The sequence below is a fragment of the Eubacterium segne genome, from assembly GCF_014287775.1.
Classification (GTDB): Bacteria; Bacillota; Clostridia; order Lachnospirales; family Lachnospiraceae; genus Eubacterium_G; species Eubacterium_G segne.
In genome coordinates this window covers 403,701-511,243 of record NZ_JACOOZ010000001.1, presented here as the reverse complement: position 1 = coordinate 511,243, position 107,543 = coordinate 403,701, and the positions used below count along the sequence as shown (strand labels likewise).

At 34.6% G+C, this 107,543-nt stretch carries 100 protein-coding genes, 4 tRNA genes, 2 pseudogenes and 1 riboswitch (1 of these 107 only partly in view); of the genes and pseudogenes, 92 read left to right on the top strand and 14 right to left on the bottom strand.

Annotated elements, in window-relative coordinates:
* The 24 genes from H8S00_RS02460 to H8S00_RS02345 form a co-directional block, all read left to right on the top strand.
* The coding region (locus H8S00_RS02460) for an Rpn family recombination-promoting nuclease/putative transposase (RefSeq protein ID WP_186839927.1) at nucleotides 1-603 on the top strand (603 nt) is incomplete at its 5' end.
* Nucleotides 604-735: 132 nt separating this feature from the next.
* Nucleotides 736-1,131, top strand: coding sequence for a hypothetical protein (locus H8S00_RS02455; protein WP_118595022.1), 396 nt, complete (start codon nucleotides 736-738; stop codon nucleotides 1,129-1,131).
* Nucleotides 1,132-1,384: 253 nt separating this feature from the next.
* Complete coding sequence (locus H8S00_RS13935) at nucleotides 1,385-1,873, top strand: acyltransferase (RefSeq protein ID WP_118590249.1); 489 nt, start codon at nucleotides 1,385-1,387, stop codon at nucleotides 1,871-1,873.
* A gap of 1 nt (nucleotide 1,874) precedes the next feature.
* The gene (locus H8S00_RS02445; RefSeq protein WP_118590252.1) at nucleotides 1,875-2,849 is read left to right on the top strand and encodes an acyltransferase family protein; all 975 of its coding nucleotides are present in this window, start codon (nucleotides 1,875-1,877) and stop codon (nucleotides 2,847-2,849) included.
* Between the two features lie 10 nt (nucleotides 2,850-2,859).
* The gene (locus tag H8S00_RS02440) at nucleotides 2,860-3,996 is read left to right on the top strand and encodes a hypothetical protein (RefSeq protein ID WP_021952655.1); all 1,137 of its coding nucleotides are present in this window, start codon (nucleotides 2,860-2,862) and stop codon (nucleotides 3,994-3,996) included.
* Nucleotides 3,989-5,137 (top strand): glycosyltransferase family 2 protein, encoded by a 1,149-nt coding sequence (locus tag H8S00_RS02435; protein ID WP_158576916.1) that lies wholly within the window; start codon nucleotides 3,989-3,991, stop codon nucleotides 5,135-5,137. Before H8S00_RS02440 ends, H8S00_RS02435 begins: the two co-directional genes overlap by 8 nt.
* 24 nt (nucleotides 5,138-5,161) lie before the next feature.
* Nucleotides 5,162-6,244, top strand: a complete 1,083-nt coding sequence (locus H8S00_RS02430) for a glycosyltransferase family 4 protein (protein ID WP_021952657.1) — start codon at nucleotides 5,162-5,164, stop codon at nucleotides 6,242-6,244.
* A 12-nt stretch (nucleotides 6,245-6,256) separates the two neighbouring features.
* Nucleotides 6,257-7,267: a glycosyltransferase family 2 protein gene (locus tag H8S00_RS02425; protein ID WP_021952658.1), complete on the top strand. Its 1,011-nt coding sequence runs from the start codon at nucleotides 6,257-6,259 to the stop codon at nucleotides 7,265-7,267.
* Between the two features lie 24 nt (nucleotides 7,268-7,291).
* Nucleotides 7,292-8,500 (top strand): glycosyltransferase family 4 protein, encoded by a 1,209-nt coding sequence (locus H8S00_RS02420; RefSeq protein WP_021952659.1) that lies wholly within the window; start codon nucleotides 7,292-7,294, stop codon nucleotides 8,498-8,500.
* Nucleotides 8,487-9,530 (top strand): acyltransferase family protein, encoded by a 1,044-nt coding sequence (locus H8S00_RS02415; protein WP_021952660.1) that lies wholly within the window; start codon nucleotides 8,487-8,489, stop codon nucleotides 9,528-9,530. The genes H8S00_RS02420 and H8S00_RS02415 overlap by 14 nt, the downstream gene beginning before the upstream one ends.
* Complete coding sequence (locus H8S00_RS02410) at nucleotides 9,530-10,648, top strand: glycosyltransferase (protein WP_021952661.1); 1,119 nt, start codon at nucleotides 9,530-9,532, stop codon at nucleotides 10,646-10,648. Before H8S00_RS02415 ends, H8S00_RS02410 begins: the two co-directional genes overlap by 1 nt.
* Nucleotide 10,649: 1 nt before the next feature.
* Entirely contained in the window at nucleotides 10,650-11,702 is a 1,053-nt protein-coding gene (locus H8S00_RS02405) for a polysaccharide pyruvyl transferase family protein (RefSeq protein WP_021952662.1), read from the top strand.
* A gap of 35 nt (nucleotides 11,703-11,737) precedes the next feature.
* On the top strand, nucleotides 11,738-12,757 hold the full coding sequence (locus tag H8S00_RS02400) for a glycosyltransferase (protein ID WP_186839926.1): 1,020 nt from the start codon (nucleotides 11,738-11,740) through the stop codon (nucleotides 12,755-12,757).
* A gap of 12 nt (nucleotides 12,758-12,769) precedes the next feature.
* The gene (locus H8S00_RS02395; RefSeq protein ID WP_021952664.1) at nucleotides 12,770-13,894 is read left to right on the top strand and encodes a polysaccharide pyruvyl transferase family protein; all 1,125 of its coding nucleotides are present in this window, start codon (nucleotides 12,770-12,772) and stop codon (nucleotides 13,892-13,894) included.
* Nucleotides 13,879-14,856: a glycosyltransferase family A protein gene (locus tag H8S00_RS02390; protein WP_021952665.1), complete on the top strand. Its 978-nt coding sequence runs from the start codon at nucleotides 13,879-13,881 to the stop codon at nucleotides 14,854-14,856. Before H8S00_RS02395 ends, H8S00_RS02390 begins: the two co-directional genes overlap by 16 nt.
* A 1-nt stretch (nucleotide 14,857) precedes the next feature.
* Nucleotides 14,858-16,021, top strand: a complete 1,164-nt coding sequence (locus tag H8S00_RS02385) for a Coenzyme F420 hydrogenase/dehydrogenase, beta subunit C-terminal domain (protein WP_021952666.1) — start codon at nucleotides 14,858-14,860, stop codon at nucleotides 16,019-16,021.
* Nucleotides 15,993-18,572, top strand: coding sequence for an acyltransferase family protein (locus H8S00_RS02380; protein ID WP_118590255.1), 2,580 nt, complete (start codon nucleotides 15,993-15,995; stop codon nucleotides 18,570-18,572). The genes H8S00_RS02385 and H8S00_RS02380 overlap by 29 nt, the downstream gene beginning before the upstream one ends.
* A 188-nt stretch (nucleotides 18,573-18,760) precedes the next feature.
* Entirely contained in the window at nucleotides 18,761-19,915 is a 1,155-nt protein-coding gene (locus H8S00_RS02375) for a Coenzyme F420 hydrogenase/dehydrogenase, beta subunit C-terminal domain (protein ID WP_118590258.1), read from the top strand.
* A gap of 74 nt (nucleotides 19,916-19,989) precedes the next feature.
* Entirely contained in the window at nucleotides 19,990-20,559 is a 570-nt protein-coding gene (locus H8S00_RS02370) for an RNA polymerase sigma factor (RefSeq protein ID WP_021952670.1), read from the top strand.
* A gap of 188 nt (nucleotides 20,560-20,747) precedes the next feature.
* A complete protein-coding gene (locus H8S00_RS02365) occupies nucleotides 20,748-21,734 on the top strand; it encodes a hypothetical protein (protein WP_118590261.1) in 987 nt (328 codons plus the stop codon).
* Between the two features lie 155 nt (nucleotides 21,735-21,889).
* Nucleotides 21,890-22,720 carry an immunoglobulin-like domain-containing protein gene (locus tag H8S00_RS02360; protein WP_021952671.1) on the top strand — a complete coding sequence of 277 codons (831 nt, stop codon included), beginning with the start codon at nucleotides 21,890-21,892 and terminating at the stop codon, nucleotides 22,718-22,720.
* Nucleotides 22,721-24,139: a polysaccharide biosynthesis tyrosine autokinase gene (locus tag H8S00_RS02355; protein ID WP_186839925.1), complete on the top strand. Its 1,419-nt coding sequence runs from the start codon at nucleotides 22,721-22,723 to the stop codon at nucleotides 24,137-24,139.
* A complete protein-coding gene (locus tag H8S00_RS02350; protein WP_186839924.1) occupies nucleotides 24,129-25,754 on the top strand; it encodes a polysaccharide biosynthesis tyrosine autokinase in 1,626 nt (541 codons plus the stop codon). Before H8S00_RS02355 ends, H8S00_RS02350 begins: the two co-directional genes overlap by 11 nt.
* Complete coding sequence (locus H8S00_RS02345; protein ID WP_021952674.1) at nucleotides 25,741-26,238, top strand: VanZ family protein; 498 nt, start codon at nucleotides 25,741-25,743, stop codon at nucleotides 26,236-26,238. The genes H8S00_RS02350 and H8S00_RS02345 overlap by 14 nt, the downstream gene beginning before the upstream one ends.
* On the opposite strand, the gene H8S00_RS02340 is transcribed toward H8S00_RS02345, so the two are convergent.
* The gene (locus H8S00_RS02340) at nucleotides 26,216-27,421 is read right to left on the bottom strand and encodes a nucleotidyltransferase family protein (protein WP_186839923.1); all 1,206 of its coding nucleotides are present in this window, start codon (nucleotides 27,419-27,421) and stop codon (nucleotides 26,216-26,218) included. The two genes, H8S00_RS02345 and H8S00_RS02340, sit on opposite strands and share 23 nt — an antisense overlap.
* Nucleotides 27,422-27,459: 38 nt before the next feature.
* Complete coding sequence (locus H8S00_RS02335; RefSeq protein ID WP_021952676.1) at nucleotides 27,460-27,921, bottom strand: Lrp/AsnC family transcriptional regulator; 462 nt, start codon at nucleotides 27,919-27,921, stop codon at nucleotides 27,460-27,462.
* Nucleotides 27,922-28,331: 410 nt separating this feature from the next.
* Between H8S00_RS02335 and H8S00_RS02330 the strand changes: the two genes are divergently transcribed.
* The 4 genes from H8S00_RS02330 to argF all read left to right on the top strand — a co-directional run bounded on the left by H8S00_RS02330 (nucleotide 28,332) and on the right by argF (nucleotide 33,886).
* Nucleotides 28,332-30,380: a sodium-translocating pyrophosphatase gene (locus tag H8S00_RS02330; protein WP_021952677.1), complete on the top strand. Its 2,049-nt coding sequence runs from the start codon at nucleotides 28,332-28,334 to the stop codon at nucleotides 30,378-30,380.
* 140 nt (nucleotides 30,381-30,520) lie between these two features.
* Complete coding sequence (locus H8S00_RS02325; RefSeq protein WP_366459236.1) at nucleotides 30,521-31,846, top strand: glycosyl hydrolase family 18 protein; 1,326 nt, start codon at nucleotides 30,521-30,523, stop codon at nucleotides 31,844-31,846.
* A gap of 69 nt (nucleotides 31,847-31,915) precedes the next feature.
* Nucleotides 31,916-32,857 carry a putative ABC transporter permease gene (locus tag H8S00_RS02320; RefSeq protein WP_186839922.1) on the top strand — a complete coding sequence of 314 codons (942 nt, stop codon included), beginning with the start codon at nucleotides 31,916-31,918 and terminating at the stop codon, nucleotides 32,855-32,857.
* A 21-nt stretch (nucleotides 32,858-32,878) separates the two neighbouring features.
* Nucleotides 32,879-33,886: an ornithine carbamoyltransferase gene (argF, locus tag H8S00_RS02315; RefSeq protein ID WP_186839921.1), complete on the top strand. Its 1,008-nt coding sequence runs from the start codon at nucleotides 32,879-32,881 to the stop codon at nucleotides 33,884-33,886.
* Here argF and H8S00_RS02310 read toward each other — a convergent pair.
* A complete protein-coding gene (locus tag H8S00_RS02310; protein WP_186839920.1) occupies nucleotides 33,858-35,099 on the bottom strand; it encodes an amidohydrolase in 1,242 nt (413 codons plus the stop codon). The two genes, argF and H8S00_RS02310, sit on opposite strands and share 29 nt — an antisense overlap.
* 138 nt (nucleotides 35,100-35,237) lie before the next feature.
* Nucleotides 35,238-35,486: a hypothetical protein gene (locus H8S00_RS02305; RefSeq protein WP_021952682.1), complete on the bottom strand. Its 249-nt coding sequence runs from the start codon at nucleotides 35,484-35,486 to the stop codon at nucleotides 35,238-35,240.
* A gap of 198 nt (nucleotides 35,487-35,684) precedes the next feature.
* Between H8S00_RS02305 and H8S00_RS02300 the strand changes: the two genes are divergently transcribed.
* From H8S00_RS02300 to H8S00_RS02280, 5 genes are all read left to right on the top strand, one after another.
* Nucleotides 35,685-36,821 carry an exonuclease SbcCD subunit D gene (locus H8S00_RS02300; RefSeq protein ID WP_186839919.1) on the top strand — a complete coding sequence of 379 codons (1,137 nt, stop codon included), beginning with the start codon at nucleotides 35,685-35,687 and terminating at the stop codon, nucleotides 36,819-36,821.
* Nucleotides 36,821-39,595, top strand: a complete 2,775-nt coding sequence (locus H8S00_RS02295; protein ID WP_186839918.1) for an AAA family ATPase — start codon at nucleotides 36,821-36,823, stop codon at nucleotides 39,593-39,595. The genes H8S00_RS02300 and H8S00_RS02295 overlap by 1 nt, the downstream gene beginning before the upstream one ends.
* A 121-nt stretch (nucleotides 39,596-39,716) precedes the next feature.
* Nucleotides 39,717-39,902, top strand: coding sequence for a hypothetical protein (locus H8S00_RS02290; RefSeq protein WP_186839917.1), 186 nt, complete (start codon nucleotides 39,717-39,719; stop codon nucleotides 39,900-39,902).
* A gap of 72 nt (nucleotides 39,903-39,974) precedes the next feature.
* Complete coding sequence (gene sfsA / locus H8S00_RS02285; RefSeq protein ID WP_118589207.1) at nucleotides 39,975-40,628, top strand: DNA/RNA nuclease SfsA; 654 nt, start codon at nucleotides 39,975-39,977, stop codon at nucleotides 40,626-40,628.
* A gap of 28 nt (nucleotides 40,629-40,656) precedes the next feature.
* Complete coding sequence (locus tag H8S00_RS02280) at nucleotides 40,657-41,988, top strand: M18 family aminopeptidase (protein ID WP_186839916.1); 1,332 nt, start codon at nucleotides 40,657-40,659, stop codon at nucleotides 41,986-41,988.
* Between the two features lie 267 nt (nucleotides 41,989-42,255).
* Here H8S00_RS02280 and H8S00_RS02275 read toward each other — a convergent pair whose 3' ends face one another.
* The gene (locus tag H8S00_RS02275; RefSeq protein ID WP_186839915.1) at nucleotides 42,256-43,032 is read right to left on the bottom strand and encodes a sulfite exporter TauE/SafE family protein; all 777 of its coding nucleotides are present in this window, start codon (nucleotides 43,030-43,032) and stop codon (nucleotides 42,256-42,258) included.
* A complete protein-coding gene (locus tag H8S00_RS02270; RefSeq protein WP_021952690.1) occupies nucleotides 43,033-43,467 on the bottom strand; it encodes a MarR family winged helix-turn-helix transcriptional regulator in 435 nt (144 codons plus the stop codon).
* Nucleotides 43,468-43,618: 151 nt separating this feature from the next.
* On the opposite strand from H8S00_RS02270, the gene H8S00_RS02265 reads away from it, so the two are divergent.
* The 26 genes and pseudogenes from H8S00_RS02265 to H8S00_RS02145 all read left to right on the top strand — a co-directional run bounded on the left by H8S00_RS02265 (nucleotide 43,619) and on the right by H8S00_RS02145 (nucleotide 68,927).
* The gene (locus H8S00_RS02265) at nucleotides 43,619-43,792 is read left to right on the top strand and encodes a YbaK/EbsC family protein (protein WP_021952691.1); all 174 of its coding nucleotides are present in this window, start codon (nucleotides 43,619-43,621) and stop codon (nucleotides 43,790-43,792) included.
* A pseudogene (locus tag H8S00_RS02260) lies at nucleotides 43,777-44,019 on the top strand (GNAT family N-acetyltransferase); the annotation flags it as partial. The gene H8S00_RS02265 and the pseudogene H8S00_RS02260, both read left to right, overlap by 16 nt.
* A 260-nt stretch (nucleotides 44,020-44,279) precedes the next feature.
* Nucleotides 44,280-45,230 carry an Rpn family recombination-promoting nuclease/putative transposase gene (locus tag H8S00_RS02255; RefSeq protein ID WP_186839914.1) on the top strand — a complete coding sequence of 317 codons (951 nt, stop codon included), beginning with the start codon at nucleotides 44,280-44,282 and terminating at the stop codon, nucleotides 45,228-45,230.
* Nucleotides 45,231-45,310: 80 nt separating this feature from the next.
* Nucleotides 45,311-46,210, top strand: coding sequence for a LysR family transcriptional regulator (locus tag H8S00_RS02250; protein ID WP_186839913.1), 900 nt, complete (start codon nucleotides 45,311-45,313; stop codon nucleotides 46,208-46,210).
* A 143-nt stretch (nucleotides 46,211-46,353) separates the two neighbouring features.
* Nucleotides 46,354-47,472, top strand: coding sequence for a 5-methyltetrahydropteroyltriglutamate--homocysteine S-methyltransferase (locus H8S00_RS02245; RefSeq protein WP_118589215.1), 1,119 nt, complete (start codon nucleotides 46,354-46,356; stop codon nucleotides 47,470-47,472).
* Between the two features lie 91 nt (nucleotides 47,473-47,563).
* Nucleotides 47,564-47,635, top strand: a riboswitch (Fluoride riboswitch).
* 107 nt (nucleotides 47,636-47,742) lie between these two features.
* Complete coding sequence (locus H8S00_RS02240) at nucleotides 47,743-48,945, top strand: cation:proton antiporter (protein WP_186839912.1); 1,203 nt, start codon at nucleotides 47,743-47,745, stop codon at nucleotides 48,943-48,945.
* 6 nt (nucleotides 48,946-48,951) lie between these two features.
* Entirely contained in the window at nucleotides 48,952-49,554 is a 603-nt protein-coding gene (locus tag H8S00_RS02235) for an MATE family efflux transporter (protein WP_366459228.1), read from the top strand.
* A gap of 263 nt (nucleotides 49,555-49,817) precedes the next feature.
* Nucleotides 49,818-50,159, top strand: coding sequence for a hypothetical protein (locus H8S00_RS02230; RefSeq protein ID WP_147365656.1), 342 nt, complete (start codon nucleotides 49,818-49,820; stop codon nucleotides 50,157-50,159).
* Nucleotides 50,160-50,181: 22 nt separating this feature from the next.
* Nucleotides 50,182-50,826, top strand: coding sequence for a flavodoxin (locus tag H8S00_RS02225; protein WP_186839911.1), 645 nt, complete (start codon nucleotides 50,182-50,184; stop codon nucleotides 50,824-50,826).
* 28 nt (nucleotides 50,827-50,854) lie between these two features.
* Nucleotides 50,855-51,733 (top strand): LysR family transcriptional regulator, encoded by an 879-nt coding sequence (locus H8S00_RS02220; RefSeq protein ID WP_186839910.1) that lies wholly within the window; start codon nucleotides 50,855-50,857, stop codon nucleotides 51,731-51,733.
* A 120-nt stretch (nucleotides 51,734-51,853) separates the two neighbouring features.
* The gene (locus H8S00_RS02215) at nucleotides 51,854-52,324 is read left to right on the top strand and encodes a flavodoxin (protein ID WP_186839909.1); all 471 of its coding nucleotides are present in this window, start codon (nucleotides 51,854-51,856) and stop codon (nucleotides 52,322-52,324) included.
* Between the two features lie 30 nt (nucleotides 52,325-52,354).
* Complete coding sequence (locus H8S00_RS02210) at nucleotides 52,355-53,122, top strand: carboxymuconolactone decarboxylase family protein (protein ID WP_186839908.1); 768 nt, start codon at nucleotides 52,355-52,357, stop codon at nucleotides 53,120-53,122.
* A 69-nt stretch (nucleotides 53,123-53,191) separates the two neighbouring features.
* Nucleotides 53,192-54,055 carry an aldo/keto reductase gene (locus H8S00_RS02205; protein WP_186839907.1) on the top strand — a complete coding sequence of 288 codons (864 nt, stop codon included), beginning with the start codon at nucleotides 53,192-53,194 and terminating at the stop codon, nucleotides 54,053-54,055.
* 256 nt (nucleotides 54,056-54,311) lie between these two features.
* Nucleotides 54,312-54,719, top strand: coding sequence for a Fur family transcriptional regulator (locus tag H8S00_RS02200; RefSeq protein WP_021951728.1), 408 nt, complete (start codon nucleotides 54,312-54,314; stop codon nucleotides 54,717-54,719).
* A pseudogene (locus H8S00_RS14040) lies at nucleotides 54,712-55,308 on the top strand (flavin reductase family protein); the annotation flags it as partial. The gene H8S00_RS02200 and the pseudogene H8S00_RS14040, both read left to right, overlap by 8 nt.
* Nucleotides 55,309-55,350: 42 nt before the next feature.
* Nucleotides 55,351-55,893 (top strand): rubrerythrin, encoded by a 543-nt coding sequence (gene rbr / locus H8S00_RS14035; protein ID WP_117947600.1) that lies wholly within the window; start codon nucleotides 55,351-55,353, stop codon nucleotides 55,891-55,893.
* Nucleotides 55,894-56,131: 238 nt separating this feature from the next.
* A complete protein-coding gene (gene spoVT / locus H8S00_RS02190) occupies nucleotides 56,132-56,680 on the top strand; it encodes a stage V sporulation protein T (RefSeq protein ID WP_186839905.1) in 549 nt (182 codons plus the stop codon).
* Between the two features lie 228 nt (nucleotides 56,681-56,908).
* Entirely contained in the window at nucleotides 56,909-57,901 is a 993-nt protein-coding gene (locus tag H8S00_RS02185) for an aldo/keto reductase (RefSeq protein ID WP_186839904.1), read from the top strand.
* 260 nt (nucleotides 57,902-58,161) lie between these two features.
* Nucleotides 58,162-59,433 carry a substrate-binding domain-containing protein gene (locus H8S00_RS02180; RefSeq protein WP_021952142.1) on the top strand — a complete coding sequence of 424 codons (1,272 nt, stop codon included), beginning with the start codon at nucleotides 58,162-58,164 and terminating at the stop codon, nucleotides 59,431-59,433.
* Nucleotides 59,434-59,517: 84 nt separating this feature from the next.
* On the top strand, nucleotides 59,518-61,026 hold the full coding sequence (locus tag H8S00_RS02175) for a sugar ABC transporter ATP-binding protein (protein ID WP_021952143.1): 1,509 nt from the start codon (nucleotides 59,518-59,520) through the stop codon (nucleotides 61,024-61,026).
* 18 nt (nucleotides 61,027-61,044) lie between these two features.
* Nucleotides 61,045-62,697 (top strand): ABC transporter permease subunit, encoded by a 1,653-nt coding sequence (locus H8S00_RS02170; RefSeq protein ID WP_021952144.1) that lies wholly within the window; start codon nucleotides 61,045-61,047, stop codon nucleotides 62,695-62,697.
* 166 nt (nucleotides 62,698-62,863) lie between these two features.
* The gene (locus tag H8S00_RS02165; RefSeq protein WP_186839903.1) at nucleotides 62,864-64,468 is read left to right on the top strand and encodes a response regulator; all 1,605 of its coding nucleotides are present in this window, start codon (nucleotides 62,864-62,866) and stop codon (nucleotides 64,466-64,468) included.
* An 11-nt stretch (nucleotides 64,469-64,479) separates the two neighbouring features.
* Nucleotides 64,480-66,357, top strand: coding sequence for a sensor histidine kinase (locus tag H8S00_RS02160; protein WP_186839902.1), 1,878 nt, complete (start codon nucleotides 64,480-64,482; stop codon nucleotides 66,355-66,357).
* Nucleotides 66,344-67,312 (top strand): substrate-binding domain-containing protein, encoded by a 969-nt coding sequence (locus tag H8S00_RS02155; protein WP_186839901.1) that lies wholly within the window; start codon nucleotides 66,344-66,346, stop codon nucleotides 67,310-67,312. The genes H8S00_RS02160 and H8S00_RS02155 overlap by 14 nt, the downstream gene beginning before the upstream one ends.
* On the top strand, nucleotides 67,305-68,345 hold the full coding sequence (locus H8S00_RS02150) for a galactose ABC transporter substrate-binding protein (RefSeq protein WP_118589304.1): 1,041 nt from the start codon (nucleotides 67,305-67,307) through the stop codon (nucleotides 68,343-68,345). The genes H8S00_RS02155 and H8S00_RS02150 overlap by 8 nt, the downstream gene beginning before the upstream one ends.
* Before the next feature lie 18 nt (nucleotides 68,346-68,363).
* On the top strand, nucleotides 68,364-68,927 hold the full coding sequence (locus tag H8S00_RS02145; RefSeq protein WP_118589224.1) for a DUF6553 family protein: 564 nt from the start codon (nucleotides 68,364-68,366) through the stop codon (nucleotides 68,925-68,927).
* Between the two features lie 73 nt (nucleotides 68,928-69,000).
* Here the strand turns inward: H8S00_RS02145 and galT are convergent, their stop codons facing one another.
* Both galT and H8S00_RS02135 read right to left on the bottom strand, forming a co-directional pair.
* A complete protein-coding gene (gene galT, locus H8S00_RS02140; protein ID WP_118589225.1) occupies nucleotides 69,001-70,491 on the bottom strand; it encodes a UDP-glucose--hexose-1-phosphate uridylyltransferase in 1,491 nt (496 codons plus the stop codon).
* Nucleotides 70,485-71,768 (bottom strand): galactokinase, encoded by a 1,284-nt coding sequence (locus H8S00_RS02135; RefSeq protein ID WP_118589226.1) that lies wholly within the window; start codon nucleotides 71,766-71,768, stop codon nucleotides 70,485-70,487. The genes galT and H8S00_RS02135 overlap by 7 nt, the downstream gene beginning before the upstream one ends.
* A gap of 161 nt (nucleotides 71,769-71,929) precedes the next feature.
* Between H8S00_RS02135 and H8S00_RS02130 the strand changes: the two genes are divergently transcribed.
* The 12 genes from H8S00_RS02130 to H8S00_RS02075 all read left to right on the top strand — a co-directional run bounded on the left by H8S00_RS02130 (nucleotide 71,930) and on the right by H8S00_RS02075 (nucleotide 83,723).
* On the top strand, nucleotides 71,930-72,925 hold the full coding sequence (locus tag H8S00_RS02130; protein ID WP_118589227.1) for a LacI family DNA-binding transcriptional regulator: 996 nt from the start codon (nucleotides 71,930-71,932) through the stop codon (nucleotides 72,923-72,925).
* A 4-nt stretch (nucleotides 72,926-72,929) separates the two neighbouring features.
* On the top strand, nucleotides 72,930-73,982 hold the full coding sequence (locus H8S00_RS02125) for an aldose epimerase family protein (protein ID WP_118589228.1): 1,053 nt from the start codon (nucleotides 72,930-72,932) through the stop codon (nucleotides 73,980-73,982).
* A 122-nt stretch (nucleotides 73,983-74,104) separates the two neighbouring features.
* The gene (locus H8S00_RS02120) at nucleotides 74,105-74,377 is read left to right on the top strand and encodes an HU family DNA-binding protein (RefSeq protein ID WP_021952154.1); all 273 of its coding nucleotides are present in this window, start codon (nucleotides 74,105-74,107) and stop codon (nucleotides 74,375-74,377) included.
* Between the two features lie 213 nt (nucleotides 74,378-74,590).
* Nucleotides 74,591-74,833, top strand: coding sequence for an RNA-binding S4 domain-containing protein (locus H8S00_RS02115; RefSeq protein WP_021952155.1), 243 nt, complete (start codon nucleotides 74,591-74,593; stop codon nucleotides 74,831-74,833).
* Between the two features lie 73 nt (nucleotides 74,834-74,906).
* A complete protein-coding gene (gene yabP / locus H8S00_RS02110) occupies nucleotides 74,907-75,191 on the top strand; it encodes a sporulation protein YabP (RefSeq protein WP_021952156.1) in 285 nt (94 codons plus the stop codon).
* Nucleotides 75,191-75,673, top strand: coding sequence for a spore cortex biosynthesis protein YabQ (gene yabQ / locus H8S00_RS02105; protein WP_118589229.1), 483 nt, complete (start codon nucleotides 75,191-75,193; stop codon nucleotides 75,671-75,673). The genes yabP and yabQ overlap by 1 nt, the downstream gene beginning before the upstream one ends.
* A gap of 4 nt (nucleotides 75,674-75,677) precedes the next feature.
* Entirely contained in the window at nucleotides 75,678-75,935 is a 258-nt protein-coding gene (locus H8S00_RS02100) for an FtsB family cell division protein (protein WP_021952158.1), read from the top strand.
* A gap of 155 nt (nucleotides 75,936-76,090) precedes the next feature.
* A complete protein-coding gene (locus H8S00_RS02095; RefSeq protein ID WP_021952159.1) occupies nucleotides 76,091-77,812 on the top strand; it encodes a SpoIIE family protein phosphatase in 1,722 nt (573 codons plus the stop codon).
* A 134-nt stretch (nucleotides 77,813-77,946) separates the two neighbouring features.
* Nucleotides 77,947-79,305: a tRNA lysidine(34) synthetase TilS gene (gene tilS, locus H8S00_RS02090; RefSeq protein WP_118589231.1), complete on the top strand. Its 1,359-nt coding sequence runs from the start codon at nucleotides 77,947-77,949 to the stop codon at nucleotides 79,303-79,305.
* 4 nt (nucleotides 79,306-79,309) lie between these two features.
* Nucleotides 79,310-79,834, top strand: coding sequence for a hypoxanthine phosphoribosyltransferase (hpt, locus tag H8S00_RS02085; RefSeq protein WP_021952161.1), 525 nt, complete (start codon nucleotides 79,310-79,312; stop codon nucleotides 79,832-79,834).
* A gap of 19 nt (nucleotides 79,835-79,853) precedes the next feature.
* Nucleotides 79,854-81,677, top strand: a complete 1,824-nt coding sequence (gene ftsH / locus H8S00_RS02080; RefSeq protein WP_243053051.1) for an ATP-dependent zinc metalloprotease FtsH — start codon at nucleotides 79,854-79,856, stop codon at nucleotides 81,675-81,677.
* Between the two features lie 18 nt (nucleotides 81,678-81,695).
* Entirely contained in the window at nucleotides 81,696-83,723 is a 2,028-nt protein-coding gene (locus H8S00_RS02075; protein WP_118589232.1) for an alpha-glycosidase, read from the top strand.
* Nucleotides 83,724-83,777: 54 nt separating this feature from the next.
* On the opposite strand, the gene H8S00_RS02070 is transcribed toward H8S00_RS02075, so the two are convergent.
* The 3 genes from H8S00_RS02070 to srtB (H8S00_RS02060) all read right to left on the bottom strand — a co-directional run bounded on the left by H8S00_RS02070 (nucleotide 83,778) and on the right by srtB (H8S00_RS02060) (nucleotide 86,282).
* Nucleotides 83,778-84,035, bottom strand: a complete 258-nt coding sequence (locus tag H8S00_RS02070; RefSeq protein ID WP_118589233.1) for a hypothetical protein — start codon at nucleotides 84,033-84,035, stop codon at nucleotides 83,778-83,780.
* A gap of 98 nt (nucleotides 84,036-84,133) precedes the next feature.
* Nucleotides 84,134-85,537 carry an LCP family protein gene (locus tag H8S00_RS02065; RefSeq protein WP_118589234.1) on the bottom strand — a complete coding sequence of 468 codons (1,404 nt, stop codon included), beginning with the start codon at nucleotides 85,535-85,537 and terminating at the stop codon, nucleotides 84,134-84,136.
* The gene (gene srtB / locus H8S00_RS02060) at nucleotides 85,521-86,282 is read right to left on the bottom strand and encodes a class B sortase (protein WP_021952166.1); all 762 of its coding nucleotides are present in this window, start codon (nucleotides 86,280-86,282) and stop codon (nucleotides 85,521-85,523) included. Before srtB (H8S00_RS02060) ends, H8S00_RS02065 begins: the two co-directional genes overlap by 17 nt.
* A 184-nt stretch (nucleotides 86,283-86,466) precedes the next feature.
* On the opposite strand from srtB (H8S00_RS02060), the gene H8S00_RS02055 reads away from it, so the two are divergent.
* Nucleotides 86,467-86,548: transfer RNA gene (locus H8S00_RS02055), tRNA-Tyr, on the top strand.
* Nucleotides 86,549-86,577: 29 nt separating this feature from the next.
* Nucleotides 86,578-86,661, top strand: a tRNA-Leu gene (locus H8S00_RS02050).
* 187 nt (nucleotides 86,662-86,848) lie between these two features.
* Here the strand turns inward: H8S00_RS02050 and H8S00_RS02045 are convergent.
* The 3 genes from H8S00_RS02045 to srtB (H8S00_RS02035) all read right to left on the bottom strand — a co-directional run bounded on the left by H8S00_RS02045 (nucleotide 86,849) and on the right by srtB (H8S00_RS02035) (nucleotide 89,483).
* Nucleotides 86,849-87,376: a X2-like carbohydrate binding domain-containing protein gene (locus H8S00_RS02045; protein ID WP_158576837.1), complete on the bottom strand. Its 528-nt coding sequence runs from the start codon at nucleotides 87,374-87,376 to the stop codon at nucleotides 86,849-86,851.
* Nucleotides 87,377-87,448: 72 nt separating this feature from the next.
* Nucleotides 87,449-88,735: an LCP family protein gene (locus H8S00_RS02040; RefSeq protein WP_186839900.1), complete on the bottom strand. Its 1,287-nt coding sequence runs from the start codon at nucleotides 88,733-88,735 to the stop codon at nucleotides 87,449-87,451.
* A complete protein-coding gene (srtB, locus tag H8S00_RS02035) occupies nucleotides 88,719-89,483 on the bottom strand; it encodes a class B sortase (RefSeq protein ID WP_158576835.1) in 765 nt (254 codons plus the stop codon). Before srtB (H8S00_RS02035) ends, H8S00_RS02040 begins: the two co-directional genes overlap by 17 nt.
* Nucleotides 89,484-89,636: 153 nt before the next feature.
* Between srtB (H8S00_RS02035) and rpiB the strand changes: the two genes are divergently transcribed.
* From rpiB to H8S00_RS01940, 19 genes are all read left to right on the top strand, one after another.
* On the top strand, nucleotides 89,637-90,101 hold the full coding sequence (gene rpiB / locus H8S00_RS02030) for a ribose 5-phosphate isomerase B (RefSeq protein WP_021952170.1): 465 nt from the start codon (nucleotides 89,637-89,639) through the stop codon (nucleotides 90,099-90,101).
* Nucleotides 90,102-90,250: 149 nt separating this feature from the next.
* Nucleotides 90,251-91,837, top strand: coding sequence for a sodium:solute symporter family protein (locus H8S00_RS02025; RefSeq protein WP_021952171.1), 1,587 nt, complete (start codon nucleotides 90,251-90,253; stop codon nucleotides 91,835-91,837).
* A gap of 318 nt (nucleotides 91,838-92,155) precedes the next feature.
* On the top strand, nucleotides 92,156-93,883 hold the full coding sequence (gene iorA / locus H8S00_RS02020; protein ID WP_347497899.1) for an indolepyruvate ferredoxin oxidoreductase subunit alpha: 1,728 nt from the start codon (nucleotides 92,156-92,158) through the stop codon (nucleotides 93,881-93,883).
* A gap of 2 nt (nucleotides 93,884-93,885) precedes the next feature.
* Nucleotides 93,886-94,458, top strand: a complete 573-nt coding sequence (locus H8S00_RS02015) for an indolepyruvate oxidoreductase subunit beta (RefSeq protein WP_021952173.1) — start codon at nucleotides 93,886-93,888, stop codon at nucleotides 94,456-94,458.
* 17 nt (nucleotides 94,459-94,475) lie between these two features.
* Nucleotides 94,476-95,309, top strand: coding sequence for an amidohydrolase family protein (locus H8S00_RS02010; RefSeq protein WP_118589238.1), 834 nt, complete (start codon nucleotides 94,476-94,478; stop codon nucleotides 95,307-95,309).
* 66 nt (nucleotides 95,310-95,375) lie between these two features.
* Nucleotides 95,376-97,010: a class I adenylate-forming enzyme family protein gene (locus H8S00_RS02005; RefSeq protein ID WP_021952175.1), complete on the top strand. Its 1,635-nt coding sequence runs from the start codon at nucleotides 95,376-95,378 to the stop codon at nucleotides 97,008-97,010.
* Nucleotides 97,011-97,423: 413 nt separating this feature from the next.
* Nucleotides 97,424-97,957, top strand: coding sequence for a helix-turn-helix domain-containing protein (locus H8S00_RS02000; protein WP_118589239.1), 534 nt, complete (start codon nucleotides 97,424-97,426; stop codon nucleotides 97,955-97,957).
* A 108-nt stretch (nucleotides 97,958-98,065) separates the two neighbouring features.
* A complete protein-coding gene (potA, locus tag H8S00_RS01995) occupies nucleotides 98,066-99,109 on the top strand; it encodes a spermidine/putrescine ABC transporter ATP-binding protein (protein WP_118589240.1) in 1,044 nt (347 codons plus the stop codon).
* A 9-nt stretch (nucleotides 99,110-99,118) separates the two neighbouring features.
* Nucleotides 99,119-99,949 carry an ABC transporter permease gene (locus H8S00_RS01990; protein WP_021952178.1) on the top strand — a complete coding sequence of 277 codons (831 nt, stop codon included), beginning with the start codon at nucleotides 99,119-99,121 and terminating at the stop codon, nucleotides 99,947-99,949.
* Nucleotides 99,946-101,823, top strand: coding sequence for an extracellular solute-binding protein (locus H8S00_RS01985; RefSeq protein ID WP_186839899.1), 1,878 nt, complete (start codon nucleotides 99,946-99,948; stop codon nucleotides 101,821-101,823). The genes H8S00_RS01990 and H8S00_RS01985 overlap by 4 nt, the downstream gene beginning before the upstream one ends.
* A 330-nt stretch (nucleotides 101,824-102,153) precedes the next feature.
* Nucleotides 102,154-103,686 (top strand): D-alanine--poly(phosphoribitol) ligase subunit DltA, encoded by a 1,533-nt coding sequence (gene dltA / locus H8S00_RS01980; RefSeq protein WP_186839898.1) that lies wholly within the window; start codon nucleotides 102,154-102,156, stop codon nucleotides 103,684-103,686.
* The gene (gene dltB, locus H8S00_RS01975) at nucleotides 103,686-104,831 is read left to right on the top strand and encodes a D-alanyl-lipoteichoic acid biosynthesis protein DltB (protein WP_186839897.1); all 1,146 of its coding nucleotides are present in this window, start codon (nucleotides 103,686-103,688) and stop codon (nucleotides 104,829-104,831) included. The genes dltA and dltB overlap by 1 nt, the downstream gene beginning before the upstream one ends.
* Before the next feature lie 40 nt (nucleotides 104,832-104,871).
* A complete protein-coding gene (gene dltC / locus H8S00_RS01970) occupies nucleotides 104,872-105,102 on the top strand; it encodes a D-alanine--poly(phosphoribitol) ligase subunit DltC (RefSeq protein WP_021952182.1) in 231 nt (76 codons plus the stop codon).
* A gap of 15 nt (nucleotides 105,103-105,117) precedes the next feature.
* The gene (gene dltD / locus H8S00_RS01965; RefSeq protein WP_186839896.1) at nucleotides 105,118-106,290 is read left to right on the top strand and encodes a D-alanyl-lipoteichoic acid biosynthesis protein DltD; all 1,173 of its coding nucleotides are present in this window, start codon (nucleotides 105,118-105,120) and stop codon (nucleotides 106,288-106,290) included.
* Entirely contained in the window at nucleotides 106,250-106,411 is a 162-nt protein-coding gene (locus tag H8S00_RS01960) for a hypothetical protein (protein ID WP_186839895.1), read from the top strand. The genes dltD and H8S00_RS01960 overlap by 41 nt, the downstream gene beginning before the upstream one ends.
* 83 nt (nucleotides 106,412-106,494) lie before the next feature.
* On the top strand, nucleotides 106,495-107,091 hold the full coding sequence (locus H8S00_RS01955) for a CDP-alcohol phosphatidyltransferase family protein (protein WP_021952185.1): 597 nt from the start codon (nucleotides 106,495-106,497) through the stop codon (nucleotides 107,089-107,091).
* A 53-nt stretch (nucleotides 107,092-107,144) separates the two neighbouring features.
* A tRNA-Phe gene (locus tag H8S00_RS01950) sits at nucleotides 107,145-107,217 on the top strand.
* Between the two features lie 8 nt (nucleotides 107,218-107,225).
* Nucleotides 107,226-107,296, top strand: a tRNA-Gly gene (locus tag H8S00_RS01945).
* Between the two features lie 47 nt (nucleotides 107,297-107,343).
* Nucleotides 107,344-107,543, top strand: partial view of a B12-binding domain-containing radical SAM protein gene (locus tag H8S00_RS01940; RefSeq protein WP_186839894.1) — the beginning only. It continues 1,555 nt past the right edge of the window; only the first 200 of its 1,755 coding nucleotides appear in the window; its start codon is at nucleotides 107,344-107,346; the stop codon falls past the right edge of the window.

Below are 107,543 nucleotides of genomic sequence, written 5' to 3'. Positions count from 1 at the left end.
GGGCTTAAGAAAGAAGATAAGATAGCCGGAATAATAACCCTGACGGTATATTTTGGAGACAGACCATGGGATGGACCAAGATGTCTCCACGAAATGTTAAGTATTGATGATAAGGAAATATTAAAATTAATTCCGGACTACAGGATTAATCTCATAGATCCCCATGAGATTAACAATTCAGAGAAGTTTATGTCGGACTTTAGGTACATAATAGAATTTATGAAGGCATCAGGGGATAAGGAAAAGATGAACAGTCTTTTAAATGAAAAACGTAGCATATATTCAAACATGGAAAGGGATGCCATGGTGGTAATAAGGGAATGTGCAAACATTAACATAAAGATTGAAGAAAAGGAGGAAAAGCAGGATATGTGTAAGGCAATTGATGACATGATGAGGGATGCAAGAATGAGTGGGGAAGCATTAGGTGAGGCACGAGGGAGAGAAGTTGAACGTAAAATAATGCAGAAAGAGTTGGATGAAAAGCAGAACCAGCTGGACGAAAAGCAGAACCAACTGGACGAAAAGCAGATTCGGTTAGATAAATATGAAAAAGAAATAGAGGAATTAAAGAAGCAGCTTGCCGAGAGGCAGACAGCGTAATAAGAAGTCGGATGGTCAAAGGGGAATCCGGCTTTTAAGGTGTAACACAAAGGTAATGAAATATTAAAATTAATTCCGGACTACAGGATTAATCTCATAGATCCCCATGAGATTAACAATTCAGAGAAGTTTATGTCGGATTTTAGATACATAATAGAATTTATGAAAGCATCAGGGGATAAGGAAAAGATGAACAGTCTTTTAAATGAAAAACATAACATATACTCAAACATGGAAAGGGATGCCATGGTGGTAATCAGGGAATGTGCAAACATTAACATAAAGGTTGAAGAGAAGGAGGAGAGACAGGATATGTGTAAGGCAATTGATGACATGATGAATGACGCAAGAATGAGTGGGGAAGCATTAGGGGAGGCACGAGGGGAAGCGAGAGGAGAAGCACGAGGAAGAGAAGCTGAACGTAAGATAATGCAGAAAGAGCTGGATGAAAAGCAGAACCGATTAGACAAATATGAAAAAGAAATAGAAGAATTAAAAAGACAACTTGCCGAGAGGCAGACAGCGTAATAAGAAAATAAGAGAGAAAAGTCGGATAGTCAATCATGAAAAGGCTGTCCGGCTTTTTTGTGTATATAGGTTTAATAGCAAGATAAACAATTTGTGAGTACAGACAAATGTTCTAATGGATATAATTTATGTTATATTGTATTTTGTTGTAAAAAAAGCTTTTTTTTGATAAAATAAGATGATATATGTAATTTGAAGCGAATTGTTAAACAATGTATTTTAACAGTATACAAACAGGAGATTGAAGGTAACAATGAAATTATTAAAACTGTATTATCACGTGAAAGCGATGATTAAGAAGGTGGGATATAGAGTATTGAGCGGAAATAAGATTTCTTTTGGAAGGAAGACCACTTTCAGAAATGGCTTTCATGCTATGGTGGAAGGAGACGGTAATATCAGCATAGGTGAAAGGTGCTTTTTTAATAATAATTGTTCGATAAACAGTTTGCAGGAAGTTACAATAGGGGACGGAACGATTTTTGGAGAGAATAGCCATGTATATGACCATAACCACAGGTTTAGAAGTTCGGAGGATACTATAAAGAGTCAGGGATATACAGTGGCACCTGTGCATATAGGAAAACATGTGTGGATAGGAAGTAATGTGGTGATATTAAAAGGCGTGACTATAGGAGATAATGCAGTGATAGGAGCCGGTTGTGTAGTTGATAGGGATGTGCCGGAGTGTGCCATCGCTACCTGTGGTAGTGGGATTAACATAAGGATGCAGGGAGAATAAGATGGAGCAGAAGAGAGAGTTTGATTATTCCATTGCATTGGTTAGAATCGTATCATGTATTATGATTTTTTTATGTCATTACGTGCAAATACTTGGAAATCCAATAATAGCACAGACAGCTCAGTTTTTTAACGTAGGTGTATTTGTGTTTTTTATGATATCCGGATATTTGCTGGGGCAGAAACAAATTAATAAAGGCGAACTGGCATCGTGGTATAAAAAAAGAATGACTAGAATATTTGTGCCACTGTATATTGTAGTGGTAGTGGTTTTTGTTGCTTTGTATTTTGAAGGAATACAAGTTAGTCCTAAGGCGTATGTAATGTATGCATTAAACTTGCAGGCGTTTGGCGTTAGTATTTCAGGGGCAGGACAGTTGTGGTTTTTAACAATAATAATGATTTGTTATCTTATCACTCCGTTTTTACAGAAAACTAAAGATTGGAATAGACGCATAAAAGAAGTAGTAACTACTATATTTATTTTAATACAGTTAGTAGCAGGATTAATAGGAATACGGTTCATAGCATTGTATGTGTTTTATGTAGGGACCTATGCTTTAGGGTACTATATATTACCTAATATAATAAGGAATATAAGTAGGAAAAGTGCATTAAGATGGTCTGTAACGATGCTGATAGCTGTGGGAATTAGACTTGTGAGTAAGGTGGTAATAGGTGATTCATGTATATATGATTATATAATTGTATTATATACACAGGTCGTATTAGGTATATGGATAATAATTGCTATAAAGTATGTATATCAAATGTTTAAGGAATATCTAAACTATAGATTAATTAAGACCATGGATGGATATACAATGGAAGTGTATATGGTACACATGATGTTTATGCAACTTCCTTTTTATATGTTTGGAAAAATTAATTTGGTAATAGATAGTTGTATGATTGTAATATGTACTATATTAGCTGCAGTTATATTAAAAAAAATAGAGAAAATAGTGATAAGATAGAGATTAATATATGGAACAGAAAATTTTAAAAATAAGACAACAAAACAGAGATACTACCATGCTTTTAATAGTACCTACCGCTATATTGGCAAAAATTATATATATGTATTTTCTACCAATGAGATATTTTTTTGATAGTTACAGAATGATAGATATGTTAGTAAATGGTGATAAGGCAACAAGTGGATGGACAGGATATCAAACGGCAGTAGATTTCCATAGAACAATCAATATATTCCATTTTACTACTATAAATCAATTTTCAACATTTTATGGATTGATTATGACTATTGCCATTATGATTATTGTGTCAAAAACTAAGGAGATGGACTTTAAACAATCATTGTTTACCCTTATGGCAACGGGAGTTTTAAATATTTATGTTTTTTGTATTAATAAAGAAATGATACAGATTTTATATTTTTTTGTTATTTATATAATTATTAATAGCCCTGTAAAAAATACATTGTTAAAGATATTAGGGTGTGCATTAGTATATTATTGGGAAAGTACATCATTTAGGTCATACTATATAATAATGGCGGCAATGAGTGTCTTACTATACTTTATATTCTTATGGCTTCAGAAGAGAAGAAGAATAACAAAATTTATTATATTTGCAACGGTGCTTATGTGCTTTATAGGAGTATTTGTGTTCTTTTATGCTAGTAGTTTAGTGTCATATGATGATTACTATGAGGCATTAAATATTAGAGATAATTCTACGGGAACGATAAGAGAGGCTGGTGGAGCAGCTTCGGCAATTTATAACCCTATAGAGGTTAATGGAAATCTTGGTGTTTTTATGATTGATTATGTAATTAATGCATTTAGGATGATGATTCCAATAGAACTTCTGCTAAAAAGCCCTGGATATGCTCCATTTTTTATTTATCAGATATTTATTTTAATGTATTTATTTAAGGCACTTGCTAACATTAAGGCAATGGATAAAAAGGTGGTTGTGGCGTTGTCATGCTTTGTGGCATATTTCTTTGGATCGGTAGTTTTCGAACCGGATTTTGGCTCCTGGGTTAGACATGAGGCTACCACATTTCCGGTATTCCAATTATTAGTATACCAAAATAGAGTGCAAAATAGTGCAACAGCGAAGGGAATGGTGAGAGATGAAGCAACGTATGTATAACACATTTTATAGAAAATTGAAAAATGTTAAGTTGGCAAAGGCTATATCTAACATTAGTTATTGTATGTTGTTGGCATATTATTATATGGCAAGACTTTTTTGCAAGAGTAAAAGCAGCATGACTATTGATGAAGCATATAAACTGATGGATAGTTGCAGTAAGAGACCTGATATGAAAACTACGTATACAAATAAGGAATGTAGTAAAGATTTGTCTATAATTGTTCCGGCATATAATGCGGAGAAAACAATAAGAGAATGCATCAATTCAGTAATAAATCAGCAAACAAGTGTTGACTACGAACTTATAATAGTCAATGACGGTTCAAGTGATAAAACAAAAGAAATCGTAACCGGTATAAAGTCGGAAAAGATAGTTTTGATTAATCAGGAAAATAAAGGATTTTCAGGGGCAAGAAATACAGGTATAGATGCAAGCGTTGGGAAATATATAATGTTCCTTGATTCCGATGATATGTTAGTTGGGAATTGCATAGAAGGTATGATGGGAAAAATAAGAGAATTCGGAGCTGACATTGTACAGGGAAGTTACTATAGTTTTTTAGAAAATACTAATACTTTTAATTATAGCAAATTTCAAGATACAACAGTTACATCAACAGAAAATATATTGAAAGCACCGGGATTTCCGTGGGCAAAAATATATAAAAGAGAAATGTTTAATCAATTAAGATTTCCGCTAAATGTATGGTTTGAAGATACTATTGTATGTATGGTCTTATACAGAATGTGCAAGAAAATGGTGGTTACATCGGATGTTGTGTATGCGTATAGGTTAAATCCAAATGGTATAACAGCAAAGGCAAGGCATAGTAATAAGTGTATAGACCATTATTGGGTTATGGAACAGGTATTAGAGGATGCGAGAGATATCGGATTGCAAAATGATGAAATACAATATGATTTGGTTAAAGGTCATATGTCTACATTACTTTATAGAAGAATTTCATTAATGTCTGATGAAGTGATAGAATGTACATTTAATCTGGCATGTCAAATGCTTGAAAACATCAGACCGGAGCATTATAAGGCAAAGGGAAGAACAATTGACAAAGATATTGAGAGAGCATTCGAAACCAGAAACTATAAGTTGTGGAAATTAGCTAGTTTTATTGTATAAAGTTTAGGAAGGTAGTTACTTCAAATGAAGAAAATATGTTTTTTTTCCGGTGATATAACCAGAAGCGGTGGCACGGAAAGAGTTAGTACCGTTATTGCTAATCAGTTAGTAAAGAATAAGAAATTTAATATATGCTTTTTAAGCTTATGGGAAAACAACGATAAGTTGTTTTATACATTAAATGATAAAATTAAGAGATATACTTTATTTGAAAAAGTTACCAGTGGAAAAAGGATACTTACATATGTTCACAGGCTTAGAAAGTTTGTGAAAAGTAACAATATAGATGTTCTGATAGATATTGATGGAATATTGGATTTGTATTCTATACCGGCATTAAGAGGAGTGAAATGTAAGTTAATATCCTGGGAGCAGTTTAGTTTTTACGTCAATCCATATGTGGGATATCGAAAAATTACAAGAAAATGGGCGGCAAAAAAAGCGGATGCAATTGTTGTATTGACAGAGGAAGATAGAAAAAATTATGAAAGAGAGGTTAATGTTAAAGGAATTTTGCGACGTATATATAACCCGATTGAAATTGGGAATGGTGAAGATATTTGCTATAATATGAAAAGCAAGATAATAATAAGTGCGGGTACGCTAAATTATAACAAAGGGTTTGATATGCTGATTGATGTTGCAAAAATTGTGCTAAAGAAGCATAATGATTGGAGATGGGTAGTATGCGGTGAAGGCGAAGAAAGAAAAAGACTGGAAGAAAAAATAGAAAAAAATAATTTAACAGAGAACCTAATTTTGAAAGGGAATGTTAGCAATATAGAAGAATATTATAGGAAATCTGCAATATTTGTATTAACATCTAGAACTGAAGGATTTGGATTGGTATTAACCGAAGCAAAAAAAGAAGGTTTGCCGTGTGTCAGTTTTAGATGTCCGGCAGGCCCAAGTGAAATAATATTGGATGACATAAATGGTTATCTTTTAGATTGTTTTGATATAGAACAAATGGCAGAAAAAATAAACCAGTTGATAGAAAATCAAGATATAAGAAAAAAATTCTCGGACAATTCTATGGTGGGGACAGAAAAGTTTAATATTGATAAAATAAGTGAGCAGTGGATGGAATTAATAGAACAGATATAAGAGAGAAAATTAATGGAATATAAGGATAAAGTGTCGGTTGTTTTACCGATATACAATGTTGAAAAGTATTTAAAGAAAAGTGTACAGTCAGTTCAAAATCAGACATATAGAAATCTTGAAATAATACTTGTAGACGATGGTTCAAAAGATAGTAGTGGAAGAATATGCGATGAACTGTCTAAGGAGGATTCAAGGATACAAGTGGTACATAAAAATAACGGAGGTCTCGCATCTGCAAGAAATTCAGGGTATGAGGTGGCAACCGGAGAGTATGTTATGTATATTGATAGCGACGATTGTGTAAAAGAAGACACAGTGAAAAAGTGTGTTGATGCAATAGAAAGAGATAAGTCAGATGTTGTTATCTTTGGATATGAAAAAGTATCTGAAGATGGAAATATATTAGAAGTGTGTAGCTGGGATAATAAGATATATAGCCATAATGAAATGACAGAACATTTATATAGAGCTATTTGTGAAATGTCCTTTGGGTACGCATGGAATAAGTTATATCGTAAATCGATTTTAGACAAGTCAGGTGTATTAGGTGATGCAAAAGTCATTGACAGAGAAGACCTGATTTACAATATGGAGTTGTTAAAATATTGGAATAAGATTACCTATATAGATTATGTTGGATATGAGTACTTACAAAGAAGTACAAGCCTGCTACATAATTCAAATTTGGCAAGATTGAATGGTGTGGAGTATTTTGTAGAAAGAGTACATGATATTGATGTAGGCGAGGCACAAGGAAAAGTATTCAATATGGTTGTCTTGCACTATTTAGCTGATGCAATTATAAAAAATATTATATGGAACGCAGAGTTAAATGCAAAAGAGAAGAAACAATTAATAAAAGAAACTATAGATAGATGTCCTAATAAAGGTGAATTATATTCAGATAGGGACAATGGAAAATATTTGCGAGAATTATACAAAAGCATAGAAAAGGGAAATATGAAATATTTTTATCTATATGTAAAATTGGGAGATATTAAACGAAAAATGTTTAAAAAGTAAAAGTAATTGTAAAGGAAACAAGTTATGAAACGAATGGCAGTAATTTCGGCAGGGTTTGTGCCTGTTCCAGCTGTGGATGGTGGAGCAGGAGAAGTTTTAACGACAGAGATTATTAATGGAAACGAAGTGGCAGGAGAGTATTATATGGACATATATACAATAGAATCTCCTAAGCTTGATTCTATCAAATATAAAAATGCAGAAATAATACAAATTCATATTACAAAATGGAATTGGTTTTTTTGCAAGTTTAGAAATATGTTTCTAAAGGCTTTAAAAAGAAAATACAGATTTATACCATATAACAGGGCATTGTTAAAGGTATTTAGAGATAATTATGATAAAATACTAATTGAAAATAATATGCAGGCTTTTGAAGATATATATAAACATGCTGAAAATGGAAAAGAGCATATGATTTATCATATGCATAATGACATAGATGGAACAACAAAGCCGGAATATTTGTGTCGATTTATCGCTGACAAAGCAGAGACTATTTTACCTGTAAGTAAATATATTGAAAATCACTTTAACAGTGTTGCACCTAATGAAAAAATGAAAGTGTTATATAATTGCATTGATTTAAACGTATTTAATGTAAATCGGAAATATAACACTGAGGAACTAAAAAATGAATACGGATTAAATAGTGACGATTTTGTTTACTTATATACAGGAAGAGTTTGTCCGGAGAAGGGAATATTGGAATTAGTAAGAGCTTTTAAAAGGATTGCTAAAGAAAATAAAAATGCTAAATTGGTAGTAGTTGGAAGTCGTTGGTATAATCTAATTGCAAAAGATGAATATTTTAAAAAGTTAATTGAGGAATCAAGAGGTTATGAAGACAGAATTGTTTTTACAGGATATGTCTTTCCGGAAGATATGCCGGCAATATATACTTTAGGGGATGTATTGGTTATTCCGTCTATGTGGGAAGAACCTTTTGGGGTTGTAGCTCTTGAGGGAATGGCAATGAAAGTACCTATTATAGCTACAAATTCAGGTGGATTGGTAGAGGTGCTTAGTAACAAAACTGCAATTATAGTGGATAAACAAAAAAATGTTGTAGAAAATTTGTATAATGCGATGAATGATATGTTCATAAATGATAAAAAAAGAGAGAGTTTTGTTAAAGAAGCATGTACAGAGGTTACGATGAGAGAAGAGTATGATAAGATAAATTACTATAATGAATTTAGTAAAAGGATAAAAAACGATGTTAAGCGATAATACAAAGAGAATTGAATGGATAGATGTAGCAAAAGCATTGGCAATAATATTAGTAGGAATAGGTCATTATAATTGTCCGAGAGGATTGCAGATATGGATATATAGCTTTCATATGCCATTGTTTTTTATTCTTTCAGGTGTTACGTTAGATATAAAAAAATATAAATTTGTAAAATTTGTAAAACGAAAAGCTAAAGCGTTTTTAGTGCCATGGTTGATGGCGGTTTGCGTAAATGTTGTATTTCAATCAGCATGTAGAAGTATAGGAATATCTGCTGTAGACGACCATATTTATATGATTCCGTTTAAAATAATTGTTAATTGGCGATTGACATCAAGGATGTTTGATCCCATATATTGGTTTTTGCCAGCATTATTTATGACGGAATTAGCATTATATTGGTTATATAAGGTATTTGATAGCAACATGAAGAAAGGGATATTAATAATATTGTTATGTGCAATTGGTATGTCGTACCAATGTTTCGTTAATTTGAGACTGCCTTGGGAAATAGATTTACTTCCTGTAACATGTACATTCGTATCTTTAGGTTATGCAAGTAGAAATGGTATAAATAAGATAATAAGTAAGAGTGTAATAATTAAAATTATAGTTTCAATCGTGTTGATTTTTGTTGGTAGTATTTTAGGATTCTGCAATTCGATGATAATTAAAAAATCTATAGATATTCATAGTGCCACTTATGGAATATTACCACTTATGGTCATTGCTGCATTTTTTATATCTATAGGAATTATAATTTTGTGTTCTTTTGTTCATATTAAGTTGGTTAATTATATAGGTCAGAATAGTTTGCTATTTTATTTGGCACAACCAATATTATACAAGGTGACAGATATTTTACTTGTCTTTGTTTTTGACGTTATACCTTTTTATACATATCAATATGGAGCAAATTATTTATGCTTAATAATGTTACATGTTGCAACTAATATTGCAATATTAATATATGTATTTATATATAAATATGTTAAGAAAATAGTTAAGAAAAGAATGGTTATTAATTAATGAAAAAGAAAATTTTATTTTATTTAGATTCGTTAAACAAAGGGGGATTGGATAAGGTAGTATTAGATTTTGTCAATCATATGGATTATGATAAATATGATGTTACTGTAATGAGAAGATTCCCAGGAGGTTATTACACCTCATTACTAAATTCACAAATAAAAGTGGTTTCAAATACATTTATAGATGCAAGAAAGCATCCGGTATATAATCATTTGATAAGAGTTGTTTGTGACAGAATGCCAAGAAAATTAATGTACAGATTGTTTGTCCACAGAAAATATGATGTTGAAATTGCCTGTGGAGATTCTTGGGCGGCAACGTTAATTGGTGGTTCAACAAACAAAAAATCGAAGAAGATACTTTGGGAACATATGGATGTAACACTGGATGAATCAACGGCGACTCATTTTTCAACTTCAAAAGTTAGGGAGTTTTTTTCTCCATTTGATAAAATTATTGGAGTATCAAAAGACTGTGCACAAAAGTTTATTGAAAAATATGGTTTTGAGAATAAAGTAACATATATTTATAATCCTATAGACATAGAAGATATAGAAATTAAAAAAGAAGAAGAGGTGGAATCATACGATGAAGGATTTAATATTCTTGCAATCGGAAGATTTATGCCACAGAAGGCATTTGTTCGGTTGATTGATGTAACTAAAAGTCTGTATGAAAAAGGAGTCAAATTTAACTTAAATATTATTGGTGAGGGACCAGAAGAAAGCATTATAAAAAACAAAATAGATGAGTATGGATTGAAGGATAAAATAAAATTATTGGGTTTTAAAGAAAATCCATACCCATATATAAAAAATGCAGATTTGCTTATATGTTCTTCAATTCATGAGTCATATTGTTTAGTTGTTGCAGAGAGTTTGGTGGTAGGAACTCCTGTATTAAGTACGGCTTGTACAGGACCATTGGAATTACTTGACAACGGAAAATATGGAATGATTGTTGAAAATTCAAACAAGGGTTTGCAAAATGGCATTGAAACATTGGTAACAGACAAAAATCTGTTAAAAAAATATAAAAGCATGGCATTAGAGAGAAAAGACTTTTTTAATGTGAATACATGCATAAAACAATTTGAAAAGATATTTGAGGAATAATATGAGAAAAGTTGGAATAGTAACTATATTTGATTTAAATAATTACGGAAACAGACTTCAAAATTATGCAGTAGAACAGATTTTGAAGAAGTGCGGTGTGGTTCCTACAACGCTAGTGCTACCATGCTATGAGGAAATCTTTAAATATAATAATAAACTAGAAAATTTTGCTAAAAAAATATATTCAAGGATATTTAAAAATAATAGGATAGAAAGGTATTTGTCTTTTTTGAAGTTTCAAAAAAACATGAATGCAAAAAACATTTCTAATACGAGTGACTTAAATGATTTATACGATATGTTTATAGTTGGAAGTGATCAGGTTTGGCATCCGGATGTTATATCAGATGATATGTTTTTGAGATTTGCGGAGAAAAAAAAGAGGGCAACTATATCTCCAAGTTTTGGATTAGATGGAATTCCTAAAGAAAAGGGAGATTATTATCGAAATGGCTTGTGTGGATTCAATAAAATTACGGTAAGAGAAGAGAGTGGGAAAGACATTATAGAGGGGTTATGTGATGTGCAAGTGGATGTTAATTTAGATCCTGTTTTTATGTTAGACAGTGAGGAATGGGACAGAGTATCGAAACCGGTAAAGGGAGTTGCGGATAGATATATTATAAAATGTATGTTAGGGGATGATAATTTAGACAATGAGGAGATAATTAATAAAATAGCACAAGAAAAGAAGATAGAAATTATAGATATCCATGATGAATCAAACCGACTCTATAAAATTGGACCAGGAGAGTTTATATGGCTTATAAAAAATGCACAATTTGTCATTACAAATTCTTTTCACGCAATTGCATTTAGTGTAATATATCGTAAGGATTTTGTCGCGTTGAATAGATACCAGGATAAAAACGATATGAACACAAGATTGGAATATGTTCTTAAAAGGTTCGGATTAATCGATCAGTTTGTAAGTGGTTGTAATGATTTTACGACTGATAAAGTAGATTATACAGAAACTATGAAAATATTGAAAAAGGAACAGGATAAGATGATGAAATACATAAGGGACGTATTGCAGGATTCTAGTATATAATAATGTTTAAAAAATAGGGAATAGGAATATTAATTATGGACGATTTGATTAGTGTAATAATACCTGCATATAATGCGGAAAAGTATATGGATAGATGTTTAAATAGCATAGTAAAGCAGTCTTATAATAACTTACAAATTATTGTGGTTAATGATGGTTCAACGGATAATACAAAGAAAATATTAGAAAAGTTTGCTGAGGCAGACAATAGAATAGTTGTTATTAATCAGAAAAATGGTGGCGTTTCACAGGCAAGAAATAATGGTATATATATAGCTAAGGGAAAATATATGTGTTTTGTAGATAGTGATGATTATATTGATATTAACATGATACAAAAGTTATATGATGGTATTAAAAAATGTGAATTGTCAGTTTGTGGCTTTGTAAACTATTTTGACAACGAAGAAAAAGATGGACCGTCACCATTTGGTAATACCAATGGATTGAAAACAAGAAATGAATATTTAAAAATAATGTCGAAATATTTGTATAGCGTTTATTTTGGAGCATTGTGGAATAAATTATATTTATCTGAAATCATAATGAAGAATAATATAAGGTTTGATGATAAAATATCATTTGCGGAGGATTTCATATTTAACATAAAATATCTGGAATATGTGACAAAGGTTAGCATTGTACATAATAATTTGTATTATTATTATCAGGAAGTTAAAAATTCATTAACTAAAGTTGTAGATGTGCAATATCGTTGGCAAGCATCATATACGAAATATTGTTGTTGCATAGAGCAGTATAAAAAAATGGATATGTATAACGAATGTTATAGGGAAATTTATTCTGCAATTGCATATGAACTAATTGGTCCGACTTACGATATTACAAAAGAAAATTATAAGGGGGTTAAGACAGCAAAAGAAAGTTTAAAAAAAATTTATGAAGAAGAATTGATAAAGAAGGCAATTAAAAATGTAAAAAAACCACAGATGGTACATAGGATTGCAAAAATCTCTTTGTTTTTGAAAAGTTATGGCATTTTTGTATTTTGCATGAGAGTATGGATTAAAATTCAAAGATATGATGGTAAATAAAAGGTGTAACAGATGAAAGCAATAATATTAACAATAACAGGTGGTCAAAATTTTGGAAACAGACTTCAGAATTTCGCATTACAAGAAGAATTAAAAAAACAAGGTTTAACGGTTGATACTGTACAAAATTTAACAAGAGCGGAAGATGAATATAAAATAGTTACAAAGTTGAAATTATCAATAAAAAAAATCATTTCTACTCTTTATTATATTATGCCATTTTCAAATAATGTTGAGTTTAATAATTGGTATAGAAGAAAAAAATTTGATAAATTTACAAAGAGATATATATCACAATATCACACTCCAATTTCAGATATATATGTACCTGAGAATATAGATGATGAATATGATTTCTTTGTGGCAGGTAGTGACCAAATTTGGAATCCGTATTATCTATTTAATTCTCATATTGAATTTATGGATTTCGCTACAAAATCAAAGCGAATTTCATATGCGGCAAGTTTTGGAGTTGATAAAATCCCAAATAATAAAATTTCTACATATAAAAAATGGCTAGAAGAAATTCCAAACATATCTGTCAGGGAACAAAGGGGAGCTGAAATTGTAGAAGAATTAATAGGTAAAAAAGCCTCGGTGGTTGTTGATCCGACACTTTTATTGAACGGAGATGAATGGAGAAAAATAGCCCAAAAACCTAAATGGTTAAATAAAAGAGAATATATATTGGTGTATTTACTGGGAGTAGAATCCGAAGAGTTAAATAAAAAAATTAAAATTATATCGTTAAGATATAATTTGCCTGTCATTTGGTTAAATAACCCGAAATATAAAAAAGAATACGGTACAGATCCTGCAGAGTTCATATATCTAATTGATAACTGTAGATTATTATGTACTGACTCGTTTCATGGAACAATTTTTTCATATAATTTGAAAACACCTGTTGCAATTTTTGAAAGAAAATTAATGAATGGTGAGGTCGCTATGAATTCAAGAATGAATACAATAAAGAAATTGTTTGGAATTGATAACAGAGTAATAGAAAATATTGATATAGATAATGAAGCAGAACTTTTTGACACACAATACAATGAGGAGAAGGTAAACGATGAAATAGAAAAATCAAGAAAATATTTAAGAAAGGTATTAAATAAGCAATGCAAAAAGGATTAGTTTCAATTATTATTCCGTGTTTTAATGGAAGTGAATATATTGATAGGTGTATTAAGAGCATTTTGGAACAGAACTATAATGATATAGAAATAATTATAATAAATGATGGTTCTACAGATGATAGTGAAGAAAAAATTTGGAGTTATAAGGGTGATATAGAAAAAAGAGGATATACATTTAAATATATGTTACAGGAAAATCAGGGGGCAGCGGCGGCAGTTAATCAGGGATTGAAGATTATGACAGGTGAGTTTTTTCAATTGTTTGATATAGATGATATATTATATCCTGATAATGTAAGTAAAAAAGTAAAAGTTTTTGATGAAAATAGCAATGTCGGTATAGTCATTAATAATGGATATTTTTTTAATATTGATAGTGGAAAACGAACAGTTTTTAGAAATGATATTGATTATATAAAAAATAATGGATTGTTTAATGCAATCATATATGAGCATGCGTATAGTTGGGCGGGATGTTGTATGATGCGAACAGAGGATTTTAGTAAAAATATAGAAAATAGAGACATATTTCTGTCAAAGTATGGTCAGAACTTGCAAGTTGTCTTGCCGGTTGCTTTTGCAAGTGGAAGTTATGTTGTGGATGAACCTTTAATGGATTATGTTATGAGAAAGAACTCAGTGTCCCATACAGAGGATGTTCATAAACAGTTATTTTTACAAAAAAAATTTACAGAGAATAGAATTGAATCTGTAAAGAATATTAGGATGGATTCAGATAACAAGAAAAAAATAATTCATAGTATTGAAATGTGGGATGTAAAGAAAAGATATATTTTTTCTATGAACCATGGACTTCGGGATGAACTAGAGAATACTAAAGAAATATTAAAGAAAAACAAGTTATTTTCGTTTAAGGACAATGTGCGATATTGTGTGGGTAAAAATAAATGTTTGAAAAAATTTTATGACTTTTTACATAAATTAAAAGGAAGTATTTGATATGATAAATATAAAAAGAAAAAGTGAGTGTACAGGATGTTCTGCGTGTAAAAATATATGTCCAAAAAATGCAATAGAAATGGTTTGTGATAATGAGGGATTTGAGTATCCTATAGTTGATAAAAACAAATGCGTAAATTGTAATTTATGTAATAAAGTATGTCCGGTATTAAATGTTAAAGAGTGCAAAGATGAAAATCAAATAATAAACATTGCATATAATTGCAATAAAGAAGAAGTTGAAAAGAGTTCATCAGGGGGGATTTTTATCTTATTGGCAAAGAAAACAATAGAAAATGGTGGAGTTGTGTATGGAGCTGCGTTTGATGAAAAACTTGTTTTAAGACATACTTCAGCTGACAAATATGAGAAAATAGAACCTTTGTTAAAATCAAAGTATGTTCAAAGTGCTATTGGAGACTCCTATATAAAAGTTAAAAATGATTTAAAAAAAGGTAGAAAAGTTTTATTTGTAGGAACACCATGTCAGGTAAATGGATTGTTGAGTTTTTTAAATAAGAAATATGATAATTTAATCACCGTTGATTTTATTTGTCATGGCGTTCCGAGTGGAAAAGTATTACATCATTATGTATCATGTTTAGAAAAGAAATATCATAGCAGTATTACAAAAATCTTTTTTAGAACAAAAACAAAGGGATGGAACAATTTTGGACTTAAATTTTTATTTGAAAATGGTAAGTGTATTGAAAAATTTGGTATAGAAGATGAATATCTTGCAGCATTTTTATTTGATATTGATTTAAGACCTTCATGCTATAAATGTAATTTTAAAGGAATAGATAGAAAGTCAGATATTACCTTGGCAGATGCATGGGGAGAATTAAGTGGGAGTCGAGTTTACAATGAAAGAGGGACATCTTTAATAATAGCTCATACAAATGATGGAGAGAAATTAATTGATGAAATAACAAAAAATATTGAATTTGAAAGGAACAACGAGAATTATATATTAAAATATAATGTTAATGCGATGTACAGTGTTATTAAAGATTCAAGAAGAAAAAAATTCTTTAAACAATTAAACAATAACAGAGATTTTATGGAGATAGTTAATAAATTAAAAAAAATAACATTTAGAGTGCGTGTTGAAAGAAAGATAAGGAAGATAGTAAATGGTAGAAGAAACAAAAAAATTAGTTAATAACAGATTATACTTTTGGGAAGGAATAGCATGCATTTTTGTTGTTTTAATTCATTGTCAATTACCGGGAAGAGTGGGAATTGTGACAGAGACAATTGCGAGATTTGCAGTCCCATTGTTTTTTTCGATATCTGGATATTATTGGGCAAAAGTAGAAATTAATCAAAGAACTTATAAAGCAAGATGTAAAATTAAAAAAAATTTAAAATTGTTTATAGCGATAACAGCAGTTTATATTTTATATCGAATAATGGTGCAGTGTGCCCTTCATCTTGAAGCAGTTAATGTTATTAATGCAAGGAGTTTTATTAAACTGCTTCTTTTTAATGAGACAGATTTCATATGTACAGTTTTATGGTATTTATTAGCATTGATATATATATATATATTATTGATCTTTTTAAAAAGCTCAAAGAGCTATTACGTTGTAGCTTTTCTTTCATTTGGTGTTTTTTTATTAAGTTATATGTTGAAGATAGTTGCATATAGTGGAAATTTATCGGAAAAACTTAATGAAAATTCTGCTATATACAGAAATTGGTTAACGGTAGGAATTCCATTTTTTATGTTTGGGTATTTATTTTCTACAAAACTAGAAAATAAACTTAAAGAAGTATTCAGTTATAAAATGACATATATGTTGTTGATTATTAGTATGTTTGGATGCATATTAGAGAGATACATCATAGGTAATAGTATGGATGTATACTTGTTTAGTATTATTATAGTTTTCACAATAATGCTTATGTGCAGCATCAAACCAAATATTAAACAGAATTATGTTGTAGAGATTGGCAAGAATATATCTTTGGCGATGTATTTGTTTCACCCTTTAGTGATGTATGGTTATAGATATTTATTTGGTTATTTTAACCTAATGAATAGTAAAATTACACAGTGGACATTGCCAATAATTGTAATACTTACGATTATTGTAATATATGAAGTAATTCATAGAATAAATATTATTCCCAATATTAGTAATGTAAATAATTTATCAAGAACAACAAATGCCAAAAGAAATGTTGTTAGTGGAATTGCACAAATGCTTATTACAAATATTTTGCAGTTTGTAAATCGGAAAATATTTATTGTAGTGTTGGGGGCAAGTTACTTAGGGTTAAGTGGTTTGTTTACCAACGTATTATCAGTGTTGTCATTAGCTGAGTTGGGAGTTGGAAGTGCGATAGTTTTTAGTTTGTATAAGCCATTGGCTGAGAATGATGAAGAAAAGATACATGCGCTAATGGAGTTATATAAGAGGGTTTATAGGATTATTGGTTGTATTGTATTAGCTATAGGAATTGCTATAACACCAATATTGAAATTTATTGTTAATTTAGAACAGGGAGTAGATATAAACTATTACTATATTTATTATTTGTTCCTAATGAATTCAGTTATTTCATATTGGTTTTATGCATACAGAAATTCTATTATTGGGGCATCACAAAAGGATTATTTATTAGTAAAAATAAATGTAAGCTTTCCAATTATACAGACAATAATGCAGATTTTTGCATTGGTGCTTTTGAAAGGAAATACGTCTTACTATGTTTATCTTACTATTCCCATTATTATGTTAATAATTAAAAATTATATAGTATATAAAGTGTCTAGTAGATTGTATCCATATTTAGACAATAAGTGCAAGAGCAAATTGGAAAAAAGTGAATTAACAAAAATCAAAAAAAATGTGTATGCGTTATCGGTAACAAAATTAAGTAGTACAATATATTATGCCAGCGATAATATAGTTATATCAACATTTATCGGGACTATATTTGTTGGCTTGTACTCAAATTATTCAATGATTACGGTTGCTGTGACGGGAATTATAAACATTATATTTAATAGTTTAAGAAATAGTGTAGGTGATTTAAATGCATCATCAGATAAAGAACATGTTTATGTTGTATATAAGAGAATATTGTTTGCTAATTTTTGGATATATGGGTTTTGTGCAATAGCATTTATGGTATTATTTAATCCGTTTATAGTATTATTTTTTGGAAAAAATTATGCATTTGATACCGTTGTAACCATTGTAATTGTATTTACATTTTTAATTCCAGGTTTAAATCACACAAACACAATTTACAAGGATGCATGCGGACTATTTTGGCAGACTAGATATAGAACTTTGGCTACCGCATTAGTAAATATTACTTTTTCGGTAATATTAGCAATAGTAATACCTGTAGAAAAATATAAAATAGTGGGAGTTTTGTTAGCTACTATTATTTCCTATGTTGTTACGATTTTACCTGTTGATCCAAAGATTATATATAGAGATGTTTTTGGAATGAAGAGAAATTATTTCATTAAATGGTTCATAAATAATCTATTAATTATTTCAGTAATTATGGCAATCACGTATGGTATATGCTTGTTTATACCGAGATATACATGGATTGGTTTTATTATTCAATGTGTTATAGTGGTGATTGTACCAAATGCATTGTTTGCAATAATAAAATATAAAACAAGTGAATTTAAATATTATAAAGAATTAATTGCGGAAACAATATTAAAAATAATAAATAAGTAAGGATAAGATGAATGGATAAAAAAGAATTCATCAGTGGAACTATGAGAATCCAACGGTTATTATTACATTGGCTTGTATATATGTTTTAGTAAATTATTAGGGGATTTGGTGATAAAAAACTACGATATTTATAAAAATGCTGTTGGATATTAAAAACTAGATAGGAATAAGGCAGGTAGTAGAATATTATGATAAAACTAAAAAATAAAAAAGAATGTACTGGATGTGCGGCATGTTATAATATATGTCCCACAAAATGTATTGAGATGGAAGCGGATAAAGAAGGCTTTAAGTATCCGTTTGTAGATAAGGGAGTATGTATAAAATGTGGGAAATGCATAGGAGTATGTCCACAGTTAAAGCGTCAGAAAAACACGGATGAAAAACATGAGGTATATGTGTGCGTTAATAATGATAATCAGGACGTTGAAAGGAGCTCTTCTGGGGGAATATTTGTATTACTCGCAAGACAAATTTTGAGTGCAAAGGGAGTTGTATATGGGGCAGCTATGGACAATGACTACCAATTAAAACATACACGTGTTGATAATATAGATGAATTAGAGAAGCTATTAAAATCAAAATACATACAAAGTGACATTGGTTTTACATATAAGTATGTAAAGGAGGATTTAACAAAAAACAGAAATGTATTGTTTTGTGGTACTCCATGTCAAATTAGCGGATTAAATAATTATCTGGGAAAGAGATATGATAACTTATTATTGGTAGATTTTGCGTGCCATGGAGTGCCAAGCCAGAAAGTTTTTAATGAATATTTGAAATGCAGGAACTTAAATAAATGTAAGCACAATTATGAAATTTCTTTTAGGGATAAGGTTAATGGTTGGGAAGAATTTGGGATGAGCATAAGAGAAAACAATAAGATAATATATAGCAAAGATAGGAGGGAGGATACATTTTTAAAAGTATTTTTAAATGATATTGCATTAAGAGAGTCATGCTATACGTGTATTTATAAAAAAAGTGAGCGTATAAGTGATATAACACTAGCTGATGCATGGTGTATAAATGAATATGATGCAAATTTATATAATTCAAAGGGTACATCTTTGATTATAATACATACTTTGAATGGAGAGCATACGTTCGCTAAAATCCGCAATAAGATGTGCATTAATTCTGTTGCGGAGGAATATGTTATAAAGTATAGTTATGGAATGTTTCATCAACCAATTAAAGATAGACGAAGAAGAAAATTTTATAAGCAATTAGGAAAGAAATCGTTTGATAAATTGGCAGTAAAATATGATGGTATCAATTTTATAACAAGAGTAGAGAGAAAATTAAATAGAACAAAGAAAAAATACATAAAATTTTAACTGCCCACTTTTCCCACCACCATTTTTGTGCTATATTTATACCATATTATTACAAATTAATCGGGAGGGAACCAATGATTGCAATTATATCGGCAATAGAGGATGATGATGAGAGACTTACCGTGGAACGCTGGTACAGACGTTATTACGGATTAATGTTTGATAAAGCATTTGCATTGTCAAATGATGAGAATATAACCCGTGACATGATAAATGAGGCTTTTATCAGAATCATTAATAATTATGATAAGGTTGTAACTTTAAATAAATTTCAGATGGCTACATATTTTGTCAGTACAATTAATAGTGTGACAATAGATTATTTGCGAAAAACAGGCAGAGAAGATTTAGTGGAAGCAGATGATTATGAAAAATTTCTGAAAAAGAGTGTCATTGAAGAGAGAAAGTTCTGTTCTCTAGAGGATGTATCCATTAGAAATTATCAGTTATCTCAGGTTATAGATGCAATAGATGAACTTACTGATAAAGAAAAGCTTTTGCTTATAGACAAGTTTTATTTTGAAAAGTCCAACAGAGAAATTGCAAGTACGATGGATATGAAAGAAAATCAGGTTCATGTATATGTAAAAAGAGTTTGCGAGAAGTTGTGTAATATAGTAGACGAAAATAAAAAACAGAAATAAAATTAAAGCATTTTCGAGATTAGCGGACGGTGGTGTGGCACTGTTGTAATTATAAATCGAAAATGCTTTTGTTGTTGTGTGAACTATTTTATTTTAAGAGGAGAGCATAAATAACATTGAATGTTTTGCATTAAAACTAAAAATATTATAGTAATGAGCGTAAATAAAAGTGAGAGACGGTGAGAGTAATGAACGAATTGATAGAAGTAATTAAAAACAAGTCAATTAAGGAAAAAATTATAATATGCGAAAAACATTGGAAGCTAATTTCTACTGTTGTTGCGGGGGCATTAACAGTGCTTTTTATTGTTTGCAGAATATTATATTATAGCTATTATAAAGGGGCGTATTCAGTGTATTGTTTGGGAGATGAATATATAGATATGTCCGGTGAAACAATAATAGTTACCATTGCTAAATATATATTTATATTGTTAATAATGTTTGCATCAAATTATATATTATATGCTATAGGGACGGTTGAAGATACTGGGAGACTTAGATTAAGGCGTAAACTAAAATCAATAGCATATGTATTATTCGTAACAGGTGTAATAATTTTTATCAGTATTTTAGAAACCAATTTTTCTATGAGGCAAGCGGTAAGTGAATTTCGAAGAGCTAATAGGAATCAGATAAGTAGATTTTTAATTTTGGCATTATATACAAGTTTTGTTGTAAATATATATGCAATCTTACTATGTATACACAAAAATGATAGATTCTTTAGACTTATACATAGTAAAATACATAATGATAATATGAAAAAAAGACAGCTCAAGAATGGAGGTAGTGGAGAGTCAGTAATAAAAAACGAAAATAGTAAAAGAGGAAAATACGGATGGGTACTATCTTGTATTATAATTGTGATTTTGGCTCTATTTCTTGAAGTGATATTATTGTATTCTTATGGGAAAAATTACGAATTACAAAGAAAAGATTATGAAGTAATTATTGATACAGTGAGAAACAACGAAAAATCTGAATTTAAAATGGATGGGAAAAATGTTAATATCTATTTTATTATATACGAGGATAAGCAACAATGTATTATATCAAAATTAGAAAATAGAAATGGAAAAGTTATAAGAAGGCTTGATTGCAAGTGTAAAATAAAGAAAGAAAAATTAAAAATTTATCAATGTGGTAATATATATAAGTTATCTGATGAATAGGGACACTGATTTTTTACCTTAAATTTGAGATTAAAAATAAACATATTATTGAAAATTGAAATCACAAAACCCCAACTTACCTATTGAACATCCCATAAGTTATCGGGTATAATACTACTGTTAATAAATAAGCATTAGAGGAAAGAAGAGGCAATATGAGAGTAATTAAGGCATTGATTGTTGTTGTCTTTTTAGCTGTTACCATTGTGTTTTCAGCTAATTATTATAAAGAGAAAACGGCAGATAATAACCATGCTCCAACTATTGAGTTCGGAGATGATTTAATTAAGGTATCCATAAAGGATGACGAATCAAAATTGTTAAAGGACGTTATTGCAAAGGATGCAGAGGACGGAGACATCACTAGCAATATTGTAATTGAAAGTATTTCCAAGTTTGTGGACAAGAAAAAACATATTAGTAATATAACTTATGTAGTATCAGATTCAGACAATAATGTTACTAAGAAAACCAGACAGGTTCAGTACACAGATTATAGAAAGCCGCGATTTACATTGTCGGCTCCGTTATGCTTCTATGTTGGTTCAGATGTTAATGTACCAGATGTTTTAGGCGCGGTAGATGATGTTGATGGTGATATAACTGATAAGGTAAAGATTTTGTCAAGTATTGCATCTACAAGAATTGCAGGTTCATATGTAATTACCGCTCAGGCTACTAACAGTCTGGGAGCTACATCTACCATTAAAGCTACTGTAACCATTAGGCAGGAAAATAATTTGGCACCTACCATTAAGCTTAAGAAAAATATTGTATACCTTAAGGTTGGTGACAAATTCAATCCGGAAAGCTATGTTGCATCAGTTAAGGATAAAAATGGAAAGGAACTGCCTGCTAATCTGGTAAAGGTGGTAAAATCTTCCGTTAATTTAAAGAAGCCGGGAAGCTATACGGTAGAATATGCAGTGAACTATGAACAGGAAAACGAATATATAACATATCTCGTTGTTATTGTGGAGGAATAAATGGATAAAAAAACCTTTAATATACATAATTTAGATTTATATTCTCTTAGTAAAGATTTGCTGTACGGACTGTGGATTATTATCATGATTGGAGCCATAGGAACCATGGTAACATATTCTTATATCAAGGATTCCTATGAACCACAGTATAGCAGTTCAGCTATATATGTAGTAACCCCAAGACAGAGTACAGGATATGTTTACACTAATAAAAGATTTGCGGAAAATGTTATAAGTGTTTTCCAGAATCTTTTAGATGCAGATATTATGAAAAACCGCATAAAAAAAGAGCTTCATATTGATATGAAAGATGTGAATATGAATGTTGAACTGATTACGGAAACTAACCTGATGAAGGTTACGGTAGTATCGGGAAATCCTGTTAAATCCTTCCAGATTATCGGTTCTATTATGGACAACTATAATGAATTGTCAGAATATTTAAATTCAGATGCGGTTATTGATACTTTAAGGGCACCGGTGGTGTCTACACATCCTGACAATGCCCTTATGCCCCGCAGTAAATCTATTGAGACGGGAATGATTTGTGCTTTTGTAGCGGCTTTAATTCTAGCAGCTTTAAGTATAATGCGTAAAACATTAAAAACTGAAGATGCAGTTGAAGAACAGTTAGGAACAACCCTTTTAGGTTCAATTTATCATGAAAGGAAAAACAGAACCTTCAAGGCAAAGATTGCACAGAAAGTTAAGGTTTTGCTGATAACCAGCCCCATTATTTCAACGAGATTTATTGAGTCAATAAATAATATCAGGGTTAAAATGGAATATGAACATGAAAGAAATCCTGAAAAAAATGTTTACATGGTTACCAGCGTTTGTGAAAATGAAGGAAAATCCACGGTAGCTCTTAATCTTGCCCTTTCCTTTGCAAGGGATGGAAAGAAGGTTATTATTATCGATGCAGATATGAGAAAGCCTGCTATTTGCAAGATGCTGGACATTCCTAAGGACAATGTTGTGGATGTGATTAAGTTATTGCAAGGTGACTGTGGTCTGGATGAGGTTTTATACCATGAGGAAAAGTTAGGTCTTGATATTATAATGCCTACCAAAGGACACTCAAGCACCCATGAATATGTAAAGTCCGGAGCCATGAAAGACCTTGTGCATAAGTGTAGCAAGATGGCAGACTATGTTATATTGGATACACCACCTATGGCAATGGTATCTGATGCAGAGGCGTTGTGTGATGTGGTTGACTTTGTATCTATTGTAGTCAGATATGACTACTCATATGAGAAAGATATTGAATACAGTATTAACTTAGTAAATGATTCCAATGCTAAGCTGTTAGGCTGTATTTTGAACAACTATAAGACTTTTGGAAATAAGTCAGGCATAAAGAACTTTGGATATGACCAAAGCAGCGAAAGGGCGGTGGAAGTTTATGATGAATAATATGGACAATAACATCGCAGAGGAACAAAAAGAGACAAAGAGTCTTGCAGAAATAATGGAAAGCTTCGGAAAGGCATTTCTGAAATTATGGTGGATTGCAGTTATTTTAATGGTAGTAGCAGGTTTCCTTGGATATTACAAGTATAAGACCGGCTACATACCTATGTACCAGTCAGAAGTTACATTTTCCATTACTTCTCCGGAGTATGACGGACCGGATGAGACATACACAGATAACAATCAGTTGGCATCTACTCTGAGCGTAAGTTTTAATTACCTTATTAATAATGAAGTTTTTTATGAAATTATCAAGAAGGATTTAGGGCTTTCATATGTGCCTAGTGTAATTACCGTGGCAGCTGTTGAAAACACTAATATTATCAGTATTAAGGCAACCGGAACCAATGCGGAAATGAACTCCAAGGTTATTGATTCTGTTATTAATAACTATTCAGAAGTGGTTGAATTCGTTTTAGGTGAGACAAAACTTACGGTTTTGGAGCGCCCGTCCGGAGGAGATACTGCCATTAATCCATATCAGCCGGTGAATCAGACTTTAAAATATGGATTTATAGGTTTAGTTTTGGGATTGCTGCCAAGTATTATATATGCTTTCTTTGTTAAGACTATTGAGTCAAGAGACGACATAGAAAAGTATTTAAGTGTTACATGTTTTGGAGCGTTGCCGGTAGTTGGAAACAGCAAAAAGGACAAGAAATATAAGATTTCCATATTAAACAAGGAAATTGGTTTTAGATATTTAGAGGCAATGCGAACTATTACCTCACGATGTGAGAGAGAGTTAGAGAGAAAAAATAGCAAGGTTATATTAGTTACCAGTACCCAGGCGGGGGAAGGTAAAACTACATTTGCCTTAAATCTTGCATACTCATTGTCTAAACTTCAAAATAAGGTTATGCTTATTGAAGGTAATATTAGGAGACCTGATTTAAGGAGCAGGGTAAATCCGGAGCTTTTAAGAGAGGGTCTTGCCAGCTATGATATGGAGCAGTTCTTAAATAAAGAGGTTAAAAGCAGTGATGCCATAGCCAACATTAAGGACACAAGAGTAATTATGTTAGCCCCGGATTTGCCGGTTAAGGATAAAACCGCTGTTGACTGTTTAAACTCAGATGCCATGGAGAGTTTTATTAACGAATGTAGAGATGTAGTTGATTATGTAATAATAGATGCTCCGGCATGTAGTGAGGTTTCAGATGCTGCGGTTTGGGCTAAGTACAGCGATAGTGTAGTTTATGTAGTTAAGGAAGATGGTGCCAAGGTAAACAAGATTCTTGATACCATTCAGGAGTTCTCATATACCCGTGTGCCGATAATTGGATGTGTGCTTAATGGAACAGCAGGTAAGCTTAAACTTTCTTACGGTTACGGATACGGCAAGCATTACGGTGGTTATAATTATGGCGGATACTATAGAAGTTATGGTTATTACAGCTATGGTTATGGAAGTTACGGAAAGTATTCGGACAAGGAATTTAGAAGCAAGCCTAGAAAGGTTACAAAGAGTATTTCTTTAACTACAACGGATGAACAAAAGAAAGCGTTAGAGAACGAAAGAAAGAATAAAGGCGAAAATAAAAATGAAGATGAATAAGAAAGAGAAGATTTTTCATATTTGTGTAAGTGGAATTTTTGCATTATATTTAGGAATCCTGTTTATAGTAATTGTTTTAAAATTTCCCACGGGATTGGTAAGCAATACCATAAAAGGATGGATGAAAGGAGCTGAGGTAGCAAGACTTACACCTCAGCTTATTCCATTTAAAACGATTATACCTTATATACAACAGGCAAGAGCCATAACAGATTGGTTTGTTAAAAATCTGGCGTGTAACATTATTATGTTTATGCCCTACGGGTTTTTGTACCCCTTTGTTATGGAAAAAAGCATACAAAAAAATTGCAGGAGAACAATATTGTCCGCCTGCATTTTATCAGTATGTATAGAAATATTCCAATATATTTCAGCTTTTGGTCACTGTGATATAGATGATGTTATATTAAATACAGTGGGTGCAGCCATTGGATATGGCTTGTACTTAATTGCAGTTAAGATTATAAACCGCATCTTTTCATAAGCTCCCGGGTTTTGCTTATCTGCCTGTCAGTGACACTATTCATTGCCTTAAGTCGCTTACTGCTACTTTTAGGTGCTAAGAAAACACGCTTCAAATTAAGCCTTATGTAATAAAAAGGCAGGAGGGAAGGGTGTTTTTTTAATATATCTCCATAATAATTAATCATGATGTTTTTTTTAGGAAATATCTTTGCCATTAGGGAAACTTTTTTACCATTATCTTCTACCACACGGTTGGCCTCAGCCTGGGCAGAGGTTCCATAGGCACCATTGGAAATAACAAAGGTTTCCATAAGTTTCAGTGTTTTCCTTGTGTAATCATCCGGTATTACATAGTCATTACTAAACCAATATTTACATAAAGCCCGGGCATTTTTTTCAAAATCCAAAAGCCCTATACCTTTAAGCTCTCCGGCTATATAATCTTTGTCCACTGACCGGTAGGCATTAATCATAATCCAAATATCCAGAATATGAACAATTCCGATGCCACCGTTAATAAAGTGTTTTGCCATATGAATGATATGATAAATATAAAAATCTTCATCCCTCATAACATATTCATGGTCACTTTTTTTAATAAGCTTATCCCATATGTTTTTTAGGTAATCAGACCAGACCTCATATCCTTTATCAATAAGCTCTGTTTGCATTTCTATACGCATATTTCTGGAGATAGCTGCCAGCGGCTTATAAAAACTTATTTCCAAAGGTTCTCTTGACCATACTTTGTATCCGATATTTTCCATAAGGGAAATAAGCAGTTCGTTTTGTCGGTTAATCTTTTGAATTTGAGAGCGATATAAAATATCAACGTCGCTCATAACTCTCATCGCCGTATCAGGATAAAGGTATTTAATTACAGTGCCCTTTAGCAAAACAAAATCTATGTCATTCTTTTTTAATTCTTTTTTTATTATGTCAATTTCAAAGGAACGGTTAGTGTCTAAAACCAGATTCTTCCTATATTCAGTGGCGTAATCTTCAAAATGTGGTATAGACGAATATAAGGAAGGGGAAAGTTTTTGAAGTCCAAAAAATAAGGTGGAATAGATTTTATGACTTTTCCCAATCTTAAAAATAACCTCCCAATCAAGGTTTTCAGGTGGATTGGGAGGTATTTCGTCTGAAACAGCACATTTTAACAAACATAAAACATATCTAATCTCATTTTCATATATCATACTGTTTCTCCATAAATGGCTATTGCCATATTTAATATCTAAAATAATTCATCGTCGGCAATAGGTACTCCACGATGTTCAACGGAAGTTGAAAAAACAATCTGTGTCTTTGTGCTTCCAAAAGTCTGAAGCTCACCTATAAAATGGTCAAGCTCTTCAGTGCTTTTAAACATAACCTCAATAAGCATGGCATAATCACCGGTAACGCAGTTACATTCAACAACGTTGTTGCATCTTTTTATGTAAGGATAAAATTCCTTCTTCTGGTCCGGATTTACCTCAAGGTTAATAAATGCCTTAATGTGATAGCCTAACTCTGCGGGATTAATTTTGGCACTATATCCTGTTATAATTCCTGCCTGCTCTAATCGTTCAATTCTGGCAGATACCGCAGGGGATGATAAAAACACCTGGCTCGCAATAGTTTTAAGGGGGATGCGGGCATTGGCATGCAGAAGCTTAATAATCTGCTCATCGATGTGGTCTAAATCATGTCTCATAGTAGTACTCCTTTCGTAATAAATTTCAGTCTTTGTTTATTTTATAAAGATTATTCCTTACAAAATACTTATTAATTATAGCATATACTTTAAAAAATATACAATAACTTTCTTTCCATATTTGCACCGGTCATATAAACGGATACATGAAAAAAGAATAATTTATAAATTATTGCAATTAATAACATAATATAATATGAGTATTAAAAGTATAAGGAAAAAGGTGTGTTTCACCTGTTATGGTGAAAAAATTTACTTTTTTTATAAAATTGTGTATTGATTTATGTGAACATAAATGGTAAGGTAAAAAAACAGTGTAAAGTTTGTTATTTTTTTAACGAACAAAAAATAAGCTTTAATATATTTTTATTATTGTTTGAGAGAACGATTTTGAAAAGGAGGAAATTTTAGTGAATAATCTTATTTATTTGGCACCTGTCGCAGGAATAATTGCAGTAATATTTGCATTTATAAAGGCAACACAGATAGGACACAGCAATGCAGGAAATGACAAAATGAAAGAAATTTCAGATGCCATTGCTGAAGGTGCAAGAGCTTTTCTTTTTGCAGAGTATAAAATATTGATTATATTCGTGGCAATTTTATTCGTTGTTTTGGGAGTTGGAATCGACTGGCTTACAGCAGTATGTTTCATCATTGGTGCAGTTCTTTCCACACTTGCCGGATATGTTGGAATGAATGTAGCTACAAAGGCTAATGTACGTACAGCAAATGCAGCAAAGGAAAGTGGAATGAACAAGGCATTATCAATAGCTTTTGCAGGTGGTGCCGTTATGGGACTTTGCGTTGTAGGATTTGGTATTTTAGGGCTTAGTGTTATTTTAATTATTGTTATGAACACTACAGGTTTTACAAATGAAGCAGTTAGTATATTAACAGGATTCAGCCTTGGTGCTTCATCAATTGCACTTTTTGCCAGAGTTGGTGGTGGTATTTATACAAAGGCTGCTGACGTAGGAGCTGACCTTGTAGGTAAGGTTGAGGCAGGTATTCCTGAGGATGACCCAAGAAACCCGGCAGTTATTGCAGACAATGTTGGTGATAACGTAGGTGACGTTGCAGGTATGGGAGCTGACCTTTTTGAAAGTTACGTTGGAGCAATTGTTTCAGTAGTTACATTGGCAGTTGCATCAGTTGTGGCAGGAAAGAACAATTTTGGGACAGCTCACATTATTTTCCCATTGGTAATTGCAGCAGTTGGTGTTCTTGCATCTGTAATTGCTACATTTTTCGTTAGAGGAAAAGAAGGTTCAGACCCACAGAAGGCATTGAACTTAGGTGAATATGGTGCAACAGTGATAGAGATAATTGCATCAGCTATTTTCAGCTATTATTTCTTTGGAGATTTCAAAGCTTTCTTTGCCATTTTAGCAGGTTTGATAGTTGGTACAGCTATTGGTAAAGTTACAGAAATGTACACATCAGATAAATACAAGAGCGTTAAGGAAATTGCAGAAAGCTCAAAAACAGGTTCTGCTACAAATATTATTAGTGGTTTGTCAGTGGGAATGAAGTCAACAGCTATTCCTATTTTATTTATTGTTTTAGGTGTTTTATCAGCTTATGCATTCTTTGGAATGTATGGTATTGCTTTAGCAGCAGTTGGTATGTTATCAACTACAGGTATGACAATTGCAGTTGATGCCTATGGTCCTATTGCCGATAATGCAGGTGGTATTGCCGAAATGTCAGGACTTGACGAAAGCGTAAGAGATATTACTGATAAACTTGACTCAGTAGGAAATACAACAGCGGCTATTGGAAAAGGTTTTGCCATTGGTTCAGCAGCACTTACAGCTTTGTCATTGTTTGTTTCATATGCTGAAGTTGCAGGACTTGGCAGTATCAATATTCTTTCAGCATCAGTTGTTGCCGGCTTATTAATAGGTGGAATGCTTCCATTTATGTTCTCTGCTCTTACCATGAGTTCTGTAGGCAAAGCCGCAAACAAAATGATTGAGGAAGTTAGAAGACAGTTTAAGGCTGACAAGGGAATCCTTGCAGGAACTTCAAAGCCTGATTATAAAAAGTGCGTAGGTATTTCTACTCAGGCAGCACTTCATGAAATGATTCTTCCGGGAGTTATGGCAGTTGTTACACCGTTAGTTGTAGGATATCTTCTTGGAGCAGCAGCGCTTGGTGGAATGCTTTGCGGGGCATTAGTTTGTGGTGTTATGATGGCTATATTTATGGCTAACTCAGGTGGTGCATGGGATAATGCAAAGAAATTTATTGAAGGTGGTTTTGCCGGAGGAAAGGGTAGCGAGGCTCACAAGGCAGCAGTTGTTGGTGACACTGTAGGTGATCCTTTTAAGGATACATCAGGTCCTTCAATTAACATTCTTATAAAACTTATGACAATTGTGTCACTGGTATTTGCAATGACATTCCCGGTACAGGGGTATCTTACACAGTTATATCATATGATTTTTAAGTAAGGCAAAAGATGTGGATATAGACTGGTGGTTTGAGGAATTAAATATAATTAAATGAAGAAAAAGCTGTTGCTTTACAAATTTAGGATTTGTAAAGTGGCAGTTTTTTTGCGTGGGAGGAGGTGGGCGGAGAATAGGATTGGGTGGAAAATGGGATTGCGAGGAAAATAGACTTGAGTGGGGAGAAAATTGGCGTGTGGTACCATTGGAAAGTAAGAAAAAAGAAAAGCAACCACCCGCATATTGCCATAACCGTGAAATGTTCCCACCATTATCTGCATTATTCAAATTTTTCCAACATATATTTATTAAAAAAGGCTGTAATTACTATGGAAATATATGTTGTAAAATCAGGAGATAATGTAGATAGCATTGCCGGTGCATATGGGGTAAGTGTGGAATCGATTATTTATGACAATCAATTGGTGTATCCGTACCCTTTGGCAGTGGGTCAGGCATTATTAATTGATACAGGAGGAATACGTGAAAACAGAAGAGAGGCGGTTATAAGAGGGTTCGCATATCCATTTATAAGCAATTATGTTTTAGAGCAAAGTCTCCCGTCATTGTCAGGGATGGCGGTTTTTTCCTATGGATTTACAAGAGAAGGGGAGGTTATATATCCCCCAATAGATGATGGATTCATGATTGAAGCCTCATATAACTACAATGCAGCACCTATACTGACTTTGACACCCTTTGATGAAACAGGCATGTTTAACAATAATCTGATTTCTGATGTTATTCAAAATGAAGATATAGTGGAAGTGTTGCTAGACAACCTGTTGGAAATAATGAACGAAAAGGGTTTTCTGGGACTGGATATTGATTTTGAATACATAAAGGCAGAGGATAGGGAGGCTTTTGTAAGGTTTGTCGAGAGGGCAACGGAGAAAATGAATGAACAGGGATTTACGGTTTCGGTGGATTTGGCACCAAAAACCAGTGCTGACCAGCCGGGACTTTTATATGAGGGAAAGGATTATGAGACTTTGGGAAGAGTGGCAAATAGCGTGTTGGTTATGACATATGAGTGGGGATATACATATAGCGAGCCTATGGCGGTGGCACCGGTTAATAAAATCAGGCGGGTTTTAGATTATGCGGTGACGGCAATTCCCTCTGAAAAAATTAATATGGGAATACCTAATTACGGTTATGACTGGGCTCTTCCCTATGAAAAGGGCGTTACGAAAGCTGAAACTATTGGAAATGCTCAGGCAGTGCAAATTGCAGTGGAAAATAATGCTGAAATTTTATTTGACGAAGTTGGGCAGACACCATATTTCAGGTATGCGAAGGATGGCGTAGACCACGAAGTGTGGTTTGAGGACGCAAGGAGCATTAAGGCAAAAATTGAATTACTTTATGAATACAATTTAAGAGGTGCTTCATTTTGGCAGATAATGCGACTGTTTCGGGCAAATTGGCTATTGGTGGATTATAATTTAAAGGTCGATAAACTGTAGGTAGAAGTTAGTGCAATATCCCCCTTTTTATGGTATCATACGATATATGAGTATCAAGGAGGGTAAAGCATGTTTTCTTTTAGTGAGATTGCATTATTGTTTTTTATTTACAGCTTTTTAGGCTGGTGCGTGGAAGTGGCTTTTGTGGCTGTTACCGCAGGAAAGGTCACCAACAGAGGATTTTTAAACGGACCGGTTTGTCCCATATACGGATGTGGCATGATAGGAGTTTTGTTGGCACTTTTGCCTGTGGAGAAAAACGTCTGGTTGCTGTTTTTGGGAGGAATGGTGATTTGCTCGGCAGTGGAATTATTTGGAGGATGGATTCTTGACAAAATATTTCATATGAGATGGTGGGATTATTCCGACGAAAAATTTAACATAGGTGGATATGTGTGCCTTGCCTTTAGTTTTATGTGGGGCATGGCAGTTGTATTTGCAGTAAAATTTGTACATCACCCCATTATGGCTGTAGTTAAGAAGATACCATTTCAAATACAGGTTATTATTGTAGTGGTATGTGGCGTGGTGTTTGTGGTGGACATGATTGTAACCCTTAAAAACCTCATTGGAATTAATAAAAGTCTGGGACAATTGGACAAATTGGCAGAAAGTCTGCATGCAGTTGGAGATCAGTTAAAAGATGTTGTGGGAAATTCAGCCATAACTGTTGCTGAAAAGGCAGAAGAAGGCATGGAAATTCTTGATGAAAAAACCGCTGACAGCCGTGAGAAAATAGCAGCAGCTACAGAAAGCAGTCGTGAAAAAATAGCGGCAGCAACAGAGAACAGCCGTGAGAGGATTGCCGGTGTCAGGGAAGAATCAGCTGAGAGAATAGCAAAGCAGTTGAAGGAGTTAGAAGAGAAGCGTGATGCCATTATGGAAAGCCTTCAGAAGAATGTTAAACATAGATTAAATACTCCGCCAACATTGAATAAATCAGGAAAGAGTATTAATATAGTAGAGTATATTAAAGATTATAAAAATAAAAATACAAAAACAAATGATTAGTTTGTGGAAAGAAGGTTAATAATGAAGACAGATTTTACAGGAAGACATTTTTTAAAGTTACTGGATTTTACACCTGAAGAGATAGAAGAGCTTATTGATTTGGCAGCTGACCTTAAGAAGAAAAAGAAAGCCGGAGAATTAGTTGACGTGTTTAAGGGAAAAAACATTGCAGTTATTTTTGAAAAAACAAGTACACGTACAAGATGTTCTTTTGAAGTGGCAGCCCATGATTTGGGAATGGGAGTTACATACTTAGACCCGACAGGTTCACAAATAGGTAAGAAAGAAAGTATTGCTGATACAGCAAGAGTTTTAGGCAGAATGTTTGACGGTATTGAATATCGTGGATTCGGTCAGGATATAGTAGAAGAATTGGCAAAATATGCAGGAGTTCCTGTATGGAACGGTCTTACCAATGAATTTCATCCTACACAGATTTTAGCTGACTTTTTAACACTGCGTGAAAAGTTTGGAAAATTGCAGGGACTTAAGTTTGTATATATGGGAGATGCCCGTTACAATATGGGAAATTCACTTATGGTAGGATGTGCCAAAATGGGAATGCATTTTGTGGCATGTGCACCAAAGAAATACTGGCCAAATAAAGAACTGGTAGAACAGTGCCAGGCTATAGCAAAAGAAACAGGAGCAGTTATTGAATTTGAGGAAGATCCTATGGTGGCAACTAAGGAAGCTAATGCCATTTACACTGATGTGTGGGTTTCAATGGGTGAGCCTGATGAAGTTTGGGAAGAGAGAATAAATGATCTTCTTCCATACCGTGTTACAATGGATTTAATTAAGAATGCCGGTGATGATGTTGTATTTATGCATTGTCTTCCTGCTTTCCACGATCTGGATACCAAAATCGGTAAGGAAATCAACAAAAAATTCGGACTTACTGAAATGGAAGTTACAGATGAAGTATTTGAATTTGAAAATTCTGTTGTTTTTGACGAGGCAGAAAACAGGATGCATACTATAAAAGCTGTAATGGCAGCTACACTTGGTACAAAATATTTCCGTTAATCATTGTTAAAATAACATTTATTTTTGAACCGCTATATACAAGATTCTTGGTAATGTTGTTTATTGGTTGCATATTAGGCTGGCTTAAATCGATTACGATTAAGTCAGCTTTTTTTCCACGACTTAATGTGTCACAGTTACGAAGACCCATAGCTTTGGCACCACCTAAAGTAGCCATTTTAAGTACCTCATTGGCATCTACTGCCGAAGCGTCATTTTCCCGGTACTTGGCAAGAGCAGTAGTTAAAAACATTTCCCTGAACATATCTAATGCATTGTTGCTGGCAGGCCCGTCAGTGCCAAGGGCAAGGTTTATTCCTTTTTTCATAAAAAGACTGACAGGAGCAATTCCGCTGGCAAGCTTTAAATTAGAAGCAGGATTCAAAACAATGGACATACCTCTTTTTTCAAAAACATTTATGTCGGAGTCGGTCATATGAACGCAGTGATAGCCACCTCCACCGTAGTTAAACATACCAATGTTGTCTAAATAAACAGTAGGTGTCATGCCATATCTTTTAACACATTCCACTACTTCTTTCTGAGTCTCGGAATTGTGGCAGAAAACAGGAGCATGAAGCTTATTGGCAAGAGCCGACAAATCCCTTAAAAGCCCTTCGCTACAGGTATACTCTGCGTGGAATCCCAATTCATAAGATATAAGGTCGTTGTAGCCGTTGTATTTTTTGTAACATTCCTCAATTTCCGGGACAGACTGGGTAAAGTCGTTTAATCCTCCGGTCATGACAGTTCTAAATCCCATGTCAACAGATGCCTGAATAACAGGGTCAGGGCTGATGTACATATCAAAATTGGCAGTGATTCCTGATGTGAGATATTCCTTAATGGCAATTTTGCTATACTCATATATTTTGTCATCAGTAAGCTTGGCTTCCATAGGAAATACCTTCTCGTTAAGCCATTTGTCTAAAGGCAAATCATCTGCATAAGAGCGCAAAAATGTCATGGCAGAATGGGTATGGGCATCCTTAAACCCAGGCATAATAAGATTTCCATTGAGATTAATTTCCTTGTCCCATTTTATCTGGGGATGGAGTTTAGAAACTGTTTTGTCCGTTGCAGGGTTTCCCACAAAACCAATGGTGTCATCAAAGACCCACACTTCCCCGGACAAAAGAGTAAGACAGCCATTTTCGTCAGCAGTGGTATCTTCTAAAGTTAAAATAGTTCCATTATAAAAGCGTATATTCATAAAAAATCCTTTCCTTTACATCACAAACTTATAAATTAATCTTATCATTAAGAGGGGAAAAATCAATTATAAAAATACACAAATAAAAAAGACGATGAAAGCTGTAAAAACACAACAGACATCGCCTTTACTTAAAAATTAATTGCTTTTAGTTATTTTAAGTATTGATTTCTTCAATATTAAGAAAATATTTGGAATGTTGACTAAAACAAAAACCGCAAAAGCACCAAATATCATTTCAGTAGTATTTAGTGGAATGGTCTGGGTAATGGTTGAATGTACACTCGAAGAAGAAGTCAGGGTACTCATATGATGTGGAATGCGCATCAAATAAGAAATTGTACATATTATAGCTAAAATCAAATCACCAATCATAAATTTTTTCATGTTTAAATCCTCCAATCTCTAAATTAAATTAAGTTTTTTGAAACACTTTAAACTTTCCTGCGATGAATGATAGCACTAAAAATTAGGTCTGTCAACATAGTATGCTCATTACGTTTTGCACCATTATTGACACATCATAATGGCGATGTTAGTATAGCCGTAAAAGTAGTGGAATCCACAAAATATTAAGGAGGGCTTATGAGATTTCTTCATTTGGCAGATTTGCATATAGGAAAAAGATTAAATGAATTTTCACTGATTGAGGATCAGAAATTCATATTTGACAAAATACTAAATATAATAGATGAGAAAAAAATTGAGGCAGTTCTTATTGCAGGGGATGTATATGACAAGCCGGTGCCATCAGCGGAGGCAGTGACGGTGTTAAACAGTTTTCTAAATAGTCTGGCAAAAAGAAATCTGAAGGTTTTCGTTATAAGTGGAAATCATGACAGTCAGGAAAGAATAGGCTTTGGGGCTGAACTTATAAGCCAAAGCGGAGTTTATATGTCAAAGCCTTTTAGTGGAAATGTGGAAACCCATAAAATAAAAGATGAATATGGTGAAATTAACATATATATGCTGCCTTTTATTAAGCCGGCAATGGTAAAACACGTTTATGAGGAGGCTGACATTGACAGTTATGACAGTGCAATGGCGTATGTTATGGAGCAAACTAAGGTGGACGAAGGCGAGAGAAATCTTTTGATTGCTCATCAGTTTGTAAGGGGAGCAGACAGGTGTGATTCAGAAGAAGTGTCTGTGGGAGGCATTGATGAAGTAAGTGTAGAAAATTTTAAGAGATTTGATTATGTGGCATTAGGTCATTTACATAGCCCCCAGCATATAAAAAGTGAATTTGTAAGATATTCAGGAACTCCTCTTAAATATTCTTTTTCTGAGGCAAGGCATCAAAAAACAGCCCTTATTGTGGATATGAAGGAAAAGGGGAATATTACCCTAGAGAAAGTGCCTCTGATTCCAAAACATGACATGATTGAAATAAAAGGCAAATATCAGGAAATTATGTCTAAGGATTTTTATAAGGATATTGACAGAATGGATTATGCCCATGTGACATTAACGGATGAACAGGACGTTTTACATGCCATGGAGCTTCTTAGAACGGTTTATCCTAATATTATGAAATTAGATTATGACAACACAAGAACAAGAAGTAATAATGAAATAAAAGGTGGGGAAAATGTGGAGAAAAAACAGCCCCTTGATTTATTTAAGGAATTTTATGAACTTCAAAACAACCAGCCTATGAGCTGTGAGCAGGCTGATTTTATGGATAAATTAATTAAAGATGTGTGGGAGGTAAATGAGTAATGAGACCGGTTAAATTAACAATTTCAGCCTTTGGCCCTTATGCAGGCTGTCAGGTAATAGATTTTGAAAAATTAGGTAAGAAGGGAATTTATCTCATAACAGGAGATACGGGAGCCGGAAAAACCACCATTTTTGATGCCATTGTTTTTGCCCTTTATGGGGAGGCAAGCGGAGAAAACAGGGAAACCACAATGTTTAGAAGTAAGTACGCAAAAGAAGATACGGAAACTTTTGTGGAAATGGAATTTGAGTACAGAAACCGGATATATAAGGTAAGAAGAAATCCTGAATATATGAGAAAATCAAAGCGTGGAGAGGGAATGACAAAGCAAGTGGCTGATGCCTTTTTGGAGTACCCGGACTCAAGAAATGTGGTAACAAAAACTAAGGAGGTTACCAGGGCTGTTCAGGAGCTTATCGGCCTTAACAGAGAGCAGTTTTCTCAGGTGGCAATGATTGCCCAGGGAGATTTTTTAAAACTTTTGCTGGCAAAAACAGATGACAGAATTAAAATTTTCAGGCAGATTTTTAATACCGGGATTTACAAGACCATTCAGGACAAGCTAAAGGTACAGGAAAAATCCGTAAAGGAAGAATATGACAGGGAAGAGTCAGCAATAAATCAATCCTTATCAGGTCTTATGTATGATAATAACAGTGAATTAGGAACCCGTGCCGGTAATTTAATAGAATCCGGAGCTAATAATATTGATGAAATAACAGATGTTATTAACAAATTAGTGGAAACTGACAGTGAGTTATTATCAAAACAGCAGAAATTAATGGAAAAGAATGAAAAGGAAACAGCGGGAATAGATGAAAAAATAGGAGAAATAAAAAGAATTAATGAGGCTATCGGGCAGAAAAACAGGGCGTTACTTCTTCTTAAGAAAAACAGGGATGCCTTTGGAAAATTAGAAGAAATTCTTCAGGAGGAAAAGGCTAAGGAACCAAAGCGCAAGAAACTGGAATTTGATATAAGAAAGGAAGAAGAAAAATTGCCGGAGTATGAGGCAATGGGAAGCTTACAGACACAGTGGAGTGAGGAAAAGGAAAAAATTTCCCACTGGGAGAATCAGGAGATATTATTAAATGATTACCTACAAAATTTAGAAGAAGTTATTTCAACGGACAGGGAGCGTTTAAATACAATAAAAAACGCAGGAGAAGAAAAAATTGCTTTACAGGGGGAAATAAATAAAACGACAAAAAAAATAGATGATATTGATAATTTTGTTGAATTGCTTAACAGATATGATAGAAATTTGGTACAGCTTAAAGATTTTCAGGAGAAATATAAGGAAGCTGCGAAAATTTTGGAAGAGGCAAGGAAACATTACGAAGAAAGGGAGCTGTTGTTTTTTAACCAGCAGGCAGGAATTATGGCAAGTGAACTTGAAGAGGGTAAGGCTTGTCCGGTATGCGGTTCAACTACTCATCCTCATAAAGCTGAACCTGTTAAAAATGCACCTTCAAGAAGGGAACTTGATGAAGAAAAGGCAGGTCTTAAGCTAAAGGAAGAAAATACGGCGAATGCCAGTCTTGCAGCAGGAAATAAAGGCAGTGAAGTTAAACTTTTAAAGGAAAATATCCTTAAAGATGGGGAAAAAATCCTTGGATATAAGGAAGAAAATATTAAGATTATAAGAGAATTAATACATGAAAAATATGAGGATTTAAATAAGGAGTCACTTAGCTTTGCAGCAGAACTTAAGTTAATAAATGAAAAGGTAAAGGAAAAAAATAAGTTAGAAGAAAATATACCTGAAAATGAGAAGAAGCTTGAGAATATAAAGCATAAGTTAAAAGATGCAGGCAATAAAAAGTCTGAATGCAAAATTGCTTTTGAGGGTATAAATGCCAAGCTTACCCAGATAAAAGAGAGCCTCAGCTTCAGCACAAGGGAAGAAGCTGTACAACACTTAAATGAATTAAGGGATTTGCTTATAAAAATGGAGGAGAATTACAAAAAAGCTGACAGGGATTTTCAGAACTGTAAAACAGAAATTGAAAAGGCGGAAAATACCATAAAGATGATTGATGAGCAGCTAAGGGGTGCGGAAATTTCTCCTACAGATGAATTGTCAGAAAAAAGGAATGATTTAGTAAAAGAGAGGAAGAATCTGTTAGATGCAATAAACGTAATCAGCACAAGGATTAAAGTTAATGAGAACATCAAAGATGCCATAAAAGTTAAGTACAGGGCAATGAAAGAGGCACAGGAAAAATGGACTATGATTAAATCTCTTTCAGACACTGCTAACGGAGGGATTAACGGTAAGGATAAAATTTTGCTAGAAACGTACATTCAAATGCATTATTTTGACAGGATTATAAATAGAGCTAATATTAGATTTCTTACGATGTCATCAGGACAGTATGAATTAAAAAGAGCAGAAGAGGCAGATAATCAGAGAAGTCAAAGTGGATTGGATTTGTGGGTAATTGACCATTATAATGGAACCAATAGAAGCGTGAGAACTCTTTCGGGAGGAGAAGCTTTTAAGGCATCACTTTCATTGGCGTTAGGGCTCTCTGATGAAATCCATGCTTCTGCCGGGGGAATTAGACTCGATACTCTTTTTGTGGACGAAGGTTTTGGTTCATTAGATGAAGAGTCTCTCAATCAGGCAATAAATGCACTTAATTCCCTGACGGAAGGAAACCGGTTGGTGGGCATAATATCCCATGTTGGTGAATTAAAAGAGCGCATTGACCGGAAGATAATTGTTAAAAAAGATAAGGCTCAGGGAAGCGTAGCTATTATACAATAAAAGGCTGAATAGTTGCATTAAAATTATTTTTGGGATATTATTCTTAATAAAATAAGTATGTCTATATTAGACATATACGTTAATTTTCTTTAAGATAATATTATCAAAACAGGAGTTATTTATGAAAGCAGGTATTTATTTAGGAAAAGAGAAAGTAGAGATTAGAGAAATTCCATTGCCGGAAGTAGGGGATAATGATGTACTTGTTAGAAACATTTATTCAAGTGTATGCGGAACTGATGTTGCGGTATTTATGCATGGACCTAATACAGGACATAAGGTTACAGTAGGTGGCAAGTTTGATTGAGCCGTTTACAGTAGGATGCCGATGTGGAACATTCAGGCAATGTTGTTATAAAAATGGCAGGGAGAACAATTGGTGAGGTATAGAGAAATTGTTGAGGGAATATTTATTGACCGTCCTAACAGGTTTATTGCCCATGTTGATATAGAAGGAGTTGTAAATACCGTGCATGTAAAAAATACAGGGCGTTGTAAGGAATTGTTGATTCCTAAAACTCCTGTAAGGCTGGAGGTTTCTGACAATCCAAATAGGAAGACTTTATATGACTTAGTGGCTGTATATAAGAAAAATTTTGGTTGGATTAATATGGATAGTCAGGCACCAAACAAGGTAGTGAAAGAGTGGTTAGAAACAAAGGATTATGATTACATTAAGCCGGAGTATAAATACGGAGATTCCAGAATTGACTTTTATATGAGAAAAGGAAATCAGGAATATCTTATGGAAGTAAAGGGATGCACCTTGGAAATAGATGGAATAGGATATTTCCCTGATGCACCTACCACAAGGGGAATTAAGCATTTAAGAGAATTAATTAAGGCAAAAAGGGCGGGTTATGAATGTGCAATAGCATTTGTGATTCAGATGGAAGGAATTAATGAAGTACGTCCTAATATAGATACTCATCCTGAATTTGGTGTGGCATTACAGGAGGCAAAAGAAGCCGGAGTGAAAATTTTGTATTTGACATGCAAAGTGGGAAGGGATACCCTAGAGATAATAAATTAACTTTTAGATAAGTTATATGGAGGCATTTATGGAAGAAAGCAGATTTATTGATTTTTCAAAGGAACTTATGGAGTTTATAGATGAAAGTCCCAGTGCATTTCATGTGACGGCAAATTTTGCAGAGATGCTTAAAAAAAACGGATATTCACAATTAAATGAGCAGGATAAATGGAATTTGTTACCGGGAGAAAAATATTATGTTACAAGAAACGGCTCTTCAATAATTGCATTTTGTATACCAAAGAATAATAAGATTTCAAATTTTCAAATAGCAGCAGCCCATAGTGACTCACCGGCATTTAAAATAAAGGAAAATCCGGAAATGGTAGAAGACAACAGGTACCTTTCATTAAATGTGGAAAAATATGGTGGAATGCTTATGGCACCGTGGTTTGACAGACCGTTGTCAGTGGCAGGACGTATTATTGTTAAGGATGGAATGAAAATAAAACCGGTGCTGGTAAATGTTGAAAGAGATTTGTGTATTATTCCGAATCTGGCAATCCATATGAATAGAGAAGCCAACACGGGGGTCAAATATAATCCTCAAAAAGATATGATTCCACTGTTTGGAGAACTGACATCTAAGGGAATTTTTTATAAAGTAATGGCAGATGTTGCCGGAGTAAATGAGGATTCCATAGTTAGTTCAGATTTGTTTTTATATAACAGACAAAAGGGAACTGTTTTAGGATGTAATGGTGAATTTATGTCAGCACCAAGGCTTGATGATATTATGTGTGCCTATAGTTGTATGAAGGCGCATATTGCTGCAGGTGGGTCTGATTCCAATAGCGTTACGGTTTGTGCCATTTTTGATAATGAAGAGGTTGGTAGTACAACAAAGCAAGGGGCGGATTCTACGTTTTTGTCAGATGTTCTTAATAGAATCGGTTTGTGTATGGGAATAAATGGAGAAGATATGATTCGGGCATATTCCCGGTCATTTATGTTATCTGCGGATAATGCCCATGGTGTTCACCCTAATTATATGGAAAAGGCAGACCCTACTAACAGACCTTATATGAATAATGGAATAGTTATAAAGTACAATGCAAACCAAAAATATACCACAGATGGAATGTCGGCAGCAGTGTTTAAAGAAATTTGTAAGGAGGCAGCAGTACCGACTCAAACTTATGTAAACCGTTCAGATATTCCCGGCGGTTCAACTCTGGGAAACATAGCAAACAGTCACATATCTATTAATACAGTAGATATCGGGCTTGCCCAGTTGGCAATGCATTCGCCATATGAGACAGCCGGTACAAAAGATGCACTATATATGTTAGAAGGAGTTAAGGCATTTTATAAAACAAAGGTAACAGTTGGAGATAATGGGGAATTCATATTAGGATAGAATATTTAAATAAAGATGAGGATACAATCATCACAACATATACAGTAGAATAAAGAAAAAATGTGATATACTAATTTTGTAACATTAAATCAAAGAGTTTAAAAGCATTTTGTGATAAGTATAGCCCGGATACTGCAGTCAGATTTTCAACAATGAAGTACATTAACCAGGAGTGGATGGAAAATATACCACTATATGCCATATGTAATTTATAAATATAGTAAAAAGTGTCCCTGCAAATTTAATTGAGGGACACTTTTACAACAATTATGCAAACATTGAAAATGCCATAACTACAATTCCAAGTATAACAAGTATAATACCTGTGGCACGGTTTAAGGTTTTTGGCGTAGCTTTGTTGGCAAACACGGCAGCAATTCTTGCCCATAATAATGTAAATATAATACACAAAATCCAGACCGTTACATCAGGGGCACCTCCAATGGCAAAGTGTGAGGCTGCACCGGTAAATGCTGTAAATGTCATAATGAATACGCTGGTTCCCACGGCAGTTTTAAGTTCATATCCCAAAACTGAAGTTAAAATAAGGAGCATCATCATACCTCCCCCGGCACCAACGAAACCACATATAAATCCAATTAAAACGCCACAAATAACTGACTGAATGGCACGCTTTTTGGCAGGAACATCGGTCATTGCTTCTTTGGTTGTCATAACAGGCTTTACAATAAATTTAATTCCCAAAAGAAAGGTCATAAAAACAGAAAAGTTTCCCATGGTTGTAGATGGAACAAGGCTTGAAATATAGCTTCCTACAACAGTGAATGCTAAAACGCTAACCATCATAATAAGTCCGTTTCTTATATCAAGATTTTTATTTTTTCCGTATGTATAGGCAGAAACAGCACTGGCTAAAACATCTGATGACAGGGCAATTCCCACAGCCATATATGGGTCCATGCCAAGAAATGTAATTAACATTGGGCTGATAACTGCAGCTGCACTCATTCCTGCAAAACCGGTTCCAAGTCCTGCACCCATTCCTGCAAAAAATGTTACTACAAATGTTATTAAAATGTCCATTTATTGAACCTCCTCTAAAATTTCATTGAGATTTGAATTCATCTTGCTAATGCAACTGTAAATGGCATCTTTAGTTTCTTCATCTATATCTTCGAAAATCCTGTCTACAAAGTTTTTTTGAAGAATAAGTCCCATGTTAATTATTTCATCTGCCTTAGGAGTGCATACAAGTTGGTGCTTGCGCCGGTCACCTTCCACTTCTTTTCTGATAAGATATCCGTCATTTACTAACCGGTCCACATTGACGGATACAAGATTTGCCTTGATTTTTCTGATTTCAACAATATCTCGGGCAGTGGTAAATTCCGGATTATTGGATAAAAACATCAGAATATCAAATGCTGTCTGAGGTAAATTTATCTGATGGCATAAAGGCTTACACATTGCAGAGTAAGCTAAAGAAATTTTATGAGCAAATTCAATGCCTGTTCGCATAATACATCCTCCAATATAAAAGTACAAAAATGAATAGTTAAAATTTGAAGTATTATAACATAGAAAAAATTAAAAGTAAATCATATAAATGTGTAGCAGGAAGCAAAAAGTATTGGAAAAGTTTAATAAATATGAGTAAAATTAGTGTACGATGATAAAAGTTAAGGTGTTTATAGAGGAATGTTTTTTTGAATATCCCGGAATCGTAGGGGTTCATCCAAAGGATAATACAGCTACAATCTGGATTAAAACTAATGATTTAGTGGAAATAATAAAAGAGCATGGAAATGAAGTTTTTGTTATGGAAAAGGAAAATGGCAAATGATTTTTGGAGTAAATACTATTCCTGATTATCGTAAACGTGGGCTTGCAGGAAGATTAATTACACAGGCAATTAATGATGTGCAAATACAGGGAAGAAAAGGCTTAGTACTAACATGCAAGGATGCTTTAGTACCGTGTTACTCTAAATTCGGATTTATAAATGAAGGTATTTCAGAGCATTCAACACACGGAAACGTAGTGTGGAATCAGATGAGATTAGAATTTTAATTATTTTATAATATCACAAAAAACACTTGACAAAGTAACGAATAATATATATTATAATTGATACAAGATGTAATTACAATACTGCAATGTAAGAACGGATAAATGCAAATTGAATATTGGGGCAGGCACAATGGTGGTTTGTACTTTATAAGGCTTATATTGTGCTATTGTATTTTTTTTACATCCGGTGTATACTATAAGAAGATTAAGAAAAACTAATAGTATACACCTCGAAATATTAAAAGGAAGAGAGGTGTTATATGAGAAAAAAGGATATAGCAACCAAGAAGTACATGTCAGATAACGTGAGATTTGCAGATGTTTTCAATTATGCCATATATGGGGGAAGGCAGATTATAAAGTATGACATGTTAAAGGAAATCAGTGCAGAAGAACTGTTATTAATGGAAGGGGAGAGTGGAAAGCTAATTACAAGGGACAGAGTAAGGGATTTAGAGAAGATGTGTGTCATAAAGAAAAGCGGAAACATTGTTTACATGCTTTTGGGAATTGAAAACGCATCCAATGTACATTATGCCCAGCCGGTAAGAAATGGCTTATATGATTTTATGGGGTACGCCGACCAGGTGGAGAGAAAATCAAGGGAAAACAGAAGAAAAGGTAATTTAAGCAGTGGAAGTGAATTTTTGTCAGGGCTTAAGAAAGAAGATAAGATGGCCGGAATAATAACCCTGACGGTATATTTTGGAGACAGACCATGGGACGGTCCAAGAAGTCTCCACGAAATGTTAAGTATTGATGATAAGGAAATATTAAAACTGATTCCGGATTACAGGATTAATCTCATAGATCCCCATGAGATTAACAATTCCGAAAAGTTTATGTCGGATTTCAGGTACATAATAGAATTTATGAAGGCATCAGGGGATAAGGAGAAGATGAATTACTTATTAAAAGAGAAGCATAGTGTATACTCAAACATGGAAAGGGATGCCATGGTGGTAATAAGGGAATGTGCAAACATTAACATAAAGATTGAAGAGAAGGAGGAAAAGCAGGATATGTGTAAGGCAATTGATGACATGGTGAAGGATGCAAGAATGAGTGGAGAAGCAAGAGGAGAAGCAAGAGGAGAAGCTGAACGGAAAATAATGCAGAAAGAGCTGGACGAAAAGCAGAACCGATTAGACAAATATGAAAAAGAAATAGAGGAATTAAAGAAGCAGCTTGCCGAGAGGCAAACGGCTTAAAAAGAGTATTTCACATAGTAGGATAGTTAATAAAATCATGTTATAATTACTATATTAAAATATATAAAAGGATTGAAAGCATGACATTACAACAGTTGAAATATGTATTAATGGTAGCGGAAACGGGGACCATTACAGAGGCAGCAAATAACTTATATATTTCCCAACCAAGCCTGACTAACGCAATACATGAGTTGGAAAAGGAAATGAATATTGTTATATTTAACAGGACAAATAAAGGAATAACTCTTTCTAAGGAGGGAGAAGATTTTTTAGGATATGCGAGACAGGTATTAGAGCAGGCGGCAATTCTAGAGGATAAATATAAAGGTAGCAATGGAGGAAAAAAACAGTTTTGCATTTCTACACAACATTATTCCTTTGCCGTAAATGCATTTGTTGATTTGATTAAGAAATATGGTCAGGATGAGTATGATTTTAGCATTAGGGAAACACAGACATATGAGATTATTGAAGACGTTGCACATATGAGAAGTGAGATAGGAATAATATTTTTTAATGATTTTAATGAAGTAGTAATAAATAAGATTCTTAAAAGTCATGATTTGGAATTTCACCAGCTCTTTGTTGCAAAACCACATGTGTTTATAAGTAGAAAACACCCACTTGCAAAAAACACGGTTATAACCAATGAAGAATTAGAAGAGTATCCGTACATGTCCTTTGAGCAGGGGGAACATAATTCATTTTATTTCTCAGAAGAAATTTTTTCGGATTATGAGAGAAAGAAGAATATTCGTGTAAGGGACAGAGCAACTTTATTTAATCTGTTAATTGGACTAAACGGTTATACGGTATGTAGTGGTGTTATTGATAAAAAATTAAATGGAAAAGATATTATTGCCGTTCCATTAGCTGATGAAAAAGATATGCGAATAGGATATATTACCCATAAAAAGGGCACGGTTACAAGGTTAGGAAATACATATTTAGAGGCATTAAAAAAATATTTAGGCTAAATAGGTTGTCTATAGTTTAAAACTATGGACAACTTATTTTTTGTGTATTTTACAGTGAAAAGCTCATTAAATATAATAAAGTCAGCTATTAAGGTTGTTTATAAAAAAGAAAAAGTTACTTTTAGAAATGGAGGATTAAAATAATGAGCAATTTACAGACACCATTTAGATATGATTTTGTGGGAAGTTTTTTAAGACCACAGGCACTCAAAGATGCAAAAGTGGCATATCAGAATGGAAAAATCACAAAGGAAGAATTAGATAAAATTGCAAACGAAGAAATTACAAAGATCGTGGCAAAGCAGAAGGAATTGGGATTTCATGCCATTACAGACGGAGAGTTCAGAAGAACTTTTTGGCATTTAGATTTTATGTGGGGATTTGAAGGTGTTGAACACAAAAACACAGGAAATGGTGTTAAGTTCAATGATGAGTTAGCAGTTCTTGATGATACTTATCTTGTAGGTAAAATCAAGGCAAAGCCACATCCGTTTGTGGAATACTTCAAATTTTTAAAGCAGTTTGAGGATGAAAATACGGTAGCCAAATATACAATTCCGGCACCGGCACAGACTTTCCAGCAGATGATTGTACCGGCAAATTACGAAACTACAAGAAAATATTACAGCACTAATGAAGAATTAATTCACGATATTGGAGTTGCTTATCAGGATGTTATAAAACAATTTTATGATGCAGGCTGCCGCAATCTTCAGTTGGATGATTGTACATGGGGAGCAATTGTAGGTGATGCGGCAGAGCAGAGATATAAGGAACTAAATATTGATTTAGAGGATGTAAAGAAGGAACTTCTTGCAGTAAACAATCTGGCATTAGAAGGAAAACCGGATGATATGGTTATTACCTCACATATATGCAGAGGAAATTATCATTCAACATTCTTTACAAGCGGACCATATGATTCAGTCGCAGACTATGTGTTCGCAAAAGAAAATGTGGATGCATTGCTTTTAGAATATGATGATGAAAGATCAGGTGGATTTGAGCCTTTGGCAAAAGTTTCACAGGACAAAAAAGTTGTTCTGGGACTTATTACCACAAAATCTCCGGCATTAGAGGATAAAGAAGAAGTTATAGCCAGAATATATGAAGCAGCAAAATATATTCCTCTCGACAGATTATGCTTAAGCCCGCAGTGTGGATTTGCGTCCTGTGAAATAGGTAATAAAATTACTGAAGAACAGCAGTGGGCAAAGTTGAAGTTAGTAAAAGAAATTGCCCGGGAAGTTTGGGGAGAATAAATTAATATATAAATTAGGATAAAAAATAAGCAGTAAAACTGTGTCAGTAAAACACATAGAAAATTGACAATTAATCTTATTTATAGTATTCTATGGCACAGGGAATGAAGTTCTCCCTTGGGAAACCAAAACTGCTTATTATGCTGATGACTTCTACGATTATTACAGTCGCAGAAGTGTCAGCTTTTTTTTATGTAAAAGATTTAGGGTATTACAGGGAGAGTAAATGCATCGGCGACAAAAATCACACACTAAAAGGAGGATATTTATATGTTAACATCATTAGCTCTTATTTTTATTGTGGGGCTTGCCATGGGGGCAATTTGCAGGCAGCTGAAATTACCGAGAATAATAGGAATGCTTATTACAGGAATCGTATTGGGGCCATACGTTTTAAATCTTCTCGATTCCTCTATATTGGGGATTTCAGCGGACTTGAGAAAAATGGCGTTAATAATTATTTTGTTAAAGGCAGGATTATCCCTTGACCTTAACGATTTAAAAAAAGCAGGGCGACCGGCAATCCTGCTGTCTTTTGTTCCGGCGTCCTGTGAAATAATAGGATATGTACTTTTAGCTCCCGTAATATTAAAAATCAGCCATATAGAGGCAGCGGTCATGGGTGCTGTTCTGGCGGCAGTTTCACCGGCAGTTGTAGTGCCACGAATGGTAAATCTTATGGGAAAAAAATATGGAACTAAAAAGGCAATACCGCAGATGATTATGGCAGGAGCCTCCTGCGATGATATCTTTGTTATTGTTTTATTTACTACATTCTTAAGTGTTGCCCAGGGCGGGAAAGCAAATGTTATGGACTTTATATCAATACCTGTTTCCATTGTTTTAGGCATATTACTGGGGGCAGTTGTGGGATATGGTCTGTATATGTTTTTTGAAACATCATATGCCCATAAGCACTGTGTAAGAAATAGTACAAAAGTAATAATTGTTTTGGGATTTTCATTTCTTTTAGTTGCAGTGGAAGACTGGCTTAAGGGAACAGTGGCAGTATCGGGATTACTTGCGGTAGTCAGTATGGCATGCGTAATAAAGATGAAAAGCACAGCCTTTGTTTCAAAAAGGCTTTCGGAAAAATTTGGAAAGTTGTGGATAGCGGCGGAAGTGATTCTTTTTGTTTTAGTTGGTGCGGCAATAGATATAAGATACACTCTTAGTGCGGGAATAGCAGCAGTGTTTATGATTTTACTGGCATTATTATTCAGGTCAGTGGGAGTTTTAATTTGCACTGCCAAAACAAATCTGTGTCTGAAAGAAAGATTGTTTTGCGTTATTGCCTATCTTCCAAAAGCGACAGTTCAGGCAGCCATTGGCTCAGTGCCTCTTGCATCAGGGCTGGCATGTGGCAAAATTGTTTTATCGGTTGCAGTTCTTGGAATTATTATAACAGCACCTCTTGGAGCCTTGGGAATAGACAGCACCTATAAAAGATTTTTGGAAAAAGAAAATATATAAATCAGGGTGGGTTTTGCGTTTAATAATGAAATAACATATAATGTAAAGAAAATAGGAGAACAAAATGGAAAGAGATTTAACAACAGGAAGTGTATTAAAAAATATTGTATATTTTTCATTGCCATATTTATTGTCATATTTTTAACAGACATTGTACGGAATGGCAGATTTGTTTTATTAGCTACTGTTAAGCCCATTGTGGGTTTAACGTCCACTCCTGAGAAGGCAGTTTCTGAAACTGTAGCTTATTTAACCATATGTTTTATTGGGATTCCTTTTATTACTGATTATAATATAATAAGTTCAATATTTCGCGGGTTAGGTGACTCAAAGAGTCCAATGTATTTTATTGCAGTGGCATGCATGGCAAATATTGTTTTAGATTATATTTTTATTGGTGGAATGAATTTAGGGGCTGCAGCAGCGGTAGGTATCGTTGAAAAATTCATAGGTATGGTATTCTTAGTACCATCTACCATGTTGTTTACAGTTTCGGCATTATCAGCTCAAAACATAGGTGCCGGAAAGCATAATAGGGCAACAGTTACTCTTCGTTACGGAATTTTTATCCTCACTATTGTATTTTTTTATATCCAGTGTATACTATAAAGAGATTAAGAAAAACTAATAGTATACACCTCGAAATAATATCAAAGGAAAGCATAAGCTTTGCTGGGGTGATAAAGCAGTGACCATAGCTACAGTTCTTATAGAACTTATTGTAACATCTGGGACCATGACTATAAAGTAACTTATTAACTATGTGGGTAAAAATGGATGCCCAACAATTCATCCAACACCTGCATCATAAAAAAATAAGTCTATAGCCTCTTTGAATGAGGTCTATAAAATTATTATACGAGGGGTGTTATATGGGAAATAAGGATATAGCAACCAAAAAGTACATGTCAGATAACGTGAGATTTGCAGATGTGTTTAATTATGCCATATATGGGGGAAGGCAGATTATAAAACATGACATGTTAAAGGAAATCAGTGCAGAAGAACTGTTATTAATGGAAGGGGATAAGGAGAAACTGAGCGTAAAAGAATGCAGGTGCAGCACTTTACAGAAGCTTTGGGAAAACCAGCACCACTATGTATATATCAATTGTAGCAAATATAGTAAATGTAGCGGGAAACTGTATTGGTTTATTTTTGCCATTACCCCTGTTATAATGAATTTTTACGCATTAGAAGATAAAGTAATTTAAATTTTTTGAAAGGAGCAATTAAATGAAAAAATTAGTTACAATTATTATGGCAGTTGTGCTTATGATTTCTTTAGCAGCCTGTGGAGAAACAAAGAAACCAACAGAGGAAATCTCAGACAGTACGGAGGTTACAACAGAAAATTCTACAACTGAGAAAAGTGAAACTGAAGGTAATACAACCGTCGAAAATGGAAAAAATATCTCAGTATTGTTTTTTTCAGTAACAGGAACTACCCGAAATGTTGCACAAAAAATTGCCGGAACATTGGGAACAGATACCATGGGAATCATTCCAAAGGAGGAATATACTTCTGATGATATAGATTACAGCAATGATGATTGTCGTGCAAATAAGGAAATGAAGGATGAGTCCTCCAGACCGGAAATTAAAAATGACTTAAGCAAAGTAGAAAATAGTGATACTATTTATATAGGATACCCTATATGGTGGGGAACGGCACCGAGAATAATACAGACGTTTTTTGAAAGCTACGATTTAAAGGGAAAGACAGTGTATTTATTCTGTACTTCCAGTGGCAGTGGAATTGAACAAAGTGTAAGTGATTTGCAAAAATTATATCCCGATGTAAACATTGCCGCAGGAAAGCGTTTTGATGGAAATGTCACAGATGAGGAAGTAAATAACTGGACTAATGGGGTAAAATAAAGTTAAATTACCGGGAGGCAATTACATTATGGATTTGAGAGTATTAAGATATTTTTTAATGGTGGCAAAAGAGCAAAGTTTTACCAAAGCGGCTAAGCAGCTTAATATAACACAACCTACCCTTTCAAGACAGCTGGCGGCTTTAGAAGAGGAACTTGGGGTAAAGCTGTTTAACAGAGGTGGTCACAGCATTACCCTGACTAATGAAGGTTTGCTGCTAAAGCGCAGGGCATTGGAACTGGTAGATTTGGAAGACAAAATTGTCAGTGAATTTAAGGGCAACAGGGAGTCTGTAGAAGGGAAAATTACCATAGGCTGTGGCGAATTTATAGCTGTGGAAACCTTGGCAAAAATATGCAAAAAATATAAGGAAAAATACCCTTTAGTTCAGTTTGCCATACATACAGGAACCGCTGACAACATTTCAGAAATGATGAATAAAGGGCTTGTGGATATAGGATTGTTTCTTGAGCCCGTTAGCACTGAAGGAATGGATTATATTAGAATGCAGGGATGTGACCACTGGGTAGTAAGCATGAGAGTGGATGATCCATTGGCAAAAAAAGAAGTTATTACAAAAAAAGATTTGTTAAAGCTTCCACTGATATTGCCGGAAAGAACAAATATACAAAGTGAATTGGCAAATTGGTTCGGAAAGGATTTTAGCAGACTGAATATTGCTTTTACCAGTAATTTAGGGACAAATGCAGGAGTTATGGCTATAAACGGATTAGGATATCCTATTTCCATTGAAGGTGCCATGCGATATTGGAGGAGAGATTTGGTGGTACAAAAAACATTATCACCGGAGATTCTGGCAAGCACTGTAATAGCATGGAGGAGAAATATACCGTATTCACCGGCAGTAAGTAAATTTATAGAGGAAATAAATGCCTACAAGGCATAAAAAGACATACAATATGGGTATTAGACATAACGACAAAATAAAGTATATAATAAATGGGTAGGATAAATTAATTTGTCTTATCCATTTTGTGTAATACAAAAACATGAGGAGGTATTAGTTATGGCAAAGAAGTTAGTAGCATATTTTAGTGCAAGTGGAGTAACAAAAAAAGTAGCTGAAATAGTATCAGAGGCAGATAACAGTGATTTATATGAAATCACACCAAAGGTACCATATACAAAGTCAGACCTTAACTGGATGGATAAAAAATCAAGAAGCAGTGTAGAAATGAGTGACAAAAAAATCAGACCTGAAATAGCAGGAGATGAAATAAATCCTCAGGATTATGACGAAATTCTTATAGGATTTCCGGTTTGGTGGTATGTTGCACCAACAATTATTAATACATTTTTAGAAAAATATGATTTTTCAGGTAAAAAGATAATCTTATTTGCCACATCAGGAGGAAGCGGATTCGGAAACACCGTAAAAGAATTACAGCCGTCAGCACCTGATGCAATAATTACAGAAGGTAAAGTTTTAAATGGCATGTCCAAACAGGAAATAATAAATTGGGCAAAGAGTATATAGAGGAGGAAACATTTATAGGAGGAAATTGTTATGGCAAAAATAACACAGACAGCAGGAAGAAATGCATTAGGAGAATTTGCTCCTGAATTTGCACATTTTAATGATGATGTTCTTTTTGGAGAAAATTGGAACAATCAGGATATAGACGTAAAAACAAGAAGTATTATAACAGTTGTGGCACTTATGGCATCAGGAATTACAGATTCATCTCTTAAATTCCATTTGGAAAATGCCAAGGCCCATGGAGTTACCCAGAAGGAAATTGCTGCAATTATTACCCATGTGGCTTTTTATGCAGGCTGGCCAAAGGGATGGGCAGTTTTTAACCTTGCAAAAGAGGTGTGGAATGTAAATGAAGGGGATTTGCCTTACGAAGATGAGGCAATGAGAGCTCACGCAAAAGAAATGGTATTTCCAATTGGGGCACCAAATGATGCCTTTGCCAAGTATTTTGTAGGAAAGAGTTATCTTGCACCGGTATCAACCAATCAGGTGGGAATTTTCAATGTAACATTTGAGCCGGGTTGCCGTAACAACTGGCATATTCATCATGGAAAGAATGGTGGAGGACAGATTCTTGTGTGTGTAGCCGGACGTGGATACTACCAGGAGGAAGGAAAAGAAGCCATTGAAATGAAACCGGGAGATTGTATAAATATTCCTCCGGAGGTAAAGCATTGGCATGGAGCCGCACCTGACAGCTGGTTTAGCCATTTAGCAGTTGAAGTTCCGGGAGAAGAAACATCAAATGAATGGTGCGAGGCTGTGTCAGACGAAGAATACGGAAAATTGAAATAGGAATAATATATGACGAGTTGCCGCTGACCGGAGGGAGTGGGCGCAACATATTATGTTAGGAGGAAATAAATGTATACCAAAACAATTACATTGAATAATGGCATAAAAATACCACAGTTAGGACTGGGAACGTGGTTTATAGATGATGACAAAGTGGCAGAGGCAGTAAAGGCAGCAGTAGATTTGGGATACAGACATATCGATACTGCACAGGCTTACGGAAATGAACGTGGAGTTGGTGAAGGTGTCAGAAACTGCAAAATTCCAAGGGAAGAATTATTTGTTGTATCAAAGGTTGCTGCAGAACACAAAACTTACGAGTCAGCTGCTAAAAGTATTGATGAGACTTTGGAGAAGATGGGACTTGATTATCTTGACATGATGATTATTCATAGTCCACAGCCGTGGGTAGAGGTAAATCAGTCTGAAAACAGATATGTAGAGGGTAACAGAGAAGCCTGGAGAGCTCTTGAAGATGCATACAAGGCAGGAAAATTAAAGGCTATTGGCGTATCAAATTTTCAGATTGAAGATATTGAAAGTCTTTTGGAAGTGGCAGAAATTAAACCTATGGTAAACCAGATTCTTTGCCATATCAGCAATACACCGGAGGAACTTATAGAGTTCTGCAAGAAGAAGGATATTGCCGTGGAGGCATATTCACCAATTGCCCATGGCGAGATATTAAATCAGCCGGAAATCAAACACATGGCAGATAAGTATGGCGTTTCTGTTGCACAGTTGTGTATCAGATATACATTACAGCTGGGAACCATATCACTTCCTAAAACCGGAAATCCGGAGCATATGAAAACTAATGGAGATGTAGATTTTGAAATTAGTAGGGAAGATATGGAGATTCTAGAGAATTTTAAAAAAATTGAAAGCTATGGAGCAAGCAGCGGTTTCCCTGTGTACGGTGGAAGGTTGTAGCTTGTAGTTTTATAGGTGGAATGAATTTAATCAAGGCGGATTGTTGCGGACAAATATTCGTGACAATCCGCCTTGGTTGTTTACATATGTCTTTTTAAAATAACAAAGCTATATACAAATTACTATTACGTTTATTAATTATCTGAATATCATGTCCCTGCATAATCATAAAAACGCAATCGTCAACAACTTGTTGACAATTCTAAAATGCTGATATATAATCCTTATTAAGAATAAATCCTAATAAGGAGGACGAATGACAAACAGAAGGAACACCATACAGAAAGATCTGGTACGAAATGCTGTATACGAGATGAAAAGACATGTTACAGCAAATGAAGTGTATGATTTTATTAAAGAAGCATATCCTACAATTGGAAAAGGAACTGTATATAGAAATCTTGATATATTGGTAGAAGAAGGTGCTTTAAGAAAGGTTGAAGTCCCGGATGGACCGAACCGGTTCGATTTTACGTTGAAAAATCACTATCATGTCAGATGCGTAAAGTGCGGTGAGGTTTCAGATGTGGATATGGATGAAATATTGGACTTGATGGAGAGAATTCATAACACTCATGGAACTAAATTTTTGGATTATGATATTTCATTTAAAGGTATTTGCTCAAAATGCAGGGAGAAGGTAAAGGAGGAAAAATATGGATAGGAAAGCAATGTATAAGTTGAGTTATGGATTGTTTGTACTGACCGCTAAGGAAGACGAAAAAGATAATGGTTGTATCATTAATACTGCTATTCAGGCAGCTTCAGAACCAAACCAGTTAAGTATCTGCGTTAACAAAGCAAATTACACTCATGATATGATTCAAAGAACCGGAAAATTCACAGTATCGGTCCTGAGTCAGAATGCACAGTTTGAATTGTTCAAACATTTTGGCTTTCAATCAGGAAGGAATGTTAATAAGTTTGAAGCATTTGAAAAGTGTGCCAGAGGTTCAAACGGTATTTACTATGTTACAGAAGGTACAAATGCATACATTTCTGTAACAGTTAATAAAACAGAGGATTTAGGTTCCCATACAATGTTTATGGGTGAGATAACTGATATGGAAGTTTTAAGTAATGTTCCTTCAGTAACATATGATTATTACCAGAATAATATTAAGCCTAAGCCAGAGAAAGTTGGAAAGACGGAGGATGGTCAGACAATATTGCGTTGCAGAATTTGCGGATACGAATATGTAGGCGAAGAATTACCGGATGACTTTATATGTCCTTTGTGCAAGCACCCGGCATCAGATTTTGAAAAAGTAGTAAAGAAAACGGAGGTAAAAGAAATGGCAGCAAACAAATATGCGGGAACACAGACAGAGAAAAATTTACAGGAGGCATTTGCAGGGGAATCACAGGCAAGAAATAAGTATACCTATTTTGCTTCTGTAGCGAAAAAGGAAGGCTACGAGCAGATGTCAGCTTTATTTTTAAAAACAGCAGATAACGAGAAAGAACATGCAAAGATGTGGTTCAAGGAATTAGCAGGAATCGGTGATACAAAGGAAAATCTGGCGGCAGCTGCAGAAGGCGAAAATTATGAATGGACAGATATGTATGAGGGATTTGCGAAAACAGCTGAGGAAGAAGGATTCCCTGAGCTTGCAGCAAAATTCAGGGCTGTAGGAGAGATTGAGAAGCACCATGAAGAGAGATATCGTGCCCTCCTTAAGAATATTGAAACTGCACAGGTGTTTGAAAAGAGTGAAGTTAAGGTATGGGAATGCCGTAACTGTGGACATATTGTGGTAGGAACAAAGGCACCGGAGGTATGTCCGGTATGTAATCATCCACAGAGCTATTTTGAAGTACATGAAGAGAATTATTAAAGTGGAAGGAGATTATGCATATTGCAACATGCATTAATATGGAAATGCTAAAAGAATTTATACATATTAAGGATACAGAATAACATAAATTCAACAGTAGTATATGTAGAATAAAAGAATATTTTCTTAATTTTTCCACATAATAACTCCAAAGCTTTTATTTAGCAAAACGGGATTTTGCCAGACATAAGAAAAAGCAAAATCACTATAAATTTGATAATGGAGGAAAAGTGGGTATATGAAAGCAACAGGTATAGTCAGAAGAATAGACGATTTGGGAAGAGTTGTAGTTCCTAAGGAAATCCGACGGACTCTTAGAATTAGAGAAGGTGATCCCATGGAGATTTTTACTAATAGAGAAGGAGAAATAATTCTGAAAAAATATTCTCCAATAGGTGAAATTGACAGTTTTGCCAAGCAATATGCGGAAAGTCTTGCACAGGTGTCAGGATATCGTATAGTGATAACTGACAGAGATCAGGTAATTGCCGTAGCAGGAGGAACCAAAAAGGAATTAATAGGCAGAGGAATTAGTAAGGAATTAGAAAATCTCTTAGAAGCAAGGGAAAATCTTACCACAGAAAATGGAGTTGAAAAGGCTATACCAATAGTTGAAGGTATGGAAGCACCTGAGATGGATCAGATTATTTATCCAATAATATGTGAAGGTGACATAATAGGAAGCGTAATCATTCTTTCAAAGGATGAAAAGCAGAAGGTAAGTGTCACGGAGCAGAAGTTAGCAGGAGTGGCGGCTGAATTTCTCGGACGCCAGATGGAAGCATAAAATATTATAAAAGCCCGAAATTGTTATAAACCTAGTAAAGACTAGAAAATACTATTGTAAATAACAGTTTCCGGGCTTTTATTTGCAATATAAATAATAAGGAGTAATTGAAAAAATATAATTGATAACAGCAAAAAATATTAAATTGACAAAAATATTTATAAGTGACAAAATACCATTAATAATAAACGTGACAGGAGTGTATATTTACACGGAAAGGATGAAAATATGTACATTGCAGATAAAAAAAGATATGAAAAAATGAAGTATTCAAGGTGCGGAAACAGTGGATTAATGTTGCCACAGGTTTCTCTGGGACTATGGCATAACTTTGGTTCTAACGGAAATTTTGATAACATGACAGAAATGTGCTATACCGCCTTTGACAATGGAATAACTCACTTTGATTTGGCTAATAACTATGGACCAGTAGCAGGAGCGGCAGAAGAAAATTTTGGAAGAATATTAAAGAGAGGGCTTGATGCATACAGAGATGAAATAATTGTTTCTACTAAGGCAGGATACGGTATGTGGCAGGGACCTTACGGTGATGGGGGAAGTAAAAAATATCTTGTGGCAAGTCTTGATCAAAGTCTTAAAAGAATGGGACTGGATTATGTTGATATTTTTTATCATCACAGACCTGATCCTAATACGCCTTTAGAGGAAACAGTGAGAGCCTTAGACGGAATTGTAAAAAGCGGTAAAGCTTTGTACATAGGCATTTCAAATTACAATAGAGAACAGACCATGGAAGCTGTTAAGCTGTTTAACGAATATGGAACACCTTTTATAATAAATCAGAGAAGATATTCCATTTTTGACAGAACAATAGAAAATGACGGATTAAAAGATTATGCTGCTTATAATGGAATAGGAGTAATAACATTCTGTCCGTTAGAGCAGGGAGTATTAACAGACAGATATATTAACGGTATCCCTGAGGACAGTCGTGTCCGTACAGATGGACGTTTCCTTAAAGAAAATGCCATAACTGAAGAAAAAATAAACAGGGTTAAGGCATTAAGAGGAATTGCAGCAAAAAGAGGACAGACTTTAGCGCAAATGGCATTATCATGGATTTTGAGAGATGGTGATATTACCAGCGTGCTAATAGGAGCTTCAAGACCGTCACAGATTCTTGATAACATTGGATGTATAAATAATACAGAATTTTCCAAGGAAGAAAGAGAAGCTATTGATAATATAAGTTTAATGTAATTAGCATAATAAATAACTAAAAAATAGTATTCGGAAATTAAAGACTTTTTAAACTTTAGTTTCATGAATACTATTTTTTTACCTTTAACATAAAAACGATTTTAGTAAAAATACCTATAAAAATTGTTAAAAAACAGTAAAATTTTGATAATTTACCTAAAAATATTCTATTTTTTCTAAAAAGAAATGAAATTATAATAAAGTTAGTCAATAAAGACAGGAAAAAAACAACAATATTAACAAATAGGAGGAATATTAAGATGAGAAGATCAAAGTTTTTAACAGTTTTAGTTGCAGCAGCCCTTGGAATGTCAATGGTAGGCTGCGGATCATCAGGAGGAAGTTCAGGAGGAACTTCAACCGGTTCAGTGGCAAATAAGGATAAGCCATTATGCTGGTTTAACCGTCAACCGTCAAACAGCTCCACAGGCGCTCTTGACACAACAGCACTTAATTTCAACAAAGATACATATTATGTAGGATTTGATGCTAACCAGGGTGCAGAACTTCAGGGACAGATGGTATTAGATTACATTAAGGCAAACATCGACAAAATCGATAGAAATGGAGACGGAATAATCGGTTATGTTCTTGCCATCGGAGATATCGGACACAATGATTCAATCGCACGTACATGTGGTGTTCGTACAGCTCTCGGAACAGCTGTAAAGAAAGACGGAAGTGTTGATTCATCACCGGCAGGAACCAACGTAGACGGCAAATCAAAAGCTGTACAGGATGCAACTTTGGAAGTTAATGGAAAGACATATACAGTCAGAGAGTTAGCATCACAGGAAATGAAGAATTCAGCCGGTGCAACATGGGATGCAGCAACAGCAGGAAATGCCATTGGAACATGGACAGCTTCATTTGGCAAACAGATTGATGTAGTTGTATCAAATAATGATGGTATGGGAATGTCAATGTTTAATGCATGGGCTAAGGACAACAAGGTTCCAACATTTGGATATGATGCTAACAGCGATGCAGTAGCAGCTATAGCAGAAGGATACGGCGGAACAATTTCACAGCATGCTGATGTTCAGGCATACCTTACACTTAGAGTTCTCCGTAATGCACTTGATGGTGTAGATATTGATACAGGAATTGGAACACCTGACGATGCAGGAAACAGCCTTACAAAGGATGAAGATTACAGATACAGCGAAGAAGAAAGATCATATTACGCATTAAACGTTGCTGTAACAGCTGACAACTACAAAGATTTTACAGATTCAACAAAGATTTACGACAAGGTTTCAAAAAAGCTTGATTCAAGCAAGAGCGCAGAAAAGAAAGTATGGCTTAACATTTACAATGCATCAGACAACTTCCTTAGCTCAACATACCAGCCATTACTTGAAAAGTATGATGACCTTCTTAACCTTAAGGTAGATTATATTGGTGGTGACGGACAGACAGAATCAAATATTACTAACCGTTTAGGAAATCCGGGTGAATATGATGCATTCGCAATTAACATGGTTAAAACAGATAATGCAGCTTCATATACATCAATTCTCTCAAAATAGAGTTAAAGGTAAATTGAAATAATTAACAGGAAGGGTGGCGAAATAAAGCCTCCCTTCTTTGAAAAAGAAAGAGGAAGTGTAGATATGGTGGAAGATAAGAATGAATACATCCTGTCGATTAACGGCATGAGTAAATCATTCGGCCGAAATAAGGTTCTGAAACATATTAATTTGAATGTTAAACCGGGATCAATAATGGGCCTTATGGGTGAAAATGGAGCAGGTAAATCGACAATGATGAAATGTCTCTTCGGAACCTATCAAAAGGACGAAGGAACAATAATATTAGACGGAAGGGAAGTTAATTTTTCCGGTCCAAAAGATGCTCTTGAAAACGGGGTTGCCATGGTTCATCAGGAACTTAATCAGTGTCTCGAAAGAAGCGTTGTTGACAACCTGTTTTTAGGCAGATATCCTAAAAACTCATTAGGCATGGTTGACGAAGGAAGAATGAAAAAAGAAGCTTCCGATTTATTTAGAAAATTAGGAATAACTGTTAATATGACACAGCCAATGAAGAAAATGTCTGTGTCCCAGAGACAGATGTGTGAAATTGCAAAGGCTATTTCATATAATTCAAAGGTAATCGTACTTGACGAGCCTACATCATCATTAACAGCACCGGAAGTAGAAAAGCTGTTTAAAATGATGAGACAACTAAAAAGTCAGGGAATTTCATTAATATATATATCCCATAAGATGGACGAAATTTTTGAGATATGTGATGAAATTTCTGTTTTACGAGATGGAAGTCTGGTAATGACTAAGGACAGCAAAGATACAAATATGAATGAGCTGATATCGGCTATGGTTGGTCGTTCCCTAGATAACAGATTCCCACCTGTAGACAACAAACCGGGAGAAGTGATTTTCTCAGTGGAAAATCTTTCTACAAAATATGCACCAAAACTTCAAAATATTTCTTTTGATATAAGAAAAGGTGAAATATTTGGATTATACGGTTTAGTTGGAGCCGGTCGTACAGAACTCCTTGAAACTATATTTGGTGTCAGAACACGAGCAGCAGGTAATATAATGTATGATGGAAAAGTAATGAATTTTTCATCACCTAAAGATGCCATGGATCATGGATTTGCTTTAATAACGGAAGAAAGAAAAGCAAACGGTCTTTTCTTAAAAGGAGATATTACATTTAATACTACCATTGCAAACATGAATCATTATAAGAGAGGCATTGCTTTATCAAAGGATGACATGGTTCGTGCAACAGCAGAGGAAATAAAGGTAATGCACACCAAGTGTATGGGACCTGATGATATGATTTCAAATCTTTCAGGAGGAAATCAGCAAAAAGCAATATTTGGTAAATGGCTTGAACGTTCACCAAATGTATTTATGATGGATGATCCTACCAGAGGTATTGACGTTGGCGCAAAATATGAAATATATGAGTTGATTATTAATATGGCTAAACAGGGAAAAACAATAATAGTTGTTTCATCTGAAATGCCGGAGATATTAGGAATCACAAATCGTATTGGCGTAATGTCTAATGGACATCTTGCAGGAATAGTTAATACAAATGAAACAAATCAGGAAGAATTATTAAGGCTTAGTGCTAAATATTTGTAGGAGAGAGGAGTATTTAATATGGCAGAGAAAGGTGTTATTCTTTCGGTTGATGAAGAACAAAAGCTTCTTAAGCCGATAGATGAATATGTTGGAAAAATACAGAAACAAATAGATTCCTTACGTGCAGATGGTTCAGATAAAGTCAGAAGTTTAAAGAACCACATGGCAATTGTAAAGGAAAACAAGAATTTAACTAAAGAAGAAAAGGCAAAAATTATTGAAAGTGACAAAAAGGCTTTAGAAAAGGCAAAGGCAGTTGAAAGCTCAAACAAGAATGAAGTTTCAAAGCTTATTGCCCAGGCAGAAGAATATCTTTCAAAAAATTATGACAGCCAGTATTACAGTAAAGTTTCAGCTAGTTGTGAAAGTGAAAAAGCAGTTGAAAAAACAAATTATGAAAAAGTTTGTGCTGAATTAAAAAAGGAACATGAAGCTGCTTTAAGCAAATTATCAGATTCAGAAGAAATTAAAGACGAAAAATATGTTTATAAAAATAAATTATATGATGCTAAGATGACTCATGAATCAAAATGTCAGGAAATTAAAGACAGAAAACATGATGCATATATGCATAAGTATCATTTAATTGATTTGCTGCGTACATCAAAGTATACATTTGCCCAGAAGATGCAGCAGAGAATGGAGAATTATAAATATACATTTAATTTATCACAGTTTTTATACAAAAACGGTTTGTATATTGTAATTATTTTGATTTTTATTGCATTATGTGCAATTACACCGGTAGTTAAAAATACACAGCTTCTTACATACACAAACATACTTAATATTTTACAGCAGGCATCACCAAGAATGTTCTTAGCCCTTGGAGTTGCAGGATTGATTCTTTTAACAGGAACAGACCTTTCTGTTGGACGTATGGTTGGTATGGGCATGGTTGCTTCAACAATTATAATGCATAATGGCATTAACACAGGTGGTGTATTCGGACATATATTTGATTTCTCCAATATGGCACCTGCTGGAAGAGCAGTATTTGCTTTAGTTGTTTGTATTATTCTTACAACATGCTTTGCAATGATTGCAGGTTTCTTTATGGCGAAGTTTAAAATGCATCCGTTTATATCAACTATGGCTAACATGCTTATTATATTTGGTCTTGTAACTTATGCAACAAAGGGTGTTTCATTTGGTGCCATTGATCCGGCAATTCCAAATATATTTATTCCACAGCTGGGAGGATTCCCAACAATTATTTTGTGGGCAGTAGTTGCAATAGCAGTTGTATGGTTTATCTGGAATAAGACAACCTTTGGAAAGAACTTATTTGCAGTAGGTGGAAACCCTGAAGCAGCATCAGTTTCCGGTATATCAGTATTTAAAGTTACAATGGGAGCTTTCATTCTTGCAGGTATCCTTTATGGATTCGGCTCATGGCTTGAATGTAACAGAATGGTTGGTTCCGGTAGTGCAGCTTATGGACAAGGATGGGATATGGATGCCATTGCAGCCTGCGTAGTAGGTGGTGTTTCATTTACAGGTGGTATTGGTAAAATCTCAGGTGTTGTAACAGGTGTTCTTATATTTACATCTCTTACATATTCACTTACAATTCTTGGAATTGATACAAACCTTCAGTTTATTTTTGAAGGAATCATTATTCTTGCAGCAGTAACACTTGACTGCCTTAAATATGTACAGAAGAAATAATGGAAAAGTAATAAAATTTTTTAAATGATAAATGCTAAAAGTCGTTCTAATTGTCTAAGGGCAGTTAGGACGATTTTAGCATTAATTATTTTATTTGATTTAATTGTTTGTTATAATAATTAAATAGAAATACAGGATAAAATAACTATTAAATAAGGAAAGTATTATGGATAAATATAAGGTCATTCTAGTAGATGATGAAGAAGAAGTTATTGATGTAATTAAACAAAAAATAGCCTGGGACCAGCTGGGATTTCAGGTAGTTGGCAGTGCAACTAATGGAGTAAAGGCATTAGAGCTTGTTGAAAAGACACAGCCGGATGTGGTTATTACTGACATTAAGATGCCTTATATGGATGGCCTTGAGTTATCTAAAAGGCTTAATGATGATTACAGAAATATTCACATTATTATATTTACGGGATTTGATGAATTTGAATATGCAAAGGAAGCAGTTCATCTTGAGGTTGAAGAATATATGTTAAAACCCATCAATTCCCAGGAATTAACTGAATGTTTAAAAAGGGTAAAAAATTCATTAGATGTAGAAAGAGAAGAAAAATTAAATGTTCAGAAACTTGAGAATTATTTTAATGATGTACTCCCAATACTTCAGACCAATTTATTTGTTTCATTAATTGAAGGAAGAGTTGATGAAGGGGAATATTCAAAATTTGTGGATTCCTATAAAATTGATTTAAAGGGACCCTATTATTGCTGTGCAGTTTTCCATACATCCACTCATCATGTTCCTGAAAATATGGAACCTTTGTTATTGTCAATGTCTGTTGAAAGGGAAATAAAGGAAAGAATTGCCGAAAGAATAAATTGCAGGGAATTTATTTATTTAGGAAATACGGTATTAATTATTGAATTAAGTTCTAAAGAAAAAATGGTGGAATTTACGGATATTTGTGACAAATTCTGCAAATGGGTAAACAGGGTTATCGGTGCCGTGGTTACAGCAGGTATAGGCAGAATGTGTGATAATATATTAAACATAAACAGTTCTTATGAAGGAGCAAGAGAGGCAGTATCATACAGGGTTTTATATGGAACCAACAGGGCAATTAATATAGAAGAAATTGCACCTAATGAGCAAAACATGACTATACAGTCAGAAGATTCAAAAATGCATGATTTATTTAAGGCAATATATTTAGGAAACAGTAAATCCATAGAAGATGCAGTTAGCAGGGAAATAGAAAAATTACACAAAAATGCTAATACAGTCAGCCAGTATAATTTAGTAATAATGGAAATGGTAGGGGCATTTTACAGATTTTGTGCCAACAACTTTATGGACTTTAACGACTTTTTAAATGGAATAGATAATCCTTATGAAAATGTTCCTCAAATGGACGAAAACACATTGGAATCATGGTTAATTGACTGTTCATTAGGTGTAAGCGGGAAATTAAAAAGTGTCCGAAACAGCAAGTCCATGAGTTTAGTAAATGACGGAAAGAACATAGTAAGGGACAGATATATGGAACCGGATTTATCCTTAGATAAAGTATGTTCTTTAATGGGAGTATCAAATTCATATTTTTCATCTGTGTTTAAAAAGGAAGTAGGTAAGTCCTTTGTTACATATCTTACAGATTACCGAATGGAAATTGCTGCAGGATTAATAATGGATACAAATGAAAAAAGCTACAAAATAGCTGAAATGGTGGGATATACCGACGCCAATTACTTCAGTTATGTATTTAAGAAAAAATATGGAGTATCTCCATCTAAATATAGAAATGAGAAATTAGGTAAATAATTACGGGAAATATGGCAATAGTGGATAAAATAAAAAAAGCAGACGGAAAAAATAAAAAAGGCGGCATAAGGTCTTTTCGTGAAGGAACGGTGAGATTTGATATTCAGTCTATTATTATGGCAGTTTTAACCACATTAACGATTATTACTACTATAATTATGGGACTGCTTATTTATAACAGATTTAAGATTTCAGCGGAAGAAACCTCTGTGTCCGGTGCAGAAGACATTATAGATAGTGTAGTAGACAAAATAGACGGAGACCTTCTTGATATTAGGCAGATCTCAAATGTGGCAAATTATAATATTGTTCAGCAATATGATGTATCAGACCAAATGCTTAATAAAGAGTTTAGTTTATTATATGAAATTAATTCGGACAAAATACAAAGTATGGCATTATATGATACTTCCGGAAAGCTTATTGCAGCTGAACCTGTAGCATCAGAGAAAGAAAATGCCCATGTAAAACAACAGGATTGGTTTTCCAATGCCACAGATGAAATTGAAAACATCCATTTTTCCACACCTCACATACAGAATTTATTTACCGACGGAGCTTTTAAATATTACCGGGTGGTATCCCTAAGCCGTTCCGTAGATATTAATGATGGGGAAACGCCGGTTAGTGGTGTTTTACTTATAGATATGAAGTATTCCATTATAGAAGAAGCTTTAGATAGAATTAATGAAGATACAAATGGAATATATTATTATTTGTGCAACAGCGATGGAGAATTAATTTATCATCCAAGAAAGGTGGAAATAGACAGGGGAATTATTTCGGAAGACAGTACCCGGATTGCAGGCTATGAAGATGGAACCTATGAATTAAATCTCAATGGAGGCAGGGCAAACTATATTATAAGTAGTATTGCCTATACAGGATGGAAAGTTGTGGGTGTGGTTCCTGATAAAATTCAGACAATAAGCATAAATAAATTCAGGTATTACGTTATCATAACCATTATTTTCTTAATTATGATGCTTCTTGTGGTAAACAAAATAGTATCGGGAAAAATATCCAGACCTATATTAAATCTTAATGATTCAGTAAAATCCTACGAGGCAGGGGGTAAAAACAGAATATATATTGGAGGTTCCTCGGAAATCAGGGATTTAGGATATTCAGTACAAAAATCCTATGAGCAAATTGAGGACTTAATGAAGGAAATCATAAGACAGCAAAATGAACGAAGAAAAAGTGAAATGGATGCCCTACAAAGCCAGATTAATCCTCATTTCTTATATAATACATTGGAGTCCATCACATGGATGGTTGAAGCCGGTAAAAACAAAGAAGCGGTATTTATGATTTCTGAGCTTGCCAAGTTACTTAGAATAAGTTTGTCAAAGGGAAGAACCATAATTAAAATATCTGATGAATTACAGCATAGCAAAAGCTATATGAATATACAGATGGTAAGGTATAAGGAAAGATTCAAAATCAGATTTGACGTGGATGATGAAATTAATGACTATTGTATTGTCAAACTTGTTATACAGCCGATACTGGAAAATGCCATATATTATGGTGTGGGAGACATTGATATAGATGACGGCGAAATAGTTGTTACAGGTAAAAAAATAAATGACGATATATTTATAACCGTGGAAGATAACGGAATGGGAATGAGAGAGGAAGTAGTTGAGAATATACTTAAGGATAATAGTAAAACCCCTAAGCATGGTTCAGGAGTAGGGGTTATAAACGTTCATTCAAGGATTAAATTAATGTTTGGAGACCAATATGGCTTAAGTGTAGAAAGTGAAGCAGACGAAGGAACAAAAGTTACCATTCACATACCTGCAATTCCTTTTAATGAAGAAAACAGAAAAAATCTGGAAAATCAAAACATAGGAAGGAAGGATGAAAATGAAAAAAAATAAGACGGCCTTTCTCATTACGGAAATAATATTGTGTATGTTGGCAGTATTATTCACATATAGAATATTTGACCATGAAACACCGGAAAAAAAGATTGCAGTTATTGTGGAAAATTCCGGTGATAAAAACTGGGATTCGTTAATAAATGGTTTAAAAAGTGCGGCAAAAGTTAATAACTTACATTTAATTATATGTAACACAGATGATATTTATAGCGTTCAGGACGAAAAGGAACTGATGAAAGAACAGATTGACAATGGGGCAGAGGGATTTATTATCTGTCCGGCTCCCGGATCAAACACAAAAAATGAAATAAAGAAAATCTGTGGCGATATTCCATTTATATTTATAGTGGAAGATGCTTTTATGGGAGATGACGGGGAAAAATCGGGTTATCCTGTAATTAAGCCTGACAATTATAAAATTGGTTACAAGTTAGGAGAAAGCATTGTTAATGATTCAGCCAGAGGAAAAACAAAGGAAATAGGAGTTATTTTAGACCAGCACGAAAAAGAAAAAACTGTCAACACATACAAAGGTTTTATGGATGCCATAGAAGATTCAGATATTAAGGTGGCATGGACTTACAGTGGAATACGGGACCAGGATATTTGCAGCATTGTGAAAACCAAATCAAAGGTAGATTATCTGGTGGCAATGGACAATTATTCCTTAGATGAATTGGGAGCAAACAGTGAAAACGGGGTGTACAATGGGGCACAGATATACGGTATAGGCAGCAGCGAAAAATCCATAAGTTTGTTAGATAACGGAAATGTAAATTGTATTGTTGCTATTGATAGTTATGATATAGGTTATAGAAGTGTTATGGAAATTTCTAAAAAGCTTAACAAATTATTTTATGAAATGAAAAGTTACAATGTTAAGGCAAAAGTAATTTATCAGAAAGATTTATTTACTGATGAAATGGAAAGGTTTTTATATTCTTATGAGTAAAATAAATAAGAAGGCAGTTATTGCATTTGTAATGGGAATTGTACTTATATGTACCGCTACAGGATGTAGTCAGAAGAAAAAAAGCAGAGATGACATTTTAAGGGTGGGTATAGTTACATATACTCAGGATGATCCTTTTATAAATGCAATGGTAGAAAAGGTTAAGGAAGATTTAAAGGCCATGGAAAGTGATGACATGAAGATAATTGTGTCAGGAAGAAATGGCGATGATGACCAGAGAAATCAAAATGAATTAGTTGAAGAAATGATAGATGCAGGATGCGATATAATGTGTGTCAATTTGGTGGACAGAACTGCACCGGGGAAGATTATTAAGCTTGCAAGACAAAATAACATACCTATAATTTTCTTTAACCGTGAGCCTGTAAGGGAAGATCTTATGCAGTGGGACAAGCTATATTATGTTGGTTGTGCTGCAGAGCAGTCAGGAGTTATGCAGGGAGAAATCGTTGCAGATTATTTGGCGAAACATCCGGATGTGGATAAAAATAAAGACGGCAAAATACAATATGTTTTATTAGAGGGTGAAGCAGGACATCAGGATGCCATAAGCAGAACAGATTGCTCAGTAAAGACAATTATACAAAATGGAATTGACTTGGAGAAATTAAGCTATCAGTTTGCAGATTGGAACAGAGGTCAGGCGGAAAACAGAGTTACCCAGTTAATAAGTCAGTATAAAAACAGAATAGAACTGATTATTTCCAATAATGATGAGATGGCATTAGGAGCCGTTGCCGCATACAAAAAATCGGGGTACGGAAAGAAAGAGATGCCTATAATATTTGGAATTGACGGATTAGAGGATGCTTTAGAGGCAATAAAAAACGGGAAAATGCAGGGAACAGTGTACAACGATAAAGAAGACCAGGCTATGGAAATAGCAAAATTAGTGGTTGATGTTTTTAAAGGAAACAGTTTGCAAGGTCACAACTTAAATCAGGGCAAATATTATGTTTCCCAGTATAAAAAGGTAGATATTGATAGTGTAGATAGTTTTATAGGAAGATAAGGAGCACAGGAGATTTATATGGAGGATACATGGATTAGGGAGTTTTATAATGAAACAGACCCGGAAGCAAGACTGGAAATTTTAAATGACCATAAATTAGAAGATGAAATAGGGCTTTTTATGGAAAAATTATGGATTGCCAGGTACGGAAAAAGAAAGCCTAAGAAAGATTTGTTTATGGGTTATCTTATGCAGATGAAAAGTCTGTCTGAAAGAAATGCAATGGATATAGGGGGAAGCAAAAAGAAAGAGCTATATGAAATTATCAATGGATTATACCTGTTTAATGCCTGTGAAAGAAGCACTAAGGAGAAGAAAATTTTGTTTCTTGAAATGAAAAATGTATTTTTAAAGTTTATAGAAACCAGTAAAAACGGAAGGGGATTTACATCTGCTGTGTTTGGTCTGGGGCAATTATCTGATGAAGGAGTGGCAAAAAAGATTGCTGAACAAATAAGTGCAATTGCCTTTTATACCCCTCATATGTTTCACTTAGACAGGGAATTTGAGATTTTTCAGAATGCAGCCTTATCTGCATACAGAGAAAAGTACCCTAACAGGGAACATTTTCTTACAAAATAAAATTTGTTTATGAGAAGGAACTATCCCTTAAATTAATATAAAAAGCATTTAAAAGGATAGTTCCGGGAGGATATTATAAGGTGTTTATAAATTTTTTAAAGGATGTAAGTCCGTCAGGGGTACACTTATAAACACCGGCATCTTCTAAAACTTTTATGAAAACTTTTCCTATTTCATCCTGTAAAACGGAAAAGATATTATCACATGTTATGTCATTTCTATGGGTCAGAATGTCTTTGACCCATTTTTCATGCTTTGCTATGTGACTGTTTGAGGAAATGTCCTTTTCATTTATTATATAATTTGCCAGCAGATTCATTTCCTCTTTAAGCCTTGATGGAAGAACTGCCAGTCCCATTACTTCTATAAGCCCGATATTTTCTTTTTTAATATGGTGTAGCTCCTCATGAGGGTGGTATAACCCAAGAGGATGCTCTTTAGTAGTAATATTATTTCTGAGAGTTAAATCCAGCTCATATTTACCATTTCTAAAACGGGCAATTGGGGTAATGGTATTGTGAAGCTCGTTGTCTGTTTTGGCAAAAATATAAGCATCACTATCAGTGTAACTACGCCATTTATTAAGAATGTGTTCAGCTAAGTCTATAATATCTTCAGTGGAATCTGAAGTAAGTCGTATCACTGATAAAGGCCATTTTAATATGTCACAGGAAACATTAGGGTATCCCTCTACATTAAATGAATATAATGATGAAGCCTTTGCCATGGCAAAAGTATAATTTCCTCCCTGAAAATGGTCATGGCTTAGTATGGAGCCTCCAACAATTGGAAGGTCTGCATTAGAACCAATAAAATAGTGAGGAAACATTTTAACAAAGTCAAAAAGCTTTACAAAGGTGGATTTGTCTATCTTCATAGGAACATGCTCACCATTAAACACAATACAGTGTTCATTGTAGTACACATAAGGGGAGTATTGAAGATACCACGGGGTACCATTAAGAGTTAAGGGAATAATCCTGTGATTTTCCCGGGCAGGGTGGTTTACATGACCTGCATAGCCCTCATTTTCCTTACAAAGAAAACACTTAGGATAGTCAGAGGACTTAACATTCTTTGCAGCAGCAATTGCCTTAGGATCTTTTTCAGGTTTGGATAAATTAATGGTAATGTCTAATTCTCCGTAATCAGAATTAACTTTCCACTTTAAGTCTTTTGCAATTCTGTCTAAACGAATATAATTAGTATTGCAACTGAAATTATAGTAAAAATCTGTTGCAGCTTTAGGGGATATTTCATAATGCTTTTTAAAATTCTCCTGAACCTGTGAAGGCATAGGAGTGATACAACCCATTAATTTAGTATCAAATAAATCCCTGTAGGTTATGCTGTCAGGTATGAGATTTTTTTCTACTGCAATATCAGTTAAAGACTTAAGTATTTCATTAAGAGAGGGAAGGTCATTATCTATATCAGGATTTGAAAAATAATCCCTGTTATATAATGAAATAATAGTATTTATGCAGTAATATTTATCCGCCTCTTTAATTAAATCTTTCCTTATTCCGTAAGTAACTAATTGTTTAATATATGTATCTAACATACTTTGGTACCTCCCACGTTTCTAATGGATAAAATATGACAGGAATCAGTTCCAAAAACTTTTTCTATATATTTTTTATATTCATCAACAATACTGTTTTTTACGAAAACCTGAATGGTTCCGGCAAATCCACCGCCGTGAACACGGCACACACCGTCATCACCCAAAAAGTTTTCCGTAAGGGTAAGTGCCAGGGAAATAGGCTGATTTGTGGCGTCCTTTGGAGAATAAATATTTTGAAGAAGTTTATAAGAAGAATCTCCGGATTCCTTTACAGTGTGCAAAAATTCCTCAAACTCGTAATTCTTTAATGCCTTACTTTCAACCTGAACACGTCTGTTTTCGTTAAAGAAATGAATTGCCCTAAGAATTGCTCTTGAACTGACTTTTTTAGAAAGCACGGGAATTTCATTAAAAAATTCCTCACTATTTATTTCACCTAACAAATTTTTACCCATGGCAGCGGCAACTTCCTTCATTTCATAAGGAATGCTGGCATAATCATCTGTTAAATCAGCATGGGAACCCTTTGTGTCCACGATACAAAGAGAATATCCCTCTTTATTCAGGTCAAAATTAACCTGTTCTATAACAGGTTTTTCCGGATTCTTGAAATTAATGTGAACAAAATTACCTACTGAACATGCCATCTGATCCATTAATCCGCAAGGTTTTCCAAAAAACTGATTTTCAGCATACTGACCGATAATGGCAATATCCACAGGAGAAATAGTCATGTTGTTAAAAAGCCCTGAAAGAATAGTGCCTATAAGGGTTTCAAATGCAGCAGAAGATGAAAGACCTGCACCGTTTAACACATCACTGGTTATGCAGGCGTTAAATCCTCCGATTTTAAAGCCGTGATTAGTAAAACCATTTAATACCCCTTTAATAATGGAAGTTGTAGTGCCTTCTTCCTCTTTGTTGTAGGAAATATTATTTAAATCAATTTCTATAGGTGCATATCCTATGGAATATATATTAATCTTATTATGGGAATTGTTAGAAACTATAGCTATGGCATCAAGATTGATGGAAGCAGCAAGAACCTCGCCATGCTGGTGGTCTGTATGATTACCGCCTACTTCCGTTCTTCCTGGAGCACTGTATATTTCAACGTCTGTGTCACCAAACAAAGAAATACTTTTATTAATCATATCAGTATAACGTTTTCTCTGATAATTAATGGCTTCCCTATTGTCCGGGTAAAGCTTTATCAATACATCGTCAAATTCTTTATTTTCAAATTTTCTTAATATTTCTCCTGAGTTAATCATTTTGTACCTCCGAATCTATCCTTTTTAGTAAATATATAATAAGTTTAGTAAAAAATCAACACTTTCATGAAAATATTTACTAAATTTTTAAAAAAACTAGTAAAATTTATAAAAATAATATATACTTGTAAAAGATGTAATACATAACGTGGAGGTTATATATGGCAAGGATTAAGGATATAGCTGAAAAATCAGGAGTAAGTGTATCGGCAGTGTCAAGAATACTTAACAATGATCCTACATTATCAGCTTCATTAGAAACTAAACGGAAAGTAATGAAAGTGGCAAAGAAGCTGGGGTATAAAAAAATACCCAAAGCCAGCAAAGCCCTGTTTAAACTGGGAATTTTACAATGGTTTTCACCAAAGCAGGAAATGGAGGACAGTTATTACTTAGATATTAGAAGAGGTGTAGAAGATTTTTGCCTGAAAAACAGCGTGGAAATAGTAAGAACCTTTAAAACTGATGTTAATTACCTGGAACAGTTAGAAAGTGTCGACGGACTAATATGCATTGGAAAATTCAGTGATATTGAAATAAAGGAATTAATAGAAATAACAGATAATATAGTATTTTTGGATATGCCTGTTAAAAATTATCTGGCATCTTCCATTACAATGGACTTTAAAAAGGCTGTTTATGATGTTATGGAATATTTTGAAGAATTGGGACATAAACAGGTGGCATTTTTAGGAGGAATGGAATATCTGGATGAAAATACGGAATTTGAAGATGACAGAAAAAGATATTACTGTGAATTTTGTGAAAGTCGTGGATATGAATACGAAAAATGGTTAAAAACAGGTATGTATTCCGTAGATTCAGGCTATGAAATGATGGAGGAAATAATAAAATCCGGAGACTTGCCTACCGGGGTATTTGCAGCCAGCGACCAGATTGCCATAGGAGCCATAAAGGCACTGGGAGATTATAAAATTAATGTACCGGAAAGGGTGTCAGTTATGGGATTTGATGATTCAGACATATGTCGTTATTCCACACCGGAGCTTGCCACGGTACATGCTCCTGCATATGAAATGGGACAATATGGTGTAAATATTTTGTTCGCAAATTCCAATTTAAGCCGTAATGCACCCATTAGAATAAAAATGGCATGTAAACTTGTTAATAGAAAAAGCTGTGGAAAGGTAAAATAGTAAAATGAAAAAAGAAGAGTTTGGAAGGGTATCAGACAATACAGTTGCAACGTTATATACGTTGGAAAACAAAAATGGAATGAAAGTGAAAGTCACGGATTTTGGGGCAACTTTGGTTTCCATAGAAGTTAAGGATAAAAATAATGTTTTAACGGACGTGGTTTTAGGTTACGACAGCGGGGCGGAATATGAAAATTCTAATACATTTTTTGGAGCAAACGTATGTAGAAATGCCAACAGAATATCAGATGCCAAATGCGAGATAGAGGGTGTAGAGTACAAACTTGAAGCTAATGATGGAAAAAATAATCTTCATAGCGGAAAAAACTGCACTGCCCATAAAATGTGGAAAAAATGCGGGGAAGAAAATGAAAACAGCATATCTTTCAAGATATTAAGCAGGGATATGGAACAGGGATTTCCCGGAAATATGGAGATTATCCTTACATATACACTGTTAGAGGATAACACCCTTAAGCTGTCATACAAGGCAAAAACAGATAAAACAACAGTGGCAAATTTTACAAATCATTCCTACTACAACTTAAATGGTCATAGCAGTGGCAGTATATATAATCATGTACTAAAACTAAATGGAAAATATTTTACCCCGGTGAAATCAAAAGAATCCATACCTACCGGTGAAATTAGAAACGTACAGGGTACACCATTTGATTTTACAAAGGGAAAAAACATAGGAAAGGATATTCACTGTCAGGATGAACAGCTGGCATTTGGAAGTGGATATGACCATAATTTTGTTATAGATAAAGAAGGCAATGAGTTAGTAAAGGCAGCCACAGTTTATGGCGATAAGTCGGGAATTGTAATGGAATTATATGCAGACACTCCGGGAATACAGTTATATACTGCAAACTTTGTGGAGAATGAATCAGGGAAAAATGGGGCAATATATCAGAAAAGAGAAGCTTTTTGCTTAGAACCTCAATATTTTCCAAATCACATAAATGAAAGGAATTTCAAATCGGGAATATTGTTGCCTGATGATGAGTATCATTTGAATATACAGATGAAATTTTACACAAGGCAGAAATAAGGGAAAACCCCATAAAATAGGCAGTTTTCCTTGACAAAGGATATTAAATAGAGTATAAACTTTATAGATGATGAGAGAAGAATCTCATTAATAATCAAGATAATTATCAAGGAGGAATAACGATGAACAAGACAGAATTCGTAGCAGCTATCGCAGAAGAAGCTGGAATTTCAAAGACAGACGCAGCTAAAGCAGTTAAGGCTTTCACAGACGTTGTAGTAGAAGAAATGAAGAAAGGTGAAAAGATTCAGTTAGTTGGATTTGGTACATTTGAAGCAGCTGAAAGACCTGAACGTCAGGGAATCAATCCTGCAACAAAGGAAAAAATCACAATTCCTGCAGCTAAGGTTCCTAAATTCAAAGCTGGTGCAGCTTTAAAGAACGCTCTTAACTAATTTGTAATATATAGATTTTGAAACACATCAGGTGTTTCGAAATCGTAGTTGACCAGCCATGAAATGGCGTGATTTGCGAAGCAAATTTATGAAACGGTAATCCTACACCGTTTCGTAAGTTATAGTTATTGAAAGCATTGCGTACTTACAACTTTTGTGAGTACGCATTTATTTTTTTTATTATATTTACATTAAAAAAAAGGAGGCACAGAAATGAGAATAGATAAATTTTTAAAGGTATCAAGAATAATAAAAAGACGTACAGTTGCCAATGATGCATGCGATGCCGGAAGAGTTTTAGTAAACGACAAGGTGGTTAAGGCATCCTATGATGTTAAGGTAGGTGACATTATACAGATACAGTTTGGACAAAGAACCGTAAAGGTAGAGGTGTTAAATTTAAACGAGACGGTAAAGAAGGAAGCCGCTTCAGAAATGTATAAGGATTTAAGCTGATAAGGCAACTTAAAAGCATAAATTATGTTATTGTGAATATATTGTCCTATAAGAAATTTGGGGTGGTTATCCTATGGAACAAAGTAATATATCAAAATCTCACAAACTTTCAATGGACAATAGAAAACGCCTTACCCTTACAGGCATAAAAGATGTTGTATCCTTTGATTTAACCCAGATTCTGTTAGAATCAACCTTGGGAATGATTCATATTAAGGGTAGTGACATTAAGGTTACAAGACTTAGCCTTGAAAAGGGAGAAGTAGATATTGAGGGAACGGTAGACAGCATTGTTTATTCAGATGTTAAGGATTATGGAGAAAAAGGAAAATCCATTCTTAAAAGGATGTTTAAATAATGAGCGGGCAGATAAGTGAAGAGGCAATGCTTATACTTATGAGCATTTATGGGGGAATTGTTTTAATAATATGCTACGATGTAGTGCGGATATTAAGGCGGATATTTCCTGCAAAGTTGTTTAGGGTAATAGTTGAAGATGCCATTTACTGGACTTTTGCATCAATATTTATGTTTAACATATTTTTAAGATACAATTATGGAAAACCACGTTTTTTCTCTGTGATTATGGCTCTTGGCACCATGGCGGTTTTTGAATGGATTATTGGCAGGAAAATTATAGATGCTTTAGCATTAAGAATAAAAAAACTTGGCAGAATTTTAGCAAAGCCATTGAAAAAGTTATGTAAAGTGGTTAAACTTATATTTTATAAGGTAATTAAAAATATAAGAGCAAAGAAGGAAAAAAAGAATGCCGGAAGAAAGCGGAAGAAGAGCCACGTCAAGGCTAAACACCATAAGGCAAAAAAGAATAAAGAGTAAAAGAATGATACTTTCCATATCTTTTGTGGTAGTTGCTTTTTGTATAGTAATGGGCATACAAATGTACAACCAGTACAAAACCTTAAATGAACTAAAAGCACAGGAAAGCAAGCTACAGAAGAAGTATGAAAAGGAATTACAGCTGTCAGAGGAACTAAAGGAAAGAGAAGAATATGTAAAGACTGACAGTTATATAGAAGAGATGGCAAGGAAGTTAGGATTGCTTTATCCTAATGAGGTTATTATTAAGCCGGAAGAATAAATTAAAAGGTTTCGAGGATGTTACTAATTAGCAGTCCTTGGAACCTTTTTAAGTTGATGTCGAAAATTATAAGGATTATCAGCCTTTATTTTGACAAAAAAAAACTTTGACAGGGGGTATACTTTCTTGTGTAAAAAATAAGCAAGGAGGGAGTAATGAGCCGAAAAATACTCAAATTATTTTTTCTACTAATGATAGGAGTGGGAACCTGCATAGTCCCAATGCTTGGATTTTTTCCTATAGCAGAAAGCTACTACAGTGCGCTATGCATAGTAAAATTTTTACCTTTTGTGGCATGGCCCATAATGGTAGTTACTATATTTAAGTGGGGGGGATTATTAGCAGCAATAAAATATGGAACAATGATGGCAACAACAGGCTTGTGTGTAAGCGGATATAAAAAAGGAGTGGCCGAATACAATCCATATATTGCGGCGGTAATAGTATCTATAGTAGCAACGGCTGTGGAAGCAATGGACTGGGCTATGAATGGAATGGTTAAGCGGGAGTTATATGGATTAGTTCCTATAGTAATGCTTACATGGTCAACCACCATAATATTTACATACTTTGTAAAAAAGGTTATGTATTATTACCCAAGAGACAAAAATTATCCCGGAGATTACAAGAATCTGGAAAATGAAAAGAATGAGGGAATGATAAGAACATCTGAGGCTTTTAAAAGTCTGGCAACGGAAATAAAGAAAATGTCAGCCTTTGAGCGGAATCAGGAAATTCCTATGGAGGGGGTAATTGAGAGAGAAATTGAAGGAAATATATGCAGAGGGTGTGAAAATGGGCAGATACAGTATTTGGAAAGGGCCAGATTGAATTATCTTTGGTACAACAAAATGTTGGAAACCAGGGAGGCAATGGCGATACAGCTAAATGAAATGGCAAAACTTTTGGAGTATTATACCAAACCCATGTATGATGAAACAAAGGTTTTGTTTGGAATGAATGACTATTTAAAGCATAAGCTAAGAGAAAGAAAAATACTTACCAGAAAAATATCCATTAATGAAAATGGAAAAGGACGGCTGGAGGTTCGCATGATGGCAAAGAAAAGGGCTAAAGGAGACATAAAAGTAGAATTAATGGAAAATGTTGTGTCTGAAGCCTTAGGAAAGAAAATGCGGGCATCTAAGGAGAACATAATGGATTTAAGAGAGGATTTTAGTCAGTATTGTTTCTTTGAGGAAGTTAATTTTATGACAATTAGCGGAACAGCAAGAAGAACAAGGGAAGATGAAGAATGTTCCGGGGATAACTTTACAGTGATGGAAATGAATACGGGACAGACATTTATGAGTATATGTGATGGGATGGGCTCAGGAAAGAAAGCCAAACAATACAGTGAGATGATAATTGATATGCTTGAACATTTGTCTGAAAGCGGTTTTTCTGAAAGTACGTCACTTAAACTGATTAATTCAATACTTCTTGCAGGAAATCAGTGGCAGGAGCCTACTGCGGTGGATATGGCATTAATAGACCAGTATTCCGGTATTTGTCAGTTTCTAAAACTGGGTGCGGCGTGCACATATATTAAAAGAGGAAGCTGGGTGGAATGTATCAAATCCACATCCCTTCCCATGGGAGTGTTTCAGGAGGTGGATGTAGAGGCAATAACAAAAAAATTATATGATGGAGATTTTGTAATAATGATTTCGGATGGCATTGTGGATGCCCTGAAATGTGAAGATAAGGAGGAGGCAATGGGACGTTTGATTATGGAAATAAATACTTCAAGTCCAAGAGAAATGGCATTACATATTTTAAGCAGGACACTGGCAATGACAGATGGAATCCCGAAGGATGACATGACGGTGCTTTGTACCGGAATATGGGAAAAAATTGGAGGAGGAGGAAACTAAATGAACGAAGTTCATTTATGGGAATGTTTCCGACGAATTGCCGCTGACCGAAGGGAGGGGGCGTTACATTATGGAGGAAACTAAATGAACTATATATATTTGACAGAAAAACCACCATAAAGTATATTAGAAATATGGTTGAAAAGGTTTTTAAATTTATAAAAGAAAATAGAATATTTGACAGTGGAGACAGCGTCATACTGGGAGTTTCAGGAGGCGCTGACTCCATTTGTATGCTTACAGTTTTATGTAAACTAAAACATAGATTAAATCTTAAACTTTATGTGGTACATGTTAATCACGGAATAAGGGGAGGGGATGCCCTGGAAGACGAAAACTTTGTGAAAGAATTTTGTGAAAAGGAAAATCTCTCTTTTTTTCCATACCATATTAATGTGCCTGAAATAGTAAAGAAAACCGGTATGTCGGAGGAGGAAGCCGGCAGAAGGGAAAGATACAGAATTTTTTATGAGCTGGCAAATGAACTAAAGTCTGATAAAATCGCAGTGGCACACAATTTAAATGACAATAGTGAAACAATACTGTTTAATATGTTCAGAGGCACGGGAATTAAGGGAATGACAGGCATTCCGGTACAAAGAGACAAGATTGTGAGACCGCTTCTTTGTGTAACAAGGGCAGAAATTGAAGCATATTTAGACAGTTTAAACATTAGTTATTGTATGGATATAACAAATAAATCTACAGAATATACAAGAAATAAAATCCGATTGGAGCTTTTGCCCTATATAAAAGAAAATATAAATAAAAAAGCTGAATATAATATTGTAAATGCGGCTGAAAAATTAAGTGAAATTAATGATTATATGGAGCAGCAGGTTGATGCAGAATATAAAAAATATGTAAAGGGTAATTTAATTTTAAATGAGGGAGAATTTCTCCATCCCGCTGTTAAAAATCAGGTTATAAGGCGGGTTATTGAAAATCAGGCAGGCTGCCTTAAGGACATAATGGATGTTCATGTAAGGGACGTTGCCACATTATTTAAAAGTCAGGTTTCAAAAAAAATAAATCTTCCATATAATCTTATTGCAGTAAAGGAATATGACGGAGTTATAATAAAAAAAGCTGAAAATAAACAGCAGGATTTCAAGGAAAAAGTCCTAATTGATAAGGGCAGGATTTTTAAAGACGACACAGTAGAAATTGTTAGTGAAAATAATGGATTTAACAGGGAAAATATAAAGGAATTAGTATATACGAAATGGCTTGATTATGATAAAATAGATAAGTTAATTCTGAGAACAAGAGCTAAGGGTGATTACATTGTAATTGATGATAACGGCAGGAAGAAAAAACTCAAGGAATATTTTATTAATGAAAAAATAAAAAAAGAGGATAGAGATACCATGCCGCTGTTAGCTGACGGAAACCATATTGTGTGGATTCCGGGATATAGAATCAGTGCATATTATAAGGTTACACCGGAAACAAAGAACATTATAAGAATAAATTATAAAAATAAGGAGTAATACTATGAGACACAAAATAGCAGAGTACATTAGTGAGGAAAAGTTAGACAAAAGAATCAGGGAACTGGCAGCTCAGATAAGTAAGGATTATGCCAAAAAGGAAATAAGATTAATTTGCATTTTAAAGGGAAGTGTTTTTTATACATGTGAACTGGCAAAGAGAATAACAGTTCCGGTAACACTGGATTTTATGAGTGTTTCAAGCTACGGCTCAGGAACTGAAAGCTCAGGAACCATTACAATTAAAAAGGATTTAGATGAAAGCATTGAAGGTCTTGATGTTATTGTTGTGGAAGACATAATTGACTCAGGAAATACATTAAGCAGACTTATTCCTATGTTAAAAGAGAGAAAGCCTGCAAGTCTTAAGGTTACTACATTGTTAGATAAGCCGGATAGAAGAGAAGTAGATGACGTAAACGTTGATTACGTAGGATTTGAAATTGAAGACAAATTCGTAGTAGGCTATGGTCTTGATTACGATCAGAGCTACAGGGATTTACCATATATTGGAATAGTAGAATTATAATACATTTAAGGAGGCAGATTTGAACACATTAAAAAGGGGTAGTCTTTCAAAGATATATATTGTGGTTCTGATATTAGTTATTGGATACGTACTTTATAATATCGGTGGAAGTCTTATAACCAGCGACTATAAATACAAAGATTTCTTAAATGACATGAAAAATAAAAATGTCAGTGAAATCACCATAAAACAGAATAAGGAAATTCCTACAGGAAAGATTATTGTTAAATTAAAAAATGACGAGACAAAAAGTATTTATGTTTCAGATGTAAATAAAGTATCTGATGATATTGAGGAAATCAACAATAATGTTGGAACAGACATCCGACCTTATTTAGAGGATGTAAGCAGGGACAGCATTTTTCTTACAACTGTTTTGCCAATGATTCTTTTAGGAGTTGTGGTATTAATTGTTTTTATGATGATGAACGCCAACGCTAATGGTGGCGGTGGTAAAATGGCTAACTTTGGAAAAAGCCGTGCAAAGATGGTTATTGATATCAAAAACATGGATTTCTCAAAGGTTGCCGGTTTAGAAGAAGAAAAAGAGGAATTGGAAGAAATAGTTGACTTCCTTAAGAATCCTAAAAAATACATTGATCTTGGGGCAAGAATCCCTAAGGGTGTACTTTTAGAGGGACCTCCGGGAACAGGTAAAACTCTTTTGGCTAAAGCAACTGCAGGAGAGGCAAAGGTTCCGTTTTTCACTATTTCAGGTTCTGATTTTGTGGAAATGTTTGTAGGTGTAGGTGCATCACGAGTAAGAGATTTATTTGCGGAAGCAAAGAAAAATGCACCATGTATTGTATTTATTGACGAAATTGATGCCGTTGCAAGACGACGTGGAACAGGTATGGGTGGTGGACACGATGAACGTGAGCAGACACTTAACCAGATGTTAGTTGAAATGGATGGTTTTGGTGTTAACGAGGGAATTATCGTTATGGCTGCAACAAACCGTGTGGACATATTAGATCCGGCTATTTTAAGACCGGGACGTTTTGACAGAAAAGTTATGGTTGGAAGACCTGACGTTAAAGGAAGAAAAGAGATTTTGGAAGTTCATGCCAAGAATAAGCCTATTGGTGACGATGTTGATTTACAGCAGATAGCACAGATCACATCAGGATTTACGGGAGCTGATCTGGAAAATCTTTTAAATGAAGCTTCAATTCTTGCTGCCAAGGAAGGAAAGGCATTTCTTACCCAGGAAGAAATTAATAAGGCAATGATTAAAGTTGGAATTGGTAAGGAAAAGAGAAGCAAAATTATATCTGAAAAAGAAAAGAGAATTACTGCATACCATGAATCAGGTCATGCAATTCTTTTCCATGTACTTCCGGATGTGGGACCTGTTCATACAGTTTCCATTATTCCTACAGGTGCAGGGGCAGCAGGTTACACTATGCCTCTTCCGGGAAAAGACGAAATGTTCTTAACAAGAGGAAAAATGATTCAGGATATTATGGTAAGTTTAGGCGGACGTATTGCTGAAGAACTTATTTTAGATGATGTTACAACAGGTGCATCTCAGGATATTAAGCAGGCTACGGCTACGGCAAAAGCCATGGTTACTAAATACGGATTTTCAGAGAAGCTTGGACTTATTAATTACGATGACGATTCAGATGATGTATTTATCGGAAGAGATTTGGCACATTCAAAGGGATATGGGGAAAATACTGCATCAGCTATTGATCAGGAAGTCCGTGACATTGTAGAAGATTGCTACGAAAAGGCTAAAGCAATAATAAAAGATTATATGGAACAGCTTCATGCTTCTGCAAATCTCTTAATGGAGAAGGAAAAAATCGGTCAGGAAGAATTTGAGGCATTATTCTAGAAAAGAAGGTTTTATAAGATGAACAGACGGAAAGAAGCTTTATTTCACGATGGAACACAAAGGTTTTTAAGATATGACGAAGAAAAAGGCATATATACATTTGTTCTTAGAACGGCAGCAGGGGAAGTAAATGAGGCTTTTTTATGTATTAGAAATACAGAAATGAGGATGTGTTGTGAAAAGCATGAAGGAAGTTTCGACTATTTCAGCGTAAGTCTTGCGTTGCCGGAAAAACTGGTGAGATACCATTTTAAGGTAGCGGATAGTCGTAAGATTTTATTTTATGATGCATCAGGTGCAAGTGAGTATTGTTCAAATGAGTGGGAGTTTGAGTTTACTCCCGGATTTACCACACCGGATTGGGCAAAGGGTGCAGTAATGTACCAGATTATGGTTGACCGTTTTTGCAATGGGGATAAGTCCAACGATGTGGTAAATGATGAGTATATATATATTGGACGGGGTGTGTCCCATGTGGATAACTGGAGCGAGCCTTCGGCAGTAGATGGGACACGGCAGTTTTATGGAGGAGATTTTCAAGGGGTAATAGACAAACTTGATTATTTAAGCAAATTAGGAATTGAGGTAATATATTTTAATCCTATTTTTGTTTCGCCTTCTAATCACAAGTATGATATTCAGGATTATGACTTTGTTGACCCTCATTTTGGAAAAATAGTAAATGACGGTGGGGGTACAGTAGCCCATTATGCATCAAATAATTTTTCTGCAGATAAGTACAAAATCAGAACAACTGATTTAGAAAATCTTGCGGAAAGTAATAAATTATTTATTAAACTGGTAAAAAAAGCCCATGAAAAGGGAATAAAAGTAATTATAGACGGTGTTTTCAACCACTGCGGTTCATTTAATAAATGGATGGACAGAGAGGGAATATATCGGGGAAATAAAAATTACCACCCGGGAGCCTATGAATCTAAGGATAGCCCTTACAGTTCCTTTTTCAAATTTGGAAATGAAAGCTGGCCGGATAACGGAAGTTATGAGGGCTGGTGGGGATTTGACACATTGCCAAAGCTTAACTATGAGGAAAGCGAAAAACTATGTGAATATATTCTTAACATAGGTAGAAAATGGGTATCACCTCCTTATAATGTAGACGGCTGGAGATTGGATGTGGCAGCGGATTTAGGACATAGCGAGGAGTTTAACCATCAGTTTTGGAGAAAGTTTAGAAAAGCCGTAAAAGAGGCAAATCCTAATGCAATTATTTTGGCGGAGCATTATGGTGATGCAAATGCATGGCTGAGGGGAGACCAGTGGGATACGGTAATGAACTATGACGGATTTATGGATCCTGTATCATGGTTTCTTACAGGTGTGGATAAGCATTCTGATAATTCAAATCCTTCGATGCTGGGAAATGCTGAGGCTTTTAATCATGCCATAAAGTATTTTTTATCAAGACTTCAGACGGAATCGTCGTTAGTTGCCATGAACGAATTGTCTAATCATGACCATTCAAGGTTTTTAACAAGAACTAACAAAATGGTAGGTCGTGTGGCAACATCCGGAACAAAAGCGGCACAGGAGAATATCAACGAAGCCATTTTTAAGCAGGGTGTAATAATGCAGATGACTCTTCCGGGAGCACCAACCTTGTATTACGGTGACGAGGCGGGAGTCTGTGGATGGACTGATCCGGATAACAGAAGAACCTACCCATGGGGGAAAGAAAATCTGGAAATAATGGAATTTTACAGAGAAGCAATTGCCCTTCACAGACATAATAAAGTGCTAAAAACAGGTTCCTACAAACCACTTGCAAGTAACCAAGATCTAGTATGTTATGGACGTTTTGATGATAAGGATGCTGTGGTCACTGCCATAAATACTTCTAATGGTGATATGGAGATAAATATTCCGGTTCTAATTCTTGGAAAGGAAGATGATACAGTATGGGAGAGACTTATAGAGACGTCAAGAGAGTTCTATAACTGTGGAAGGATAAAAACAGCTCAGGAAGACGGACATATTCATATACGTGTTCCCGGTCAAAGTGCAGTTGTGTACAGAAGTATATAATATAAAAAATAGTTCCAACAAAATGTTGGAACTATTTTTTATATTAAAATTAAATTATTCAGCCTCTGAAAATTTCTTCTTTGATACTAATGCAACGCCGGCTGCTGAAACAACAGCAACAAAACCTAAAGCAATGTTAGCACCTGTTTTTGGTGATGTCTGTGAAGTGTTTCCACCACCACCGTTACCTGTTGTAACTTCCTCATCAGTTGGGATAACAGTTGCTGATGGGCTTACAGCTGCGAAACAGTTTACTGAAAATGCAAAAGTCAATATCAATGTAGCTAATAAAGCAAGTAAATTCTTTTTCATAAGTTTAACCTCCATAACTAAAATCTTTCTAATATCTTATACCATTATACATTAATGAAATTAAAAATCAAATATTTTTTATAACAAAACTAAATCTATTATTTGATTTTATTATAATATATATCAAGTATCTTTTCAAAAAAGTCGTTTTTGTCTAACTTAAACTCAGCAGAAGCATCCCCTGTTACCATTTTATATTCACCTTTGGTGGTTATCATGTTAAGTCCTGAATAGTTAGTGGCAAGGGATGATGCCAAATAAGTCATAATATTAGGATTTATGTTGGTAACCGTGTATTCAGAACTATCCTGATAAAGCTTAAGTGGCAAAGTAAAGTCATCCTTTATCGCGGGCACAATCTGAGAAGTAAAGGAATTAAGATATAGCCTCTGACATGACATACGTCTTAGGTTGTCATCAAGCAGGGTTGTATCCCTGTGTCGTACAAACTCCTCTGTTAAATCACCTTTTAAGGTAATGGATTGTCCCTTTGTAAAGCTTCCAAAAGTATACTCAGGTGTTACCGTAACCCCACCAATATCGTCATTTATTACTTTAATAGCAGAAAGGTCGATAGCATAGTAAGCATTAATTGGAATGTTGTATATTAATCTTTCCACGGCAGTAACCTGATTTTCCGCACTGGTGGTTTTACCGTCGCCATAAGCATAAGCAAGACAAATTTGTTTTGTTTCTGTATCGTAATATTTGCCGGCAGCATTGTATCTGATAACCTCTGACATGGTATCTCTGTTTAAACACAGAACTTTAATATGTCCGTTAGAGGTATCATATGTTAATAAATAAAGTGCATCCGCCTGACCGGCTGTTGCTGCTACTGCATCGTCTACTAATTTACGTTTGTCGATACCCATAAACAGTATACTTGCAATATTATCATTAAATTCATATGTATGACCATTGTAATAAACAATACGTCCATTATTTTCGTAATCAATATCCTTAGGGAAACTCATATTAACATTGTCATAGTTAAGAAGTTTTTTCTGACCTAAATATCTCATTACGAAAAATGTTACTACAATTCCCAGAATAACACACAGTAAAAAGATTAATATGCCAAGAAAAATCTTCTTCTTTTTGCTCATGCGTTTTTTCTTATTATTTGTTTTGCTGTTTCCTCTTGAAAGATGCCCCTTATTAAATTTGTGATTATCACTTGAATGAGATATATCAGAAGCTTTATCATCTGATTCCCCGGATGAATGAGAACGATGGTGATGTCTGTGCTTGTAATTTCTTTCAATTGTATCCCAATCAACCTCAAAAGTTTCACCATCGCCATTATCATGAATTACATCGGTATTGTGATGATAATGTTGGTGATGATGGTGTGAGGAGTGAGCATCACTAACCTCTTTTTCAGTACTACTTTCTTCTTTGTCTAAATTGTGGGAAACAGTGTTATCTGTATTATCCCCGGCATTGCTTAAATTTTCTAAATCTTTGTCCTCAGTTAAAGAATTAATTGGTTTGCTCATCCTTAATTAAAACCCCCTGTACTAAATATCGTGTATTTTCAGCACCATTGGTGCAAGTGCTAAGTGTTATTATTTTACTGTTTATATCAAGAGACACTTTCCTGATATTTTTTGAAAGAGAATTCGGATTTGTGGTATATTCAAAATATTTTTTTAGAACTTTTTTGTCGCTAAGCTTAAAGGCATTAAGAATATGTCTGTCATCGTATACATAAGCTGCATAAATTTTATAGGTTAAACGGTGATTTGGCATATAAATATAGATATATTTGTTTTTCTTAAAAAACTTAGCATCTTCAAATTTATGAAGTGACTTAAACATAGAACCGTTAAGCATATTATGCCCGTATAATACGGTTACAGGGTCGGAATAATCCTTTGCATTTTGCTTTTCCGTATAAATAGCACCGGCAAATTCGTTTTCCCTGTTTACATTATGGTTAAGATAAAAGTCATCAGATAAATTTTTACCCGGCTGTACTACAGGATAATCAACGTTAGTGTTAGGAATATATATCCATGAATAAACGTCGGAATTTTTTTCCTGCAACTTAACCCAGTTTATATTGTGATTTTCTACGGTATTAACCAAAGTGGCAGTATTCGTTTCTGTTTCAGGATTAATGTATTCTGCGGAATTTCCACCGTCACTTAGAAAGTAGGAAATGATTTTATAACCGCAAATTACACAAACAATAACTGCTACAATAAAGGTTACACCCCAAAATAATTTTTTCTTATTCATTTTGTAGTATTGTTCTCCTATATTTGCCTCTGGATTATAAACAGTATAGTATCAATATAGCTTTGTGTCAAAGATTAAAATGAAAAAGAAAAAGATTTGGTGAATATAATGGAAATAATTTGGAATATGTAATAAATGTTGTTGCACTTTTTTAAGTAATGTGATATAAATATATATTGTGAATGGGCAGATTCCCGAGTGGCCAAAGGGGACAGACTGTAAATCTGCTGCAACTTGCTTCGGTGGTTCGAATCCACCTCTGCCCATTATATTAATGATTATTTCATTAATAAACGCCGGCGTGGCGGAACTGGCAGACGCGCAGGACTTAAAATCCTGTTGTGGCAACACAGTACCGGTTCGATTCCGGTCGCCGGCATAAGAAAACCTTTCGTTATGATAATCATGACGAAAGGTTTTTTTACGTGTAAGGCAGAATTCTGTTATTAAACTAAGTTGTTGAAAAAATGAAGTATCATATAAAATTATTTACCGGGGCATTTACAAAAACAAAAAAACAGTGAAGCCATGAACACTTCACTGTTTTTGATTTAAGTATGAATCAATTATTCTGTAATTCTTTTTCTTCCTAAAAGCATAATTCCAAGGAATAAAGCTGAAATTAATGCTACAGGAATAAGAACATAATTGCCATTGTCAGCTGTCTTTGGTGAAACACTTTTATTGTTAGGTGCTACAGTTTCGCCGTTTTCAGAAATATAGAAATCGCAGCTTGCTGTACCTATACTTGTTTTAACTGTAAGTGTGTGTTTACCACATGAAAGACTTGCTAAAAAGTCAGCTGATAAAATAATTTTATTATTCTTTACAACATAATCTGATGCATCAAGTACCTTACCATCAACATAAATAGTTGTATTCTTATCAAGCTTAACGTTTGTTACAAAAGTAAGACCTTTCTTATCACCCTTTGACCAATTGCCATCCTTATCGCTAGCCGGTTTAACTGTAACAGTCTGTGATGTTGTCGGCTTGATAGGTTTCTCTGTTGGACTCGGAAGAGCAAAACAGTTAGCAGAAAAAGCAAATGTTAAAACTAAAGTAATAAACAAAGCAATAAACTTTCTTTTCATAAGTAGACCTCCCATATACAAAATTTGATACTATTAAGTAATTATACAATAAATCAACAAAAAAGCAACATATTAACGAGTTTTTATATAATAAATATCTAATATTTTCTCGAATAAATCAGTTTTATTGATTTTATACTCAGCAAACCGGTCATCTTTCTTCTCTACATACTTGCCTTTAATGGAAGTAATGTTAAGCCCGGAATAGTTAGTTGCCAGAGTCGATGCCAAATATACCATAATATTGGCATCTAAATTTGTTACTGTGTACTTTGATGAATCTTTGTACAATTTTAGCGGAACGTTAATATCTTTTTTTAATGATGGCAAAAGCTGACTGACAAAACTGTTAAGGTACAGCTTCTGGCAACTCATACGTCGTAGGTTGTCATCTAACAGATTTGTATTTCTGTATCTTACAAACTGTTCGGCAGTTTCACCTTTCAGAGTAATTTTTTGCCCTTTGGTGAAGGAGGAAAAGGTGTACTCAGGTGTTAACGTGACACCACCGATATCATCATTTAATATTTTAAGGGATGAAAAATCAATGGCGTAGTATGTATTAATTGGAATGTTGTAAATAAAACGTTCCACTGCCATAGCCTGATTTTTGGCACTTAATTCTTTTCCGTCTCCATATGCATAAGCAAGACATAACTGTTTAGTCGCCGTATCATAATAATTACCTTCACTGTCATATCTGCTGATATCAGTCATAATATCACGGTTAAGGGCTAAAACCTTAATTTTTCCGGTGGAAATATTATAGGTCATAAGATACAGGGCATCGGCCTGTCCTGCTGTAGATGGAACGGCATCATCTTTAAACTCATCATGGTCAACACCCATAAACAAAATACTTGCAATGTTACTGTTAAACTCGTAAGTGTGTCCCTTGTATTCTATGGTTTTGCCGTCGCCTTCAATATCGTCATAGTTAATATCCTCAGGAAGAGTAAGGGCAACTGCCTCATTTCCCAGTAAGGATTTTTTGCCTAAATAATGCATTACTCCAAAAGTAGTTAAAAGTGCAAGAATTAAAAATAAAATCACCAAGAGCAATATAACGAAGAATTTTTTCTTCCTGCTCCATTTTTTCTTTTTCTTAGAGCCACTTTTTCTACTAGAGGAGTGGCTATGATGATGGTGACCGGAATGATGCCCACGCCCTGGATGGTGGGAGCCACTGGAGTGATGTCCGCAACCTGAGTGGTGACTGCTGTGATGTTCGCCTTTGGAGGTAACCTGTTCATCTTCTAAATTAGTGGCACTATTACCTGAATCAGCCTGCTTATCATCTGAATAATCATCAGGCACTAATTCTATATTGCTATATAAATCGTTACTTTGTCTGCTCATCTTTAATTAATACTCCTTGTACTAAATATCGTGTGTTTGCGGCACCGTTAGTGCAGGTGCTAAGAGTCAGTACCTTACTGTCGGTGTTTAAATCCACCTTACGGGTATTTTTTGTAAGGGATTGTGGATTTTGGGTAGACTTTAAATATTTTTTAAATATCTTTTTATCTTCAAAATTAAATGAATTTAATATATGTCTGTCATCGTATACATACGCCGAATATATCTTATAGGTAAGTTTACGTTTTTCCGTATATATGTAAATAAATTTATTTTTTTTGAAAAATTTAGCATCTTCAAAACTGTGGAGAGTTTTAAACATAGAACCATTTTTCATGTTATGACCATAAATAACCGTCACAGGGTCAGAAAAATCCTTTCTGTTGGCACGCTCTGAAAAAATGGCACCGGCTATGTCAGGCTTCTTGTCTATGTTATGGTCTAGGTAAAGAGTGTCAGACTCATAAACTGAAGACTGAACAATGGGATAATCCACATTAGTGTTTGGAATGTAAATCCATGCGTATATATCATCGTTGGCTTTCTTAAGGGATGACCATTTAATACCATGATTATCAGCCATGGAATCACTTTCACTTTCCTTTGTTATAGTGGATGTTTCTTCAATATATTTATCAACATTGCCACCGTTGTCAAAAAAAATAGAGATTATTTTGTATCCGGAAAAAATCAATATGATTAGAAAAAAAACAAAAAAAATCCCCCAAAGAAGTTTTTTAATTTTCATATTTAAACAGCGCTCCCTCATTTAACATTGTATTGTATTAATAGTATATAACTTATGAAAAGAAAATCAAGCATTCCATTATGGATTTGACATATAATACCGTACTGGTTAAAATGAAAATACAAATATATTATTAAAAAAGAGGAAAATAAAATGAAAATTGGATTTGGATGCGACCATGCAGCAATTGATTTGAAAAATGAATTGTTGAAATATATGGAAGAAAAAGGATATGAATGTGTTGATTACGGAACTAATTACGATGAAAACGGTGAAATAATTAAATGCGATTATCCAAGTAAGGGTCAGGAAGTAGGAGAAGCAGTAGTTTCTAAGGAAGTTGATTACGGTGTACTTATTTGTGGAACGGGAATTGGAATATCCATGAGTGCCAATAAGGTTCCGGGAGTAAGAGCAGCTGTTTGCAGCGAGCCTTATTCAGCAAAGCTTACAAAACAGCATAATAATGCTAATATTATAGCTTTTGGTGCCCGTGTAGTTGGAACTGAACTGGCAAAGATGATTCTTGATGAGTTTTTCGGAACTGAATTTGAAGGCGGAAGACATGCAAGAAGGGTGGATATGATAACAGATATTGAAAAGAAATACAGTAAGTAGTTTAGGAACTGCCTGTTGACAAAACCAGTTGTTGACAAGCAGTTTCTTTTTTTATATAATTGCTTTACTACTTTAAAGCGTAACGGTTTAAAGTTCAACGCTTTAAAGCCACGGAAATATATTCACATAATAATTTGGAGGGAATTAAAATGACAACAGTTACATTATGTTCCATTATGCTGGTAGTGTTTTTTGCCATAATGATATTTGTGGGATTTTACACCAGAAGACACACAACAGACGTAAATGGATTTGTTCTTGGAGGACGTTCGGTAGGCCCATGGCTTACAGCATTTGCCTTTGGTACTTCATACTTCTCAGCGGTTATTTTCGTTGGATATGCAGGACAGTTTGGATGGAATTTTGGACTGGCTTCCACATGGGCAGGTCTTGGAAATGCCTTTATTGGTTCACTTCTTGCATGGAACGTATTAGGAAGAAGAACAAGAGTTATGACACAGCATATTGATGCAAAAACCATGCCTGATTTCTTTGGTAAGAGATTTAACTCAACACCACTTAAGGTGGCTGCATCAATTATAGTATTTATATTCTTAATTCCATATACATCATCATTGTATAACGGATTGTCCAGCTTGTTTGGTCTGGTTTTTGATATTCCATACTGGGTAGTTATTGCAGTAATGGCAGTGCTTACCGGTGTATATGTAATATTTGGCGGATATATGGCAACAGCCATTAATGATTTTATTCAGGGCATTATCATGCTGTTTGGTATTTGTGCTGTTATAGGTGCAGTTCTTGTAGATAATGGCGGTTTGGTTAATGCAACAAAAAATCTTTCAGCTATCACAGGAGATGCAGGATGGCAGGGAGCTTATTCATCATTTTTAGGACCTGATCCATTGGCACTTTTATTTGTAGTAGTTCTTACATCCCTTGGAACATGGGGACTTCCACAAATGGTAGGAAAATTTTATGCCATTAAAAGTGAAAAAGATATACATAAGGGAACTGTAATTTCTACAGTATTTGCCATTATTGTAGCCGGAGGCTGCTACTTCTTAGGTGGATTTGGAAGATTGTACAGTGATAAAATAACCATTAATGAAGCTACAGGAAAGCCTTTATTTGACACTATTATTCCTACCATGCTTTCTACATTACCTTCTATTGTAATTGCAGTGGTTATTGTACTTGTATTGTCTGCATCAATGTCAACCCTTTCTTCACTGGTACTTACATCAAGTTCAACATTTACTTTAGACGTTATAAAGCCGGCATGCAAAAAGGAAATTACAGAAAAGAAACAGGTTACGTTAATGAGATTGCTTATTGTGTTCTTTATCCTTGTTTCAGCAGTTATAGCTATATTTAAGGATGCACATCCGGAAGTTACATTTATTGCACAGATGATGGGTGTTTCATGGGGAGCTCTTGCAGGGGCATTTTTGGCACCATTCCTTTATGGTTTATACTGGAAGGGCATTACAAAAACAGCTACAGTAGTTTGTTACATCTGGGGGTGCTCCATTGCAGTTATCCAGCTTATAATAACTTTGGCAGGAATAGATATTACAGGCTGGGGGACAGTTCTTGGTTATGTATTTAAGTCATCAATTAATTCAGGTGTTATAGCCATGGTAGGTGGACTTATAATCGTTCCTATAATCAGCCTGTTTACAAAGAAGCAAAGTGATAAGGAACTTGACGAAATCTTTGAATGTTACAATGAAAAAACAGAAACAACAGCTAAAGAGCATTTAAAGCAGTAGTAAATAATAGGATATGAGATTTTCTGATTTTTTAATAATAAGCAAATTTGAAATTAAATTAGCGGGAATGTGTGTCGCTATATCACTTATATTTTTGTTGTTGATAGCTGTGAAGATAGTAAAAGCTGTGGGAAATTTAATATACGTGATTCCCGCATTAGAAGGAATAGCCTTTTTACAGATATGGTCAACTTGATACATTGACTTATAATGCAGGATAAATTATAATTAAGTTTATTACTTTAAAGCAATAAAAAGTGTTATTGCGATACATTTATTCAAGAGAGGTAGGAGAAGATATTGAGCAAGCAGACTATTATGCTAGGTAACGAAGCTATTGCCCGTGGAGCTTATGAAGCCGGAGTTAAGGTAACATCAGCTTATCCGGGAACACCTAGTACAGAGATAAGTGAAAATATTGTTAAGTATGATGGGGTTTATGCAGAATGGGCACCTAATGAAAAGGTGGCAGCGGAAGTAGCCATAGGAGCATCCATGGCAGGCTGCAGATCTATGTGTATGATGAAAATGGTAGGTCTTAATGTGGCAGCAGACCCTCTTTACTCAGGAGCGTATATTGGAGTAAATGGTGGTATGGTGGTTGTTGTAGCCGATGACCCGGGTATTTACAGCTCACAGAATGAACAGGATACAAGAATGATTGGACGTGCTTCCATGATTCCGGTTATTGAACCGTCAGACAGTGAGGAAGCAAGGGTATTTACAAAGAGAGCTTATGAGTTATCAGAGGAATACGATACACCGATTATTTTAAGAACAACTACAAGAATTGCTCATTCCCAGGGTATTGTTAATTTAGAGGATAGAGTAGAGGTTGATGATAAGCCTTACGAGAGAAATATTGCAAAGAATGTTATGATGCCTGCTAATGCCATTAAACGTCACGTTTTTGTTGAACAGCGTATGAACAGAATGGCTGAGGATGCTAATACATTAGATATTAATAAAGTAGAATATAATGACACAAAAATAGGAATTATTACAAGTGGAATACCTTATCAGTATGTTAAGGAAGTTTTACCTGAGGCTTCAGTATTGAAGCTGGGATTGGTACATCCTCTTCCAAAGAAGCTTATAAAGGATTTTGCGTCAAAGGTTGACAGACTTGTAATTGTGGAAGAGCTTGAACCTGTAATTGAAGAACAGGTTAAGGCAATGGGCATTGAATGTGACGGCAAAAATTTATTTACAATTCAGGGCGAGTACAGTGCCAATATGTTAAGAGAGAAGATTTTAGGTGAAACAATTGAGGTTAAAGCTTCAAATGAGGCTCCTGCAAGACCACCTATTCTTTGTCCGGGATGCCCTCACAGAAGTACATATTCCGTTCTTAAGAAGTTAAGAATTCATGCGGCAGGTGACATTGGATGTTACACATTAGGTGCTGTAAACCCGTTGGCAGTAGTTGATACAACTCTTTGTATGGGCTCAAGTATTTCAACTCTTCACGGCATGGAGAAGGCAAAAGGAAAAGATTACATTAAAAACTGGGTAGCCGTAATTGGTGATTCTACATTCCTTCACACAGGTGTAAATTCACTTATGAACATGGTTTATAACAAGGCTACAGGTACAGTTATTATTTTGGATAATTCAACAACAGGAATGACAGGACATCAGGATCATCCGGCAACAGGAAAAACACTAGACGGTGAGCCGGCATATGCAGTTGATCTTGTGGATTTATGTCATGCATTGGGAGTTAAACATGTTGAAGTAGTTGATGCTTTTGATGTTGATAAATTAACCAAGGTAGTTAAGGAAGAAGTTGCAAGGGATGAGGTTTCAGTTATTATTTCCCAGTCACCATGTGCACTTCTTAAGTCATTTGTTCCTAAGGGAAAATGTTATACAATACCTGAAAAATGTGTTAAATGCGGACAGTGTTTAGTTCCGGGTTGTCCTGCCATGACTAAAAAGGAAGATGGAACAGTGGCAATTGACGGAACAATGTGTAACGGCTGTGGACTTTGCATGAGCAATTGTAAGTTTGGAGCTATAGAACTTAAAAAGAAAGGAGAATAATCATGGCAGAAACAAGGAATATTATGATAGTAGGCGTTGGTGGTCAGGGTACTCTCCTTACCAGCAGAATTTTAGGGGGAATTACAGTAGCCGCAGGATATGATGTAAAATTATCAGAAGTTCACGGAATGGCACAGCGTGGAGGAAGCGTTGTAACATATGTAAGATATGGAGAAAAGGTAGCAGAGCCTATAGTGGAGGAAGGTCAGGCAGATGTACTGATTGCTTTTGAAAGATTAGAGGCTTTAAGATATGCTCACTACTTAAAAAAGGATGGGGTTATTATTGTTAATGATCAGAGAATCGACCCTATGCCTGTAGTTACGGGAGTGGCAAAATATCCTGAAAATATTATTGAAAATCTGTCAAAGGAACATAAGGTTATTTCCGTTGATGCTCAGGCTGAAGCTTTAGCCATGGGCAATCCAAGGGTTTTCAACGTTATTATTTTAGGAGTTGCTGCAAAGAGAATGGACTTCCCGAAAGAACAGTGGATTGATGTAATTAAGAAAACTGTTCCACCAAAGACTATAGATATTAACGTGGCAGCTTTTGAGAGAGGCTACGAATTTTAAATAAGAAGGAATTTGAAATGATCATTGATATTCATACCCATACATTTCCGTACAAGATAGCAGCCAGAGCCATAGAGCATATGGAAGAGGATATCGTAAGAGGTCAGGGCTTTGAGGTTAAATGTGCCAGAATCCCTACGTTTCAGGGATTATCTGACAGCACTAAAAGTGCAGGAATTGATTTGTCAGTGGTTTGCCCTGTGGCAACTAATGTTACACAACCTGAAAAAATCAACGAATTGTCAGTTAAAGCCAATGAAAAAATGGATGAAACAAAGGTGTTTAACTTTGGTGCCATTCATCCCGACTGTGAGAATTACAAGGAAATCATAGATGATATTGCGTCTATGGAGCTTAAGGCAATTAAGCTTCATCCGGATTATCAACATGTATTTTTTGATGATGAGAGATATATAAGGCTCATTGATTATGCAGCAAATAAGGGTCTGGGAATAATAGTACACGCAGGAGAGGATGTAGGTCTTCCGGATACTATTCACTGCACACCGGATATGGTTCTTAATTTGTGGAAACATATTCAGCCGGAAAAACTTATTCTGGCACATATGGGTGGATGGAGATTATGGGATGAAGTGGAAGAAAAACTGGCAGGTCTTCCATTTTATATGGATACAGCAGTAGTCTTAAACAGAAGGTTCCCTGTAAGACTTGGCAATGAGCAGTTTGTGAGAATGGTGAGAAAACACGGTGCTGACAAAATACTGTTTGGAACCGACAGCCCATGGTACGACCAGAAACAGGCTTTGGAAGACTTTGACAATACAGGACTTAATGATGATGAAAAGAAACTGATTCTTGGAGAAAATGCCAAAAGACTGTTTGGATTCTAATGTTATTTAAATGGCTGTGCACCATTACAACTAAAGGGAAATAAAGAAAGAGAGAAGGATAAATAAATGCCTATCACAGAATTATTAGAGAGAAATGCCATACAATATGCAAATGATGTGGCTCTCGTGGAAATTAATCCTGATATAAAGGAGAAAAGACGTGTTACATGGCGTGAGTACGAGTTAATCCAGCCGGATTTAAGTCAGCAGTACAGACGTGAAATAACATGGCATGTATTTAACGAAAAGGCTAACAGGGTAGCTAACCTGTTACTTAGCAGAGGCATAAGAAAAGGTGATAAAGTAGCAATTCTTATGATGAATTGCTTAGAGTGGCTGCCTATTTACTTTGGAATATTAAAAACAGGAGCATTGGCAGTGCCAATGAATTTCCGTTTTGACGAACATGAAATTAAATATTGTCTGGAGCTTTCAGAGACAGATGTTCTTTTCTTCGGGCCTGAATTTATTGGGCGTATAGAAGAAATTGTAGATGAAATAGATGAAAAGAGAATTTTGTTTTATGTAGGTGGGGATTGCCCTTCTTTTGCAGAAAATTATGATAATCTTGTTTCAAACTGTTCTTCATTGTCACCGGATATTAAAATTACCGATGAGGATGATGCGGCAATTTATTTTTCATCAGGAACAACAGGATTTCCGAAAGCTATTTTACATAATCACGAAAGCCTTATGCATGCGGCAAAGGTTGAACAGAATCATCACGGACAAACAAAGGATGACGTATTTTTGTGTATTCCGCCTCTTTATCATACAGGGGCAAAAATGCATTGGTTCGGTAGTCTTCTTACCGGTGGAAAAGCAGTTTTGTTAAAGGGTGTTACACCTAAAACTATTTTTGAAACAGTATCTAAAGAGCATTGTACTATTGTATGGCTTTTAGTGCCTTGGGCTCAGGATATTTTGCTGGCATTAGACAGAGGTGAGCTTAAAATCGAAGATTATGATTTGAAGCAGTGGAGACTTATGCATATTGGTGCTCAGCCTGTGCCTCAAAGTCTCATTAAGAGATGGAAGGAATATTTTCCACATCATCAGTACGACACCAACTATGGCTTAAGCGAATCAATTGGGCCGGGTTGTGTACATTTAGGTGTTGATAATATTGATAAGGTAGGAGCAATTGGTGTGCCGGGATATGGCTGGCAGGCTAAAATTGTTGACACTGAAGGTAATGAAGTTAATCAGGGAGACGTAGGGGAACTTATTGTTAAGGGCCCCGGGGTTATGACTTGTTACTACAACGATGAAAAAGCTACAGCTGAATGTCTTAAGGACGGATGGCTTTATACCGGAGACATGGCAGAAATGGATAAGGATGGCTTTATTTATCTTGTTGACAGAAAGAAGGACGTTATTATCAGTGGTGGTGAAAATATATATCCGGTACAGATAGAGAACTTCTTAAGCAAGCACCCTAAAATTAAGGATGTTGCCGTAATTGGACTGGCAGATGAGCGATTAGGGGAAATTTCAGCAGCCATTATTGAGTTAAATCCTGATACGGAATGTAGCGAAGAAGAAATAAATGAGTTCTGCAAGGAACTTCCAAGATATAAGAGACCTAGAAAGATTATTTTCGCCAAAGTACCTAGAAATGCTACAGGAAAGATTGAAAAGCCTAAGCTTAGGGAAATTTATCACAGCAAGAATCTGGTAGATGCACAGAACAGAGGCTAGTAGATGCTAGGTGTGCTGTAGTGATTAGACTATGGTGGTTGAATCGGAGCGGAAGCGTTATATGTCAAAAAGCAGTTGAATGTTTGAAAATGGACAATTCAACTGCTTTTTTGATGGCAAAATAACTTATTTTTCTGTGGGGGACGGTTGGAAAGTTTGAAAATGAAAAACCAACTGTCCAAAAGCAGTTGGAAGCACTAAAATTCCACGCAACTCTCCACAGGGTACCATTGAAAAACTTGAAAAGACAAATCCAACCGACCACACAATAATTTCACATCCCAAAAATAATTTCACATCCCACCACAATTATATTGACATTCCCACCATATTTTTATATAGTATTCTAGGGTTAGAAATACTAAACTTTTTGTTTAGTTTATGAAAACTAAGGAAGGTAATTAAGTTATATAATGGATATAGGAAGCAAAATAAAAGAATTAAGAATTGCCAACGGGCTGACACAGGAAGAATTGGCAGACAGGTCAGAATTGTCAAAGGGATTTATTTCACAAATGGAGAATAATCTCACATCCCCATCTATTGCCACATTAATAGATGTGTTGCAGTGTTTAGGCACGGATTTAAAGCATTTTTTTAGTGACGATGAGGACAAGCAGATAGTTTTCTCAAAGGAAGATTATTTTGAAAAAACAGATGAAGAGTTAAAAAATAATATTCAGTGGATAATACCAAATGCCCAGAAAAACATAATGGAGCCTATACTTCTTACATTAGAAGCAGGTGGAGCTACATACCCGGATAATCCCCATGAGGGAGAAGAGTTTGGGTATGTGTTGTCAGGAACGGTGCAGATAGTTTTGGGAAACCGTTCATTTAAGGCAAAAAAAGGTGAATCATTTTACTACGAGGCAAAATATAAGCATTATCTTAAATCAAAAAACGGTGCAAAAGTGTTGTGGATAAGCAGTCCACCAAGTTTTTAGATGAAAGTTTTTAGATAAAGGTTTTTAGATAAAGGTTTTTAGATGAAATCTTTGAATAATCAGCCGGCTAATGAAAAGACGACAATACTATTAAAAAAGGAGGCAAAAATGGGAAATACAATTATTGAACTTAAGAATATTTCAAAAAACTTTGGGGAACAACAGGTTTTAAGAGGAATTGACTTAAATATCTATGAAAATGAATTTCTTACACTTTTAGGGCCAAGTGGTTGCGGAAAAACCACAATTCTCAGAATAATAGGCGGTTTTGAAGAGCCAAGTAACGGACAGGTGTTAGTAAGTGGTAAGGATATCTCAAAGATTCCACCATATAAAAGAGAAATCAACACTGTATTCCAGAAATATGCCCTTTTTCCATTTTTAAATGTGTACGACAATATAGCTTTCGGTCTTAATTTAAAAAAGACAGACAAAAATATAATAGATAAAAAAGTGAAGAGAATGCTTGAATTAGTAGGTCTTAAAGGATATGAGAAAAGGGATGTAACAAGCCTTTCAGGAGGGCAGCAGCAAAGAGTTGCCATTGCAAGGGCTTTGGTTAATGAACCAAAGATTTTACTTCTTGATGAGCCACTAGGTGCCCTTGATGCGAAGCTTAGAAAGGATATGCAGACGGAGCTTAAAAAAATTCAAAAGGAAGTAGGCATAACCTTTATATTTGTAACTCACGACCAGGAGGAAGCTCTTACCATGTCTGATACAATAGTTGTAATGAACGACGGAGTTATTCAGCAGATAGGCACCCCCATTGATATTTACAACGAACCACAAAACAGATTTGTGGCGGAATTTATTGGAGAATCCAATATTATTGAAGGAAATATGATAAAGGACTGCCTTGTTAAGTTTGATGATGTAATGTGGGAATGTGTTGACAAGGGATTTAAGGATAACGAGGAAATTGAGGTAGTTTTAAGACCGGAAGATATGGATATAGTGGCACCGGAAGAGGGCAAAGTTGTAGGAAAGGTTGTGTCAAAAATTTTTAAAGGTGTTCATTATGAGTATCTGGTGCAGTGCAAATACAGAAATTATAAGGTGCATACTACGGAAAATATCGAGTTGGGAATTGAAATAGGTCTTACCATAGACCCTTATGATATTCAGGTTATGCACAAAATGGAAAATTAGGAGGTAGCTATGCAGCATTTCAAAGGACTGGTAAAGCCCTATGTGTTATGGTCGTTTTTGCTTATAGCACTTCCCCTTGTATTAGTTGTGCTATATTCCGTAACCACAGGGGATAATTCCCTTATTACGATACATTTTACATTAGATAATTTCAAAAAAATATCAGACCCGGTTTACCTTAATGTATTTGTAAAATCATTGGAAATGGGACTGATAACCACAGTGATATGCCTTGCTTTGGCGTATCCCATGGCATATATAATATCGAAATTTAATGATGAAATACAAAATATTTTAATACTTTTAGTTACAATTCCTATGTGGATTAACACCCTGCTTAGGACATATGCGTGGATTAGCCTTCTTTCAGACAACGGAATAGTGAATACGTTATTAAAAGCCATAGGACTTAATCCGGTAACTATGATGTACACCAATTTCTCGGTTATTATGGGATTGGTATGTGACCTGCTTCCCTTTATGGTTATACCTATTCATACGTCATTAGCCAAAATGGATCATTCATTGGTAGAAGCAGCAGGAGATTTGGGAGCAAATAAATTTCAGACCTTTACGAAGGTTATACTTAAGTTGTCCCTTCCTGGAGTTATAAGTGGTGTTACCATGGTATTTTTGTTATCCATATCATCATTCGTAATTCCGGTATTGTTAGGAGGACATCAGTTTGTATTAATTGGTAACCTTATTGAAAACCAGTTTATTTCCGTGGGAGACTGGAATTTCGGAAGTGCAATATCAGTTATTCTTGCAATAATAATATTGGCAATGATGGGATTAATGAAAAAGATTGATCCGGAAGAAAATGGAGGTGACAAATGAAAAAGAAAATCTCCATAGGCTCAAAATTATACATTACATTAATGTTTGTGTTTTTTTATCTGCCGATTTTGGTGACAATGTTTTTCTCATTTAACTCATCAAAATCCCTTACCAACTTTGCAGGATTTTCCCTTAGATGGTACAGGAAGCTTTTAACAGATAACAACATAATATCAGCAGTATACGTTTCCATAAGTATTGCGTTAATTGCCACGGTGGTATCCACCATTCTTGGAACAATAACAGCCATCGGTTTGTCAAAAAGCAGAAAAGTGCTTAAGGAATGGCTTCTTAACGTAAATAATATGCCCATAATGAATCCGGATATAGTTACGGCTATAGGACTGATGATTTTATTTACGTCAGTTAGAATGGAAAGAGGCTATATTACCATGCTTTTGGCACATATAGCATTTTGTACCCCTTACGTTATTATCAGTGTATATCCAAAAGTAAGAAGCATGGATCATAATCTGGCAGACGTGGCAATGGACTTAGGGGCAACACCATTTCAGGCATTAACAAAGGTAATTATTCCAATGTTAAAACCGGGAATTTATGCGGGAATGCTCCTTGCCTTTACAATGTCAATGGATGATTTTGTGGTTTCATACTTTGTAACAGGAAATGGGGTGTCAAACATTTCCATAGTTGTGTACAACATGTCAAAGAGAACCAACCCGACTATAAACGCACTGTCAACTCTTCTTATTTTACTTATTGTTGTGGTACTGGTGGTTATAAATGTAATACCTGCCATTTATAAGAAGAAAAGAGGGCAAAATGTTGAGAAGGCAAGTGCTGCAACAGGAGTGTGGAAGCGCGTGGTGGCAGTGGTTAGTGCCGTTGCGGTAGTAGGTGTTGCAGTATTTTGTGTAGTAAGATTTAACAATATAAGCAGCAGACCGGTACTTAGGGTTTTTAACAGCGGAGAATACGTTGACCCACAGTTAATAGACAGATTTGAGAAAGAGAACAACTGTGATGTTGTTTACGAAACCTTTGATTCTAACGAAACCATGTATACCAAAATTCAAAGCGGTGCGGAATATGATGTTATTATCCCTTCTGATTACATGGTTGAAAGGTTAATTAGCGAGGATTATCTTCAGAAGATAGATTGGAATCTTATAACCAACAAGGATAAGATTATTCCTTCCCTTCTTGAAAACAGCTTTGATAAAGGTAGTCAGTACGGCGTGCCATATTACTGGGGAACAGTAGGTATTGTCTATGACAAAACTAAGGTAGATGAGAAGGATTTAGCTGAGGGATGGGATATTTTAAAGAACAAAAAGTATAGCGGCAAAATTTATATGTATGACTCAGAAAGGGACTCCTTAATGGTGGCTCTTAAGGCACTGGGATATTCCATGAATACAGATAAAAAATCCCAGTTAGATGAGGCATACAATTGGCTGATAGACCAGCAGAAAACTATGAAACCGGTATATGTTGGAGATGATGTTATGGATAACATGATTTCCGGCAATAAAGATATGGCGGTTGTGTATTCCGGAGATGGTGCATATATAATTTCCGAAAATGAAAATATGGGATTTTTTGTACCAAATCAGGGTTCAAATGTGTGGATTGATGCAATGATTATTACTAAGAATTGCAAAAATACTGAATTAGCCCATAAATATATTAATTACTTTTTACAGGAGGATGTGGCTTTAGAAAATACAAGATATATTGGATATGACAGTGGTGTGAAGTCTGTATACGAACATTTCAGGGATGATGAATATAAGGGAAATCCCGGATGTGCACCGGATACGTCTAATGAGAAGAATGAAGAATTTAAAGATAGGAAACAGGATATAAAGGAATACTGTGCAAGTCTTTGGACTAAGGTTAAATCACATTAGTGGAAATATAGGGCAAAATTAGTAATTCATAAGTTTAAAATAATAAATGTCTTATTAAAATGATTATCTATCTTTTAATAAGGCATTTTTTATGGAATTAAATACAAATTATGGGACAAAACAGATTATGTCAGCCACTTAAATATATGATAGATTGCGGAAATATTAATAATTGTAAAGAAATCTTAATGAAATCTTAATAAAAAAACACTTGTAATTAATATGTATAAGTTGTATAGTTTGTATTAGCCAAGATAGTACAATTGTATCATCATTGAAAAAACTTACCTTTTTTAAGGCACAAATATATTTTACAAAGGGATTAGTGATATGAATATTTTAAAAAAAATTAAAAAAATTTCAACAGAAAATGGAGACAGGATAGCTATTAAAAGTGACGATTCCTGTCTTTCTTATGGTCAGCTGGATGCTTATTCAGATAAGCTTGCTGCATGGATATATAGAAATTATGGTGATACTAAAACACCTGTAATTGTATACGGACATAAAAATCCATATATGATTGTGTGCTTTCTTGCATGTGTTAAGGCAGGAAAGGCATATTGTCCCCAGGACATTTCAATTCCTGACACAAGGGTTGAGGCAACAGTGGAATGTGTTGAGCCTGAGGTTATTTTTCAGGTGGAGGGAGACATCACACTAGATAATGAAAATGTAATAAATTTAGACAAGATAAAGGAAATTATAGAGAAGGAAGAAGAAACTGCCAAGGTGGAAAATTGGGTAAAGCCAGATGATACATATTATATTATTTTCACATCCGGCAGCACAGGAAAGCCAAAGGGAGTTCAGATTACCTTTGACTGCCTTAACAATTATTTAGACTGGTCTGTTACATTATGTGGCGAGGTAAAGGAAAATGAAATATTTAACTTTGGTAATCAGGCACCGTTTTCCTTTGATTTATCAGTAATGGATTTGTACACCTGTTTAGCTTTAGGCGGAACCCTTCATACATTAACAAAGAAAATGCAGGAAGATTACAATGTAATGTTTAATCATTTTGAAGAGGCGAATCTCAATGTGTGGGTTTCAACGCCGTCCTTTGCAGATATGTGTTTAGCAGATAAGAAATTCTGTAGCACAATGATGCCGAATCTTAAAGTATTTTTATTTTGTGGAGAGGTGCTTACAACATCCACTACAAAGAAATTACAGGAGAGATTTCCGGATGTAAAAATTATTAACACATATGGGCCTACAGAATCTACTGTAGCAGTATCAGATGTGCTGATTACACCTGAATTGTTAGAAGAAACCATGGCTAAAGGAAAATCACTTCCGGTAGGACATGAGAAGAAAGGCACATGGCTTGAAATACATGACGAACAGGGAAACAGCCTTCCTGAAGGCGAGCAGGGAGAAATTATTATAATAGGTGATACTGTAAGTACAGGATATTTTAAAAGAGATGACCTTACCGAAAAAGCCTTTTTCACCTGTGAAAGAGAAGAAAAAATGTATCGTGGATACCATACGGGAGATGCAGGATACAAGATTGGCGGACAGCTTTATTACAATGGAAGAATTGATCTTCAGGTAAAATTAAACGGATATAGAATTGAAGTGGAAGATATTGAAAACAACATGTTAAGACTTCCTCAAATAAGCCATGCAGTGGTGTTACCTAATATGAAAGAAGGAAAAGTAAGAAGCCTTACAGCTTTTGTTACAGGAAATCTTGACGGAAAAACTCCAAGTGAGTTTGGAAGAGAGGTTAAAAAGCAGTTAAAGGAAATCCTTCCTGTGTATATGATACCTAAGAAGGTTAAATATGTTGAAGAAATACCAATGAACATTAATGGTAAGGCTGACAGAAAATATCTTGGAGGTCTTTTGTAATGAGTTTTTTTTCAGGAGAATTTTTTTTCACAATGTTAATACCGGTTTTGGTAATTGCCCTTATAATCGGACTTTGTGAAAAAACACTTAAGTGGTACGATATAGCAGTTTCTGTCCTGTTTATAACACTGGTGCTTATAGATACACCGGCAGCATTAATTTATTTTGTAATTTATTTCCTTATAGAACTTGCATTAGTTAAGATTTATGAGCAAATAAGAAAAAAAGGCAGGGTGCTGTGGATATACAGATTGTTTGTTTTTCTGACAATTGTACCCCTTGCGTTATGTAAACTAAATGAACTGGATGCCTTTAAAGGTCTTGGGTGGTTTCAGTTTATTGGAATATCATATTTAACTTTCAGAGTGGTTCAAATCATAATAGAAATGTATGACGGAGTTATAGAGCACATTTCTGTTTCAGATTTTACGGCATTTCTGATTTTCTTCCCAACATTCAGCTGTGGCCCCATTGACCGAAGCAGAAGATTTGAGGGAGATATACAGAAAGCCTATAAGAGAAGTGAATATCTTGAATTATTTGGAAAAGGATTGGAAAAATTCTTTGTAGGTATTGTATATAAATTTGTGTTGGCAGACCTGGCTTACAAGGTTATGATGCAGGTGGTAGAGCCTACGGTATTAAATGAAATTGCTTATGCATACACCTATGGAATATATATGTTTTTTGATTTCGCAGGCTACAGCCTTATGGCAGTGGGATGCGGATATATGCTGGGAGTTAAGGTGCCGGACAACTTTAACAAGCCTTTTATAAGTAAGGATATGAAGGATTTCTGGGCAAGGTGGCATATATCTTTGTCAGAGTGGTTCAGGGATTTTATATTTACCAGATTTATTATTTCATCCACAAAGAAAAAGCGTTTTAAAACCAGACTGACAACAGCCTCAGTGGGCTTCATTATAAATATGTTTGTTATGGGTGTGTGGCACGGACTTAGCCTGTGTTACATAGTATATGGTTTGTACCATGGAATACTTTTGGCACTGACGGAAATTTATCAGAAGAAATCAAAATTCTATAGGAGAAATAAAAAGAAAAAATGGTATTATGTTCTGTCATGGACAGTAACAATTAATCTTGTGATGTTTGGATTCCTGATATTCTCAGGACATCTTATATAAATATAAATAAAAAGTTTTAGAGTTAGAAAGGACATGTGAAATGAAAGAGAAAGTTTTAGATTTATTAGAAGAAGTATGTGACGATGATGTAGTAAGAGAAGATTTAGATATGGATTTATTTGAGGAAGAACTTATGGATTCATTAGCATTTGCTGAGTTGTTAGCTATGATTGAAGATGAACTTGGAGTAGTAATATCTCCATCAGAGGTAGTAAGAAGTCAGGTAAATACAGCAAACAAAATTATTGCTTTAGTAGAAGAAAAGAAATAACAGAGGTAGATTACAATGAAAAACATTAAGGCAATGGGAATTGCATTTATTATGTTTTTAGTTACCATAACCGGGGTAGGAATTGCCACAAAAAACGGCATACCTGCCTACAACATAAGATATGGGACATGGATTAGCACCACAAAATTTGGGTGCAATGACGGAATGAAAAAATTAGTAGATAACGATAATGTTTTTGCTGTTTTTGGTTCGTCGGAATTAAAACACTGTCAACGCTCAGGCTTCCATGCCGACAGCATTTATAAGAACAGTGACATAAAGCCGGTGTTTATTGGAAAGGGCGGTTTTCAAAGCTTAGGACATGCCATAATTCTAGGCTCCATAGGTCAGGAACTTAAAGGGAAAAAGGTGGTAATAAGTGTATCACCTCAATGGTTTAAGTCATATGGTTTCAGAAAGGATGCCTTTGGCTCAATGTATTCAGAAACCAATATGATAGCATTTCTTAAAAATAAAGAAATTAGTGACGAAACAAAGGACTACGTCATTAAGAGAATAAAGGAACTGACAGACGAAAATCCTACAATGTGGAAAAACATTAGGCAGGACATAAAATGGTACAGGGATAATAACGGAAATGTTATTGATACGGTAAGAAAAAATGTTCACAGTGCACTGGCTAATTACAAGGCAGATACAAAGCTATACATTGCATCTGTTGTAAAGGGGTACAGCAATGACACCAATGAGGGTGGAAAAGACCGGATAACCCATTGGAATAAATTATACAAAAAGGCGGTAAAGCGTGGTGAGAAGAAATCAGGTCATAACCGTTTTGGAATGAGTGACAGGATTTACAATAAAAATTACAAAGAGAAGGTAAAAAAGAAAGCATTTAAAGACCTGCAGTATACGTCAGATTCCATGGAATTTGACGACCTTAAATGTTTTATAGATATTTGCAGACAGGAAAATATAGATGTAATGATGGTTATGCAGCCCCTTAATGCCAAGTGGGCAGATTACACTAATTTCCCTAAGGCAAAGAGAGATGAACTTTATGGTGCAGTACGGAATTTTGCAAAAAATAATAATGTGAAATTAGCTGATTTAACATCTATGGAATATGATGATTATATGTTCGAGGATGATAGTCATCTGGCATTGAAAGGACTGGTATATTTTAATGAGCGGATTTACAACTTTTATAAGCAGGATAAAAAATAATGACAAGGCAATGTTTGTGGGAAAGATAATATTTTTCTATGCTATATTTATGATAATCTGGGGATATTTTATTTTATCTCAGGATTCATCAGCACCGGCATTTATATATGAAGAGTTTTAATTGCTAAATGCCGTAAGTATATTTGCCTTCAGGTTTTAAAATAGTAAAATTTGGTGTATACTATCTCCTGTGAGGTGAGTAAAATGGGAAAGAATTTTTGGCATGAATATTTTTCAATACCTAATATAATGGGATATTTTAGAATTGTATTAGTGGCGGTATATATGGTTTTATTTTATAATTCTCTGTCCGGAGGCCCATATATACCGGTTATTCTTACTATCGTGCTGTCAGGAATTACAGATTTTTTTGACGGGAAAATAGCAAGAAGATTTAATATGGTTACGGATTGGGGCAAAATGCTTGACCCCATTGCCGATAAAATTACCTTAGGTGCCATCATTTTAAGTCTTTCTTTTAAATATAAAATAGTTGTGGCTATGGTTGTTTTATATATTATAAAAGAAGGCTTTATGGCAGTTGCCGGTATTGTATCCATTAAAAAAGGTAACAAAATAGAGGGAGCTATGTGGTATGGTAAGGTTTGTACTTTCGGAACATATGTAATACTTATAACATTATTGCTGTTTCCAAATCTCAAACTTACTTTTGTAAATATATTGGTTTTTGTAAATATGGTTATAATGGTATTTACATTAGTTAATTATATTTTTTATTATCATAGGATTTTCAAAAGCTTCCATGTGGAAACTAACGGAAATATGGAAACTTTTTCTTGACAAACATGAAGTTTTAGTGTAGGATTATTTTTGCGTGATGCGAGGTATCACAAGCCTGGTTAGCTCAGTTGGTAGAGCAGAGGACTGAAAATCCTCGTGTCTCTGGTTCGATTCCGGAACCAGGCAGTGAATATGCGGGTGTAGTTCAGTGGTAGAACACCAGCCTTCCAAGCTGGATATGTGGGTTCGATTCCCATCACCCGCTTTTTTTGTACCCAAAAATAAAACCTTTATTAACGCTAGGAGCCGGCTATGAAATATTTATTAGTGGCAGTTAATGCCAAATACATACATTCAAATCTTGCAGTATACAGTCTTAAAACCTACGGTGAAAAATATGGATTATCCCGGGGTAGAGACAATGTAGAAATCGAAATTGCAGAGTATACCATAAACCAATACAAAGAAGAAATAATAAGAGACATATATATGAGAAAACCTGATGCCATAGG

What these genes read in the sequence shown, in the direction of transcription:
- H8S00_RS01985 (WP_186839899.1), top strand. Translation starts at nt 99,946, where the DNA reads ATGAAAAAGAAAATCTCCATAGGCTCAAAATTATACATTACATTAATG.
- H8S00_RS02335 (WP_021952676.1), bottom strand. Translation starts at nt 27,921, where the DNA reads ATGAGACATGATTTAGACCACATCGATGAGCAGATTATTAAGCTTCTG.
- H8S00_RS02120 (WP_021952154.1), top strand. Translation starts at nt 74,105, where the DNA reads ATGAACAAGACAGAATTCGTAGCAGCTATCGCAGAAGAAGCTGGAATT.
- H8S00_RS02270 (WP_021952690.1), bottom strand. Translation starts at nt 43,467, where the DNA reads ATGCGAACAGGCATTGAATTTGCTCATAAAATTTCTTTAGCTTACTCT.
- H8S00_RS02390 (WP_021952665.1), top strand. Translation starts at nt 13,879, where the DNA reads ATGCAAAAAGGATTAGTTTCAATTATTATTCCGTGTTTTAATGGAAGT.
- H8S00_RS02000 (WP_118589239.1), top strand. Translation starts at nt 97,424, where the DNA reads ATGGATATAGGAAGCAAAATAAAAGAATTAAGAATTGCCAACGGGCTG.
- H8S00_RS02230 (WP_147365656.1), top strand. Translation starts at nt 49,818, where the DNA reads ATGGGAAATAAGGATATAGCAACCAAAAAGTACATGTCAGATAACGTG.
- H8S00_RS02200 (WP_021951728.1), top strand. Translation starts at nt 54,312, where the DNA reads ATGACAAACAGAAGGAACACCATACAGAAAGATCTGGTACGAAATGCT.
- H8S00_RS02300 (WP_186839919.1), top strand. Translation starts at nt 35,685, where the DNA reads ATGAGATTTCTTCATTTGGCAGATTTGCATATAGGAAAAAGATTAAAT.
- H8S00_RS02355 (WP_186839925.1), top strand. Translation starts at nt 22,721, where the DNA reads ATGGATAAAAAAACCTTTAATATACATAATTTAGATTTATATTCTCTT.
- potA (WP_118589240.1), top strand. Translation starts at nt 98,066, where the DNA reads ATGGGAAATACAATTATTGAACTTAAGAATATTTCAAAAAACTTTGGG.
- H8S00_RS02010 (WP_118589238.1), top strand. Translation starts at nt 94,476, where the DNA reads ATGATCATTGATATTCATACCCATACATTTCCGTACAAGATAGCAGCC.
- H8S00_RS13935 (WP_118590249.1), top strand. Translation starts at nt 1,385, where the DNA reads ATGAAATTATTAAAACTGTATTATCACGTGAAAGCGATGATTAAGAAG.
- dltD (WP_186839896.1), top strand. Translation starts at nt 105,118, where the DNA reads ATGAAAAACATTAAGGCAATGGGAATTGCATTTATTATGTTTTTAGTT.
- H8S00_RS02100 (WP_021952158.1), top strand. Translation starts at nt 75,678, where the DNA reads ATGATACTTTCCATATCTTTTGTGGTAGTTGCTTTTTGTATAGTAATG.
- srtB (WP_021952166.1), bottom strand. Translation starts at nt 86,282, where the DNA reads ATGAATAAGAAAAAATTATTTTGGGGTGTAACCTTTATTGTAGCAGTT.
- iorA (WP_347497899.1), top strand. Translation starts at nt 92,156, where the DNA reads ATGCTAGGTAACGAAGCTATTGCCCGTGGAGCTTATGAAGCCGGAGTT.
- H8S00_RS02185 (WP_186839904.1), top strand. Translation starts at nt 56,909, where the DNA reads ATGTACATTGCAGATAAAAAAAGATATGAAAAAATGAAGTATTCAAGG.
- H8S00_RS02240 (WP_186839912.1), top strand. Translation starts at nt 47,743, where the DNA reads ATGTTAACATCATTAGCTCTTATTTTTATTGTGGGGCTTGCCATGGGG.
- tilS (WP_118589231.1), top strand. Translation starts at nt 77,947, where the DNA reads ATGGTTGAAAAGGTTTTTAAATTTATAAAAGAAAATAGAATATTTGAC.
- H8S00_RS02135 (WP_118589226.1), bottom strand. Translation starts at nt 71,768, where the DNA reads ATGATTAACTCAGGAGAAATATTAAGAAAATTTGAAAATAAAGAATTT.
- H8S00_RS02345 (WP_021952674.1), top strand. Translation starts at nt 25,741, where the DNA reads ATGAAGATGAATAAGAAAGAGAAGATTTTTCATATTTGTGTAAGTGGA.
- H8S00_RS02275 (WP_186839915.1), bottom strand. Translation starts at nt 43,032, where the DNA reads ATGGACATTTTAATAACATTTGTAGTAACATTTTTTGCAGGAATGGGT.
- H8S00_RS02440 (WP_021952655.1), top strand. Translation starts at nt 2,860, where the DNA reads ATGGAACAGAAAATTTTAAAAATAAGACAACAAAACAGAGATACTACC.
- yabQ (WP_118589229.1), top strand. Translation starts at nt 75,191, where the DNA reads ATGAGCGGGCAGATAAGTGAAGAGGCAATGCTTATACTTATGAGCATT.
- H8S00_RS02430 (WP_021952657.1), top strand. Translation starts at nt 5,162, where the DNA reads ATGAAGAAAATATGTTTTTTTTCCGGTGATATAACCAGAAGCGGTGGC.
- H8S00_RS02320 (WP_186839922.1), top strand. Translation starts at nt 31,916, where the DNA reads ATGTTTTCTTTTAGTGAGATTGCATTATTGTTTTTTATTTACAGCTTT.
- H8S00_RS02245 (WP_118589215.1), top strand. Translation starts at nt 46,354, where the DNA reads ATGAGCAATTTACAGACACCATTTAGATATGATTTTGTGGGAAGTTTT.
- galT (WP_118589225.1), bottom strand. Translation starts at nt 70,491, where the DNA reads ATGTTAGATACATATATTAAACAATTAGTTACTTACGGAATAAGGAAA.
- H8S00_RS01960 (WP_186839895.1), top strand. Translation starts at nt 106,250, where the DNA reads ATGAGCGGATTTACAACTTTTATAAGCAGGATAAAAAATAATGACAAG.
- H8S00_RS02385 (WP_021952666.1), top strand. Translation starts at nt 14,858, where the DNA reads ATGATAAATATAAAAAGAAAAAGTGAGTGTACAGGATGTTCTGCGTGT.
- H8S00_RS02420 (WP_021952659.1), top strand. Translation starts at nt 7,292, where the DNA reads ATGAAACGAATGGCAGTAATTTCGGCAGGGTTTGTGCCTGTTCCAGCT.
- H8S00_RS02415 (WP_021952660.1), top strand. Translation starts at nt 8,487, where the DNA reads ATGTTAAGCGATAATACAAAGAGAATTGAATGGATAGATGTAGCAAAA.
- H8S00_RS02205 (WP_186839907.1), top strand. Translation starts at nt 53,192, where the DNA reads ATGTATACCAAAACAATTACATTGAATAATGGCATAAAAATACCACAG.
- rpiB (WP_021952170.1), top strand. Translation starts at nt 89,637, where the DNA reads ATGAAAATTGGATTTGGATGCGACCATGCAGCAATTGATTTGAAAAAT.
- rbr (WP_117947600.1), top strand. Translation starts at nt 55,351, where the DNA reads ATGGCAGCAAACAAATATGCGGGAACACAGACAGAGAAAAATTTACAG.
- H8S00_RS02455 (WP_118595022.1), top strand. Translation starts at nt 736, where the DNA reads ATGTCGGATTTTAGATACATAATAGAATTTATGAAAGCATCAGGGGAT.
- H8S00_RS02025 (WP_021952171.1), top strand. Translation starts at nt 90,251, where the DNA reads ATGACAACAGTTACATTATGTTCCATTATGCTGGTAGTGTTTTTTGCC.
- H8S00_RS02015 (WP_021952173.1), top strand. Translation starts at nt 93,886, where the DNA reads ATGGCAGAAACAAGGAATATTATGATAGTAGGCGTTGGTGGTCAGGGT.
- H8S00_RS02435 (WP_158576916.1), top strand. Translation starts at nt 3,989, where the DNA reads ATGTATAACACATTTTATAGAAAATTGAAAAATGTTAAGTTGGCAAAG.
- argF (WP_186839921.1), top strand. Translation starts at nt 32,879, where the DNA reads ATGAAGACAGATTTTACAGGAAGACATTTTTTAAAGTTACTGGATTTT.
- H8S00_RS02305 (WP_021952682.1), bottom strand. Translation starts at nt 35,486, where the DNA reads ATGAAAAAATTTATGATTGGTGATTTGATTTTAGCTATAATATGTACA.
- H8S00_RS02215 (WP_186839909.1), top strand. Translation starts at nt 51,854, where the DNA reads ATGGCAAAGAAGTTAGTAGCATATTTTAGTGCAAGTGGAGTAACAAAA.
- H8S00_RS02070 (WP_118589233.1), bottom strand. Translation starts at nt 84,035, where the DNA reads ATGAAAAAGAATTTACTTGCTTTATTAGCTACATTGATATTGACTTTT.
- H8S00_RS02155 (WP_186839901.1), top strand. Translation starts at nt 66,344, where the DNA reads ATGAAAAAAAATAAGACGGCCTTTCTCATTACGGAAATAATATTGTGT.
- H8S00_RS02255 (WP_186839914.1), top strand. Translation starts at nt 44,280, where the DNA reads ATGAGAAAAAAGGATATAGCAACCAAGAAGTACATGTCAGATAACGTG.
- H8S00_RS02295 (WP_186839918.1), top strand. Translation starts at nt 36,821, where the DNA reads ATGAGACCGGTTAAATTAACAATTTCAGCCTTTGGCCCTTATGCAGGC.
- H8S00_RS02065 (WP_118589234.1), bottom strand. Translation starts at nt 85,537, where the DNA reads ATGAGCAAACCAATTAATTCTTTAACTGAGGACAAAGATTTAGAAAAT.
- H8S00_RS02125 (WP_118589228.1), top strand. Translation starts at nt 72,930, where the DNA reads ATGAAAAAAGAAGAGTTTGGAAGGGTATCAGACAATACAGTTGCAACG.
- H8S00_RS02280 (WP_186839916.1), top strand. Translation starts at nt 40,657, where the DNA reads ATGGAAGAAAGCAGATTTATTGATTTTTCAAAGGAACTTATGGAGTTT.
- dltB (WP_186839897.1), top strand. Translation starts at nt 103,686, where the DNA reads ATGAGTTTTTTTTCAGGAGAATTTTTTTTCACAATGTTAATACCGGTT.
- H8S00_RS02365 (WP_118590261.1), top strand. Translation starts at nt 20,748, where the DNA reads ATGAACGAATTGATAGAAGTAATTAAAAACAAGTCAATTAAGGAAAAA.
- H8S00_RS02160 (WP_186839902.1), top strand. Translation starts at nt 64,480, where the DNA reads ATGGCAATAGTGGATAAAATAAAAAAAGCAGACGGAAAAAATAAAAAA.
- H8S00_RS02265 (WP_021952691.1), top strand. Translation starts at nt 43,619, where the DNA reads ATGATAAAAGTTAAGGTGTTTATAGAGGAATGTTTTTTTGAATATCCC.
- H8S00_RS02150 (WP_118589304.1), top strand. Translation starts at nt 67,305, where the DNA reads ATGAGTAAAATAAATAAGAAGGCAGTTATTGCATTTGTAATGGGAATT.
- H8S00_RS01990 (WP_021952178.1), top strand. Translation starts at nt 99,119, where the DNA reads ATGCAGCATTTCAAAGGACTGGTAAAGCCCTATGTGTTATGGTCGTTT.
- H8S00_RS02380 (WP_118590255.1), top strand. Translation starts at nt 15,993, where the DNA reads ATGGTAGAAGAAACAAAAAAATTAGTTAATAACAGATTATACTTTTGG.
- srtB (WP_158576835.1), bottom strand. Translation starts at nt 89,483, where the DNA reads ATGAAAATTAAAAAACTTCTTTGGGGGATTTTTTTTGTTTTTTTTCTA.
- dltC (WP_021952182.1), top strand. Translation starts at nt 104,872, where the DNA reads ATGAAAGAGAAAGTTTTAGATTTATTAGAAGAAGTATGTGACGATGAT.
- H8S00_RS02170 (WP_021952144.1), top strand. Translation starts at nt 61,045, where the DNA reads ATGGCAGAGAAAGGTGTTATTCTTTCGGTTGATGAAGAACAAAAGCTT.
- H8S00_RS02290 (WP_186839917.1), top strand. Translation starts at nt 39,717, where the DNA reads ATGAAAGCAGGTATTTATTTAGGAAAAGAGAAAGTAGAGATTAGAGAA.
- H8S00_RS02040 (WP_186839900.1), bottom strand. Translation starts at nt 88,735, where the DNA reads ATGAGCAGACAAAGTAACGATTTATATAGCAATATAGAATTAGTGCCT.
- H8S00_RS02095 (WP_021952159.1), top strand. Translation starts at nt 76,091, where the DNA reads ATGAGCCGAAAAATACTCAAATTATTTTTTCTACTAATGATAGGAGTG.
- H8S00_RS02425 (WP_021952658.1), top strand. Translation starts at nt 6,257, where the DNA reads ATGGAATATAAGGATAAAGTGTCGGTTGTTTTACCGATATACAATGTT.
- H8S00_RS02250 (WP_186839913.1), top strand. Translation starts at nt 45,311, where the DNA reads ATGACATTACAACAGTTGAAATATGTATTAATGGTAGCGGAAACGGGG.
- yabP (WP_021952156.1), top strand. Translation starts at nt 74,907, where the DNA reads ATGGAACAAAGTAATATATCAAAATCTCACAAACTTTCAATGGACAAT.
- H8S00_RS02405 (WP_021952662.1), top strand. Translation starts at nt 10,650, where the DNA reads ATGAGAAAAGTTGGAATAGTAACTATATTTGATTTAAATAATTACGGA.
- hpt (WP_021952161.1), top strand. Translation starts at nt 79,310, where the DNA reads ATGAGACACAAAATAGCAGAGTACATTAGTGAGGAAAAGTTAGACAAA.
- H8S00_RS02410 (WP_021952661.1), top strand. Translation starts at nt 9,530, where the DNA reads ATGAAAAAGAAAATTTTATTTTATTTAGATTCGTTAAACAAAGGGGGA.
- H8S00_RS02045 (WP_158576837.1), bottom strand. Translation starts at nt 87,376, where the DNA reads ATGAAAAGAAAGTTTATTGCTTTGTTTATTACTTTAGTTTTAACATTT.
- H8S00_RS02375 (WP_118590258.1), top strand. Translation starts at nt 18,761, where the DNA reads ATGATAAAACTAAAAAATAAAAAAGAATGTACTGGATGTGCGGCATGT.
- H8S00_RS02180 (WP_021952142.1), top strand. Translation starts at nt 58,162, where the DNA reads ATGAGAAGATCAAAGTTTTTAACAGTTTTAGTTGCAGCAGCCCTTGGA.
- H8S00_RS02225 (WP_186839911.1), top strand. Translation starts at nt 50,182, where the DNA reads ATGAAAAAATTAGTTACAATTATTATGGCAGTTGTGCTTATGATTTCT.
- H8S00_RS02210 (WP_186839908.1), top strand. Translation starts at nt 52,355, where the DNA reads ATGGCAAAAATAACACAGACAGCAGGAAGAAATGCATTAGGAGAATTT.
- H8S00_RS02395 (WP_021952664.1), top strand. Translation starts at nt 12,770, where the DNA reads ATGAAAGCAATAATATTAACAATAACAGGTGGTCAAAATTTTGGAAAC.
- H8S00_RS02175 (WP_021952143.1), top strand. Translation starts at nt 59,518, where the DNA reads ATGGTGGAAGATAAGAATGAATACATCCTGTCGATTAACGGCATGAGT.
- H8S00_RS02115 (WP_021952155.1), top strand. Translation starts at nt 74,591, where the DNA reads ATGAGAATAGATAAATTTTTAAAGGTATCAAGAATAATAAAAAGACGT.
- spoVT (WP_186839905.1), top strand. Translation starts at nt 56,132, where the DNA reads ATGAAAGCAACAGGTATAGTCAGAAGAATAGACGATTTGGGAAGAGTT.
- H8S00_RS02165 (WP_186839903.1), top strand. Translation starts at nt 62,864, where the DNA reads ATGGATAAATATAAGGTCATTCTAGTAGATGATGAAGAAGAAGTTATT.
- H8S00_RS02400 (WP_186839926.1), top strand. Translation starts at nt 11,738, where the DNA reads ATGGACGATTTGATTAGTGTAATAATACCTGCATATAATGCGGAAAAG.
- H8S00_RS02350 (WP_186839924.1), top strand. Translation starts at nt 24,129, where the DNA reads ATGATGAATAATATGGACAATAACATCGCAGAGGAACAAAAAGAGACA.
- H8S00_RS02005 (WP_021952175.1), top strand. Translation starts at nt 95,376, where the DNA reads ATGCCTATCACAGAATTATTAGAGAGAAATGCCATACAATATGCAAAT.
- H8S00_RS02130 (WP_118589227.1), top strand. Translation starts at nt 71,930, where the DNA reads ATGGCAAGGATTAAGGATATAGCTGAAAAATCAGGAGTAAGTGTATCG.
- H8S00_RS02360 (WP_021952671.1), top strand. Translation starts at nt 21,890, where the DNA reads ATGAGAGTAATTAAGGCATTGATTGTTGTTGTCTTTTTAGCTGTTACC.
- H8S00_RS02310 (WP_186839920.1), bottom strand. Translation starts at nt 35,099, where the DNA reads ATGAATATACGCTTTTATAATGGAACTATTTTAACTTTAGAAGATACC.
- dltA (WP_186839898.1), top strand. Translation starts at nt 102,154, where the DNA reads ATGAATATTTTAAAAAAAATTAAAAAAATTTCAACAGAAAATGGAGAC.
- H8S00_RS01955 (WP_021952185.1), top strand. Translation starts at nt 106,495, where the DNA reads ATGGGAAAGAATTTTTGGCATGAATATTTTTCAATACCTAATATAATG.
- H8S00_RS02145 (WP_118589224.1), top strand. Translation starts at nt 68,364, where the DNA reads ATGGAGGATACATGGATTAGGGAGTTTTATAATGAAACAGACCCGGAA.
- H8S00_RS02220 (WP_186839910.1), top strand. Translation starts at nt 50,855, where the DNA reads ATGGATTTGAGAGTATTAAGATATTTTTTAATGGTGGCAAAAGAGCAA.
- H8S00_RS02445 (WP_118590252.1), top strand. Translation starts at nt 1,875, where the DNA reads ATGGAGCAGAAGAGAGAGTTTGATTATTCCATTGCATTGGTTAGAATC.
- H8S00_RS02075 (WP_118589232.1), top strand. Translation starts at nt 81,696, where the DNA reads ATGAACAGACGGAAAGAAGCTTTATTTCACGATGGAACACAAAGGTTT.
- H8S00_RS02340 (WP_186839923.1), bottom strand. Translation starts at nt 27,421, where the DNA reads ATGATATATGAAAATGAGATTAGATATGTTTTATGTTTGTTAAAATGT.
- H8S00_RS02370 (WP_021952670.1), top strand. Translation starts at nt 19,990, where the DNA reads ATGATTGCAATTATATCGGCAATAGAGGATGATGATGAGAGACTTACC.